The sequence below is a fragment of the Ralstonia sp. 25C genome, assembly GCF_051904805.1.
Lineage (GTDB): Bacteria > Pseudomonadota > Gammaproteobacteria > Burkholderiales > Burkholderiaceae > Ralstonia.
Genome location: NZ_CP196737.1, coordinates 791,815 through 903,587, shown reverse-complemented (window position 1 = coordinate 903,587; position 111,773 = coordinate 791,815). Strand labels below are relative to the sequence as shown.

Sequence of the window (111,773 nt, the reverse complement as noted above, 5' to 3'; positions counted from 1 at the left end):
ATTCGACATCTCAGGTCACCAGCGTACGTTCGTTGAATTGGGCCGATTGCCATGCGCCGGTTTCCAGCACGTCGCGCAGGATTTCCACGGCATCCCACACATCGGCAAAGCTTGTGTACAGCGGCGTGAAGCCGAAGCGCATGATCTTTGGCTCGCGGTAGTCGCCGATCACGCCGCGCGCGATCAGTGCCTGCACCACGGCGTAGCCGTTCGGGTGTTCATAGCTGACGTGGCTGCCGCGCACCGCGTGGTCACGTGGCGTGGCCAGCGTGAGCGGGAACCCCGCGCAGCGCGTTTCCACCAGCGTGATGAAGAGGTCGGTCAGCGCGAGGGATTTGGCGCGCAGTTCGGTCATCGACGTCTGCGCGAAGATGTCGAGCCCGCATTCCACCATCGCCATCGACGTGATCGGCTGCGTGCCACACAGGAAGCGGCCGATGCCGGCATCCGCGTCGTAGCGCGACTCCATCGCGAACGGACGCGCATGGCCCCACCAGCCCGACAGCGGTTGCCAGAAACGATCACGCAGAGCCGGTGCGACCCATACGAAGGCCGGCGAACCAGGGCCGCCGTTCAGATACTTGTAGGTGCAGCCGATGGCGTAATCGGCGCCGCCTGCGTGCAGGTCCACCGGCACCGCGCCGGCCGAGTGCGCGAGATCCCAAATAGCCAGCGCGCCATGCTTGTGCGCGAGTGCCGAGACTGCCGCCATGTCGTACATGTGCCCGCTCTTGTAGTTCACGTGCGTGAGCATGGTGATGGCTACGTCGTCGCCGAGCGCACCTTCCAGCTCGTCGGGCGAATCGATCAGGCGCAGCTTGTAGCCGTCGCGCAGCAAGTCGGCCAGGCCTTCTGCGATGTACAGGTCGGTCGGAAAGTTGTGCGTTTCCGAAACGATGATCTTGCGATTTGGCGCGTCTTCACGCTGCACGCGGATAGCGGCGGCCAGCACCTTGAACAGGTTGATCGACGTGGTGTCGGTGACGACCACTTCGTCTTCACGCGCACCGATCAGCGGGGCGAGCTTGTTGCCCAGGCGACGCGGCAGTTCAAACCAGCCGGCCTGGTTCCAGCTGCGGATCAAGCCGTCGCCCCATTCATTGGTGACGACTTCCTGCGCGCGGGCGAGCGCGGCTTTCGGGCGGGCGCCGAGCGAATTGCCGTCCAGGTAGATCACGCCGTCGGGCAGCGCAAAGGCGTCGCGCAGCGGGGCGATCGGGTCGGCTGCGTCACGTTCGACGCAGGCGTTTCGAGTGATGGTCATGGTGAATGTTGGGGCGATGAATGCGTTGGTGTTCTGAGAATCAGGGGAGGCTGCGCAGCACAGCGCGCACCGGGCTCGCATCGAGCGCGGCGAATTTGAGCGGCAGGGCGATCAGCTCGTAGTCACCGGCCGGCACGTCGTCGAGCACCAGCCCTTCGAGAATGGCCAGACCGTGTTTGCCGACGGCGTGGTGTGCGTCCATGGTCTTGGAGGTCTGCGGGTCGAGCGAGGCGGTGTCGACGCCGATGAGCTTCACGCCATGCGCAGCCAGCAATTCGATGGTTTCAGGTGCGACGGCGGCAAAGTGGTCGTCCCAGGTGGTCTGCGGCATCTGGGCGTACGTGCGCAGCAGCACGCGGGGCGGGGTGTCCGTCAGCGCATCACGCACGTGTTCCGGCTCAACGCGCGGGACGCCCACGCAGTGGATGACGCGGCAGGGACCAAGGTAGGCATCCAACGGCACTTGCCCGATGGCAGCGCCGTCCGCGTGATAGTGCAGCGGCGCATCGGCATGCGCGCCGGTGTGCGGCGACAGCGTGATGCGCCCGACGTTGACCGGGCAGTCACCTTCGAGCTTCCACGCAATTTCCTGCGAAAACGGCGTGTCGCCGGGCCAGATGGGCGTGGCGGTCGAGAGGGCGGGGCTGATGTCCCACAAAGTGCGTTCCAAGGCGGCTCCGAGGCAGAAAACGCGGGTGAAAAAGCGTGAATCCGTGCCGAAATGATAGGGAAATCCACGCGCAATGGGTTTGCATATTCGTGCGTGTGATTTCCTTGGATTTGCATAAAATTCAACATATCAACGAAATCACGCAAAGAACGACGACAGATGCAACTCGACACCACCGATCTGCGCATTCTCCAGGTGTTGCAGGAGGATGGCCGCATCAGCAACCAGGACTTGGCGGAGCGCGTGGCGCTGTCGCCGTCGGCGTGTTTGCGGCGCGTGCGGATGCTGGAGGAGGGTGGCGCCATCACCGGTTACCGGGCGCAACTCGGCCGGGCGGCGCTGGGGCTGGAGCTGGAGGCCATCGTGCAGGTGTCGATGCGGCAGGACGTGACGGGCTGGCACGAGACCTTCATGGCCGCCGTGCAGAGCTGGCCCGAGATCGTGGCCGCCTACATCATCACCGGGGATTGCAACTACATCCTGCGCGTGCAGGCGCCCACGCTGCAGCACTACTCGGAGTTCATCATCGAGCGGCTGTACAAGACGCCGGGCGTGATGGACATCCGCTCAAACATCGTCCTGCGTACGATCAAGGACCGAGAAGGCGGGCTGGCGCTGCTGATGGAATCGCGCGGTGTGAGACCGTTGGAGGCCGGGGGTGCGGCGGGCGCAGGCAAGCGCCCGAAAAGCATGAAGGGGTGTTAGAGGTCGATATCCGTGAGCGACGAGAAGGCGCCACGGTGGAATATCAGCGGTGCGCTGTTCGGGGCGAGTACGCCGCAGCGCTCGACCTCGCCAACGAAGATGACGTGGTCGCCTTCGTCGTAGCGGCTGCGGTTATGGCACTCGAACCACGCCAGGGATTGCGCGAGGATTGGCAGGCCGGTCGGGCTGAGGGTGTAGTCGACGTTGGCAAAGCGGTCGCCCTTGAGCGTGGCGAAGCGCTTGCACAAATCCAACTGATTGGCCGACAGGATGTTGATGACGTAGTGCGAGCCGCTGTGAAACAGCGGAAACGAATTCGCCTGCGTGCCGAGGCTCCAGAGCACCAGGGGCGGGTCCAACGACACCGAATTAAACGAGCTGGCCGTCACGCCGACAAACGCCGGCTTGCCATGACCCCCTTCCGCGCGCGTGGTGACCACGGTCACGCCGGTGGCAAACTGGGACAGCGCGTGCCGGAAATGCGCAGCGTCAAAATCAGGCGGGGCGGCGCTGCTCTGTTGACGTCGATGTGCCGACGGCTTGCGCGCAGAAGATTCGCTGTCGCGCGCATCCATGGGAATGGCTCCGTGTTGATCCATGCAAACGACCGAAAGTAATGCCCCAATTGTAACGGACGCCCGATAGCCGCGCGGAGGTAGGGCTTTGCGTGATGCCGTGCACACATGGCCGCGCGCGTGCCCACGCTTGTGTCGGCGCCGGTGTCAGCGCCTGTGTCAGGATATGCGCCCTTGGCCGACCAATGGCATCCCATCCAACCCCGCAGGAGAAACAGAATGACTGAACAACGTGCTCTCGAAACCGCCGTCTTGGGCGGAGGCTGTTTCTGGTGCCTGGAGGCCGTGTTCCAGCAGGTGCAAGGCGTGCGCAGCGTGGTGTCCGGCTATGCCGGCGGCCACGTCGATCACCCCAGCTACCGTGCCGTCTGCAACGGCGACACCGGCCACGCCGAAGTGGTGGCCGTGCAGTTTGACCCAGCGGTGATTCCGTATCGCGAGATTCTCGACATCTTCTTCGCCATTCACGACCCGACAACGCCAAACCGTCAGGGCAACGATGTCGGCCCGCAATACCGGTCCGCCATCTTTGCGCAAACGCCCGAGCAATTGGCGACGGCCCGCACGGCCATCGACGAACTCGGCGGCAGCGACGTCTTCGAAGCGCCCATCGTGACCGAGCTGGTGGACGCCGCAGACGGCAAGGTGACCTTCTGGCGCGCTGAGGATGAGCACCAGAACTACTTCCGCGATCACCCGGCGCAGGGCTATTGCGCGTTCGTCATCTCGCCCAAGGTGGCGAAGTTCCGCAAGCAGTTCGCGCACCGCCTGCAGGGCTGAGGGCGGAAACCGAGGCTACGCTGCGTCCGCCGGCAGGCGCGCGGCAATGGCCTCGGCCAGCTTGATGCACGACAGAGGCGACGATCCTTCGGCCTTGTTGCTGACCAGGATCGTTACCTTGCGCCCGGCAGCGAGCGCGGCCACGGCCATGTCGGCCAGCGTCTCGCGCGAGAACGGGTCTTCATCAACGAGCTTGTTGAACGGCTTGTACGCCGCTTCGGCCTGCGCGTAGCGATAGCGGCTGTTCAGGTTCCAGCGCACGACCAACGGGCCGCCCGCGCCCTCATCCAGCAGCGCAACGGCAGCGGCTTGCCGTTCCGCTGCGGGCATCCGCTCATGCAACCCCACGCAATACCGCACGCCGGCTGCGCGCAGCATCTTGATGAAGCGTGGTGTGAGCAGCGTCGCATCACGCAATTCCACTGCATACACGGCATCGGGATTCAGTTGCGGATCGAGCGGCGGCAACGCGGCCAGGAAGGCTTCCAGCCGCTCCACAAAGCCGGTGGCATCCTCGGCTAGCGCACCGAGCGGTGAGAGTTGAAACACCAGCGGCCCGCACCGTACGCCGAGTCCCCGCGTGGCTGGGTCAACAAAATCGCGGATGGCGAATTCGGCGTTCAAGAAGGCGGGATTGGCCATGCGGCCGCGGCCATCCGACTCACGGATCCACGCATCGCACACCGCGGACGTTGCCTTGACGGCAAAGCGGAAATCTTCGGGGACGCTCGCCGCATAGGCCACGTAATCGGCCAGTGGAATCGGCGAATAGAAGCCACGGTCGATGCTGACCGTGCGCAGCAGCGGATGCTGGGCATAGGCCGCCAAGCCTTTGCGCGCGAGCATCGAATCGGAGTACTCGCCGGCATACACCAGCCCATCCCAGCCGGGATACGACCACGACGACGTGCCGATGCGCAGTCCGGGCGCCCCGCGCAGCAGACGCTGCGCAAGCGCTGTCACCTCGGGCGCGACCGTGGCCGGCTGCACGCCTTGTCGTGCAGGTGAACGCTTAGGTTTGGTGGGTTCGGCGGCCGCGTTGTCGCTGGGGACGAGCGGCGTGCCGAACAGATCGTCGATGGGTGGTGTGGTGGTCAAGCAATCAATCGTAGATATAGCGGCGCGACCACGGAATCGATGTCGCCGACTTGCCGGCCTTCTGCAGCACGGTCTGGAAGATCGAGATCTCGTCGGCATCGAAGGCGTGTGCGCAACCGGCCAGGTAGACGCGCCAGATGCGGTATTTCTTCTCGCCGACCATGTTGCGGATGGTCTCGCCGTTGGCTTCGAACCGCTCGGCCCAGTGCTCGAGCGTGCGCGCATAGTGGCGGCGCAGGCTTTCAACGTCAAGCGTCTCCAGGCCACCCTGCTGCGCGGCGGAGAGCGCCAGCGAGATGTGGGGCAACTCGCCCTGCGGGAAGACGTAGCGATCAATGAAATCGCCGCCGCCCAAGGCCGTTTCGCCACCGGCAGGATCGGACGACGTGATGCCGTGGTTCATGGCGATACCGTCATCGGCGAGCAGATCATGCATGCGGCGGAAATAGCCCGGCAGGTTCTTGCGCCCGACGTGCTCGAACATGCCGACGCTGGTGATGCGGTCGAACTGGCCGGTGAGATCACGGTAATCCTGGATGCGGATTTCGATCTGGTCTCCCAGGCCGGCGGCCTTTACGCGTTCGCGTGCCAGGTCGTACTGGTTTTGCGACAGCGTCACGCCCAGGCAGCGCGCGCCGTACTTCTGCGCCGCGCGCAGCACCAGCGCGCCCCAGCCGCAGCCGATGTCGAGCAGCGTCTGTCCGGGCTGCAGGCGGATCTTGGTGAGGATGTGGTCGATCTTCTTGAGCTGCGCCTCGTCGAGCGTCTCGTTGCCGTTTTCAAAGTAGGCGCACGAGTAGACCATGTTCTGGTCCAGCCATAGCTTGTAGAAGTCGTTGGAGACGTCGTAGTGGTATTGGATCGACTCCTTGTCGCCTTCCTTGGTATGGGAGAAGTGGCGCACCACGCGGGCCAGCGCATTGCCGCTCCTGGCGGCCGCCGCGGAAGCCAGCCCGTAGCTCACGCTGATGATGTCGGCCAGTTTGCCTTCTAGGTCGATCTTTTCCTGGACGTACGCTTCGCCGAGGTTGTTGAGTGTGGGGGAGAGCAGGAGCGGCAGGGCGCTGGCTTCGCGCACCGTGAGGGTGACGCGCGGCTGGTCGAAACGGCCCAGCTCGTACTGGTCACCATTCCACAACCGCAGGCGTATCGGGAGGTTGGCGGACTCGCGGATGTCGTGAATCCACTGTTCGAGCTTGCGGTCAATCGCCTGTTGGAAAAACATGTCAACGCCTCCCGGATGTGCACGGTTTCGGGGCTGCCATCGGATTGCCGCCCGAACGGATCACATTAGCTTACGACAAACTTTCCCATTGTGCTGTGCGGGTCTTACAGGCGCTGGCTGCCTCAATCCGCTGGCAGCAAGCGCCATGCCGAGGATGCCGCAATGCGCAATAACGCGTTGCGCTCAGCCGTTCGGATGGGGGTCAGGGCGCGAGGCGGACGATCTGCCAGCTGCCGTCGGCCTGTTTGCGATATTCCAGCCGATCGTGCAGTCGCGACGGGCGGCCTTGCCAGAATTCCAGCCGCTCGGGCAGCAAACGGTAGCCGCCCCAGTGCGGCGGGCGGGGCGGGGTGTCGCCAAAGCGCTGGCTGTATTCGGCTTCGCGTGCCTCAAGCGTGGCACGGTCTGGGACTTCGCTGCTTTGTTCCGACGCCCACGCGCCCAGGCGCGAGCCGAGTGGGCGCGAGTGGTAGTAGGCATCGCTTTCCGCCTCGCTCACCTTTTCGACAATGCCCTGGATGCGCACTTGGCGCTCCAGCCCGATCCAGTGAAACAGCAGCGCCGCACGCGGGTTGGCGGCGAGTTCCTCGCCCTTGTGGCTGGCGTAGTTGGTGAAGAAGGTGAAGCCGCGCTCGTCCAGGTTCTTGAGCAGGACGATGCGGACGGATGGCTGGCCCTGCGCATCGACCGTGGCCAGCGACATAGCGTTGACTTCGGCCACCTCGGCCTTCAGGGCCTCGTCAAACCAGCGGCGGAACTGGCGCAGGGGATTGGCATCCACGTCAGCAATGTCGAGCGAGGCGCGGGCGTATTCGGTGCGGATATCGGCAATGGAAGTCATATGCGGCAAGGGAGCAACGTGCGAACGGGCCGAGTATAGACAAACACGGCCCGCCGCCCTTTGCGCGCACGCAAGGGGCTGGCACGTTTCGCGCTTCGGCTGCGGTTCTGGCGCTCCGTTGTGTGCCGCCTATATTGGCTAGTCAGGGCCGCCCGGCAGACGGCAGCCCAGACGGTAGCCCGATCCCCCCGCAGAAGTTTCAACAGGATGTCGAAATGGCCCCCGGTTCCCATTCTCCTGACACTCCCGACACCCCGGCCGGCCTGACGCGCCGTCAGTGGCTGCAGGGCACGCTGGCGTTGGCTGCGGCCGGGCTGGTGGGCTCGCAGGTGCTGCACGCGGTGGCCCAGGCGCCCGGTGAATCGCTGGATGCGTTCATGGCGTTGTCACAAGCGCTGACGGCGCGGCCGGCACTGGATCGCGCTGTCGGCACGCGGCTGTTGGCGGCGCTGGGCAAATCCAGTGCGGACTTTGCCGGGCAGTTGCGGCCGCTGGCGCAGGCATTGGCGGCGGGCTCGCTGTCGGATGCGCAGCAAAAGACGGCGCTGCAGATTCTGGAAGCGTGGTACGTGGGCGTGGTCGACGGCAATGTCATCACGTATGAGCAGGCGCTGATGTACGGCGTGGTGTCTGACACCTTGGTCATCCGCACGTATTGCCCCAACCAGCCGGGCTTCTGGGCTGAGCCACCTGTCGAGAGGCAAGCCTGATGCCTGATACCCAACAAGCCGCTCAACAGGCGGACATCGTGGTGGTGGGCTCCGGCGTGGCCGGGGCACTGGTGGCGTACGAACTGGCGCGCGCCGGCAAGTCGGTGCTGATGCTCGAAGCCGGGCCGCGCCTGCCGCGCTGGGAGATCGTCGAGCGCTTCCGCAACCAGGCCGACAAGATGGATTTCATGGCGCCGTATCCGTCCACCTCTTGGGCGCCGCATCCGGAGTACGGCCCGCCCAACGATTACCTGATCCTCAAGGGCGAGCACAAATTCAACTCGCAATACATCCGAGCGGTGGGTGGCACGACGTGGCACTGGGCGGCATCCACTTGGCGTTTTCTGCCGAACGATTTCAAGCTGCGCAGCGTGTACGGCATCGCGCGCGATTGGCCGATTCAGTATCAAGACCTAGAGCGTTACTACGGCCTGGCCGAAGAGGCACTCGGCGTATGGGGGCCGAACGACGAGGAGTTGGGGTCGCCACGCAGCCAGCCGTATCCGATGGCGCCGCTGCCGCTGTCCTTCAACGAACGCACGATCAAGGAAGCGCTCAACGCGCACGACGCGAGCTTCCACGTGGTGACCGAACCGGTGGCGCGCAACAGCCGCCCGTACGACGGCCGCCCAACCTGCTGCGGTAACAACAACTGCATGCCGATCTGCCCGATCGGGGCGATGTACAACGGCATCTTCCATGTCGAGAAAGCCGAGCAGGCCGGCGCGCGGTTGATCGAAAACGCCGTCGTCTTCAAGCTGGAAGTCGGTGCCAACAAGCGCATCGTGGCGGCACGCTACAAGGACGCGAAAGGCGCCGAGCACCGGGTGGAAGGCAAGTGGTTCGTGCTGGCCGCCAACGGCATCGAAACGCCCAAGCTGATGCTGATGTCGACCAGCCAGGATTTCCCCAAGGGCGTGGGCAACAGCTCCGATATGGTCGGCCGCAACCTGATGGACCACCCCGGCACTGGCGTGAGTTTCTATGCCGACCGGAAACTGTGGCCGGGGCGGGGGCCGCAGGAAATGACCTCGCTGATCGGCTTTCGCGACGGGCCGTTCCGCGCCACGCAGGCGGGCAAGAAGCTGCACCTGTCGAACATCTCGCGTATCGAGCAGGAGACCGCGCGCGTCTTCAAGGAAGGCAAGCTCATCAAGCCGGCGGAGCTGGATGCGCGCATCCGCGACCAGGCCGCGCGCTACGTGCAGTTCGACAGCTTTCACGAGATCCTGCCGCTGCCAGAAAACCGCATCGTGCCGAGCGCGACGGAGGTGGATGCCATCGGCATTCCGCGCCCCGAGATCACGTATCACATCGACGACTACGTCAAACGCAGCGCGGTCCATACGCGCGAGGTGTACGCGACGGCGGCCCAGGTGCTGGGCGGTACCAATGTCGAGTTTCACGATGATTTCTCGCCCAACAACCACATCACCGGCGCGACCATCATGGGTGCGGACCCGAAGGACTCCGTGGTCGACAAGGACTGCCGCACGTTCGACCATCCGAACCTGTTCATCAGCAGCAGCTCGACCATGCCGACGGTGGGCACCGTCAACGTAACGCTGACCATCGCGGCGCTCGCGCTGCGCATTGCCGATCAACTGAAGAAGGAGGCGTGAGATGAAAGCAGTCGCTTCCTTTTCGTTGCTGTTGCTCACGGGGCTGGTCGCCAACGCCTGGGCCAAGGACACACCGGCCGACGCCGCACAGATCAAGCGTGGCGAATACCTCGCCATTGCCGCGGATTGCGCTGCGTGCCACACCGCGCCGGGCGGCAAGCCATTCGCGGGCGGCTTGCCCATGCAGATCCCGATGCTGGGCACGATCTACAGCAGCAACATCACGCCTGATGAGAAGACCGGCATCGGCAAATGGACCTATGAAGAGTTCGAGCGTGCCGTTCGCAAGGGTGTGGACGATGACGGCGACAACCTGTATCCGGCCATGCCGTATCCGTCGTACGCGAAGATCAACGATGCGGACATGCGTGACCTGTATGCGTATTTCCGCAACGGCGTGACGGCGGTGGAACACCGTCGGCCGCAGAGCACGATCCGCTGGCCGCTGAACATGCGCTGGCCGCTCAAGCTGTGGAACCTGATCTTCCTCAAGAGCGAGCCGTATGTGCCCAAGGCCGACAAGTCACCGACGTGGAATCGCGGTGCCTACCTGACGCAGGGCCTGGCGCACTGCGGCACGTGCCACACGCCACGCGGTTTCGCCATGCAGGAGAAGGCGCTGGACGAGCGCGGCAAGGGCTATCTGGCGGGCTCCACGCTGGCGGGGTGGACGGCGTTCAACATCACGTCTGACCCGACCAGCGGCATCGGTGCCTGGAAGCCCGAACAGCTGGTGCAGTATCTGCGCACCGGCAGCGTGCCGGGCGTGGCGCAAGCTGCAGGGCCAATGGGCGAGGCGATCCAGCACAGCTTTTCGCGCATGACGATGCAGGATGTCGCCTCCATCGCGGAATATCTGCGTACCGTGCCTGCGGTGAGCAATAACCTTGAACGTGCGCGGCAGGATTGGGGTAAGCCCGCCACCGATGTTACCGCGCTGCGCGGCAAGCCCATCGAAACCACCATTGATGCCGCGCGCCTGTATCTCGGCAATTGCGCGACGTGCCACCAGGCGGATGGCCGCGGTACACCCGACGGCTATTACCCGCCGCTGTTGCACAACTCCGCGGTGGGCTCGCGGGATTCGACCAACCTCGTGCAGGTGATTCTGTTCGGCATCGAGCGCAAGGCAGGCGACAAGCACATCGGCATGCCGGCGTTTGGGCGACAGCTCTCCGATGCACAACTCGCCGCGCTCACCAACTACGTGACGCGGCAGTTTGGTGACCCCGCCACGCCGCAGATGACGGCGGAGGCAATTGCGAAGCGGCGGTCAGCGAAGTAAAGCGCGGGTCAACCGCCGGTAGTCAGGGGATCGCGCGTCGCGGGGGCAGCCTGGCGTTGAGGTGTTGCCGCTTGGCCAGCACTGGGCTGGGTTGATTTCAAATCGCCTTCCGGCGTACGTCCCGGTTTATTGCTGTGGTAGGTCTTGCCCGGGGGCGGCGCTGTCGGGCGTTGGCGCACGTCGGCCAGCAGCTTGCCGCACGGGCTATCCGGTGCGGGCTTTAACTCCAGCACCGGCAGCACGGCAGCGACCGGCGCCGCCAGGGCGAGCGCCACGGCACCGCCCGCCCGCAGTGCGATGACCGCCGGGTTGACCGACACGCTCGGATGCTTGTACGTGCCGATGAGGTACAGCGGCGTGCGCAGCGAGAACACGCGCAGCCCCTTCGAATCCGGGTGGATGGTGAAGTCCAGCGCCTCTTGCTTGAAGCTCGTCGCGCCCGTCACGTCGATGACGGCATCCTGCGTGTCCACCACAAAGGTACGCGCCTGCGCCAGCCCATTGCTCACGGCAAAGTCGCCCGCCGCGCAGTTGATGGTGACCTGCTTGTCGCCAAAGAGCTTGGTGAGGATCACGTTGCCGACGTTCAACCCCATGGCTTCGAGGATGAACTTGCTGATAGTGCCTTGCTCCACGAGGATCTTCACCTCGCCGTTGGAGGAGCCGAGCAGCGTGGCCACCGAGTTGCCGGTGGCCGAGAGTCGAGCATCGCCGTTGATCTCCCCCACGCTTGCACGCACAGACTCGATCTTCGGGAACAGCTGCTTGATCTTGAAGTGCCGTGCCGCCAAGGTTGCCCGCGCCTGCAGCGGCGTGGCGTGACCGTCCAGCTGGATGTTGGAGGTGAGTGTGCCGCCCGCAATGCCGAAGTTGAGCGGGTCGAGCGTGAGCACCGCGTCCTGCAGCTTGACGTGTGTGACGAGGTGGTTGATCGGCAGCTCTGCCGTCTGAACGATGCGCTCGCCGGTGAACTTCACGTCGGCGTCGATGGCGTTCCAGCGATTCGTGCGGAACGGCTCGACGGGCAGCACTTTGTCGGCGGGCTGGCGCACGGCCTTTTCGTTGGCTTCGGCGCCGGGGTCGGCACGTCTTGCTTTGCTGGCGTTGGAGTCGGCACCGATGATCGGCGCGAGGTCGGCAAACAGCAGTTGGTGAGAGACCAGCTCGCCGGTCAACAACGGGCGTGGCTCGCGCATCGCGAAGGTGAGTGAGCCGCTCAGGTCGGAGCTGCCCACGCGGCCAGTGAACTTCTCGTAGCGCCAGCTTGAGCCTTGTTTGCGCAGCTCGCCGATGAGGCGGCCGCGTGTGTCGAAGGGCGGCGTATCCGGCAACACCACGCCCGTCAGCGGATACAGGTGCGCCATGCTCGCGCCCGAGAGATGCAGGCGCAGGTCCAGTGCGGTCAGGCTAGCCGGGTTGGTGAGCGTGCCCGCCAGGTCAATGCGCGTTTTGCCGACGGTCACGTCAGCCTGCAGTGGGTAGGGGCGGCCGGCATCCTGCAAGCGCAGCACGCCGCCAGCCTTGCCACTGCCGGTGATAGCTGCGTTGTTGTATGTGCCCTTGACCGTCCAGGCGATGCCATAAGGTTGCTGCGGATCAGGCGCGACCGGGGCCTTGGCGGCCGCATTGGAGGCTGTGGGGCCGGAAGCGGTAGGCACCTGGGCAGGTTGCTCGTCGCTCTTGATGACGGTGCCGTTGGCGGCGGTGTACAGCGTCTGGTTATCCACCGTGTCTACGGTGGCGGCCAGGTGGATGCGCTTGATGTCGTCGTCCAGTGCCAGCGTGCCCCGGCTGAAGGCGATTTCCTGCAACTCCAGCTTCCAATCGGATGGCTTCTTGTCTGGCCCCTCGTTGCCGGTCAGGTCGAACGTCCAGTTGTTGCGATTCTGCTTGTCGCGTTCCAGTGCAATGGCCGGCGTGTCGAGCGTCACGCTGGGAATGACGATGCGATGTGCCAGCAGCGGCAGCGCCTCCAGCACGAACGTGAGCTGATGAATGGTCGCCACATGCGGCTGCTTGGTCCACTCCGGATTGCCGACCGTGATGTCGTTGGCAATCAGCCGCGGCCACGGCACAAACGCACGCCAGCCCGATTCGCCTTCCGGCTTCTTCCAGGTGAGCACGAGGTCGCCGTTGATAGCGAAGGGGCGGCCGATGGCTTGCGAGACGCGATCGTTCAAATAGGGCTTGGCGCGGTTCCAGTCGAACGTCAGCACAAAGATGACCGCCGCCGCCACGATGACGATGGGTGTGATGACCAGTCCGAGGGCGAGCTTGCCGGGTGTACGCATCGTGTTTTTGTTGGGATTGGCACAAAAATGCGACTGCGCACGTTGTTATATAGTTCGGCGCAACCACGATTTCATTGTGTCATGAGCCAAGTAGCAATCAGCGCGCCCGCGCATCCGCCCGTCCTCGATGATGAATACGCCCGCCGGTTTGGCGGTGTCGCGCGGCTCTATGGTCCGCAGGCGCTGGAGCGTTTTGCGGCAGCGCACGTTTGCGTGATCGGCATCGGTGGCGTGGGTTCGTGGGTCGCTGAGGCGCTGGCGCGCTGCGGTATCGGCAAGATGACGCTGATCGACCTCGATCACATTGCCGTCTCCAACACCAACCGCCAGATCCACGCGCTCGGAGACGCCTATGGCATGGCCAAGGTCGACGCCATGGCGGAGCGCATCCTGCAGATCAATCCGCGCGCGGAGATCAGCCGCATTGATGACTTCGTGACGGTGGAAAACGTCGAGGCACTGCTCGGCCACGCGTTCGACTACGTGGTCGACGCCATCGATGCGGTGAAGGTGAAGACGGCCATCCTCGCGTTCTGCAAGCGCACCGGCAAACGCGTGGTGACATGCGGCGCTGCCGGCGGGCAACTGGACCCGACGCGCATTCGCGTGACGGATCTCACGCGCACGATTCAAGACCCGCTGCTCGCCAAGGTGCGCGGCAACCTGCGCCGCCAGCACGGCTTTTCGAAAAACCCGAAAGCCAAGTTCGGTATCGATGCCGTGTTCTCGGATGAGCCGCTGCGTTACCCGGAGCCGGAGCAGCAAGCCTGCGCCGTTGCGCTGCCGGTCGAGTCGAGCCACGCCGGCATCGACGACCTGGCTGCGGCGGGGGAGATTGAAGTGGTCAACGCCCCGCCTGCGCCTCAGCCCACGCAGGGGCCGCAGGGCCTCGCCTGCGCGGGCTTCGGTTCATCCGTGTGCGTGACGGCGGTGTTCGGGATGGTGGCAGCGTCCACGGCGCTGCGCGCGATTGCCGCCGTGTAACGCAACACTCGCGGGCAACTCAGCTCAGTGCGTTAGCGCGGGATGAACTGGTCCAGCTTCTCGCGAATCTTGTCGGCGTAGACCCTTGACCATTCCTCGCGCGGCTGCTTGTGATCGAAGACCACAAACGCCGGCATGACGGACACGCCGTAACGGTCTGCAGTGCCCTGGTTCTCGTCAAAATCCATCGTGACGAAGGTGGCGCGCCCCGCGTAGCTCGATTCCATTTTTTCGAGACTGGCGACTGCGCACTGGCTCGGGTGGCTCCATTCTGCGGCGAAGCACACCACCACGGGCTGGCTTTGCGAGGCGTCGATCACGTCGGATTGAAACGAGGCATCGTTGACGATCTTCATGGGCACTCCTACTTGGGGCGCCCGCGCAACGAAGGCCTGCGGGCAGGGCCACTCTGACTCTAGGCAGGGCGGGCCCGATCGACAACCCGCGCTTACTCGACGTGCGCGATATTGCCCACGGGGTTGCCAGCCTGGGCCAGGTACGTCGTCATCATCCGGTCCATCACGTCCACATGCTGGGCGAACCACGCGGGCAGTTCTGCCACCAGGCGGCGGCCTAGTTCCATCTCGCCGGCAGCGGCGCGCTTGCGCACTTCGCGGCACAGCGCCAGCACGTTCTCGTGTTCGCCACGATGGCAATGGCGCGGTGGAAAGTCGACCGCGTCCATCCAGCCGTTCTCGTCGGCAAAGTGCACGTCGGTGTGCGCGATGAAGGCATCGAGCTCGGCGATGAAGTCGTCATCTGACGCGTCGGCCGCGGCGTTGAGCAGCGCGCAGAACTCAGCGTGGTTGGCGTCGGTGGCGGCGTCTCCGAGCTGGAGCGCCTCGGACCATTCGATCACGGGCATGGCGGGGCGGGAATGAGGTGGACGAGGCTGCCAGCTTAGCGACGGCTGCCTCGTCCCGGTTTGATGCGGGGCAAACAGATCAGCCGGCGTTTGGCGCGGGATGCTGCTGCAGCACTTCCACGGCGCGCGCATAGAGCGCGGCCGACGGCGCATAGCCGCGCCCGATCTGGTACAGCGTGCCGCCTTGTTCAGCCAGCAGGCTGGGAAAGCCGTTGATGCCCCAGCGACGCGACAGGCGGAAATCTTCGCGCGTCTCATCACGCAGCGCTTCCGTGTCGAACACCGCATCGAAGTGTGCTGCTTCTACACCGTGGGCGAGGGCAACTTCGCGCAGCACGTCGGCCTGCGTGGTGTCGCGGCCCTCTGCGTAGAAGGCGTGCTGGATGGCGTGGAAGAGGGTGAGCACGCGCTCGTCGTCCTCGCCCCAATGCTCGCGTGCAAGCACGGTGGCGCGGCACGCGGGCTCAGTGTCGTAGACAAAGCCCTCGCGTCGCATGGCCACGTCGGGCGATTGGTCGAACGGCATGCCGCTGCGTTCGGCGACGGCGTGCCAGTGGTGCAGGATTTCATCGCGCTTGTCGGCGGCAATCGGCTCACGCTGACCCGGGCGCAAGCCGCCCGTGATGAGCGTCACGGGCACCGGCGTGCCAAGCGTATCGCCCAAGCGCTGACGCAAATCTGCAAGCTGCGGGCCGAAGCCGTAGCACCAGGAGCACATCGGGTCGGCAACGTAGATCAAGCGCATCGTCATTCTCAGTTCAGTTTGGAGGCCAGTTGCCGACGCCAGTGCGACACCGCTTGCGGCGTGTCGCGCATCATGTCGAACACCGACACCATGGTCTTGCGTGCGATGTCATCGCGGAAGGTACGGTCACGCTCCACGATGGCGAGGAGCTGTTCGAGGGCGGCTTCGTATTGCTGGCTGGCGATGTATTGCTGGGCCAGGTCCAGGCGGGCCTGAAGGTTGTCCGGTTCGGCGGCCACGAGCGAGCGTAGGGCATCGGCGTCGGGTAGTGCGTCGGCGCGTTCGGAGGCGTTCAGGCGCGTTTGCAGTGGCGCATAGCGTTCGTCCTGCGGGGCCTTGGGCGACAACAGCGCGAACTCGCCTTGCGCGGCCTGCACATCGCCGCTGTCCAGCAGCAGGTTGGCCAACGCAAAGCGCGCAGCATCCAAGCCCGGATCCAGCGCCAGGGCATTCTGGAATGCCTCGCATGCGTCTTCGATTGCGCCCGCTTGCTGCGCCGCCAGCCCTTGGCGGTAGGCCACGTCCGCTGGCTGCGGAATCACGCGGTCCAAAAACGCGCGGAGTTGCCCCTCGGGCAGCACGCCCACGAACTGGTCGACCGGCTTGCCATCCACAAACGCCACCACGTACGGAATGCTGCGCACATGGAACTGCGCGGAAAGCTCAGGGTTGTCATCCGAGTTGACCTTGGCGAGCTTCCACTTGCCGGCATATTCGGCTTCGAGTTTTTCCAGCATCGGGCCCAGCGTGCGGCACGGGCCACACCAGGGCGCCCAAAAATCCACCAGCACGGGGAGTTGGCGAGAGGTTTCGATCACTTCTTGCGCGAAATCTTGCGAGGTGACGTCGCTCATCGTCGGGTTTCTCCTAGGAAAAAAGCCGCCGGCAGTGCATGCCGGCGCGGTCTTGTCCCATTCTACTTGGGGGCATCCGCGGCCGTTTTCATGTCCGTAGAAATGCCTGTCCTGACAACGGTTGAAAATAGAACGATCGTTCGGATACCATCCGGTAAAAACAACAGACAGATTCACGGAGACATGGCATGACACGACCGCACTTCCAGTTCTGGCCCCGGCGTTTGCCGCACAACATCCACTCGCCGCAAACGAGCCTTTGGTACAACCTGGAAGTGTCTGCCCGACGCTTTCCGGACAAGGACGCGATCATCTTCTACGGTCGGCACACCACCTTCCGCGAGCTACACGACGATGCACTGGCCGTGGCGGGCTGGCTGCAGCAGGTGGCCGGCGTGCAGAAGGGCGACCGCGTGTTGCTATACATGCAGAACTGCCCGCAGTTCATGGCCGCGTATTACGGCATCCTGCGTGCCGATGCGGTGGTCGTACCCGTCAACCCGATGAACCGGCCGGAAGAGTTCAAGCACTACATCACCGATGCGGGAGCGGCCACGGTCATTTGCAGCGCCGACCTGGCCGTCAACGTAACGACCGCCAACGCCGATCTGCCCGAGGCGCAGCGCACGAAGCATCTGTTGGTCACGTCTTACGCCGACGCATTGCCGGCCACCTATGAATACCCGGAGGACGCGCCGCCTGCGTGGATCACGGCAGAGCATCCGGCGCAGCCCGGTGCGGTGGCGTGGAAGGGCGTGCTTGCCCAACGCTTGCAGCCTGGCCCGCACACCGCCGGCCCTGATGATCTGGCCGTGATGCCCTACACCTCCGGCACCACCGGGTTCCCGAAGGGCTGCATGCATCCGCATCGCACCGTCATGCACAACATCGTTGGTGGGTCGCTATGGTCGGGCGGGACGATGGAGGGCGTGAGCCTGTCGATCATCCCGCTGTTTCATGTGACCGGCATGCAGTACGGCATGAACGCACCGATCTACATGGGCTCCACCGTGGTGATGCTGCCCCGCTGGGATCGCGAAGTCGCCGGGCGGCTGATCTCGCGCTACAAGATCACGCACTGGACGAACATCCCGACCATGGTGATCGACTTCCTGGCGAGCCCCCAGTTGGCGGAGTTCGACCTGTCGAGCCTGACCTACATCGGCGGCGGTGGCGCGGCGATGCCACAGGCCGTGGCGGAGCGTCTGCTGAAGGATTTCAACCTCGCCTATCAGGAAGGCTACGGCCTGTCGGAAACGATCGCACCCACGCACAGCAACCCGGCCGACCGGGCGAAGCAGCAGTGCCTGGGCATTCCCGTGTTCAACACCGATGCACGCATCGTCGATCCGCAGACGCTGCAAGAGCTGCCGCCCGGCGAGGTGGGCGAGATCATCGTCAGCGGCCCGCAGGTCTTCCTCGGCTACTGGGGCAAGCCGCAGGCGAGCGCCGAGGTCTTCATCGAGTTTGAGGGCAAGCCATTCTTCCGCACGGGCGACCTCGGCAAGATGGACGAGGAAGGCTACTTCTTCCTCACCGACCGCCTCAAACGCATGATCAACGCGTCGGGCTTCAAGGTCTGGCCGGCCGAGGTGGAGAGCCTGCTGTACAAGCACCCGGACGTGCAGGAGGCCTGCATCATCGGCACGCGCGATGCGTATCGCGGCGAGTCGGTCAAGGCAGTGGTGGTGCTCAAGGCGCATGCCAAGGGCAAGACCACGGAAGACGACATCATCCACTGGGCGCGCGACAACATGGCCGCGTACAAGTACCCGCGCGTGGTGGAGTTCGTGGATGCGCTGCCCAAGTCCGGTACGGGCAAGGTGATGTGGCGCACGCTGCAGGAGCAGGAGAACGCCAGGAACGAAGCCGCCGAGAAGCCGGCAACCGCATAAGAGAAAGGGGCCCGAGTGGCCCCTTTTTCAATGTCCGCGCGCCTTGAAGAGCAGGGCGCCGATGCCGTGGAACCCACGTTGGCGCGCGTGCCGCATCGGGGTCATGCCGCCCCGGTCGGGCAAGTTGGGGTCGGCGCCGCCATCGAGCAGCAGTTGCACGGTCTTCTCGTACTTCTCGCTGCCGTCACCGAGAGCCACGGCTTCGATCAGGGCGGTCAGGCCCAGGTTGTTGGTCGCATCGGGTGGCACGCCGGCTTTGACGAGTTCGTTCACGACTTCCACATAGCCGTGGTGTGCAGCGGGGATGAGCGCGGTGTCGCCATCAGCGTTAGTGGCGCGCACGTTGGCCCCATGCGACAGCGCCAGGCGCACGGTTTCTGCATCGCCTTGGGCGGCGGCGAGCAGGAAGGCGCTGTTCTGCGCGTTGTCCTGCAAGTTGACGTCGGCGCCGGCCTGGATCAGCAGGCGTGCCGCCGCGCCCATGTGTGCGGCCACGGCGGCGATCAGCGCGGTGCGGCCGTCGGCATCGCGTGCCTTGAGGTTGGCGCCATCGGCCAGCAGCGCCTGAATGGCCATGGTGTTGCCGGTCTGCGCGGCCACGATGAGGTCGCGGTCGCGCGTGGCGGGGTTGCTTCGGTGGCTTGGCTGCGTAACAGGCGCCGCGCCAGGGCTCGCCTTGGCACTGGAGCCCGCCGCCACACGCAGTATCGGCAGATGTTGTTCCTGCCATGCGTTGGCCATGTCGCCCACGGCCAGCGCCAACCCGAGCATGACGCCGATGAGCTGGTTGATCGCAGGATGCGGGGCGAGGAGCATGGTGGGCGCGCGCTCAGGCGCTCAGGTAGGGATCGGGCAGCGGCGCGTTGTCCGTTGCAGCGGAGGGCGCGTTGGCGGCGTCCATGGCTTGCAGCCGTGTCCACAGGCGGTCCAGATACGCATCGTGCAGCCCGTTGCTGGCCAGCCCGATCAGCGTGCGCTGCAGATATTCGCGTGCCGGGCCGTACAGCCCGACGGCCTCGCGCAGGCAGCCGACCACGCGCTCGTCAGGCAGGCGGCCGGCATAGGCCTCGTGTGCGCGGTTCATGACGAAGGCCAGCGCGTAGACGCGTTGCCCGTTGATCTCGGTCGGCAGCCAGCGCGGCAGGTAGGCGCCGGTCAGCATCTCGCGGCGCCACAGCACGCGGAATTCATGCTCGGCATGCGCGCGCGGCACGCGAAAGGCCACGCCCCGGCAGCTGCCGCCACGGTCCAGGCCGAGCACCAGCCCCGGGTTGTCCCAGGTGCCACGATTGATGCGGGAATAGAGATAGAAGCCGCGGTGATACCCATGCACCGTGGCGGGCGCCGCCTCGGTGTGGAAGATCATCGGGTTCCAGATGAGCGAGCCGTAGCCGAACACCCAGGCGTCCTGGCACTCGCAGGGCGCAGCCGACAACCGCGCGAGCGTCGATGCAAGCGACGCTTCCAGCGCAGCCTCGGTCAGCAGCGACGACGCGACGGGCGAATCACCCAGGGCGGCGCGCAACCGGTTCTGTTCGAGATCCTCTCGGGTGACGGCCATGTCGCAAGCATAGAGCAATCGTTACGAGTGGTCACGCGGGCAGGCGGCCGATGGCGCGGAAACAGCGCGTTGCGAGGCTTGGGGAAGGTCTGACTATGGCGCGGCCGCAACGGTGGAGTCTGCGCAGCCGGAAACTTGGAGGCGGGGGAACGGAATTGAACCGTCTTATACGGCTTTGCAAGCCGCAGCATTGACCACTCTGCCACCCCGCCGGGGGAGGGAGGCCTGCGATTGCACCGAGTGACGCATCACAGGCCGGGCGCGATTCTAGCGCAGGTTCGGAATTTCAGTTGACCTTGAGCAGTTCAACTTCGAACAGCAGCGTTGCGTTGGGGGGAATCACGCCGCCAGCGCCGCGTGCGCCGTAGCCCAGGGCAGCCGGAATGACCAGCTTGCGCGTGCCCCCAACCTTCATGCCCTGAACGCCTTCGTCCCAGCCCTTGATGACCATGCCGACGTTCAATTGGAAGGTGAACGGGTCATTGCGATCCTTGCTGGAGTCGAATTTCTTGCCGACTTCGCCCGAGTCTTTGTCATACAGCCAGCCGGTGTAATGCACGATGACCGCTGCGTTGGATACGGCTTCGTCGCCGTTGCCGACGACAACGTCTTCGTACTGCAGGCCGCTTGGTGTGGTTGTGAATGTCATAGAGAACCTCGTTGAGTTGGGAGGGGCGGACTCAGGCGGCTTGCGCTGCCTTGAGGGTTTCGAGCTGAACGTGGACGTTGTCCGCGTCGTTGGCGATCCAGATGTCGCCGTCCTGGATGGTGACTTGCAGACGCATGGTGCGTTCCACCATGGCGGCCAGCGCGGCGACGGTGTCCGCCGCCACTTCGTACACCGACACGTTGGTAAAACGCGTGACCTTGGTCTCGGTCTGTTGCCACCACACCCGGCTGGCGTTGCCGCTATACGTATACACGGCGACTTGCTCGGCGCGGTTGCTGGCCTTTCGGATGCGGGTTTCGTCCGGGTTGCCCAGGTCGATCCAGAGCTCGATGGCGTCGGTCAGGTCGCGCTGCCAGAGTTCAGGTTCGTCAGGCTCGGACAGGCCGCGCGTGAAGGCGAGCGATTCGCTGGCATGGCGGGCAAAGGCCAGCACACGCACCATCATGCGTTCGTCGTTCTCGCTCGGGTGGCGGGCGACGGTCAACGCGTGGTTGGCGTAGTAGTGGCGATCCATGTCGGCGATCTGTAGATCGACCTTGTAGATCGTGGATTTCAGGGCCATGCGGGTGGTCGGCAGGTTGGTCAGCAGAAGGGCCGTTTTCGGCAAAGCGCGCATTGTCGCACGGGCCGGTGACGCGATTGTCACGGCGTTCTACAGTTTGGTGCATTCCCATGGGCGCCCGTTTGGGGTATACGCAAGCGGTGCGTGCTTTCTGGGCAACATCGGGTCGCCAGAAACGTCGGGGTACGCACAACTCTTTCCAATCCCAACAGGACAATCAGAACGATGCGTTGGATATTCGGAATCGTGGGCCTCGTGATCGGGGCCCTGGGGGGCGGCGTCATCGGCGCGTTTTTTGGGGCGCTGATCGGTGTCGGACTGGCTTCGCTGATCTTGCATATGGACAAGCGGGCCAGTTCGCAATGGGCCAACCCGCCACAAGCTAGCGAGACCACTGCGCAAGCTCCGGCAACCGCGCCGGGGGCGACGACGCTGCAGGAGCGCGTGGCACGGCTGGAGCACGAGGTATCGCTGCTGCGCCGGCAGATCGCTGAAATCAAGGACGGAACGTTTGCTGCACCGGCCGTGTCAGCCGCGCCTGCCGCTGTGGAAGCGGCTGCCGAGCCCGCGCCGGCCGTGGCTGAAGCCTTGCCGCCGGTGGAAGCGCCAGCGGCGCCCGTGCCAAAGCCGCCCCTGGCAGTGCCACAGCCGGTTCCGCAGCCTGCTTCGACGCCGGTTCCGGCACCAGTGTTGGCGCCGTATGAGCCCGATTGGGTCGAGCGCGCCGTGGCGGCGGCCCGCGACTGGCTGCTGGGCGGCAACAGCGTGGTGCGGGTCGGCATCCTGATCCTGTTCTTCGGCGTGGCCTTCCTGCTGAAGTACGCGGCGGACAACAGCCTGCTGCCGGTGGAATTCCGCTTGGCGGGTGTGGCGGTGGGGGCCATCGCGCTGCTGGGTATCGGCTGGCGCCTGCGCGAGAAGCGCCCCGGCTATGCGCTCGTGCTGCAGGGCGGCGGGGTCGGTGTGCTGTATCTGACGGTCTTTGCGGCCACGCGCATGGTGCCGTTGCTCAGCCCGGGGATGGCGTTTCCGCTGCTGGTGCTGATCTGCGCGCTGGCCGCCGGGCTGGCCGTCAAGCAGAACGCGCCGGCGTTGGCGTTCACCGGCAGTGCGGGCGGTTTCCTGGCGCCGATCCTGATCTCCACGGGGCAGGGCAGCCATGTGGCGCTGTTCAGCTACTACGCGCTGCTGAATGCGGGCATCTTCGCCATTGCGTGGTTCCGCGCGTGGCGAGCACTGAATCTGCTCGGCTTCGTCTTCACGTTCGGTATTGCCACCGTGTGGGGTGTGTTGCGCTATCAGCCCTCGCTGCTGGCAAGCACCGAGCCGTTCCTCATCCTGTTCTTCCTCATGTACGTGGGCATTGCGCTGCTGTATGCGCTGCGCCGACACGTCAGCCTCAAGCACTACGTGGATGGCACGTTGGTGTTCGGCACACCGCTGGTGGCGATGGGGCTGCAGGCCGGACTGGTGCACCACATTCCCTTCGCCATGGCTTGGAGTGCCGCGGCGCTGGCGGCGTTCTATCTGGCGATTGCAGCGTGGCTGACGCCCAAGCGCGCAAGCCTTGGCTTGCTCTACGAATCGATGTTCGCGCTGGGCGTGATCTTCATCACGCTGGCGGTTCCGCTTGCCTTCGACGGGCGCACCACCAGTGCCGTGTGGGCGCTGGAAGGCGCCGCTGTGGTTTGGCTTGGCCTACGCCAGCAGCGTCGCTTGGCACTGGCGGCCGGTTTGCTGCTGCAGTTGGCGGCAGGCGTGGCCTTTGCGGTCGATACCGTGTTCGATTGGGCGCCGCAGAGCGGCTGGGTCGTGCTCAACAGCCGGACCATCGGCGGGTTGCTGATTGCACTGGCGGGCCTGTTCAGCGGCTGGCGGCTGCACGGCAAGGCCGAGGCCCGCACCTGGCTGAAAGCTGCGCCGGCACTGGGCATGGCGGCCTCGGTGTGGGGCTTGCTGTGGTGGCTCGGTAGCGGCAGCGCGGAGATCGACCGCTGGGCGTGGCGCGCCGCCACCAAGGCAGTTGACCGGCCCGAGATTCCGCTGTACGCCGCGTTTGCCGTGCTGACGGCGTGGGCGGCGCACGGCCTGCGTCGCAAGCTCGATTGGGCGCTGGCCGAGTGGCCCGCTTTGGCGCTGTCGCCAGTGCTCGCCTTGATCTCGCTGGCTGCGATCGAGCACTGGCAGCCGTCGCCGCTGGCAGGCTGGGCCGGGCTGGTGTGGATTGCGTCGATCGTGCTGGCCTTCGTGCTGCTGCGTCGCCAGGAGCACGATGTGAAAGACATCATCCTGGCGCCGCTGCATACGGTGCTGTTCTGGATGATCTGCGGCCTGCTGGCCACCGAGGGCTACTGGCGCCTGGATGCCTACGTGCCCGAAGGCACGTGGAGCTTCGCCGCGTGGGCCTACGCGTATGGCGCGCTGCTCGCCCTGCTGGCTGGGGTGGGCTGGCGCATCCGCTGGCCGATTGCTCGTTTTGAGCGCGCTTATCTATTGTGGGGTGCTGCACCGCTGGCCGCGCTGCTGTGGCTGTGGAGCCTGGCGAGTGCGGGCAGCGACGGCAATGCTGCACCGCTGTTCTATCTGCCGATCCTCAATCCGCTGGATGTGGCGCAGTTGCTGGTGTTTCTCTCCATCGCGCTGTGGATGCGTCGCGTGGCACTGCAGAAACTCGTGCCGGAGCCGATGGTGATCGGTTACGCCGTCGGCGCGACGCTGTTCATCTGGGCCAACGCGGTGCTGCTGCGCACGCTGCACCACTGGGCGCGCGTGCCGTACACGCTCGATGACCTGGGTGACTCGATGCTGGTGCAGGCGTCGCTGTCGATGTTCTGGACGGTGCTGGCGCTGGCGGTGATGGTGGTCGCCACGCGGCGTGCGAGCCGCGCGCTGTGGTTCACGGGCGGCGCGTTGCTGGGCGTGACCGTGGTCAAGTTGTTCCTGTTCGACCTGTCGCGCGTGACCGGCGTCGAGCGCATTGTCTCGTTCATCGCCATTGGCGTGCTGCTGCTGTTGATCGGCTACCTGTCGCCGCTGCCGCCCAAGCCGAAGGCCGAGGCCGAGACCGAGAGCGAATCCAAGGAGGTTGTGTGAAGAAGCTTGTGTTAGCGATGGCCGCTGCGTCGTTGCTTTGCGCGCCGGCCTGGGCCGAGCGCTTTGCGTTGACGGGCACGCCCGGTGCCGCGTACTACGCCGTTACGCTCAATGAAGAGGTCTATGCCCATGCGCACGAAGCCAGCCTGGCGGACTTGCGCATCCTGAACGGTGACGGCGAGCCTGTGCCGTTCACCATCGACATCCCGCGTGACCCGGCGCCGCAGGTCCGCACGCTGCAAGACGTGCACTGGTTCACCACGCCTATCGACGATGCACAGCAGCCGACAGCCGCCGGTGTGGTGCTCGGCGCCGACGGCGTGCTGCGCGCGACGGGCGCCGCGCCCGCACAGGCCTCGGCTCGCGCGTGGCTGGTGGATTTGAGCCAGCTCCGCGATACGGTGACCGCGCTGGTGGTCGGCCTGCCAACGACTGAGTACCAGAGTGGCGTGACCGTGCAGGCCAGCGATGACTTGCAACACTGGAGCCCCGTCGCCCAAGCGACGTTGTTTCGCCTGTCGAACCAGGGCAGCCTGCTCGTGCAGGACCGCATCGAGTTCACCGGCTTGCATGCGAAGTACCTGCGCCTGACGTGGCAAGGCAAGCCGCCCGTGCCCGATAGCGTGCGTGCCGAGCTGGCTGCGGGCGCGCCCGCACTGGCCGCCGATAGCGCAATCCAGTGGCGCACGGGTCTGGCACCGGTACAGACGCCGGCTGCAGGCGACTATCAATTCGACACCGGGGGCGTGTTCCCGGTTGAACGCTTGAAGATTCGCCTGCCGCAGCCCAATACGGTCGCACAGGCCACCGTGTATGCGCGTGCCGATGCGCAGGCGCCCTGGCGGCCGGTGACGTCTGCGCGCTTGTTCCGCTTGGCCGGTGCTGGGGGCCAAGGTGAGCAGGAAAACGCGGCCATCGTCGTGCCCGCCAGCGGGGAGCGCTACTGGCGCTTGCAGGTTGACACGCGTGCCGGTGGCCTCGGGGCCGGCGCGCCGCAACTGTCGATCGGCTGGCGCCCCGCCACCGTGACGTACGCGGCGCGCGGCAATGTGCCCTTCGTGCTGGCGGTGGGGGAGGTGGCGCGCAGCAGCCCCATCGCACGGGCGGACTTGCTTGCCGGAGCGTCCCCGGCGGTCGCACCAGCGCAGCTTGGCACGATGAGCGACTCTCCGGCGGAGGCGCTCACAGCAGAACCGCCAGGCGGCCGGACGCGCCAATGGGTGCTGTGGGGCGCGCTGCTGGCTGCAGTGGCCGTGCTGGGTGGCATGGCGTGGCGATTGTTCAGGGCATCAGCACCGCCGACAGACGCATCGCACTGAAGCAGGAAACCCCAAAAGAAACGGCGCCACCAGAGCGCCGTTTTTTATTGAGGGAGACGTCGTATCAATGCACGAACGTCGGCTGCACAAACAGTGCGATGGTGATGGCGAACCCGACCGTCCACACCGCCGAGCGCAGCGGCGGCCAGTCCGCCAGATAGCAGACCGTGTACACCACCCGCGCGGCCACGAAGCCGATGGCCAGCCAGTTGACGCGATCCACCGGGCTGCCGCCCAGAATGGCCACCAGCACCGCCACCGCAAAAAACGGGAACACCTCGAGGTGGTTGCTGTGGGCACCATTGGCGCGTCGGGCGAGGCCGGTCAGGTTGGCCGACCATTCGCGCGGGTTATGGTTGTCGCGCTTCGGCCCCGAAGCACGCGCGATACCCATGCAAACATAGGGCAGCACGGCGGCAGTCAGAACGCACCAGAGGGCGATCGGCATAGTCAGTTTCCTAGGCGAGAGTCAGGGTGCCGAACCGTAGCACAGGCTGCGCGTTCAAACACCCCCCCAAACGCTACTCGGCCCCGTGCACGGCGATGCGGATATCGCCCAGCATGACCACCTGGCCCGAGCGGATCTTGGCGGTCTTGCGCAGTTCCGGTTCGCCGTCGACGGTGACGGCGCCATCGGCAACGACCGCCTTGCCGGCGCCGCCGCTATCCACCACGCCGGTCAGCTTGAGCAGCTTGTGCAGCTCGATGTAGTCGGTGGTCAGGGCGAAATCGATATTGGGCATAAATGAACTACGTAGCTTATTGAGGCGTGGCTTCCACGCTGATGTCGAGGTCGACGCGGTCGCCCACATCGGGCAGGAAGCGCGTCATGCCAAAGGCGCTGCGGGCAATGGCGAGGTGGAAATCGCCGCCGCACACGTGGCGCGTGCTGCCGGGCATTTTCTCGTCGCCGCAGCTGAAACGGCGCACGTCCAGCCGCACGGGCTGCGTCACGCCATGCAACGTCAGCTTGGCCTCGATGGCGACGAGCTTGCCGCCTTCCACGACAAAGCGGTCGCTACGCAGGCGGATGATGGGAAACTGCGCCGCATCGAGAAATTGCTCGGATTTGAGCACGCCATCCAGCACCCGCAGGCGCGTGTTGATGGAAGCCGCATCGACGGTGAAATCGAGGCCGCCTTGGCTGCTGGCTTCATCGAAATCGATGGCGCCGTCGATCTTGTCGAAGCGGCCACGCATTGTGGTGCGATCGAAATGCGACGCGCCGAAGTAGACGGATGTGTGCGTCAAGTCCGGCGCAAATGGCGCAGCCACGGCGGGGAGGGCGGACGCGGTGAGCGCGCCCGCCAGCAACAGAATCCATGCACGCATGGTGCCTCCTTGATGAGGCCCACGCATGCATGGGCCCGTGCTCACTTGCCCCAGCTGTCCTTCAGGCCGACCACGCGGTTGAACACGGGCTTGCCCGGTTGCGAGTCGATACGATCGGCGACGAAATAGCCGTGGCGCTCGAACTGGAAGCGGTCTTCCGGCTTGGCCGTTGCCAGCGTGGGCTCCAGGTAGGCCGTGACGATCTTCTTGGAGTCCGGGTTGAGGGCATCCAGGAAGTTCTTGTCGCCCGAATCCGGCTGCGGATCGCTGAACAGGCGGTCGTACAGGCGCACTTCGGCTTCGAGTGCGTGCGCCGCGCTTACCCAATGGATGTTGCCCTTCACCTTCACGCTGTCAGCACCCGGCGTGCCACTCTTGGTGTCCGGGATGATGTTGGCGTGCACGGCGGTGATGTTGCCGTCGGCATCCTTGTCGCAGCCGGTGCATTCGATCACATAGCCGTAGCGCAGGCGGACCTTGTTGCCCGGGAAGAGGCGGAAGTAGCCCTTGGGCGGCGTCTCGGTGAAGTCTTCGCGCTCGATCCACAGCTCACGCGTGAGCGGGAACTCGCGGCGGCCGAGTTCAGGCTGCTTCGGGTGCACGGGTGCCGAGCACGGCTCGTTGAAATCGGCCGGCACGTTGTCGAGGACGAGCTTGACCGGGTCCAGCACGCCCACCGAACGCGGCGCGCGCGCATCGAGATCGTCGCGCACGGCGCCTTCCAGGATGCTCATGTCGATCCAGCTATCGGCCTTGGACACGCCCACCCGTTCGCAGAAGAGCTGGATGGATTCCGGCGTGTAGCCACGGCGGCGGATGCCCACGAGCGTCGGCATGCGCGGGTCGTCCCAGCCGTCGACGCGCTTTTCGGTCACCAGTTGCAGCAGCTTGCGTTTGCTGGTGATGGCGTAGGTCAGGTGCAGGCGCGCGAATTCGTACTGATGCGGCAACGGCGCGGGCAGAGCACCGGCGTCGCGCAGGTGGTCGAGCACCCAGTCGTACAGCGGGCGGTTGTTCTCGAATTCCAGCGTGCACAGCGAATGCGTGATGTTCTCCAGCGCATCGGAAATGCAATGCGTGAAGTCGTACATCGGGTAGATGCACCATGCGTCGCCGGTGCGATGGTGATGCGCATGGCGAATGCGGTACAGCACCGGATCGCGCATCACGATGTTGGGTGCGGCCATGTCGATCTTGGCGCGCAGCACCAGCTCGCCGTCCTTGTACTTGCCGGCGCGCATGTCGCGGAACAGCGCGAGGTTCTCGTCCACCGAGCGGTCGCGGTAAGGCGACGGCGTGCCCGGGCGGGTGAAGTCGCCCCGGTTGGCGGCGATCTGCTCCGCGCTCTGGCTGTCGACGTAGGCCACGCCGCGCTGGATCAGCACTTCGGCAAAGCCGTAGAGCTGCTCGAAGTAGTCGCTGGCGTAGTAGAGGTGCTCGCCGCCTTCGTCGCTCCACGAGTAGCCGAGCCAGTGCACGGCGTCGATGATGGAGTTGACGTATTCGGTGTCTTCCTTGACGGGGTTGGTGTCGTCAAAGCGCAGGTGGCAGCGGCCGTTGTAGTCCTTGGCCATGCCGAAGTTCACCCAGATGCTCTTGGCGTGGCCGATGTGCAGGTAGCCGTTGGGCTCCGGCGGGAAGCGCGTGACCACCGGCGGAATCGGCTGGCCGGTGGCGTCTTTGCGGCCGGCGTAGGTGCCCTGTGCGAGGTCGCCGTCGATGATTTGGCGCAGGAAGTTGGACGTGGGGGCGGCGGCAGTCGACCCGTTGGCGGTGGCGTTGTCTTGGCTCATGGGAGTGCGTGATTCGGCAATCCCGGGATTTTACCGTGCCCGGCGGTCGGCGCCTGTGGTGGCCTATCGACGCTGGGCCAGACCGTCCAGCGCTTGTGCGCGCAACAGCTCATTCGACGCGGTGAAGGTCTGCTGGCGCAACTGGGCGATTTGGGCGGCGCGGTCGGCGTCCGACAGGCCGGTAAAGGCGCTGATGCGGTCGCGTTCGCGGGCGTAGTCGTCGTAGCGGGCGCGCCAGTCGGCTTCTTCGCGGTTGCCCTGGATCAGGCGGTCGGCCACCACGGCGTCCACGCCCTGGGCGGATAGCCGCTGGCGGATCTGGGCATCGCTCAGGCCCTGCTTGAGCCAAGTGTCCATGTCGTTGGCGAGCTTGGCGGGGGCAGAGGCGTCGCGGCGGGCTTGCTGTACGGCGGGAGGCAGGGCGGCGTCGATGGCGGCGATGCGGGCTGCGCGTTGGTCGGGCGTGAGGGACGCATCGGTCATCACGGCCATACGTTCGAGTTCGGCGGCGTCCACCGCATCCGCATCGCCGTACCAGGCTTGCGCGACTTCCATGCCGAGGATTTGGCGGCGCAGGGCAGTGCGGGTGGCGAGCTGTTGACGCAGCGTGGCGATCATCTCGGGGCGTTGCTGGAGTTGCGTGAGGCTCGGCTTGCTGCGTTCCACATCGCCTTGTGCGGCCAGTGCTTTGCGATACGCGAGATAGCGTTGCAGCAGCGATTGCGCCTCGGCCAGCGCGGGCGATACCAGCTTGGCGCGCAAATGCGCTTCGGCCATCGCCACGCGCTGCGCTTCGGGCAACGAGGCCGGCACATCGAGGAAGTAATCGAACACCGCCCGGTTGGCTGCTTCCACGATGAGGTGGCCGCGTGCGTCGACGTGCAGGCCGTCGGGCGCCTGCGTGTCTGCCAGTTCTGGTGCTGCCGCCGTGGTGGCGGCCTGTGTGCTGCCAACACTGCCGATGAAGGCGCCGCGGGCGGAGGCGGGCGCCTCTGCCGTGGGCGCGGGGGCACTGCCTGACGCATGCCACCAGAAGACGCCGCCCGCCGCCGCCATGGCGACCAGCATTGCAGCAACGAATGTCATGGGTTGCATGGGCGATGCGCGGGTCTTCATGGCGGCGGGGCGCCTATAGGCCGGCTTGCTTCAATCGATTGGCCTGCGTGCGGATGACGGCCACCGGGTCCGCCGCACCCCAGCCGATCAGGCCGAGCAACTGGTTCACCTCGTCCAGATGGTTCCACGCATAGTCGGTCGACAGCACCTGCCCGAACTTGGCGCTGCATACCGAGACCAGCCCATCGTTGGTGCCCGAGCCGCGCGCCTGCATGACGCCGCCGCTGAATACCAGCACGGGGTCGAACACGTCGAGGAGGTTGGTGGCGGTGGAGCGGCCCGTCCACGAATACAGCTTCTGTACGTTGCCGTTACGCACGTCAGTGCCGCTGCCGGTGTTGCAGCCGCTGGCCAGGCCCGCACTCGGGAACGCCTTGTTGAAATCGGCCGCGCCCGCTGTCGACAAGATATGCAGCGCGGCAAAGCCATCCTGCGGGTTGCTCGCACCGTTGAACCAGCCGAGCACCGAGCCGAAGATGTCCGCGCCCAGGCTCACCAGCGCCTGGAACGGCTGCGGTGTGCTCTCCACAAAGTCGGCAAACTCCGAGCCCTTGTGCGGGGTGCCGATGGTGGTGACGGAAGCCACGAGGTTCGGCACCACGGCCGCTGCATAGCGCGAGGTCAGCCCGCCCTGGCTGTGTCCGATCAGGTTGACCTTGGCTGCACCGGTGGTCGCCAGCACGGTGCGGATCTGGCTGACGAGTTGCTCGCCGCGCACGGTTTCATCGTTGAAGGCAGACACATCGGCCACGTAGACGTTGGCGCCGTTGGCCCGCAGGTCTTCGGGGATCTGATACCAGTAGTCCACCACGCCGAGGAACTTACTGGTGCCCGACAGGCCATGTACCAGCACGATCGGATATTGCGTCGCGGCGTAGGTGCTGGCGGCCTGGGCCGGTGCAACCGCACCCAAGGTGAGGGCGGTTGCGGCCAAGATGGCGGCGGCCGCGTGCGTGCGCAAAAAGCCGCGCACGGCGCGGACCAAGGAAGGCTGTGACATTCGGTTGTCTCCTGGACATTGGATGGGTGGTCGACCTCTGCGGGTCGATCGCCCTCCGTTATCCGAAGCGACGCATCGGGCGTCAACCGAAGTGGAAGTTAGGCTCTAATGCTGCATTGCCGCGTGCGCAAAGCAAAACCGGAGGGCGAGCCTCCGGTTTTATAGGGTGCGATGCAGCAACGCGTTGCCTACTCCTCGTGAAACGCCTCCTCGCGCTTTTTGCGGATGGCGGGCAACACCACGAGCAGCATCAAGACAGCCGCCGCCATCAACAACCCCAGCGACAGCGGCCGCGTAACGAAGGTCGAGAAATCCCCGCGCGAGAACTGCAGCGCGCGGCGGAAGTTCTCTTCCATCATCGGGCCGAGCACAAAGCCGAGCAGCATCGGCGCGGGCTCGCAGCGCAGCTTCACGAACACGTAGCCGATCAGCCCGAAGAGCGCTGTTTGAAACACGTCGAACGTGGTATTCGAGACCGAATACACGCCAATGCAGCAGAACACCAAGATGGCCGGATACAGAAAGCGGTAGGGCACCTTCAGCAGCCGCACCCACATGCCGATCATCGGCAGGTTCAGCACGATCAGCATCAGGTTGCCGATCCACATGGAAGCAACGAGCCCCCAGAACAGCGCCGGGTTGCTGGTCATCACCTGCGGGCCGGGCTGGATGTTGTGGATGGTCATGGCGCTCACCATCAGCGCCATCACGGCGTTGGGCGGAATGCCCAGCGTAAGCAGTGGGATGAACGACGTCTGCGCCGCCGCGTTGTTGGCGGATTCCGGGCCGGCCACGCCTTCAATGGCGCCCTTGCCGAATTCGTGGGCGTATTTCGAGGCCTTCTTTTCCAGCGAATACGACGCGAACGACGCCAGCGTCGCGCCGCCCCCTGGCAGGATGCCGAGCGCCGAGCCCAGCGCCGTGCCGCGCAGCACGGCCGGGATCATGCGCCTGAAGTCTTCACGGCTGGGCCAGAGGTTGCGTACGTGGTTGACGAAGGTTTCGCGGTGCTCTTTCTGCTCCAGGTTGACGATGATCTCGGCAAAGCCGAACAGGCCCATCGCCACGGAGACAAAGCTCAACCCATCCGCCAGCTCCGGCACGTCAAACGAATAGCGCGCCACGCCGGAGTTGACGTCCCTGCCGACCAAGCCGAGCAGCACGCCCAGTACGATCATCGCCAGCGCCTTGGGCAGTGACCCCGAGGCCAGCACGACCGCGCCCACCAGGCCCAGCACCATGAGCGAGAAGTACTCCGCCGCGCCAAAGTGGAAGGCGAGTTCCGACAACGGCTTGGCGAACGCAGCCAGGATCACCGTGGCGACGCAGCCCGCGAAGAACGAGCCCAGGCCGGCAGTGGCCAGCGCCACGCCGGCCCGGCCCCGGCGCGCCATCTGGTAGCCATCGATGGTGGTGACCACGGACGACGATTCCCCCGGCAGGTTGACCAGGATGGCCGTGGTGGACCCGCCGTACTGAGCGCCGTAGTAAATGCCGGCCAGCATGATCAGCGCGGCCACGGGCGGCAGGGCGTAGGTGGTCGGCAGCAGCATCGCGATGGTCGCGATGGGGCCGATGCCCGGCAACACGCCGATCAACGTGCCGAAGATGCAGCCGATCAGCGCATAGATCAGGTTCTGGAGGGACAGCGCTGTTGAGAAGCCGAGCGCAAGATTGGCAAAGAGATCCATCGCGTGCGCCTCAGCCGATAAAGGCGGGCCAGAGCGGAATCTGCAGATTCAGCAGCCACACGAACGTGCCCCAGCCGATGAGCACCATGACGCCCGCGGTGGCGAGGGCCCCGCGCCAGCCGAACTCGTGACTCGCCAGACTGGACGCCACCACGAGCGCCACCACCGAGAGCACCAGCCCGAGCGGCTGCAACAGCAGACCGAATAGCACCACCGAGCCGAGAATCCACAGCAGCGTCTTCATATCCAGGCGCGGAATCCGGTCTGCTACGCCTTTGCGCGACAGCGATTGCGCCAGCACCACCACGCCCAGCAGCACCAGCACCACGCCCAGCCAGAATGGAAAATAGCCAGGGCCCATGCTGCTGGCCGTGCCCATGCGGTAGTTGCGCGCCAGGATGGCAAACGCCGCGCCCGCGACGATGAACATCAGGCCGGACGCAAAGTCCTGATGGCTGCGAATGAGGGGGCGGTTGTGTGGCGCGTTCTGCAAGTTGGTTCTCCTGGGGCGCGAGTTACATCCCGCGCATTACATCCCGCGCATTACATCCCGCGCATTACAGCCCGATCCCGCGCGCCATCAACGCCGCGGCCAACGGGATGAAGACGATCAGGTGCGATTCGATCATCACCCAGCGGCGCGTCTTGGCGATTTCCGAGGGCGGGGGCACGAAGTCGGGCAGCGTCTTGGCCTGCTTCTTCCAGCGCAGGATGCTCACCGTTGGCATGATCGACAGCAGCCCCACCAGGATGAACAAGCCGACTTTGACGTGGAATACCGGGTTGTGAAGATAGAACGCATAGCCCTTGGCGCCATAGAACAGGCGCAGCCCACCGGTGACGAGCACCGCCAGCGCAGCAAAGCCGTACACCGCGTCATAGCGCACCAAACGTTGGCGGATTTCTGGCGTCATGCCGGGGCGCAGCACCACGGCCTCGGCGGTGAGGAAGACGATCAGCGTGAAGATCGAGATGTAATGCAGGTAAGCCAGCAACGCATCAAGCCACATGGTGACCTCGTCAGGGTGGGGAAGGGTTGGCGTGGTTCAGATCACGCCGCGCGTGCGCAGCGTATCAATCTGTTCGGCGTTCAGGTCGAGCACGTCGCGCAGCACGGCTTCCGTATGTTCGCCAAGCAGCGGCGGGTGGCTGGCAGCCTTGGGCGGCGTGGCGCTCATCTTCACCGGGCTGCCGACCAGCTTGACGGTACCGGCGCTCGGGTGGGGCAAGTTGACGCGCAGCCCGCGCGCCTGCACCTGCTCGTTGTCGAACACCTCGTCGAGATTGTTGATCGGGCCGCAGGGCACGCCCGCGGCTTCGAGCTTGCTGATCCATTCCGTCTTGCCGAAGCGCTTGACCATCTCGGCCAGGATCGGCACCAGCACGTCGCGGTTGGCCACGCGCTGCGGGTTGGTGGCAAAGCGCGGATCGTCGGCGAGTTCCGGCATGCCGCCGGCTTCCACGAATCGGCGGAATTGCCCGTCGTTGCCCACCGCCACGATGATCCAGCCATCGGCGGTCTGGAAGGTCTGATACGGCACGATGTTCGGGTGCGCATTGCCCCAGCGCTTGGGCGCCTGACCGCTCGCCAGGTAATTCGTGTTCATGTTGGCCAGCATGGCGACCTGCACGTCGAGCAGGGCCATGTCGATGTACTGGCCTTCGCCCGTGCGGTCCCGGTGCGCGAGTGCGGCTAGCACGGCCACGGTGGCGTACATGCCGGTCATCAAATCCGAGATGGCCACACCGGCCTTCTGCGGGCCGCCGCCGGGCAGGTCGTCGCGCTCGCCGGTCAGGCTCATGAAGCCGCCCATGCCCTGCACGATGAAGTCGTAGCCGGCGCGCGCGGCGTAGGGGCCAGTCTGGCCAAAGCCGGTGATGGAGCAGTAGATCAGGTCCGGTTTGACGGCCTTGAGCGATTCGTAGTCGAGCCCGTACTTCTTCAACTGGCCGACCTTGTAGTTTTCGAGCACCACATCGGCATGCGCGGCCAGCTTGCGGACGATGTCCTGGCCCTCGGGCGTGCTGATGTCGACAGTGATCGAGCGCTTGTTGCGGTTGGCAGCCAGGTAGTAGGCGGCTTCGGCGGTGTCGTGGCCGGCTTCGTCCTTGAGCCAGGGCGGGCCCCAGGTGCGGGTGTCATCACCGGCGCCGGGGCGCTCCACCTTGATGACGTCAGCACCAAAATCGGCGAGGTTTTGCGCGCACCACGGGCCGGCAAGCACGCGGGTCAGGTCAAGAACACGGAGATGGCTCAGAGCGCCCATGGATTGACGAATCGACACGATTGGAACGGGTGCACTCTACACCACGCTCCGGCGTCCCCCCAGCCCCATGCGACCGACCAGGGAGAATGCGGCGCGGGATGGGCACCAATAGGGCACGAACCCCGTATAATCAACGGTTTGCACTAATCCAAGGCGCTCCGGAGCATCGCTCCAAGGCGCAATGCTGACTCCGGCACCCCGCGACATGAAAGCCTCCGATATCCGCCAAAAATTCCTGACCTTCTTTGAGGGCAAGGGCCACACCGTGGTGCGCTCCTCGCCGCTGGTGCCGGGCAACGACCCGACGCTGCTGTTCACCAACTCCGGCATGGTGCAGTTCAAGGACGTCTTTCTCGGTACCGACAAGCGCCCGTACGTGCGCGCGGCCTCCGTGCAGCGCTGCCTGCGCGCCGGCGGCAAGCACAACGACCTGGAAAACGTCGGCTACACCGCGCGTCACCACACGTTCTTCGAGATGCTCGGCAACTGGTCGTTCGGCGACTACTTCAAGCTCGACGCCATCACGTGGGCGTGGGAACTGCTGACCAAGGAATACAAGCTGCCGGCCGACAAGCTCTGGGCCACGGTCTACCAGACCGACGACGAGGCCTATGACATCTGGACCAAGGTGATCGGCCTGCCGCCCGAGCGCGTCGTGCGCATCGGCGACAACAAGGGCGCGCCGTACGCGTCGGACAATTTCTGGCAGATGGCCGAAACCGGCCCGTGCGGCCCGTGCTCGGAAATCTTCTACGACCACGGCCCGGAAATCTGGGGCGGCCCCCCGGGCAGCCCGGAAGCCGACGGCGACCGCTACATCGAGATCTGGAACAACGTGTTCATGCAGTTCGATCGCCAGCTCGACCCGGCCACCGGCGAATACACGCTGACCCCGCTGCCCGCACCGTGCGTGGACACCGGCATGGGCATGGAGCGCCTGGCTGCCATCCTGCAGCACGTGCACAGCAACTATGAGATCGACCTGTTCCAGGCGCTCATCGCGGCCGCTTCGCGTGAGACCAACACCAAGGATCTGGCCAACAACTCGCTGCGCGTGATTGCCGACCATATTCGCGCGTGCTCGTTCCTGATCGTCGACGGCGTGATCCCGGGCAATGAAGGCCGCGGCTACGTGCTGCGCCGGATCATCCGCCGCGCCATCCGCCACGGCTACAAGCTGGGCTGCCGCGCCGCGTTCTTCCACAAGCTGGTGGACGACCTCGTGGCGCAGATGGGCGAGGCCTATCCGGAACTGCGCGAAGCGCGCGACCGCGTGGTCGAAGTGCTGCGCACGGAAGAAGCCCGCTTCTTCGAAACCATCGAACACGGCATGTCGATCCTCGACGCCGCGCTGGGCGAGCTGAAGGCATCGGGCGCCAAGATGCTCGACGGCGAACTCGCCTTCAAGCTGCACGACACGTACGGCTTCCCGCTGGACCTGACGCAGGACGTCTGCCGCGAGAACGACGTGATCGTCGACGAAGCCGCCTTTGACGCCGCCATGAACCGCCAGCGCGAGCAGGCACGCGCCGCTGGCAAGTTCAAGATCACCGCCGGCACGCTCGACTACACCGGCGACAAGACTACCTTCCACGGCTACGACCAGCTCGTGCGCGAGACCGCGCGCGTGACGGCGCTGTTTGTCGACGGTGCGTCGGTGCAGGAAATGCACCCCGGCCAGACCGGCGTCGTGGTGCTGGACCACACCCCGTTCTATGCAGAATCCGGCGGTCAGGTTGGCGACCAGGGCACGCTCAAGGCCGCCACTGTCTGGTTTGACGTGGCCGATACGCTCAAGGTGCAGCCGGAAGTCTTCGGCCACCACGGCGAGCTGCGCACCGGCGTGCTGAAGGTCGGCGATGCCGTGGCTGCGGAAGTGGACGCCGTGCGCCGTGCGCGCACCATGCGCAACCACTCGGCCACCCACCTGATGCACAAGGCCCTGCGCGAAGTGCTGGGCGACCACGTGCAGCAGAAGGGCTCGCTGGTCGATGCCGACAAGACCCGCTTCGACTTCTCGCACAACGCACCGATGACGCCGCTGCAGATCCGCGAAGTGGAAGCGCGCGTCAACGCAGAAATTTTCGCCAATGCCGCCACCAGCGCCCAGATCATGGGCTTTGACGATGCGGTCAAGAACGGCGCCATGGCCCTCTTCGGCGAGAAGTACGGCGACGAAGTGCGCGTGCTGTCGATCGGCACGTCGAAGGAACTCTGCGGCGGCACCCACGTGGCGCGCACCGGTGACATCGGCCTGTTCAAGATCGTGGGCGAGTCGGGCGTAGCCGCCGGCATCCGCCGCGTGGAAGCCATCACCGGCGACAACGTGCTGCACTACCTGCAGACGCTCGATACGCGCATCAACGAAGCCGCTGCCGCACTGCGCGCACAGCCGTCGGAACTGACGCAGCGCATCGGCCAGGTGCAGGACCAGGTCAAGACGCTGGAGAAGGAACTGGAGCGCCTGAAGTCGAAGCTGGCCGCAAGCCAGGGCGACGAGCTGGTGAACCAGGCTGTGGACGTGGCCGGCATCAAGGTGCTGGCCGCCAAGCTGGACGGTGCTGACGCCAAGACGCTGCGCGAGACCATGGACAAGCTCAAGGACAAGCTGCAGACCGCCGCCATCGTGCTGGGTAGCGTGAGCGACGGCAAGGTCGCGCTGATCGCCGGCGTGACGGCGGACGCCACGGCTAAGGTCAAGGCGGGCGAGCTGGTCAACTTTGTCGCCCAGCAGGTCGGCGGCAAGGGCGGTGGCCGCCCGGACATGGCTCAAGCAGGTGGCACCGAGCCGGATAACCTGCCGCAGGCACTGGCCGGTGTGGCAGCATGGGTGCAGCAGAAGGTGTGATGTAGGTTTTTCAACCTGATGCGCTGAACGGCGCGCGTTCCCGGCAACGGGGCGCGCGCCGTTTTGTTTTGGGGCTCAACCGGAGGTGCAGCGCACGCGAAGGTGACTTGTATAGGGCGACAAAGCAAGTTGTGGTGCTGATGGAAGGGAGTGGAGGGCGGTTGCGCCATCGCCTATACCGGGGAAACGCAGCCGCTTCTGTCGAGATTGCGTGCCTTCGCGATAACTGGCAGGCAACTTGCATCGGTTGCGCGCGCTGTTCCCCGCAGCGCTGGTGTACCCCTATCCCTATCCCCAAATCCGAGGAGAACCATGAGCGTCCTATCCGAGAAGGTCGACGCTGTGCCGCCCGAGCCATCGGCCTCGCGGCGCAGCAAACGATTGCTACGGGCGATCGCTGCCGGTGTGTTGGTGGCGGCCGGCATTGGCGCGTTGACGCAGCCTGTGGCGCAACTCGCGCCCGAGTCGCACGCGCGCAAGGTGAAGGTGCTGATCATCAGCATGTTTGCGCCCGAGGCGCAGCCGTGGATCGACAAGCTGGGCCTCACGCAGGAGGTACCGGTGCCGGGCCTGTCGATCGACTACCCGAACGTGCATTGCAACGCCAACGACGTCTGCCAACTCACCACCGGCATGGGCAAGGCGAATGCCGCGTCGTCGGTGTCGGCGCTGATCTACAGCGGGCAGTTTGATTTGCAGCGCACGTACTTCCTGGTGGCGGGCATTGCCGGGATCGATCCGTCGCAAGGCACATTGGGCTCGGCCGCGTGGGCGCGCTATCTGGTCGACAGCGACCTCGCCTGGGAGATCGACGCGCGCGAGGTGCCCGCCAACTGGCCGAACGGCTTCATCGGCATCAACACGCAGGGGCCGGGGCAGAAACCGCCGCTGGACTACAAGACGGAAGTCTTCCGCGTGAACGAGGCGCTGTTGCAGAAGGCGCTGGCGCTCTCCAAGGGCGTGGCGCTGGATGACAACGCCACCGCGCGCGCCTATCGCGCCAACTACCCGAGCGCACCGGCCAACCAGCCGCCGTCTGTCGTGCAATGCGACACCGCTGCCGGCAATACGTACTGGCACGGTGCCAAGTTGGGCGAGCGCGAAGCCGCGTGGGTGAAGCTGCTGACCGACGGCCAGGGCACTTACTGCACCACGCAGCAGGAAGACAACGCGACGTTCGAAGCGCTCACACGTGGCGCGAGGACGGGGCTGCTCGACCTGCAACGCGTCGCCGTGCTGCGCACCGCGTCCAACTTCGATCGGCCGTATCCGGGGCAGACGCCGTATGACTCGCTGGTCAACAGCAACTCGGGCGGGTTCGTGCCGTCGCTCAACAACCTCTATCTGGCGGGCGGTCCGCTGGTCAATGAGATCGTCACGCGCTGGAGCGTGTGGAAACACGGAGTGCCTTCGCCATGATCGATTCCCGACTCAAGATGCCCATGCCTCGTTTGCGTATGATCGCCAAGCTATGCGCCGTGGGCGCGGCAGCACTTACCTTGAACAGTTGCGCGTATGACGGCGTGAAGGTCATCGTCATCAACATGTTCCAGGGCGAAGCCCAGCCCTTTATCGACCGTTATGACCTGAAGGAAAAGGTCGCCATCTCTGGTTTGTCGCCCGATGCGCCGAACATGCTGTGCAACTACGACGGCATCTGCCAGATCACCACGGGCATGGGTTACGCGAATGCCGCGTCTACGATTTCCGCGTTGCTCTATCGCAGCAAACTGGATCTGACGCACACCTACTTCGTCATCGCCGGCATTGCAGGCATCGACCCGGGGCAGGGGACGTTGGGGTCGGCGGCGTGGGCACGCTATGCAGTGGACTACGGCCTGTCGCACGAAATTGACGCGCGCGAAATGCCCGCCGGCTGGTCGTACGGCTACTTCGGCATCGGCACCAAGGGCCCGGGCGAGAAGCCGCCGATGGACTACCGCACCGAGGTGTTTCAGCTGAACGAGACGCTGTTGCAGCGCGCCTTTACGTTGTCGAAATCGGCCACGCTGGAAGACAGCCCCGAGGCCGTCGCCTTCCGCAAGAACTACGCATATGCGCCGGCCAACCAGCCGCCCGCCGTCATCCAGTGCGATGTGGCTTCCGCCGATACATGGTGGGCCGGCCGCAACCTTGGCCAGCGCGCGCGTGACTGGGTGAAGACGATGACCGACAACAAGGGCACCTACTGCACCACCGCCCAAGAGGACAACGCCACGCTGGAAGTGCTCACGCGCGGCGCCCGCGCAGGCAAGGTCGATTTCAGCCGCGTGGCGCTGCTGCGTTCGGGTTCCGATTTCGATCGCCCGTACGACGGCCAGACTGCCACCGATGGCTTGATCAACTACGCCCAGCAGGGCGGTTTCGTGCCGGCCACGCACAACCTCGTCAACGCGGCCAAGCCGTTGCTGGACGACATCGTGAACCGCTGGCCGCAATGGAAGCAGGGGGTGCCGGCCAGCTGAGGCCGTCTTCAGGGTTGCTTACATCACATCTTAAAGCCTATAATGCGAATCATTCTCATTTGATGGGCGGCAGCGGGCACTTCGCCTGATCGCTGGCCATCGCTTCTGCCGGGCGAGCCAGCGGGTTTTCACCTGCCAGCCAACGAATCGACGCGCCGCTTGATGTTTCTGCGGCGCGTTTTTCTTTTCTCAGCGCATTGCCGCGCGTCCGGTTTTGCCAATCCTGATCAACCTGTTGTCTGCGATGACTCATCGTCTCGCGGCCCGCGCATTGCCTTGCGCGCTTGCCGCCATTCCGCTTGCCGCTCTGCTCACCGTCCCGACATTGGCGCGCGCCGATGAAGCGCAACCTGCTGCCAACCCTGCCAAGGTCGACCTGGACGAAACCACCGTCACCGCACGCAGCCAGCGCGGCTTTGCGGCTGGCACGGCCGAGGTGGGCGCGTTTCGGGGGATGGCGCTGCGCGACATCCCGGCCACCGTGAACGTGGTCACGCGGGAGGCGCTCGACGCGCAGCAGGACACGTCGCTGTTCGACGCGCTGCGCAACACGGCCAGCGTGACGCGCCAGCAGCTCTCAGGCGAGACGTTCGACAACCTCGCCATTCGCGGCGTGACGATGGAGAACCGCACCAACTTCCGCTTCAACGGCTCGATGCCGATTGCCGCGCTCACGGCCATCCCGCTGGAAGACAAGGAGCGCGTGGAAGTGCTCAAGGGCGTATCGGCGCTGTACTACGGTTACACCACGCCCGGCGGCGTCGTGAACCTCGTCACCAAGCGCGCGGGCAATACGCCCGTCACCACGCTGGGCATGCAGTTCGACAACAACGGTACGGCCATCGCCACCGCCGACGTGGGCCGCCGCTTTGGTGAAGACAACCAGTACGGCATCCGCGTCAACGCAGCGGGCGGCTCGCTGCAATCGCCCACCAGCGGCATCGACGGCACGCGCCAACTGGCTGCTGTGGCACTCGACTGGAAGGTCAACAGCCGTCTGAACCTGAAGGCTGATGTGGAGTACTCACGCAAGGTCATCACCGAGCAATCCGTGGTGACGTTGCCGGCCGCCAGGAACGGGGTGATCACGCTGCCGGCTATGCCTGACCCGAGCAAGCGCATTGCACCCGGCTGGGCCGACTTTGACGGCAACAACACCAACGCTTTGCTGCGTGCCGATTACGCACTGACTGATGCGTGGCTGCTGACGGTGGAGGGCGGCATGTCGGAGACGGCGCGCACGCGGGCATTCTCGGAATTTCGCCTGACCAACCCGGTGACGGGCGCGGGCACGCTATCCGGCCAACGCCAGAGTGGCCGCTGGAATACCAGCCATGTGCGCGCCGACATCAACGGCACCGAGAAGACGGGCTGGATCACGCACGACCTGACCTTTGGCGTAGCGCGATCGGACATGCGGCAAGCGGCGGTGTATTCCGACCGCTTCTCGGGTTCGCAGAACTTGTACAACCCGGTCGACCTCGGCTGGCTGCCCACCACCGGCACCGGCTTTACCGCCGAGCAACGCGCCGTCGACACGGGCATCTACGCGATGGACCGCATGACCCTGTCGGAACACTGGCAAGTGATCGCCGGCCTGCGCTACACGCGCTACACCAGCGAGCAAGCGCCCAATCGCTACGAGGCCAGCAAGACCACGCCGCTGGGCGCGGTCATCTACAAGTTCACGCCCACGTTGTCGGCGTATGCGTCGTACGCACAAGGCCTGGAAGCCGGGGCGCGCGCGCCCAACACCGCTGCCAACGCCAACGTGGCCATGCCGCCCGCATTGAGCGAACAGAAGGAAGTGGGCGTGCGCTACGAAACCCCGGCCGGCACGCAGCTCGCCGCCGCCGTGTACGACATCGACCGCGCAGCAAGCTACACCAACGACGCCAACATCTTCGTGCAGGACGGCCGCGAGCGCATTCGCGGTGTCGAACTGACGGCGCAGGGCCGTGTCACCAAAGACCTGTCGCTGCTGGCCTCGGCCGGCTGGACCGACGCCAAGTTCCGCGGTGTCGGCAACGGCCTCGACGGCAAGACACCAGAGAACACGCCACGCAGCACCGCCAGCCTGTTCGCGGAATACACGCTGCCGATGTTGCGTTCAGTGTCGTTCAACGCTGGCGCCTACTACCTCGGCCCACGCCCGGTGAACGATGCCAACCAAGCCGAGCTCGGCGGCACCACGCTCTTCAGCGCCGGCGTGCGCTACGTCACCCGCATCTCAGGCAAGCGCACCACGCTGCAACTCAACGTCGACAACCTGACCGACAAACGCTACTGGGCCGGCGCGGGCAACAACCGCCTGTCGATGGGCGCCCCGCGCCTCTTCAAGCTCGGCATGAAGATCGACCTGTGATGAAATTCTTGGGAGTGCAACGCATGCAATCGCTGCTTCGTTTCTGTGCCATCGCCTTGCTGGCGCTGGTGTTCACGCAACCGGCAACCGCCGCCGGCAAATCCGTACTGATGGTCGTACGCATGGAAGGCAAGAGCCTGCCCATCGACAAACAGATCGCCACGCATCTCGAATCGCGCGGCTACACGGTCACGCTGTACGACCAATACCAGCCCGCCGAGCGCGCGAAAGACTTTGACCTCGTCGTACTGTCATCCACCGTCCGCTCGCGCGATCTGCTGGGCGCCTACCGCAACGTGCCCGTGCCGCTCATGACGTGGGAAAACGACCTGCTCGATGACCTGGCCATGACCGGCAAGCGCATCGGCACCAACTTCGGCATGGTCGAAAAAGAACACTACCTGTGGATGGTCAACGCACCGCATCCGCTCTCAGGCGGTGTGCCGGCCGGCGTGGCCGTGGGCTATGCGAAGGACGCCCCGATGGGCTGGGGCAAGCCCGGCCTTGGCGCAAACATCATCGCCAGCGTCGCAGGCGACCCGAACAAGGCAACCATCTTCGGCTACGAGAAAGGCGCCACGATGGACTACGAAACGCTAGCCCCCGCACGCCGCGTCTTCTTCTTCCTGGACAACGAAACCTTCCCGAACCTAACGCCGACAGGCCGAAAGTTGTTCGATGCGGCCATCGATTGGGCCGCAGCCGGAGCGAAGTAAACGGAGCAGGGCGCTCCCCCATGCGCCCCGATGGTTTGGCCGTTCCTGCCCTAGATGGCGCCTTGAATTTCTGTTGCAGAGAGGAAGAAGAGTGCAGGCCTGTTTGAGCGAAGCGAGTTGCCTGCACTCCCTCTCTGCGACATAAATTCAAGGGGAAGTCGCCATCTCGGGCGCGCCTTTCTTTGCTTACTTTCTTTGGCAAGACAAAGAAAGTGAGTCAGCCCCGGCAGGGGATGAAACAAGGGATGGACCACTCGCATCTCACCAAGGCAACTAAGTCTTCTTCAACGCCCCAATCACCTCCATCGGCAACGGAAACACAATCGTAGAACTCTTATCCCCCGCAATCTGCGTCAACGTCTGCAGATAGCGAAGCTGAATCGCCTCCGGCTGCTGCGCCAGCATCCGCGCCGCCTCCAGCAGCTTCTCAGAAGCCTGCAGTTCTCCCTCCGCATGAATCACCTTGGCACGCCGCTCACGCTCGGCTTCAGCTTGCCGCGCAATCGCCCGCACCATCGATTCATTCAGATCCACATGCTTGATCTCCACATTCGCAATCTTGATCCCCCAAGGATCCGTCTGAATGTCGAGCACCTTCTGGATATCGAGATTGAGCTTTTCGCGCTCGGCCAGCATTTCATCCAATTCGTGCTTACCGAGAATCGCCCGCAAGGTGGTTTGCGCGAGCTGGCTGGTGGCTTCCAGAAAGTTGGCCACCTGGATGATGGCGCGCTCCGGATCCACCACGCGGAAATACACCACCGCATTCACCTTGACCGACACGTTGTCGTGCGAAATCACATCCTGCGGCGGCACGTCCATCACCACGGTGCGCAGGTCCACGCGCACCATCTGCTGGATAGCCGGCACGATCAGCACCAGCCCCGGCCCCTTCACGCGCCAGAAGCGCCCAAGCAGAAACACCACCCCGCGCTCGTACTCACGCAGCACCCGAAACGACGAGATGACCAGCAGCACGGCCAGAAAGATCAGGCCGCCTGCGCTGAAAAATCCGTAGACCATGTTGTTTCTCCTTATACGGAAGCCGCCACGGGTTCGGCAGGTTCCACCAGCAGCGTCAAGCCATGGCGTGCGATGACGCGAACCTGATCGCCACGCGCCATGCCAGCGTCGCAGCGCACACGCCAGCGTTCACCGTGGATGCGCGCCCAGCCGTCGCTGTCGGCATCGGTGCCCGATGTATCGACGTCGACCACTTCACCCGTCATACCGATGAGCGTGTCGCCGCCCGTGACCATCGGCCGGCGTCGCGCGCGCACCGCCAGGCTGGAGACCGCCAGCACGACGGTCAGGCTCACAAACGCCAGCCCGATGATGAGCGGCAGCGGCACACCAAAGCCGGGCGTTTGCGTATCGATCAGCATCACCGCGCCCAGGATGAACGCGACGATGCCGCCCACACCCAGTGCACCGAACGTCGGCAGAAAGGCCTCGGCCACCATGCAGCCGAGGCCCAGCGCAATCAGCGCCAGCCCCGCGTAGTTGATCGGCAGCATCTGCAGCCCATACAGCGCCACCAGAATGCACATCGCGCCCAGCAGGCCCGGCACCACCATGCCCGGCGTCGAAAACTCGAAGATCAGCGCATACACGCCCACCGTCAGCAGCAACAGCGCGAGGCTCGGGTCCGTAATGACGCCGAGGAAGTGGTTGCGCCAGTCGGGCTCCAACACAAGGGTGGGTGCGCTAGCCGTGTGCAGCGTGACGAGACCGGCAGACGTCCGCAGCGCGCGCCCATCCACTTGCTTGAGCAGGTCGGGGATATCGCTGGCGATGAGGTCGATCACGTGCTGATTGGCGGCTTCCGGAGCGTCCAGGCTGACGGCCTCGCGCACAGCGCGCTCAGCCCAGTCGGCGTTGCGGCCGCGCAGTTGCGCCAAGCCACGGATGTACGCCGCCGCATCGTGCATCTGCTTGCGGGCGAGGGTGTCTTCGTTGCTGGACGATGCTGCCGGGGCACTGGCCGGCTTGGCTGCATCTCCCGGACTTGGCGGACTGGGCGCATGCCCACCGATGCCGATGGACACCGGCGACGCCGCGCCCAGGTTGGTGGCGGGCGCCATCGCGGCAATGTGGCAGGCGTAAAGGATGTACGTACCGGCGCTTGCCGCCCGTGCACCACCCGGCGCCACGTAGCCCGCCACCGGCACCGGTGAGGCAAGGATCGCCTGGATGATCTGCCGCATCGACGCATCCAACCCGCCGGGCGTATCCATCTGCAGCACGACAAGTTGTGCGCCTTGCTCGCGTGCCTGCTGCAACCCATGGACGACATAGGCCGCGCTGGCCGGCCCGATGGCACCGTTGAGCGGCAGCACGACGACCGGCGCGGCTGCCATGGCAAGGCTGCTCCACGCGGCAACGATGATTGCCGCCAGCCCGCCCACCCATTGCCGCATCCACTCTGACACCGTTGACGGTCGCATAGGCGCCTCCGTCGTGCTTGCCGCGCTCTATCAATTAGACCGGCGGCGCGGTCCAAGTGCTTCATTCAGTTTAGGCAGCAATGGCCTCGCCGGAGGGCGTCCTGGCTTCGGTATGCGGCTCGCGCAGCACCTGCAACAGCGCTTGCAGGGCGGGGCCGGCCATGTCGCGGTGCCAGGCCAGCACGGTGTCGACACGGCCCGGTTTGCCGAGCGCGTGCACGCTGATCTCCGGCGCATTGGTGTACAGCTCCAGCACCGAGCGCGGCACCAGCGCCACGCCAATGCCCGCCGCCGCACACGCGATGATCGCGTGGTACGAACCCAGCTCCAGCACGCGCGAGGGCACCACGCCATCGGCAGCGAACCAGTCTTCGATCAATTGCCGATACGCGCAGCCGGGTTCGAAACCGAGCAGGGCGGCGGTTTGCACGTCGGTGGCGCGGCGGATGGGCGGATGCGCACGGTGGGCGATCAGTACCAACTCTTCGGTAAAGGCCGGCAACGTGGTCATTGCTGCGCGCGTGTTGGCCAGGCAGGCGGTTTCGGCAACGAATGCGCAGTCCACCTCGAAATTCGACAGCGCTTGAAGCGACTGGCGCGTCGTCATCGTCACCAGTTCGAGCTGCACGCGCGGCCAGCGCTGGTGCAGCGTGGCCAGCAGGGTGGGCAGGCGACTGGCGGCGGTGCTTTCCATCGAGGCGATGCGCAGGCGCCCGTGCGGCTCGCTCGGCTGCACGGCCTGACGCGCTTCGGCCGCGAGGCGGAGGATGTCGTCGGCGTAGGTCAGCAGCGTCTGGCCGGCGGGTGTCAGCACCATGCGTTTGCTCTCGCGCACGAACAGCTGTACGCCGAGCGAGGCCTCCAGCTGGCGGATGCGCGTCGTCACATTGGACTGCACGCGGTTCAGCTGCTGCGCCGCACGTGTGACGCCGCCTTCGCGCACCACCGTCCGGAAAATCTCGAGCGAGGCCAGATCCATGATGTATCTCGAATGCTAATGGGTTCGTTCAATATAATTCATTTTTCAGGATGAAAGACGCTGCGTACGATGCAGTATCGATGCCGTCATCCCGAGCCCTTCCATGGAGCACACCCTGTCGTCGCCCTCGACCTTTTCCACTGCGCAGCACCAGCGCGTTGCCGCCTGGCGCGTGGCGATCGCGGGCATGGTGGCGCTGTCGGTGGCGATGGGCATCGGCCGTTTTGCCTTTACGCCGATCCTGCCGATGATGCTGCACGACGGCAGCCTGACGCTTGCGCAGGGCAGTTGGCTGGCAACGGGCAATTACCTTGGCTATTTCGTCGGCGCGCTGGCCTGCATGGCGTTGCGCGGCGACGCGGCGCGTTTCATTCGTATTGGTCTGGCAGCGACGGTCTTGCTTACGGCCGGGATGGGCGTGCTGCAAGGCCAGCCGGCGTGGCTGGTGCTGCGTTTTGCAGCCGGCATGATCAGCGCGCTGGTGTTCGTGTTCACCGCGGGCTGGTGTCTGCACAAGCTCACGGAACTCGGGCATGCGGCGCTGGGCGGCATCATCTTTTGCGGGCCGGGGCTGGGGATTGCCATTCCGGGCCTGATGGCCAGCGGCATGGTGGCGCTGGGCTGGCATGCCACGTCGGCGTGGATGGCGTTTGGCGTGCTGTCGGCGCTGCTCTCGGCGGCGGTGTGGCCGACCATCCGGCCAGAAGTGCGTGCGCATGCTGCGCCTGCGGCAGCTACCTCCGGTACGACGCCGGGCCTCGATGTGCCCACCACCACCATCACGCTCGCCTACGGCCTGGCCGGCTTCGGCTACATCATCACCGCGACGTTCCTGCCGGTGATTGCGCGTAAGGTGCTGCCGGCCGGTTCCATCTGGCCCGATCTGTTCTGGCCGATGTTTGGCGCCGGCGTGGCGTTGGGCGCGTTCCTTTCGACGCGGATCAGCCTGGCGCGCGACAACCGGGCACTGCTCGCCACTGCCTATGCCATGCAGGCTGTTGCCGTGACAGTGAGCATCGTCTGGCCGACGGTGGCGGGGCTGGCGCTTTCCAGTACGCTGCTCGGCCTGCCGTTCACGGCGATCACGCTGTTCGCCATGCGCGAGGCGCGTCGCCTGTGGCCGCACGCTGCACCGCGCCTGATGGGCTTGATGACCGCGGCGTACGGCATCGGCCAGATCGTCGGGCCGCCGCTCGCAAACCGGCTGTTTGCGGCCACGGGCGGCTTCAATGCCTCGCTGGCGGTGGCGGCGGTGTCGCTGGTGGTGGGCGTGGCGATCTTTGTCGCCGTCAAGCGCGCTTCCCCCATACGTGCGTGATGGACACCATGTAGCGCGGGTCGCTACACGATTCGGACGCGCGTTCTAGAATGCCTCCTCCATTGGAGGAGCCCCATGTCTTTTGCCCTGCGCCCTGGCGCTGTCATGCCCGGGGGCGAGATCAGCGAGGCCGAACGCGCCGTGCGTGTCGACCTGGCAGCCGCCTATCGACTGGCCGCGCTCAACGGCTGGGATGACCTGATCTACACCCACCTCTCGGCCACCGTTCCTGGTGAGCCCGATCACTTCCTCATCAACGCCTTCGGCTTGTCGTTCGACGAGATCACCGCATCCAACCTCGTGAAGATCAACGGCGCGGGCCAGCTCGTTGGCGATTGGCCCGATGCCGCCGCGCGTCCATCCGTGAACGTCACGGGCTTTGCGCTGCACGCCGCCGTGCACGCGGCGCGGCCGGATGCACATTGCGTGATCCACCTGCACAACACGGCGGGCATTGCTGTGTCGGCACAGAAGCACGGGCTGTTGCCGCTGTCGCAGCATGCGCTGCGCTTTCACAAGCGCATCGCTTATCACGACTACGAGGGCCTCGCCTTTACGCCGGAAGAGGGCACGCGCCTGACCGCATCGCTTGGGGCCCAGTTCGCCATGCTGCTGCGCAACCACGGCACGCTCACCATCGGCCGCACCGTGGCCGAAGCGCACGTGCTGATGGCCACGCTCATCAAGGCGTGCGAAATCCAGATCCAGGCGCTCACGGCCGGTGAGGCGGTTTCACCCGCACCGGATGTGGCCGACCGCGCTGCTGAACAACTCGAAGACGGCGGCGCCATCGAGGGCGTGATGGAGTGGCCAGCCCTGTTGCGCAAACTGGATAAAATCGACGCTTCTTACCGAGACTGACGACCGGAGACCCCATGCCGACTTTCCATATCGAGATGTTCGAAGGCCGTACTGTCGAGCAAAAGAAGAAGCTCGTTGAAGAAGTGACGCGCGTCACTTGCGAAACGCTCGGCTGTGCCCCGGGCGCGGTCGACATCATCATTGCCGAGGTCAAGCGCGAGAACTGGGCCACTGGCGGCGTGCTGTGGTCTGAACAAAAGTAACCTGCGCTCTCAGCCCTCCACTTCATTCCTTCATGCCTGCCGCCATGCAACACTTCGCTTCCGACAACTACGCGGGCTTCTGTCCCGAATCGCTGAAGTACTTCCTGGAAGCCAACGGCAGCGGCCACGAGCCCGCGTATGGCGATGATTCCTGGACGCAGCGCGTGTGCGATCGCATCCGCGACTTGTTCGAGACCGACTGCGAAGTCTTCTTCGTCTTCAACGGTACGGCGGCCAATTCGCTGGCGCTGTCATCGCTGTGCCAGTCGTATCACTCCGTCATCTGCCACGAACTGGCGCATATCGAGACGGACGAGTGCGGCGGCCCCGAATTCTTCTCCAATGGCTCCAAGCTGCTGACCGCCAAGGGCGAAAACGGCAAGCTCACGCCCGATGCGGTGGAAGCGCTGGTGACGCGCCGGTCCGATATCCACTACCCGAAACCGAAGGTCGTCTCGCTCACGCAATCGACGGAAGTGGGCACCGTCTACACGGTGGAAGAGGTGCGCGCGATTGCCGCCATCGCCAAGCGCCGCCAGTTGCGCGTGCATATGGATGGCGCGCGTTTTGCCAACGCGGTGGCATCGCTTGGCGTGCATCCGTCGGAGATCACGTGGCGCGCGGGCGTGGACGTGCTGTGCTTCGGCGGCACGAAGAATGGCTTGCCGGTCGGCGAGGCGGTCGTCTTCTTCGATCGTCGCTTGGCTGAAGACTTTGCCTATCGCGTGAAGCAGGCCGGGCAGTTGGCGTCGAAGATGCGCTTCATCTCCGCACCGTGGCTCGGTTTGCTGGAGGACGATGTGTGGCTGCGAAACGCGCGCCACGGCAACGCGATGGCGCAGTTGCTGCATTCGCGCATTGTCGATGTGCCCGGCGTGCGCATCATGTTCCCGACCGAATCGAATGCCGTGTTTGCGGAGCTGCCGCTGCCTGCCATCGAAGCGCTGCGTGCGCGTGGCTGGAAGTTCTACACGTTCATCGGCGCGGGCGGCTGCCGCCTGATGTGCTCGTGGGACGTGCAGCCCGAGACAGTGGAAGCCTTCGCGGCTGATATCCGCTTGGCTTGCGAACAGGCCGCCTGAATCGCCACCTCACTCAAACCACCACCATGAGCTTCGACTACCGCTTCTGCCCGCAATGCGCCACGCCGCTCGTCGAGCAGCACAACGCCGGCCGCCTGCGCATTGCATGCCCAGCGTCGGACTGCGGCTTCGTCCACTGGAACAACCCGCTGCCTGTGCTGGCGGCGGTGGTCGAATATCGCGGACAGATGTTCCTGGCGCGCAACGCACAGTGGCCCGAAGGCATGTTCGCGCTCGTCACCGGGTTCATGGAGCGCGATGAAACGCCCGAAGAGGGCATCGCACGCGAGCTGAAGGAAGAGACGAACCTCGACGCGCAATCGATCTCGCTGATCGGTGTGTACGAGTTCATCCGCAAGAACGAGCTGATCATCGCATACCACGTGGTGGCGGATGGCGAGATCGCGCTGTCGGAAGAGCTGGTCGAATACCGTCTGAAACCGTTCGACAAGGTGCGCCCGTGGCCTGCAGGCACCGGCTATGCCGTTGCCGATTTCCTGACGGCACGCGGCTTGCCAGTCAGCTACGTCGACATTCGCACCGGCGAACCCGCCGAGCCGCAGCCGCGCCAATGGCAGCCCACGCGGCTCGTTACAATAGCCGAATGATTCACGTGGGCGGCACGCTGCTGCTCACCCGCACCACAGAGGAAGACATGGAGTTCCAGAAGGAAGTTGACGCGCGCGGCCTGAACTGCCCGCTGCCCATCCTGCGCACGAAGAAGGCGCTTGCCGACATGCAGAGCGGCGATGTGTTGAAGATCCTCGCCACCGACCCGGGCGCTACGCGCGACTTCCAGGCGTTCGCCAAGCAGACTGGTAACGAGCTGCTGGAACACAGCGAGCACGACAAGGTTTTCACCTTCTACATGCGCCGCCGCTGAATCGGCAGCGCGCAAAACAAAACGGGGCGATCCGCTACGGCCGGATCGCCCCGTTTGTTTTGGTGAGCGGCCTCGTTTATTTACGTGCTTCCATCGCCATGCGCAGCGCCAGGCTCGTCAGCACTGTCCCCATCAGATAACGTTGGACCGACAGCCAGCTTGGCTTGCGCGACAGGAACGCGGCAATGCTGCCGGCCGTCGCGGCAATCATCGAGTTGACAGTCACGCTGACGCAGATCTGCGTGATGCCGAGGCATACCGATTGCACCAGAACGCTGCCATGCGAAGGCTCAATGAACTGCGGCAGCAGCGACAGATACAGCACCGCCACCTTCGGATTCAGCATGCTGGTCAGCAAGCCCATCGTATACAGCTTGCGCGGGCTATCCACCGGCAGCTCACGCACCTGGAACGGCGCGCGACCACCCGGGCGCACCGCCTGCCAAGCCAGATACAGCAGATAGATCGCGCCGCCGAAGCGCAGGGCGTCGTAGGCAAATGGCACCGCCATCAGCAGTGCCGTAATGCCGAATGCGGCGCACAGCATGTAGAAGACGAAGCCCGTCGCAATCCCCATCAGCGAGATCAACCCCGCATTGCGCCCCTGGCAGATTGAACGCGAGATCAGATAGATCATGTTCGGGCCGGGCGTAAGCACCATGCCGAGCGCGACCAAGGCAAAGGTGAGCAGGTTGGTGAGGGTAGGCATGGGCTTGGAGCCTGCAAGCGAGAGGAAGAGCTTGCAGGCTAGCACCTGAGATGAATTGGCCGACAGGTACAGAAACAGAAAAATCTAGGGGATTCTGTATTGGTCATCCGCGTGAACACGGTCGAGACCGGGCGGCATTGTGTTGCTCGCTCCAATGCTGAGGATGTTTTCGCGGTGGACGTCAAGTTTCAGTAGGGTTGACCTGGCGGAATACGCTAGCCGCGCGAGTGCGCTCCACGCGATTTTTTTGATGTGCGTTGAAACACTCGCGCTGGACCTACTACCGAGTGGCGCACGGAAATCTGTCGTTACATCCTTAACTGCATTGGTCACAGCCTTGGTGGGGCGTTCAGCCTAGACTGCAAGCGAGGTCCGGCATTGACCGGACGTTTCCTGGGAGCACATCCATGCAGAAAGCCAAGATCCTGACCTCCTTGCTTCTGGCGGCCTCGGCACTGGCGCCCCTGGCGAGCCACGCGCAAGACCGCGACCGTGACTATCGCGGAGACCGCGATCACCGTTATGAACAACGCGACCGAGGCGACCGCGATCGCCGCGACGAGCGCATTGACATCGACCGTCGCGCCGATCGTATGGCATATCACCGCTGGAACCGCGGCGAACGCATTCCGCCGGAATACCGCGATCGCCAATACGTGATTGACGATTGGCGCGAGCACCGTCTCGCACCGCCACCGCGCGGTTACCACTGGGTAGGCGTGGGTGGCGACTACTACCTCGTCCGTCCAGACGGCTTCGTTTTCAACGTGACGATCGGTGGATAGCACGCCCGCCGTTGCACCCGAACGACAACCCGCGATTGCGTAAGCGTCGCGGGTTTTTTCTATCGTCAGTTTCGCCGATGGCCTTTCCGGTGCGGCTTCCTAGTATGGCCAAGAGGGTTGTGCCGCTCGATCGTCCGGCTCGTGATGCCGCCAGGCGGGTGGAATTCCACGTCACGATAGGAGGCAATCATGCTCGGACGTTTGGCCATCGGCGCGCTTGTCTGCCTGGGCGCATTCATGCCAGTCTCGACCCACGCGCAGGACGCAAAGCGTGTGGCTGCCCCGATTGAATACATCCATGCGGAAGGCCAGTTCGCGATTCCCGTGCCGCTGTCCCCGGCAGTCAAGGTGGGCAATCTGATTTTCGTATCGGGAATCCCGGCTTACGACAAGAACGGCAAGCTGGCCGTCAATGATTTTCCTGCGCAGATGAAGCAGGTGATGGACAGCATCACCGGCATTCTGCAAGCGGCTGGCGTCGGCTGGAACCGTGTCGTCAAAGTGAACGTCTTCATCACCCGGCGTGAAGACTTCAAAGAGATGAACCGCATCTACGCAAGCTACTTCCCCGACGGCAAATTTCCTGCCCGGACCACGGCCGTGACCGCATTGCCGAATCCGGATTTCATGCTGGAGATTGAATGCATTGCCGTGCAGGAGTAGGGGTGCGCCGATGCAAGGTTCACCCCAGCACCCCCTAGCCCGACACCGCCTCCTCCAATGACGCCCACAAGTCCTGCATGGTCGGGTTCGTATTGGATACCGCGCGATACGAGCGAATCTCCAGCTGCGCGCTCCATTCGTCGCCACCCGCGCGCACGAGCCGACCGGCATCGATCTCGTCGCGAACCGCGCTGAAGGGCAGCCACGCCACGCCGTAGCCCTCCACGACCATCTTCATCAGTAGCATGGCCATGTCGGCTTCGTAGCAGCAGCGCAGGTGGTAGGGGCGATCCGCGCTGTTCAGGATCATGTCGACCACCCGGCCCATGAAGGTCGTGGCGGTGTAGGCGAGATACGGCAGCGGTGCGCTGGCCTTGCCAGGCAGGGCGAACAGCGGTGCGCCACGCGGGTCGGGCGCGGAGACGGGGATGAAGTCTTCCTGGCCCAGCGTCAGGCTCACAAACTTGTCGCGGTCCAGCAGGATCGGCACTAGCGGATGGTGGTAGCCGATCATCAGATCGCAACTGCCCTCGGCCAGTGCGATCACCGCGTCATGCACGTTGGCAGCCACCACGCGCGCGTTGAAGTCGCCAGTTCGCTGATGAAATTGCTGGAGCCACTTCGGCAGGAACGTGAGCGAGAGCGTGTGCCCGGCCGCAATCTGGATCGAGCGCCCCGGCATCTTGGCTTCGAGCCGCAAGTGCGAGCGCAGGTCCGTCAGCGCTTCAACCGATTCCTTGCTCTGCTCGCAGAACCGCTTGCCGGCTGGTGTGAGTTCGATCGGGTAGGTGCCGCGATCCACCAGCTCCACGCCCACCCATTCCTCCAGCGATTTCACCCGGCGGGACAACGCCGACTGCGTGACGAAGCGCAATTCCGACGCCCTGGAAAAGCTACGCGTCTGCTCGATGGCGAGGAGGTCTTCAATCCACTTGAGTTGCATAAAAATGCTCGAAAAGGCGAAGGAAGCCCCTAGCTTATCGTCGGATCGGGTGCGTTTCCATAACTATGCGAAAGTGGAATAAGTTGATCGCGCATCCTCATCAAGTTATTTGTTTTGCGCTCCTAGAATCCGAAGGCGCCAAGGAGGCGCATGGACGAGGAAGGCGATGGCTATTCAAGAAAAGGTAAAGGGGGCGCGGCGCGAGCACGACCTGTTGGGGTACCGCGAGGTCCCTGCCGAGGCGTACTACGGCATTCACACGCTCAGGGCGTTGGAGAATTTTCCGATTTCGGGAGACCCGATCTCGAAATATCCGGAGCTGATTGTCGCGTTGGCCGACATCAAGGAGGCCGCTGCGCTGGCCAACCACGAGCTTGGCATGTTGGACGATACGCGCTGCCGGGCGATTGTCGCTGCATGCAAGGCTATCCGCGCCGGCCAGCATGCCGACCAGTTTGCGGTCGACCTGATTCAAGGCGGCGCGGGCACATCGACCAACATGAATGCCAACGAGGTTGTGTGCAACAAGGCGTTGGAGCTGCTCGGCCAGGCGCGCGGCGAATACGACGTCTTGCATCCGAACGAACACGTCAACATGAGCCAGTCGACCAACGACGTGTATCCCACGGCGTTGAAGATGGCGACGTATCGCAGTGCCCAGCGCTTGCTTGACCAGATGGCGTTGCTCGAATCGTCATTCGAGCGCAAGTCGGCCGAGTTCCGAAGCTTCCTGAAGGTCGGCCGCACGCAGCTTCAGGACGCGGTGCCCATGACGCTTGGGCAGGAGTTCGGCACGTACGCGGTGATGTTGGGCGAAGACCGTCAACGGCTCGGTGAAGCGCTGCCGCTGATCTGCGAAATCAACCTTGGCGCCACCGCGATTGGCACTGGCATCAACGCGCATCCTGACTATGCGGTGCTGGTGCGCAAGCATCTGTGCGCCGTCAGCGGCTTGCCCTTGCACACCGCGCCCTACCTGATTGAAGCCACGCAAGACTGCGGCGCGTTCGTGCAGCTTTCCGGCGTGCTCAAGCGCATTGCGGTCAAGCTCTCCAAGGTGTGCAACGACCTGCGGCTGCTTTCCAGCGGGCCGCGCGCCGGCCTGGGCGAGATCAACCTGCCGCCCATGCAAGCCGGCTCCAGCATCATGCCCGGCAAGGTCAACCCGGTGATTCCGGAAGTCGTGAACCAGGTGGCGTTCGAGGTCATCGGCAACGACATGACCATCACCATGGCTGCTGAGGCGGGGCAACTGCAGCTCAACGCATTCGAACCGATCATCGCGTACTCGCTGTTCCGCAGCATCAGCCACCTGACGCAGGCCTGCGCCACGCTGGACGAAAAGTGTGTGCGCGGCATCACGGCCAATCAGGACCATATGCGCGACGTGCTGGACCGCTCGATCGTGCTGGTCACGGCGCTCAACCCGTACATCGGCTATGCCAACTCCACGGAAGTCGCGCGCGAGGCGCTGGAGACCGGTCGCAAGGTCGCAGACATCGTGCTCGAGCGCGGCTTGCTTTCCGCCGAAGCGCTGGCGGAAATCCTTCGCCCTGAAGTGCTGACTGCCCCGCGTGCACCCATCCGGTTCAACCAATAACGCTCAACCAATAACACCGGAACGCATCGACATTCCGGGACACATCATCCGTAGGTGGAGGACAACATGAACACAAAGAAACTGACCACGCAGATCGTGGTCGCCATGGTGGCCGGCGTTGCCGTCGGCTGGCTATGCCACACGTTCGCCAAGGACGCGCAGGCAGCGAAGGACATCGCGAGCTATTTCGGCATCGTGACCGACATCTTTCTGCGCATGATCAAGATGATCATTGCGCCGCTGGTCTTCGCCACGCTCGTGGGTGGGCTGGCGAGCATGTCGGACGGCAAGGCGGTGGGGCGCATCGGCCTGAAGGCCATGGTGTGGTTTGTTTCCGCCTCCGCGATTTCGTTGGCGCTGGGCATGCTGCTGGTCAACGTTTTTCAGCCGGGCGCGCATCTGAACCTGGCGCTGCCGGACGTGGCCGCCGCGACCAACCTGAAGACGGGTGATTTCAGCCTGAAGGGCTTCTTCACCCACGTGTTTCCGAAGAGCATCTTCGAGGCGATGGGCAACAACGAGATCCTGCAGATTCTCGTGTTCTCGCTGTTCTTCGGCGCGGCGCTGGCCTACGTCAAGGGCACCGGCAAATCCACCATCGTCAGCTGCATCGAAGAGCTGACCAAAGTGATGTTCCGCATGACCGACTACGTCATGCGCTTTGCCCCGGTGGGCGTGTTTGCCGCCATGGCAGCCTCCATTACCGTTGAAGGCATCGGCGTGCTGGTCAGCTATGGCAAGCTGGTCGGCGAGTTCTACCTGGGTTTGGCCATCCTGTGGGCCATCCTGTTTGGCGTAGGTTACTTGTTCCTCGGCCGGGGCACGGGCCGCTTGGCCAAGCTGATCCGCGAGCCGATCCTACTGGCGTTTTCCACCGCCAGCAGCGAATCCGCCTACCCCAAGACGATTACGGCGCTGGAGCGCTTTGGCGTGTCCAAGCGCGTGTCGAGCTTCGTGCTGCCGCTGGGCTACTCGTTCAACCTGGATGGCTCGATGATGTACCAGGCGTTTGCGGTGATGTTCATTGCGCAGGCCTACAACATCGAACTGAGCCTCACGCAGCAGTTGACCATCCTGCTGGTGCTGATGGTGACGAGCAAGGGCATGGCCGGTGTTGCACGTGCATCGCTGGTGGTCGTGGCGGCTACGCTGCCGATGTTCCATCTGCCGGAAGCGGGCCTGCTGCTCATCATCGGCATCGACCAGTTCTTCGACATGGGCCGCACGGCGACGAACGTGGTCGGCAACAGCATCGCCACTGCGGTGGTCGCCAAGCTGGAGAACGAAACATCGCCCGTGACCGACGTGGATGGAACGCAGGCTGAACCGGCCATCAACCCGGCCCCCATCGTGTAGGCTGAATGAGATCGCGCCAACATCGGCCCGGACAACGCTCCATCCCACAGCATGCAAGACCTCACTTTCGGAATCATCGGCGGCCTCGGCACGCTTGCCGGGGCAGACCTCTTCCTCAAGCTGGTGAAGAGCCGCGCTGTCATGGCGGACCAGGGCCGCTACCACTTTCTGTTCGAGCAGCACCCGTTTCGGGATGTGACGTTGCCGCTCACCCGCGACGCCAGCATGACCGGGCGCAAGCTGTATGTGTTCAAGACCTGCCAGTCCTTCGAGGCGAGGAAGGTCGATGCGGTGCTGATGCCATGCTTTGCCTCCCACACGTTTCGCGAAGAACTGCAGGCGGAACTGTCCGTGCGCATCGTCAACATGATGGATGCGCTGGCACGCACGCTGGACGATGCGCTTCCCCATGGTGACAAGATCGGCGTTCTGGCGTCGGACTATGTCCGCCACGCGCGCCTGTTCGAAAGCCGATGTGGCGAGCGTTTCGAGATCGTGTATCCCACCGAGGTGATGCAATCCAAGCTCATGGACGCCGTGTACGGGGCAGACGGCATTCGCGCGGGCAACACCGAGGGGCTCGGTCTGGAACACGTGCATCAGGCCTGCCAGGAGCTGGTGGAGGCGGGTGCCGCCATGATTGTTCCGGGCATGACCGAGTTGTCGCTGGTGGCCCCCGCGTTGCAACGGCGCGGCATTGCGATCATCGATGTCAACCAGGCCTACGCAGACTACGCAACATCGCTGGTGGATGGGCATGTGGATGTGGCGTTCAAGCTCGGCATCGTGGGGGGCGTGGGGCCGGCCGCCACCGTAGATTTCATGGGCAAGGTCGTCAAGAACACCAAGGCCGCCAAGGACCAGGACCACATCAAGATGGTCGTGGAGCAGAACCCACAGATTCCGGATCGAACCGCGAACCTGCTGCGCCAGGAGGCCGACCCGACTGTCGCGCTGTACGCAACCTGCAAGCGGCTCGAATCCGAGGGTGCCAACGCCATCGCCATCCCGTGCAATACGGCGCATGCGTATGTCGAGCGCATCCAGTCGCATCTCTCGGTACCCATCGTCAACATGCTGACCGAGACAGTGCGGCACATCGTTGGCAAGTACGGGCAGGGCACCAAGGTTGGCCTGCTGGCGACCTCTGGCACGGTGGAAAGCCGCGTGTATCACGATGTGGCTGACGGGCAACTTGAGCTGATTGCGCCTGAGCCGGCGTTCCAGGCGCAGGTGATGGAGGCCATCTACGGTGCGGAGGGTGTGAAGGCAGGTCACACGGAAGGGCGCTGCACCGACCAATTGCGTGCTGCTATCGCGCACTTGCAGCATCGCGGTGCCCAAGTGCAGATTCTCGGCTGCACGGAGCTGCCGCTGATCTTTGCGCAGACGGATGCGTTTCCGGTGGAGGGGGCCACCGTCGCGCTGGTCGATCCGACGGATGTTCTGGCCAAGCGGTGTGTGGCGCTGGCGCAGCCCTCCAGGGGATGACAAGAGGATGAGCAAGAAAAAACCCGCGACGCTTTCGCAGTCGCGGGTTTTTTTGCTTCGGAATGCTGGTGGAGCCGGCGGGAATCGAACCCGCGTCCGCAAGCCCTCCACAGAGAGTTCTACATACTTAGTTCTGTCATTTGATTTAACCGCCGCATCGCGGACGAACACGCTCTACGACGGCGATTCACTAGGTTTTCGTCTCTAGGCCCGTGACTCACCTAAAGCTTATCTGACGTAAATGACCTCGCTGGTCTTGCGACCCTAGCCCGTCAGCGAGCCAGTGCGAGGACGGCGGCCCTTAGGCTGCCAGTGCGTAACGTTCGTCGTTAGCAGTTATTGCATTCCCATTGATTAACGAGGTGACGGGTCCTCGGTATGCCCTCACTGCTTCGCAACCCACGTCGAAACCAGGTCGGCCCCAGTAAAGAAGAGAAGATTATCCCATAGATGGGCTACTTCAGCGAGAAATCAACCCGTGTCGTCTTGCCCTTGTCCTTGATGCCCTCGGCGTTGAGCTTTGGCGCCACCACAAACAGGCGTGCCGGGTCCACACGTTCACCCAGCGCCACATGCACAGCGTTGGCGCGGCGCTGGGCGAGTTCACGCAGGTCTGCATCCGTCACTTGCACGTTGGTCTCCATCAGCTTGCGCATCTCGTCGGGCGGCAGTGTTTTTGCCAGGCCGATCACGTTGCGCGGCTTGGGGAATTTGGCGGCCTTGTAGGCGCGTTCAAGGTACTTGTTCTCCTCTTCGGGCTTGACGGTGGTGTCGGCCTCGGCGGCGTCACCTGCGTCCTTGAGCTTCTGTTCGCGGATCTGGCGGTTTACGGCTTCGCGGCGCAGGCCGTCGCGGTCGAACTCCGGATCGACGCGGCCGACGATGTCGACTTTCAGCGACGGGCGATCCTTCAGCGCCGTGGCGAGCTTGTCGAGCTTGGCGACCGACGCCTGGCTGATGTTGGACGTGCCGGGGTCGAACTCGATGTAGCCGAGTTCTTCGCCGCCACCGCCGAAGGCGCTGGCCAGCAGCGAGAACGGCGCCGTCACCGCACGTGCGATCAGATTGACGAGGGCGCGCAGGATGATGCCGCCGACACTGAACTGCGGATCATCGAGTGAGCCCGACACCGGTACGCGCACGTCGATTTCGCCGCGCGAGTTTTTGAGTAGGGCCACCGCCAGCCGCACCGGCAAGTTGGTCGCGTCCTTGCTCTCCACACGATCGCCGAAGGTGAGCTGGTCGATGAAGATGTGGTTGTCGGCCGTCAGCTTGCCCTGATCGAGCAGGTAGTGCAGATCCATCGTCAGCTTGCCCTTGGTGATCGGGTAGCCGGCGTACTTGGCGGAGTAGGGCGTCAGGTTGGTCAGCTCCACGCCGTCAGCCTTAGCGGTCAGGTCCACAAAGGCCGTGGGCGCGAGCGGGTTGACCTTGCCGTGGATGTCGACCGGCGCCGTGCCGTCGACGCTGCCGCGTAGCGTGACGTCAGCGGGCGGCTGGTTGGCGGCGGTGCTGATCGTGCCGACGTTGCCCCCGATGGCCGTCAGGTTGGCGGTGTAGTTCGGTTTGACGAAGTTGTCGGTGAAGCGGATGTTGCCGTCCTGCAGGGTGATGGCGTCGATGCGCAGATCGGCGCCGCCGGCCTTGGGCACCGGTGGGTTGGAGACAACGGCCGAGGCCGGCGTGCCTGCCGGCGCGGAAGCGGCCACGGGCGCGGCGGCAGGTGTGGAAGCCGATGCCGGTTCAGCCTGCGTCAGCGAACGGCGCTCCTCTTCCGGTTTCACGCGGATGTCCTGCAGGTTCAGGCGACCGTTCGGGTTGATGATGACCCGTGCGTAGAACGTCGAGAGCGCCACTGCGCCCACGCGCACGTGCGGCGTGTTGCCGTCGTAGTTGGCTTGGATGCGGTTGAGCGCGAGCGAGCGCCAGCGCAGAAAGTCGTCTGAGCTCACGCGGTCCTGCAAGCGCACGTTCCCCAGCGTGGCGTTGCCCTGGTAGTTGACCGTCAGCGCCTTGCCCTGATTGAGCACGAGGCGTCCATCCATCGTCAGCAGCGCGCTCGTGATGGCAGCGTTCAACGATTTGTCGAGATACGGATCGAAGCCCGCCAGCGACAGGTTCTGCGAGTTCACCCGCAGGTCGGCCTTGAGCGGTTGCGGTACGACATCGCCACGCACGTCGAGCTTGCCCTTGCTGCCAAGCCCCGCGCTGATCTGCACGTTGACCGGCTTGCCAAGGTCGCTCGAGGCGTTCTGGACGACCACGTTCAACGGCTCGACGCGCACTTTCACCGGATGCGCGTTGGTCTGGTCTTCAAAGCCGACGGCGCTGTTGTCCAGTTTTAGCGTCTGCACGGTCACGGCCCAGGGCTTCTCTGCCGGCACGTTGGTTTTGGCCGGCGGTGCGACGGGTTTGGCCGCAGCCGGTTGAGGGCCGTCGAGCAACGTCAGCGTGGTGGTGCCGTCTTTCTTGCGCAGTGCGTCGAGCTGCAGCCCATCGGCGCGTACTTCATTCAGAGCGATGGTGCGGGTGGCCAAGTCGAAGCTCTTCACGTCAGCGCGCAGCAGTTTGGCGCGCAGCGCGGTGTCCTTGCCGGATGCCGGTGCCATCGATACGTCCGCGAGGGTTGCAGTCAGTGGCTCTGCGCGGACGTTGAACTTGTCCGGGCCGAAGTCGAGCGCGACCTTGCCGTCCGCCGACAGCGCACCGTTCTGCAACTGCGGCGCGCCCGCCTGTCGCAGATAGGGCCCGACGCCAGCCAGCTTCACGCCGTCGAGCTTCAACTCCAGTTCGCCGTTGCTCTTCTCCAGCGACGTGTTGCCTTTGACATTCAACGTGCCACCCTGGGCGAGCTTGGCGCCTACATCAAATGTGGTGGGCGCGCCAAGCGTGCGCACGGCCACGTCGCCGTGGAGGTCTTCCAGCGTCAGATCGGCGGCTGGTTGCGTGGTGGCATCCCGCCAATGGATGCTGCTGTTGGCGAGTTGGAGCTTGCTGACCGCTACGTCGAGCGGCTTCGGCTTTGCGGCGGGTGCCGGCTCGGGTTTGGCGGGTTTGGCTTCAGCCGGTGCGGGTTTGCCGCCCAACTGCGCGAAGTTGATCGCGCCATCGGCGCCACGCGCAGCATCGACGCGCACGCCGTCGAGGGTCAGCGCATCGAGGTGGAAGACGTTGTCGAGCGGGCGCACATCGGCGAGCGTCGCGCGCACTTGCTTGGCGGCGACCAGCGGTGCCTTCTTGGCGTCGGCCACTTCCAGGTTGTCTAGGCCGGCGGTGCCATGCACGCGCAGCACTGGGGCACCGGTCTTGGGTTTCTGGAAGTCGATCGTCAGGTCGGTTGTCAGCTTGCCTTGCGGCACGGTCACCGGCAGCGGGCCGGGCACGTAGCCGAGGTAACGGGGCAACTCCAGGCCGTCGATCTTGATGTTCAGGTTGGATTCCAGCGAATCGGCAAACGGCTTCGTCTTCCCGGCAAAGTGCAACGGTGCGCCGTCAATGCTTGCCGCCAGCAGCGGTTGCACGAAGATGTCCACATCCGCCGGCAGGCTCGCCAGGAAGGGCACGCCAATCTGCAGACCCTCCACCTTGTGCTGTGCGCCGAGCGGTTGGTCGACAAAGTCGATGGCACCGTTGGTGAGCTGCAGGTTGGCGAACACAAAGCGCGCCGGCTCGGTGGACTTCGGCTTGGGCGGGTTCTCCGGCTGGTTCAGCTTGTCGACGATGTCGGAGAAGTTGAAGCGCTGTTCGGCGGTGCGCACGACGTGCACGCGGGGCGCATCGATACGCAGCTCTTCAATGACGGGCGCACGGCGGAAGATCGAACTCCACGACGCATTGACGTGCAGGTGGCCGACATCGACAAACGGCGTTTTGCCGTCGCGCTCTGCAATGTGGAGCTGATCCGCATCCACCCGCAGCGTGTATGGGTTGATGCTGATCTTGCCGACCGACACGGGGCGATCCAGCAACTTGCTGAGTTGCGTTTCCGCCAGATGATGCAGCAACGGCGGCCCACCGAACGCGCCCAGCAGCCCAAACACCACTAGAAAGATCAGCACGCCCAGCCCGATGCGTTTGGTGCGCCGTGAGGTGCCGACCTGTGTTGCCGCTCCACGCACGCGTTCAAGTCGTGTACGCCAGCCGCTGGTGTTCGATGGCAGATCAGGACGCGAATCGGGGGAGGTGCTCATGCTGGTGTCAGTCCGGCCACAGCGTGGCGTGCTTCGTCAGTCGGTCGACCGCCGTGTCCTGGGGAGGAGGCGGCGATCATGAAAGGTGCCGGGCATCGGCCCGGGAGTCCCGCTTAGGTGCGCTGCGATTCGAGCAGCAGCGGAATCAGATCGGCGGCACTTGCGATCAGTGCATCGGCTTGCCACTCAAGGGGCGACAGTCCATTACCACAATAGCCGTAACTGGCCGCAATGGTAGGCATGCCAGCGGCGCGGCCGGCTTCGATGTCGCGCAGGTCGTCGCCCACGTAGACGATTTGCCGTGCATCGATCCCAATCGATTCGGCCGCATGCAACAGCGGGGCGGGGTGGGGTTTGGCGTGTGGCGTGGTGTCGCCCGCGACCACGCAGGACGGCGGCACCGGGAACGTCAGTTGCGCCACCAGCGGAACGGTCAGCCGCCCCGATTTATTGGTGACGATGCCCCACGGGATGCCGGCCCGGCCGAGTTCGGCCAGCACGTCATCCATGCCCGGAAACAGCCGCGTGTGCACGCAGATGTCGGCTTCATAGTTGGCCAGAAAGGCCAGCCGCAACGATTCGAATTCCGCATCCCCCGGCCCCACGCCGAAGGCAACGCCAATCAGCCCACGCGCACCGTGCGAGGCGACCGGGCGAAAGGCCTCGTAGGCCAGCGGTTCGAGGCCGCGGTCGGTACGGACCTTGTTGGCTGCCGCAGCCAGGTCCGGCGCGGTGTCGGCCAGCGTGCCATCCAGGTCGAACAGCACCGCGCCCAGAGGATTCGGAAATTTGCCGGCCGTCATGTGTTGTCGGGGCGGCGCGTGGCCATCAGGTAATTGACGCTGGTGTCGTTCGTGAGCGCATAGCGCCCGGTGATGGGGTTGTATTCGAGACCGCGCATCTGTTGCGGCTCTAACCCCGCCGTGCGGATAAAGCCGGCGAGCTCCGACGGGCGGATGAACTTGGCGTAGTCATGCGTACCGCGCGGCAACATGTTCAGCACGTATTCCGCACCGATCACCGCCAGTAGATACGCTTTCGCGTTGCGATGGATGGTCGAAAAGAATACATGGCCGCCTGGTCTCACCAACGTCGCGCAAGCGCGCACAACCGACGCCGGATCCGGCACATGTTCGAGCATCTCCATGCAAGTCACCACGTCAAAGCTGGCTGGCTCGCGCGCCGCCAGCGCTTCTGCGGCGATCTCTTCGTATTCGACCGCCACACCGGCTTCCAGGCTGTGGAGATCTGCCACCCGCAATGCTTTGCGTGACAGATCGATGCCTTTGACGCTCGCTCCGGCACGCGCCATGCTCTCCGAGAGGATGCCTCCGCCGCAGCCGATGTCGACGACGCGCTTGCCCGCCAACGGTGCGATCGACTGGATCCAGTCCAGCCGCAGCGGGTTGATTTCGTGGAGGGGTTTGAACTCGCTGTTCGGGTCCCACCAGCGGTGGGCGAGTTCACTGAATTTTTCGAGTTCGCCGGGATCGGCGTTCGCGTGAGTGGTGGTCATGTTGCGCTGCGCCTGGGCAGTTCGGCTAGGTGAGGAAATGTACCAAAAAGCACCGTCCCCACCAAATGACGCACACCAGGAAAAAGGTTTCACATTGAAACAGAGGTGAACAAACGCGCATGCGCTTTCTCCAACTGTCACCTTCCTTCAAGGAGAGATCATGAAATCCAAACAAATTCTGGCGGGACTCGGGATTGTGGGCCTGACGGTGTTGGCTGGCTGTGCCGCGCCGGGTTACGGCGGCGGATATGGCGGTGGCGGGTATGCTCCGCCGCCGGCCTACGGTGGGCAGCCACAGCAGCAGCCGGGCGCATTGTACGGTCGGGTGGAGTCCATCCAGCCGATGCAGGTGCCGGCCAATAGCCCGGGCATCCTGGGGACGATCATTGGTGGTGTGGCCGGCGGTATTCTGGGCCATCAAGTGGGGGGCGGTACGGGTAACACGGTCGCGACCATCGGCGGTGCGGCACTCGGTGCCTACGCGGGTAACCAAGTCGAGCAACGGGCGGGGGCCGGCGGGCAGACGGTGTATCGCATCAGCGTGCGTCTGGACGATGGCCGCGTCGCCACTGTCACGCAAAAGAACCCGAACAACCTCCGCGTTGGCGATCGCGCCATGGTCGCCAACGATCAGGCGGCGCCGTCCTACTAATAGAGGTAGAGCGGGCAGAAGTCCCAGCGGTGGCACATGCGTGTGTGTGTCACCGCTTTTTTTTTGCGGCCTCGCACGTCGGCGAGCTAAGCAACGCATCGGCACCCGACACGCGGGCAAAAAAAAGCCCAGCTTTCGCTGGGCTTCTTCTTTGGCTGGAACCGAATTACTTCTTGGTGCCGACCACTTCCACGTCCACGCGGCGGTTCGGTTGCTGGCAGGCGATTTGTGCCTTGCGAGCGCCCTTGCACGACTTCGGATCCACCTTCAGCTGGCGCTTGCCCTTGCCTTCCGTGTACACGCGGTTGGCTTCGATGCCCTTGCTGACCAGGTAGCCCTTGACGGCTTCAGCACGACGGACCGACAGGCGGTCGTTGTACTTGTCCGAACCGAACGAGTCGGTGTGGCCAACAGCGATCACGACTTCCAGGTTGATGCCTTGCAGCTTCGAGACCAGGTCGTCCAGCTTGGCCTTGCCTTCCGGCTTCAGCACAGCCTTGTCGAAGTCGAACAGCGTGTCAGCAGCGAACGTGACCTTCTCGGAGCCAACCACCGGAGCAGCCGGAGCGGCCGGGGTAGTAGCAACCGGAGCAGCTGCCGGAGCCAGAGCGCCGTCGCACTGAGCGTTGGCGGTTGCCGGCGTCCAGAAGCCATTGCGCCAGCACAGTTCGTTCGTGCCGTTCTTCCAGACCCACTCGCTCGTGCCGTTACCCCAGTTGTCGTTGACGGCCTTCTTTTCGTAGGGCACCGACTGAGCGTAAGCGGACGCAGCCATGGCTACCGCAGCTGCAGCGAACGCGAGCTTGGCAAATTTTTTCATATTTCTCCTCTCAGGATGAGATCACCGCAGAAGACTGCGAGCAGATGGGACGAAAACAAGTCATACATTCTTCGGAGTGTAGCATCCTCGATGTAGCGAATTCGCCACTTCGAACAATGTCTGCCTCTTCGCTGGGGGATTGTGCCACAAGCACGCACTCCTAAAAAGCAAATATAAGCGATTCGAACGGGGCGCCAGGGCCTTGTGGTGTGTACGCAACAAGGCAGGAAACGGCTCGCAAACCCTTATGGGGATTGGATTGGCGGTTTTGGTCTCGCTCGCAGGGAACGTGCCCGGGGTTGAGCATGCGCCGCACGTCTGTGCGAGGGGAGGGGGCTTGCGGCATGGTAAAATGTTCTGTTATTCGCGCAACCGCAGCGCCTTGTAGTGCTCACGATCGTGCTCACTGCCGGGCCTCCCACCGTTCGCCCAATGGATCAATTCGCCAAAGAGACACTCCCGGTATCGCTCGAAGAGGAAATGCGCAGTTCGTACCTCGCTTACGCCATGAGCGTGATCGTGGGCCGCGCCCTTCCAGATGTACGGGATGGTCTCAAGCCAGTGCATCGTCGTGCGCTCTACTCGATGCACGAGCTGAACAATGACTGGAACCGTCCCTATAAGAAGTCGGCACGTATCGTCGGGGATGTGATCGGTAAGTATCACCCCCACGGGGACACTGCTGTATACGACACCATCGTGCGGATGGCGCAGAACTTCTCGCTGCGCTACATGCTGGTCGACGGGCAGGGCAACTTCGGTTCGGTCGACGGCGACAACGCCGCGGCGATGCGTTACACCGAAATCCGCCTGTCAAAGATCGCCCACGAACTGCTGGCGGATCTCGACAAGGAAACCGTCAATTTCGAGCCGAACTACGATGGCAGCGAAAGCGAGCCTTCGGTTCTGCCGGCGCGGATTCCGAACCTGTTAGTTAACGGTTCGTCCGGGATTGCGGTCGGTATGGCGACCAACATTCCACCGCATAACCTGAATGAGATTGTCGACGGTTGCCTGCATCTGCTGAGCAATCCGGACGCAACGGTGGATGAACTGATCGAACTGATCCCGGCGCCGGACTTTCCGACCGCCGGCATCATCTACGGTATCTCGGGCGTCCGTGAGGGTTACCGCACCGGCCGCGGCCGTGTGGTGATGCGCGCCAAGACGCACTTCGAGGATATCGATCGCGGCCAGCGTCAGGCGATCATCGTCGACGAGCTGCCGTATCAGGTTAACAAGCGCACGCTGCTCGAACGCATCGCTGAGCTGGTGACGGAGAAGCGCATCGAGGGCATCTCGGACATTCGCGACGAGTCGGACAAGTCCGGCATGCGCGTGGTGATCGAACTCAAGCGCGGTGAAGTGCCGGAGGTTGTGCTCAACAACCTCTATAAGAATACGCAGCTGCAGGACACGTTCGGCATGAACATGGTGGCGCTGGTCGATGGTCAGCCGCGCCTGCTGAACCTGCGCCAGATGCTGGAGTGCTTCCTGCTGCACCGTCGTGAGGTGGTGACGCGTCGTACGGTGTTCGACCTGCGCAAGGCACGCGAGCGTGGTCACATCCTGGAAGGCTTGGCCGTGGCGCTGGCCAACATCGACGAGTTCATCGCCATCATCAAAGCGGCGCCGACCCCGCCGGTCGCGAAAGGTGAATTGATGAGCCGGAGCTGGGATTCCGGCCTGGTGCGCGAAATGTTGTCGCGTGCCGAAGGCGAAACCGCGGGCGGGCGTGACGCCTATCGTCCGGAAGGCTTGCTGCCCGCGTTTGGCATGCAAGGCGATGGCTTGTACAAGCTGTCGGACACGCAAGCGCAGGAAATTCTGCAGATGCGCCTGCAGCGCCTCACCGGTCTGGAGCAGGACAAGATCGTTCAGGAATACCGCGAAGTCATGGCGCAGATCGCCGATCTGCTGGATATCCTGGCGCGTCCCGAGCGCATTACTGCCATCATCGTCGAGGAACTCACCGCTATCCGCGCGGAATTCGGCGATGAGCGTCGCTCGCAGATCGAGCACAATGCCACCGAGTTGGACACCGAAGACCTCATTACGCCGCAAGATCTGGTGGTGACGTTGTCCCACAGCGGCTATATGAAGAGCCAGCCGATTTCCGAGTACCGTGCGCAGAAGCGCGGTGGCCGTGGCAAGCAAGCCGCCGCCACGAAGGAAGATGACTGGATCGATACGCTATTTGTCGCCAACACGCACGATTACATCCTCTGCTTCTCGAATCGCGGCCGTCTGTATTGGCTGAAGGTGTGGGAAGTGCCGGCTGGCAGCCGCAACTCGCGTGGCCGCCCGATCGTCAATATGTTCCCCCTGTCGCCGGGCGAGAAGATCAACGTGATCCTGCCGGTCAAGCAGTTCGACGAGCAGCATTTCGTATTCATGACCACCTCCAAGGGCACGGTCAAGAAGACGGCGCTGACCGATTTCTCGAACCCGCGTAAGGCCGGCATCATTGCCGTGGATCTGGACGAGGGCGACTTCCTGATTGGCGCCGCCATTACCGATGGCCAGCACGACGTGATGCTGTTCTCGGATGCAGGCAAGGCCGTGCGCTTTGATGAGAACGATGTGCGTCCGATGGGTCGCCAGGCGCGCGGCGTGCGCGGCATGAACCTGGAAGAGGGTCAGCAGGTGATCGCCATGCTGGTGGCGCCGGCTGAGACGGAAGCCGAAGGCGAGGGCGCGCAGGCAAGCATCGGCAGCGTGCTGACCGCCACCGAAAATGGCTATGGCAAGCGTACGCCGATCTCCGAATACACCCGTCATGGCCGCGGCACGAAGGGCATGATCGCCATTCAGACCTCCGAGCGTAATGGCAAGGTGGTTGCCGCCGCGCTGGTGGCGCCGGAAGACGAAATCATGCTGATTACGACGGGCGGCGTGCTGATCCGCACGCGTGTGGACGAGATCCGCGAAATGGGCCGCGCAACGCAGGGCGTGACGCTCATCTCGGTGGGCGAGGGCAACAAGCTGTCCGGGCTGCAACGCGTGGTGGAGTCCGATGCAGAGGGGGCTGAGAGTGTCGAGGACGTTGATTCGGCCGATGTTGCGCCGGACGCGGACGCACAGTCGGATGACAGCAGCGAGACATAATTAGAAACATCTTTTGCTTGCCGCAGAGCGCAGTTCTGTCATGATGCCGGACCTGTGCGCGGCAAGGGATTGGAACTTTTACATCACCTGCCCGGCCCAAAGGCAACGCTTATCTCAAGGGAGCAACAATGCACAAGAGTCTTAAACTGAAACATCTGATCGTGGTGGCCGGCTTCGCTCCGCTGTTCGCTTTCGCCCAAGCTGGCGATGCCGACAAGACGGCTGCCATCAAGGACCTGCTGACGACGATGAACGTCGATGCAGCGATCAAGGGTCAAGGTGAAGTGCTGCAAAGCGGCGCCAAGCAGGAAGCCCCGCTGGTGCTGGAACAAGCACTGGTCGAGAACAAGACCCTGAACGATAAGCAAAAGCAAGCTGCTGTCGAGAAGCTGAAGGCGAACGGCGCCGTGCAGCGCATGACGGACAGCGCAGGCAAGGCTTTCGAGACGGACGCCTTCCGCAAGGACGCCCTGCAAGCTCACTACGATTCGCTGGGCAAGTACTACTCGACCCAGGAAATCAAGGACCTGACCGCATTCCTGAAAACGCCGAGCGGCCAGAAGTTCATGGCCAACCAAGGCAAGGCCATGCAGGAAGTGTGGGGCAACGTGATGCAGAAGTACGGCCCGCAAGTCGGCAAGTCGATGCGTGACGCAGCCGACAAGGAAATCGCGGCTGCGACGAAGGGCAAGTAACCAAACTCAGGACCGGCGCGACCCCTCGTGCCGCCAGTTGGTGGATAATGGCTGTTTGGGTTTGCGCCCAGACAGCCATTTTTCTTTTGTCCTTCGCCCCATGAACCAAGCGGATCGAGCTCTTCAAGCCAGCCAGGCGCGCGTGTACAACTTTTCGGCAGGTCCGGCGGTGCTGCCGGCCGAAGTGCTGCAGCAGGCGAAAGAGGAGATGCTCTCCTGGCATGGCAGCGGCATGAGCGTGATGGAAATGAGCCATCGCGGTCGCGAGTTCGAAAGCATCCTGGCGGCAGCCTTCGGTGACTTGCGTGAGTTGCTGGCGGTGCCCGAGAACTACGAGATCCTGTTCCTGCAAGGCGGCGCCATCGCCGAGAACGCGATCGTGCCGCTGAACCTGATGCGCCGGCTGTCGGTGGATGCGCCGAAGGCCGACTACGTCGTCACCGGCACGTGGTCGGTCAAATCGCAGCAGGAGGCACGCAAGTACGGTGAAGTGAATATCGCCGCCACCAGCGAGGCCGAGCGTTTCCACAAGATTCCCGATGTGTTGACCTGGCAGTTGTCGAGCGATGCGGCCTACGTGCATTTGTGCACGAACGAGACGATCGTCGGGGTGGAATATCAAGAAACGCCGGACATTGGCCAATCGCACGGGCGCGTGGTGGTGGCGGATGTCTCCAGCCACATCCTCTCGCGACCGATCGACTGGAACGGTTACCAGGTCCTATATGGCGGCGCGCAAAAGAATATCGGCCCCGCTGGCCTGACCATTGCCATCGTGCGCAAGGACCTGCTCGGCCATGCACACCCGCTGTGCCCGTCGGCGTTCAACTGGCGCCTCGTGGCCGAGAACGGCTCGATGTACAACACGCCGCCCACCTACGCGATCTATATCGCCGGGCTCGTGTTCCAGTGGATCAAGCGCCAGGGCGGTGTTGAAGCGCTGGAGACGCGCAACATCGTCAAGTCGAAGATGCTGTACGACTTTATCGACGCGAGCAGCTTCTACCGCAATGAAATCGATCCGACGTGCCGTTCGCGCATGAACGTGCCGTTCTTCCTCAACGACGAATCCCGTAACGAGGCGTTCCTCACGCAGGCACGCGAACGCGGGTTGGTGCAGCTCAAGGGCCACAAGTCCGTGGGCGGCATGCGGGCGAGCATCTACAACGCGATGCCGCTGGAAGGTGTGGAAGCGCTGGTCGACTTCATGCGCGACTTTGAGCGGACCTCCGCTTAAGTTGCACGCCCAACCACGGCAGAACATTGCGCGAAGCGCCTGCTTCGCGCGGCAATTTGCAATCCGTTGCCGAACCCGATTCTTACAATGACCAGTCAGTCAGACGATACGAAACAAAACAAGGACGCCGCACTCGCGGTGGAGTTGGCACCGTTGCGCACGCAGATCGATGCCATCGATAGCCAGCTGCTGACCTTGCTCTCCGACCGCGCCAAGGTGGCGCAGGAAGTGGGCGAGGTGAAGAAACGCTATTCGTCGCCGGCGTTCCGGCCCGACCGAGAGCTGCAGGTCATCCGCAAGATGCAGTCGAGCAATGCGGGCCCGCTGCATGACGAGAGCATCGCCGCCATCTGGCGCGAGGTGATGTCCGCCTGCCGTGGCCTGGAGCAGGCGCTGCGCATCGGTTATCTCGGCCCGGCGGGCACGTTCTCGGAGCAGGCGGTGATCGCGCATTTCGGCCACGAAATCCAGCCGGTGCCGTGCCCGAGCATCGACGAGGTGTTTCGGGCGGCGGAGTCGGGCTCGGTCGATTGTGGTGTGGTGCCGGTCGAGAATTCAACGGAAGGCGTGGTGTCGCGCACGCTCGATCTGTTCTTGCAGACGTCGCTGAAGATCAGCGGCGAGATTGCGCTGCGGGTGCACCACAACCTGCTGCACAAGACGGGCGACATGTCGCAGGTGAAGGTGGTGCGTGCTCACGCGCAGGCCTTGGCGCAGTGCCAGCGCTGGCTGAACACGCACTACCCGCATCTGGCGCGCGAAGCGGTGTCGAGCAACGCCGAAGCCGCGCGCATGGCAGGTGAAGACGAGACGGTTGCCGCGCTGGCCAGCGTGCAGGCAGCCAACCGTTATGGGCTGCACGTGGTGCGCGCCAATGTGGAAGACGATCCGCACAATCGCACGCGTTTCGTCGTCATCGGCAACTACGAAACCGAGCCGAGCGGGCGCGATCACACGTCGCTGATCCTATCGGTGCCGAATGAGGCCGGTGCGGTCTACAAGCTGTTGGCGCCGCTGGCGGACAACGGCGTGTCGATGTGCCGCTTCGAGTCGCGCCCCGCACGCAGCGGCGCGTGGGAGTACTACTTCTACGTCGACGTGGAAGGTCATCAGCGTGACCCGCAGGTAGCGCGTGCGCTGGAAAAGCTGCGTCATGACGCAGCGTATTTCAAAGTGCTGGGGTCGTACCCCTCGGCACACTAGCGGGAACGGGGCAAACCGGCGCTGGTTTGCAGCGCTCCCGAGGGATTCAGAAGCGCGCCTCGCATGGGCGGGGCGCCGATACCAAAGGAGCACCCCATGTCTTTGCAGTTCGGCCCTGAGTACGTCCGCGCCATCGCCCCCTATGTGGCCGGCAAGCCGATTTCCGAAGTGGCACGCGAGTTCGGCCTGGATGCGGCGCGCATCGTCAAGCTCGCATCCAACGAGAACCCGCTGGGCATGCCGCAGTCGGCCAAGAACGCGATGGCCGCAGCGATTGACGAGCTGGCGCGCTACCCCGATGCCAACGGCTTCAGCCTCAAGGCCGCGCTGCATGCCAAGTTTGGCGTGCCCGAAACGTGGATCACGCTCGGCAACGGCAGCAACGACATTCTCGAACTCGCAGCACGCGCGCTTGTGGAGCCGGGGCGGGGCGTGATGTACGCGGAGCATTCGTTTGCCGTGTATGCGCTGGCGGCGCAGGAAGTTGGCGCGCGTGCCATTGAGGTGCCTGCCCGCGACTATGGCCACGACCTCGATGCGATGGCTGCGGCCATCACGCCGGACACACGCCTCATCTACATCGCCAATCCGAATAATCCCACTGGCACGTTCCTGTCGGCTGACGAGATTGCCGGGTTCCTGGCCAAGGTGCCACCGACTGTGGTCGTGGTCCTAGACGAGGCGTACAACGAATTCCTGAAACCCGAGCAGCAATACGACTCGACGGCGTGGGTGCGTCAGTATCCGAACCTGCTGGTGTCGCGCACGTTCTCCAAGGCGTACGGTTTGGCCGGTTTGCGCGTGGGCTACGGCATTGCGCAGCCGCAATTGACCGATCTGCTCAACCGTATTCGACAGCCGTTCAACGTCAACAGCTTGGCGCAGGCTGCAGCCGTTGCTGCGCTCAATGACGCGGAATTCCTACGTCAATCGGCGGAACTGAATGCCGCTGGCTATGCGCAATTGACCGAGGCGTTCGATCGTCTGGGCCTCGAGTACGTGCCGTCGTCGGGCAATTTCGTGCTGGTCCGCGTGGGTGACGACAATAGCGCCGGTGCGCGCGTGAATGTCGCGCTGCTTAAGCAGGGTGTGATCGTGCGTCCGGTGGGCAATTATGGTCTGCCGCAGTGGCTGCGCATCAGCATTGGATTGCGCGAAGAGAACGCCACGTTCATTGAGGCGCTGGAAGTGGCGCTGGCGCAGGAAAAAGCCGCCGCGTAACTTCTGTTGCGACCACCGCGCGGGCATCGGGCGCCGCGCACATCGGGCTACAATGCCGCTTTGCTTTTTTTCAGGCAGGGCGGTGTTGTGGCCTCTTCTTTTTCCAGTTCCCGGTTGGTGATTGTCGGCGTTGGCCTGATCGGCGGTTCGCTGGCGCTGGCGTTGCGCCGCGCGGGTGTGGTGGGGCATATCGTTGGCGTCGGGCGTTCGGCCGCGTCGCTGGAAGCAGCGATCCGCCTGGGCGTGATCGACGAGGCGCTGCCGATGGAAGAGGCCGTGCGCGGTGCCGACATGGTCGTGCTCTGCGCGCCGGTGGCCCAAACGCTGCCGCTGCTGCTCGCCATGCAGCCGCACCTGGGCCCGGACACTATCGTCACGGATGCCGGCAGCACCAAGTCCGACGTCATCATGGCCGCCAAGACCGCTCTGGGCGATCAGGTCAGCCAGTTCGTGCCCGCGCACCCGATTGCCGGCCGCGAATTGAACGGCGTGGACGCCGCGCTGGCTGATCTCTACGTCGGTAAGAAGACTGTGCTGTGCCCGCTGCAGGAAAACCGCCGCAGCGATGTCGCCCGTGTGCAGGCGATGTGGGAAGCCGCCGGTGCGTATTGCCACATCATGTCAGCCGTGCAGCATGACGCGGTGTTTGCTGCTGTCAGCCACTTGCCGCACGTGTTGTCGTATGCGCTGGTCGCGCAGATCATCAATGCCGAAGACGCTGACCTCAAGCTGGATTTCGCTGGCGGCGGCTTCCGCGATTTCACGCGCATCGCTGCGTCGTCGCCCGAGATGTGGCGCGATATCTGCCTGTCGAACCGCGAAGCGTTGCTGCGCGAATTGAACACCTACGAAGCCGTCATCGGTCGTCTTAAGACGATGATCGCCGAGCGCGATGGCACGGCGCTGGAACGCGTGTTCCGCCGTGCCAGCGACGCGCGTCTGGCCTGGCCACAGCGCGTGGCCCCAGGAAATGGCGCCGACACGCAACCCGAATAACGTTTGTTTTGAACTCACTGGATTCATGGAACATCTCGACGTCGGTCCGCTGAAGGCGGCGCGCGGCACCATCAAGCTGCCGGGCTCGAAGAGCATCTCCAATCGCGTGCTGTTGTTGGCTGCGCTCGCGCAGGGCGAAACCGTTGTGCGCGAACTGCTGGATTCTGACGACACGCGCGTCATGCTGGCTGCACTCGACAAGCTCGGCGTCTCGGTCGAGCGCCTGGGCGAGAATGACTACCGCGTCGTCGGCACGGGCGGCCGTTTCCTGAGCAAGTCCGCGGATTTGTTCATGGGCAACGCCGGTACCGCCATCCGCCCGTTGACTGCGGCGCTCGCCCTGCAAGGCGGTGAGTACACGCTGCACGGCGTGCCGCGCATGCACGAACGGCCGATTGGCGATCTGGTCGACGGCCTGCGCCAGGTCGGTGCCCGCATCGACTACACCGGCAACGAAGGCTACCCGCCGCTGGCGATCCACGCCGCCTCCGTCAAGATCGACGCGCCGATCCGCGTGCGCGGCGACGTGTCGAGCCAATTCCTGACCGCGCTGCTGATGGCGCTGCCGCTGGTGGAGTCCGCCGGCACTGTCACGATCGAAGTCGTTGGCGAGTTGATCTCCAAGCCCTACATCGAGATCACGCTGAATCTGATGGCGCGCTTTGGCGTGCAGGTCGAGCGTGACGGCTGGGCGTCGTTCACCGTGCCGACGGGCGTGGCGTACAAAGCGCCGGGCGAGATTTTCGTGGAAGGCGATGCGTCGTCCGCTTCGTACTTCCTGGCTGCGGGCGCGCTTGGCGGCGGGCCGGTCCGCGTGGAAGGCGTCGGTATGGCAAGCATCCAGGGCGATGTCCGTTTTGCCGATGCGCTCAACCGCATGGGCGCCAACGTCATGGCTGGCGACAACTGGATCGAAGTCCGTGGCGTCGAGCGCGACGACGGCAAGCTCCACGCAGTCGAGTTGGATTGCAACCACATCCCCGACGCAGCGATGACGCTGGCCGTGGCAGCCTTGTTTGCCGACGGCACCACCACGCTCACCAACATCGCCAGCTGGCGCGTCAAGGAGACCGACCGCCTGAGCGCGATGGCGACCGAACTGCGCAAGCTCGGTGCCGAGGTGGAAGAGGGCCCCGACTACATCCGCGTGACGCCCCCATCGCAATGGACACCGCCCGCCGGCGGTATCGATACCTACGACGATCACCGCATGGCGATGGCGTTTTCGCTCGCTGCGTTTGGCCCGGTGCCGGTGCGGATCAACGACCCGCGCTGCGTCGCCAAGACCTTCCCCGACTATTTCACGGCGTTCGGCAGTATCGCTGCTTGAAACGCAATTAACCGACAGCATTTCATCATGTCCGACACCGCTGCTTCCACGCCGTACCCGGTCATCACCATCGACGGCCCGACCGCATCCGGCAAGGGCACGGTCGCGCACCAAGTCGCCGATTTGCTCGGCTTCCACCTGTTGGATAGCGGATCGTTGTACCGCTTGGTGGCGCTCGTCAGCATGCGCGAGAACGTCGACGATCACGACGTCGCCAACCTCGTTCGCATTGCTAGCGAACTCGATGTGCGCTTCAAGGCTGATCACATCTGGCTCAAGGGTGAAGATGTGAGCTTGGCGTTACGTCATGAGTCGGTGGGTAACCAAGCCTCCGCGATTGCTGTGCACGCCGCGGTACGTGAGGCGCTGCACGCACGTCAGCGTGCGTTCCTGGAAGCACCTGGCCTTGTGGCCGATGGCCGCGACATGGGCACCGTGGTTTTCCCTGAGGCGGTGCTCAAGGTGTTCCTCACGGCGAGCGTGCAGGCACGCGCTGAGCGGCGCTATAAACAATTGATTGCAAAGGGTTTTTCTGCTACAGTGGAAAGTCTTTCGCAGGACTTGGAAGCGCGTGATTTGCGGGATCGCACCCGCAGTGTCGCGCCGCTGCGTCCGGCGCAAGATGCGCGGCAACTGGATTCGTCCGACATGTCGGTCGACGAAGTGGTTGCGCAGGTACTGGACTGGTACCGGCAGGTGCAGGGCGCCAACAAGGCAAACTGAACCGGCTGAGCTGGTCCGATCGGTGCCGGTAGCATGTTGCCGCCGGCGGTTGTTCAACTCGTAACCCCGCATGCGCGTGTCTTCGCCCATTCCTAACTGAGCGAACGCTCTGCGAGGCATGTTCTGCGGATGCCTATTTTTTATGTCCCAAACTAACGAATCTTTTGCCGCCCTGTTCGAAGAGTCGATCGCCAAGTCCAATATGAAGGCTGGCGAAGTGATCTCTGCGGAAGTTGTGCGTATCGACCACAACTTCGTCGTTGTGAACGCGGGCCTGAAGTCTGAAGCATTTGTTCCGGTCGAAGAATTCCTGAACGACCAGGGCGAGCTGGAAGTGCAAGTCGGCGACTACGTTTCGGTCGCAATCGACGCACTGGAAAACGGCTACGGCGACACCATCCTGTCGCGCGACAAGGCTAAGCGCCTGGCTTCGTGGCTGAACCTTGAGAAGGCACTGGAATCCGGCGAGATCATCTCCGGTACCGTGACCGGCAAGGTGAAGGGCGGCCTGACCGTCATGGTCAACGGTATTCGTGCATTCCTCCCGGGTTCGCTCGTCGACGTGCGTCCGATCAAGGACACCACGCCGTACGAAGGCAAGACCCTCGAATTCAAGGTCATCAAGCTGGATCGCAAGCGCAACAACGTTGTGCTGTCGCGCCGTGCCGTGGTTGAAGCCACGCTGGGCGAAGAGCGTCAGAAGCTGATGGAAACGCTCAAGGAAGGCGCGATCGTCAACGGTATCGTCAAGAACATCACCGACTACGGCGCGTTCGTGGATCTGGGTGGCATCGACGGTCTGCTGCACATCACCGACCTGGCATGGCGTCGTGTGCGTCATCCGAGCGAAGTGCTGTCGGTTGGCCAAGAAATCACCGCCAAGATCCTCAAATTCGACCAAGAGAAGAACCGCGTCTCGCTGGGCGTGAAGCAGCTGGGCGAAGATCCGTGGGTCGGCATCTCGCGTCGCTACCCGCAAGGCACCCGCCTGTTCGGCAAGGTGACCAACCTGACCGACTACGGCGCGTTCGTCGAGATCGAAGCCGGTATCGAAGGCCTGGTCCACGTGTCGGAAATGGACTGGACCAACAAGAACGTGGCTCCGTCCAAGGTTGTCCAGCTGGGCGACGAAGTGGAAGTCATGGTTCTGGATATCGACGAAGACAAGCGTCGTATCAGCCTGGGCATGAAGCAGTGCAAGGCCAACCCGTGGGACGATTTCGGCCGTAACCACAAGAAGGGCGACAAGCTGTCGGGTCAGATCAAGTCGATCACCGACTTCGGCGTGTTCATCGGTCTGCCGGGCGGCATCGACGGCCTGGTGCACCTGTCGGACCTGTCGTGGCAAGAGACTGGCGAAGAAGCCGTTCGCAAGTACAAGAAGGGCGACGAGGTGGAAGCCGTTGTGCTGGCCATCGACATCGACAAGGAACGCATCTCGCTGGGTATCAAGCAGCTGTCGGGCGATCCGTTCAACAACTTCGTGTCGACCAACGACAAGGGTTCGATCGTGAATGTCACGATCAAGACCGTTGATCCGAAGGGCGCCGTGGTGCAACTGGCTGACGACGTGGAAGGCTACCTGCGTGCCTCGGAAATCTCGAGCGACCGCGTTGAAGATGCCCGCAACGTGCTGAAGGAAGGCGAACAGATGACCGCGATGATCGTCAACATCGATCGCAAGTCGCGCAACATCAACGTCTCCATCAAGGCGAAGGACAGCGCTGACCAACAAGAAGCGATGCAGAAGTTCTCGGCGGATACTGGCACGGCTGGTACCACGAACCTCGGCGCGCTGCTGAAGGCCAAGCTGAACGAAACCAACCAGTAAGCATCTACCGGGTCGACCCTACAGAACGACGAGGACGCGCGCACGATGCCCATGACCAAGTCCGAACTCGTGGAAAAGCTGGCCGCCCGCTTTCCGCAGCTGTTGCTGCGGGACGCGGACATCGCGGTCAAGACGATCCTGGATGCGATGTCCGACGCCTTGGCGGACGGCCACCGCATCGAGATCCGCGGGTTTGGCAGTTTTGGGTTGAATCGTCGTCCGCCGCGTGTTGGGCGCAACCCCAAGTCTGGCGAGAAGGTGCTGGTTCCCGAAAAGCGGGTACCGCACTTCAAGGCAGGCAAGGAATTGCGCGAACGGGTTGACCGCAGCCTGGAGCGACAAGGTGAACTCTCTTCGGAGGGCGAGCCAGCGGTGTCGCTGACGGCTGTGAAGGCTGCTCGACAGGCTGATGGCAATCGCCAAGCCGCTGCATTTTCGGCGGACACGGCAGTGCCGCTGGTCATGTCGCGGTGAGCCTTGGTTGCAAAGAGGTTTCAGAAACGCCCCGGTTTGCCGGGGCGTTTTTTATTGGCGCAGCCCGCGTGCGTACGCGCTCGTGCGTGGCTGGCTGACAGATGAATCCGCTACAATGCGGCACAACCCGGCATTCGCACGCTCAGTCGCTGCACCGCCGTCCGCTTCCGAATCCGCATGAAATTTCTCGTCTGGGTCATCCGCATCCTGTTGTTTGTGCTGCTCTTTGTGCTGGCACTGCATAACACGGCGGAAGTCTCGCTGGTGCTGCCGTTTGGCGTGACTTGGCGCGCGCCGCTGATCTTGATTGCGCTGGTCTTTTTCGCGGCTGGCATCTTGCTGGCCATGTTGGCGATGGCGCCCCGTGTGATGCGGCATCGCTTTACCGCAAGCCGCCTGCGTCGTCAGATCGGCCGTATGAAAAAGGCTGAAGAGGCGGTGACACCGGCTGAAGTGTCTGGCCCCGTCATTGCCGATTCCCCGTATCACGTTCCCGGCCCCAAGGTCTGACGCATGGATTTTGATCTCTGGTGGCTGTTGGCCATCCCCCTGGTGTTTGGCTTGGGCTGGGTGGCTGCCCGCCTTGATGCCCGCCAGTTGCGGACCGAGCAGTCCTCGCTGCCGCGCTCGTATTTCAAGGGGCTGAACTTCCTGCTCAACGAGCAGCCCGATAAGGCGATCGACGCCTTCATCGAAGTCGCCCGCCTGGATCCGGAAACCACCGAACTGCACTTTGCACTGGGCAGCTTGTTTCGCCGCCGTGGCGAGACCGAGCGAGCGATCCGTGTGCACCAGAACCTCGTCAATCGTCCCGATCTGCCGGCCAACGAGCGCGATCACGCGCTGTACGAGTTGGGGCAAGACTTTCTGCGTGCTGGCCTGCTGGACCGAGCGGAAGAATCCTTGCGCATGCTGATGGAGGGCGCCTTTGCGGAGCCGGCCAAGCGCGTGCTGCTGGAGCTGTACGAAATCGAGAAGGAGTGGAGCAAGGCCATCGACGCGGCCCGCGAGCTGCAGACGCTGCAAGGCAAGGATTATTCCGTGCAGGTCGCGCAGTTCTGCTGTGAGTTGGCCCAGGAAAAGCTGCAACGCAAGGATGTGGCGACGGCGGTGGAATGGCTCGAGCGCGCGCTGCAAGAGAACCCCAAGAACGTGCGCGCCACCATCCAACTCGGCGATGTGGCGCAGGGCCAGGGCGATGTTGAAGGCGCCATCAAACGCTGGCGCAGCATCGAGCAGCAGAATCCGTCATTCCTGCCGCTGGTGGCGGAGCGACTGATGAAGGCATATGCGCAACTTGGCCGTGCGGCTGAGGGTCTCGCGTGGCTGCGCTCCAAGATGGACGCGCGCCTGGGCCCTGAATTGCTCGATACGGTCTACCAATACGAATTGGATGTGCACGGCATTGATGATGCCGTGGCATTGATGCGTGAGCAGATTCGCCGCCAGCCCTCGTTGATGGCGTTGACGCGGTTGGTGGAGGCCGAGGCATCGCGCGCATCCGAGGCGGTGAGTCATGAAGCACCGGCGACCGCAGATGTGGCCGAGAGCGCGCTGGCCGATCCGGTGGAAGCGGGCAGCAATGCCGATATCCAGCGCGCGCAGGATCTCGGTGCCATTCGCGATCTGCTGCAAAGCCGCACCCGCAATCTGGCGCGCTATACGTGCCAGGAGTGCGGCTTCCGCGCGCGCCTGTTCTATTGGCAGTGCCCTGGCTGCAACCGCTGGGAAACCTACGCACCGCGCCGTACCGAGACACTCGGCGGCAGCGGTGGGGCCAGCATGTAATTCAGTCCGGTGCGGCTTGCTTTCGTGCTCCGCGCCGGCGCTTTTTCAATCATTGAAGTGTTCGTATGAAAATCACCATCATCGGTAGTGGCTATGTCGGTCTGGTTACCGGCGCCTGTCTGGCGGAACTGGGCAACGACGTGTTCTGCCTCGACGTCGACCAGAAGAAGATCGACCTGCTCAACGCCGGCGGCGTGCCCATCTACGAACCGGGCCTGAAGGAACTGATCGAGCGCAACCGCACGGCGGGGCGCATCCAGTTCTCGACCGACGTGGCCGCCAGCGTGGCGCACGGCGACGTGCAATTCATCGCCGTCGGCACGCCGCCCGATGAGGACGGCTCCGCTGACCTGAAGTACGTGCTGGCCGCCGCACGCAACATCGCCCAACACATGACGAGCTTCAAGGTGATCGTCAACAAGTCGACCGTGCCGGTTGGGACGGGTGACAAGGTGCGCGATGCCGTGAGTGAAATGCTGGCAACGCGTGGCAAGTCCGACGTCGGGTTCTCGGTGGTGTCGAACCCCGAGTTCCTGAAGGAAGGCGCCGCGGTGGACGATTTCATGCGCCCGGACCGCATCGTACTCGGCACGTATGGTGACGCCGACGGCCTGAAGGCCAAGGCGATGATGCGCACGCTCTATGCACCGTTCAACCGCAACCACGAACGCACCTTCTACATGGACGTGCGCTCGGCCGAGTTCACCAAGTACGCCGCCAACTCGATGCTTGCCACGCGTATCTCGTTCATGAACGAGATGGCCAACCTCGCCGACAAGGTGGGCGCCGACATCGAACTCGTGCGCCTGGGTATCGGCTCCGACCCGCGCATCGGTTACAGCTTCCTTTACGCCGGCACGGGTTACGGTGGCTCGTGTTTCCCGAAGGACGTGCAGGCGCTGGTGCGCACCGCGCAGGAATACGGCCAGACGCTGCATGTGCTGGAGGCTGTCGAGGCCGTCAACGACAAGCAGAAGGAAGTGCTGGTGGCCAAGATCGAAGACCGCATGGGCGCCGATCTGACGGGCCGCACCTTCGCCATCTGGGGCCTCGCCTTCAAGCCCAATACCGACGACATGCGCGAAGCGCCGAGCCGCATCCTGATTGCGGCGCTGCTCGCACGCGGTGCGCGCGTGCAGGTGTACGACCCGGTTGCGATGGAAGAGGCGCGTCACGCATTGGCGCTCGATCTTTCTGCCGAACAGTTGGAACGTGTGACGTTCTGCGCGGGTCAGATGGACGCGCTCAAGAACGCCGACGCGCTGGTCATCGTGACCGAGTGGAAGGCGTTCCGTAGCCCGGACTTCAATGCCGTGAAGGCTCTGTTGAAGACGCCGATGGTGTTCGACGGCCGCAACCTCTTCGAGCCGCAAGCCATGCGCGATGCGGGCTTTGAATACCAGGCCATCGGGCGCTCCACTCAATCGTAATCGCTGTGACCTCGGCTGCTGCCGACACCCTAGACTCATGACTACGTCCGCTTCCGAACAGATCCACGCCGCCCGCATTCTCGTGGTCGGCGACATGATGCTCGACCGCTATTGGTTTGGCGACGTCGATCGGATTTCGCCGGAAGCGCCGGTGCCTGTCGTGCAGATCAAGCGCCAGGATGAGCGCCTGGGGGGCGCCGCCAACGTGGCACGCAACGTCGCGGCGCTCGGTGCGCAGGCCGGCATGCTCGGCGTGATCGGTGATGACGAGCCCGGCCGCAGCATCGAAGCGCTGCTCGGCGAGAGCCATGTCACCGGCCATTTGCATCGCGACCCGGCCGTCAACACGACGATCAAGCTGCGCGTGCTGGCACGCCAGCAGCAATTGATCCGCGTCGATTTCGAAAATGCGCCCACGCATGAAGTGCTGATGTCGGTGCTCGATCGTTTCGGCGCGCTGGTGCCGCAGCATGACGTGGTGGTGCTGTCGGACTACGGCAAGGGTGGTTTAACGCACGTCGGCAAGATGATCGAGGCGTCGCGCCAGGCTGGCCGCCGCGTGCTGGTTGACCCGAAGGGTGACGACTACTCGCGCTACAAAGGCGCGACCATGATCACGCCCAACCGTGCGGAAATGCGCCAGGTGGTCGGCACGTGGAAATCGGAGCAGGACCTCACCATCCGCGCACAGAATCTGCGCCGCGAACTGCAGCTCGAAGCGCTGCTGCTCACGCGTTCGGAAGAGGGCATGACGCTCTACACCGAGCACGAAGTCCTGCATGTATCGGCACAGGCGCGCGAGGTGTTCGACGTCTCGGGCGCGGGCGATACCGTCATCGCGACGCTGGCCACAATGCTGGGCGCCGGCGCCAACATCAAGGAAGCCGTGCAGTACGCCAATCGCGCGGGCGGCATCGTGGTCGGCAAGCTGGGCACGGCCGTCGTTACTCACGCAGAACTTTTCTCCCAAGCATCATGACCATCATCGTCACCGGCGCGGCTGGCTTTATCGGCGCCAACATCGTCAAGGGCCTGAACGCGCGCGGCGAGACCGACATCATTGCTGTCGACAACCTCACGCGCGCCGACAAGTTCAAGAACATCGTCGACTGCCAGATCAGCGACTACCTGGATAAGACCGAATTCGTAGAGCGCTTTGCGCGCGGCGAGTTCGGCAAGGTCCGCGCGATCTTCCATGAGGGCGCCTGCTCCGACACGATGGAGACCGACGGCCGCTACATGATGGAGAACAACTACCGCTACACGTTGGCGGTGATGCGCGCGTGCCTGGACCAGGGCGTGCAGTTCCTCTATGCCTCGTCGGCGGCCACGTACGGCGCGTCGGAAACCTTCCGCGAGGAGCCCGAGTTCGAGCGTCCGCTCAACGTGTACGGCTACTCGAAGCTGCTGTTCGATCAGGTCGTGCGCCGTGTCATGCCGACGGCGCTGTCGCAGATCGTCGGCTTCCGCTACTTCAACGTGTACGGCCCGCGCGAGCAGCACAAGGGACGCATGGCGTCGGTGGCGTTCCACAACTTCAACCAGTTCCGCAGCGAAGGCACCGTCAAGCTCTTCGGCGAATACAACGGCTATCCGCAAGGCGGCCAAATGCGCGACTTCGTGTCGGTAGAAGACGTGGTGAAGGTCAACTTGTTCTTCTTCGACAACCCAGACAAGTCAGGCATCTTCAACCTCGGCACCGGCCGTGCGCAACCGTTCAACGACATTGCGACCACGGTGGTGAATACGCTGCGTGGGGCCGAAGGCAAGCCGGTGCTCTCCACCGAAGAGCTGACACAGGAAGGCCTGATCGAATACGTGAAGTTTCCGGATGCGCTGCGCGGCAAGTACCAGTGCTTTACGCAGGCCGATCAATCGCGCCTGCGCGAGGCGGGTTATACGGCGCCGTTTCTGACGGTGCAGGAAGGCGTCGAGCGCTACTGCCAGTGGTTGCTGAAACAACCGGCTTGATCTGCTGCTCGATCAGACAACGCGTCACTTTTTGTGCGCACGCAGCAGCATCTTTGCGATGCTCTTTAAGATGAGCTGAAACCGCCACCTTGATGTGGCGGTTTTCTTTTCTCTTACCCCAAAATATCTGGAGGAGCCTATGTTGAAGAAGCTGTTGGCCGCTGCGTTGATGTCGTTGTCCATGCTGTCGGTTTCATGGGCAGCGGTGGATGCAAATACGGCAGACCAAGCTGCATTGGAAACCTTGTCGGGCGTTGGCCCCAAGCGTTCCAAGACCATCATCGAAGAGCGCACCAAGAACGGCCCCTATAAGGATGCCGCCGACTTCAAGGCACGCGTGCCAGGCATCGGTGACAAGACGCTCGCCAAGCTGGAAAACGCTGGGCTGACGTTCGGTGCGGCGGCACCCGCACCTGCACCGGCAGCCGCCAAGAAGGACAGCAAAGACGCGAAGAAGAAATAAGCGCCGCATTTTCTGACCGCCGCAACGCCCCGCCCATGCGGGGCGTTTTGCCATGCGCGGGGCAGGGTTGTCCTGCTGCATTACAATGGTTTGATTCCATTCCCTACGCACCATGGCTTATCCCACCATTGAAGACACCATCGGCAATACGCCGCTGGTGCAGCTCCAGCGCATTCCTGGCGAAGCCAATGCGCGACGCGGCAACGTCATCCTCGGCAAGCTGGAAGGCAACAACCCGGCCGGCTCGGTCAAGGATCGCCCCGCGCTGTCCATGATCAAGCACGCGGAAGCACGCGGCCGCATCAAGCCGGGCGATACGCTCATCGAGGCAACGTCGGGAAACACCGGCATTGCGCTGGCCATGACGGCTGCCATCCGCGGTTACAAGATGGTGTTGATCATGCCGGAAGACCTGTCGGTGGAGCGCCGTCAGAGCATGGCAGCCTATGGCGCGGAGATCATCCTGACCCCCGTCAAGGGCGGCATGGAATACGCGCGTGACCTGGCCGATGCGATGGAGAAGGAAGGCAAGGGCGTCATCCTCGATCAGTTCGCCAATCCGGACAATCCGCTCGCGCACTACGAGACCACCGGCCCCGAGCTGTGGCAGCAGACCGAGGGGCGCATTACGCATTTCGTTTCGGCGATGGGCACGACGGGCACGATCACGGGTGTCTCGCGCTTTCTGAAAGAGAAGAACGCCGACATCCAGATCGTCGGCGCGCAGCCGGAGGAGGGCTCGCGTATTCCGGGCATTCGCAAGTGGCCCGAGGCGTATATGCCGAAGATCTACGATCCGAAGTTCATTGACCGCACCGAACCCGTGAGCCAGTCCGACGCCGAACACATGGCGCGTCGCATGGCGCGCGAAGAGGGCATCTTCTGCGGGATTTCGGCGGCGGGCGCACTGTGCGTGGCGCTGCGGATTGCTGAAGAAGTCGAGAACGCGACGATCGTGTTCGTGGTGTGCGATCGTGGCGATCGCTACCTGTTGACGGGTGTGTTCCCCGCCTGACGATTCGCCACGTCGCATAAAAAAGCGCAGCCGAAGCTGCGCTTTTTTTTTATGCTCGGATGCCTGCGATCAGCCGCGCATTGCTTGGCGCACTGCCTGGCCGAGTTCGTACACCGCCGCTGCATAGAAGAAGCTGCGGTTATAGCGCGTGAGCACGTAGAAGTTGCGCAGGCCGACGCGGTATTCGGTCGGCTGGCCGGGCGTGGGCAGGTCGATCATCAGCACCTCGGTTTCCTGCTCGCGAGCGGCATCCACGCCGGGTGCCAACGCCAGCCCGGCACGCGTGAGCTTGGACAGCGTCATGCGCGGATACGGCTGACCATCGGCCGCTGCAGCGGCAATGCCCTGGCTGTCCGCATCGCCAGCGATGTTCCACATCACCGGGCGGTTCGGCTCCCAGCCGTGCATCTGCAGGAAGTGCGCGACGCTGCCGATGGCATCCACCGCGCTGTTGCGCAGGTCGATGTGGCCGTCCTTGTCATAGTCCACCGCGTATTCGCGAATGCTGGTGGGCATGAACTGCGGAATGCCGACCGCGCCCGCGTATGAGCCCAGCACCGAGAACGCATCCGTGCCGGTGTCGCGGCACCAGAGCAGGAAGTCCTTGAGCTGGTTGCGGAACATCGTGCTGCGGTCTTCGCGGTTGGGCGTGTCGGGGTAGTCGAAGGCGAGCGTGGACAGCGCGTCCATCACGCGGAAGTTGCCCATGTCGCGGCCGTAGATGGTCTCGACGCCCAGGATGCCGACGATCACGTCAGCCGGCACGCCAAATTCGGCCTCGGCACGGCGCAGCGTGTCGCCATATTGCTGCCAGAACTGCACGCCCGCGTTGATGCGGATGGGCTCGATGAAGCGGCCACGATAGGCGGTCCAGCTCCGGCGTGCGGGTGTGGCCGGCGGCAGGATCAGCCGGGCAACGGTGGCGGAGTAGGCCGTACCCGCAAACAGCGCATCGAGCGATGCGCGATCGAAGTTGTACTTGCCGACCAACTCGTTGACGAAAGCCTGCGTTTGCGGATTGTTGCGGTAGCGATCCGGATCGATCTCTTCTTCATGCACGGCAATGCGGCGCTTGGGCGACTTGCTCGCTTTCTTGGCCGCCAGCGATAGCGCCGGGAAAGACAGTGCGGAAAGCGCGGCGCCCGCCATCAGGGCGCGCAGTATGGGACGACGGGAAGAGGGCGATTGGCTCATGGGCAGGCTTCAAACAGGATCGGGGCATTGTAGCGGATGGCTCTGGCGGATCACCCTGCCGTGCGGCCTTGTTGCGCACCCGTGCTAACGTAGCGGCTGGAGACACCGAAGCACCCGGATCACAACACCAACATGGCGACCGGCCTCTACACGCATCCCGAATTCCTCCGGCACGAGATGGGCCCGCACCATCCCGAATGTCCGGACCGCCTGCGCGCGATCGAAGATCAGCTCATCGCCAGCCGCATCGAAGACCTGCTCGTCCCGTGCGAGGCGCCGCCTGCCACCGAGGCGCAATTGTGCCGCGTGCACCGCCCCGAGTACCTGCGCGAGTTGGTCTCCAGCGTGCCGATTGCCGGCTACGTGCCGATCGACCCCGACACCTCGATGAACCCGCACACCTACATGGCGGCCGTGCTGGCGGCGGGTGCGGCGGTAGATGCGACCGACAAGGTCATCGCCGGCGAACTGGAAAACGCCTTCTGCAGCGTGCGCCCGCCTGGCCATCATGCGGAGCCTGGCCGCGCGATGGGCTTCTGCTTCTTCAACAACGTGGCTGTGGCGGCGCGTCATGCGTTGGAACACCACGGCTTGCAGCGCGTGGCGATCATCGACTTTGACGTGCACCACGGCAATGGCACCGAAGCGGCCTTCCGCGACGAGCCCCGCGTGATGATGTGTAGCATCTTCCAGCACCCGTTCTATCCGTATTCCGGCACGGAAGCGGTGGCGGCCAACATGGTCAACATTCCGCTGCCCGCCTATACGAATGGCCTGACGGTGCGTGAGGTGGTGGAGACGATCTGGCTGCCGCGCCTGGAAGCGTTCAAGCCGGAGATGTTGTTCATCTCCGCCGGCTTTGACGCGCATCGCGAGGACGACCTCGGCCAGATGGGCCTGGTCGAAGCCGATTACGCCTGGATCACGCAGCAACTCATGCAACTGGCGCGGGTGCACGCCAAAGGCCGCATCGTCAGCTGCCTGGAGGGTGGCTACAACCTCAGCGCCCTCGGCCGCAGCGTGGTTGCGCACGTGAAGGCGCTGGCCGAGCTTTAGGCGATGGACGCTGACGATTCATCAATGACATTCGTAAAAGTAATAAAGACATCGTTAAAGAATCGTTCCTCGCATGTAGTGGCTGCCTTACACTAGCGCCTCATTCAAATAAGAAAGAGACGGCAACGGCCTGGTTTCGCGGCGGTTGCCGTTTTTGTATGGACTCATGATCGAACTCAAGGGGATCTCGCAGCACTTCCGGGGGGCGGGCGGTACCGACGTCCACGCGCTGCGCGACGTTGACCTCACCATCGAGCGCGGTGAAGTCTTCGGCATCATCGGGCGCAGCGGCGCCGGCAAGAGCACGCTGGTGCGCGTCATCAATCTGCTGAACAAGCCGACCGCGGGCACCGTCACGGTGGCGGGGCAAGAACTCACCGCACTCAACGCCGACGGGCTGCGCCAGGCGCGCCGCAAGATCGGCATGATCTTCCAGCACTTCAACCTGCTAACGTCGCGCACGGTGTACGACAACGTGGCGCTGCCGTTGGAGCTGGCTGGCACGTCGCGCGAGCGCATCCGCGAGATCGTGCTGCCGCTGCTGGACCTGGTTGGCCTGTCCGCGTTCAAGGACCGCTATCCGGCGCAGCTCTCCGGCGGCCAGAAGCAGCGCGTTGGCATTGCGCGCGCGCTCGCCAGCCAGCCGGAAGTGTTGCTCTGCGATGAAGCAACCTCCGCACTGGACCCGGAGACGACGCGCTCCATCCTCGACCTCCTGCGCAAGATCAACCGCGAGCTTGGCCTGACCATCGTGCTGATCACGCACCAGATGGAAGTCATCAAGCAGGTGTGCGACCGCGTGGCGGTGCTCGACGCCGGCCGCGTGGTGGAGCTCGGCCGCGTGATTGACGTGTTCCTGCAGCCGCATCACGACGTAACGCGCGCGCTGATCGGCGAAGTCATCTCGCAAGAGTTGCCGCCCTCGGTGCTGGCGCGTGTGGAAAGCCGCCTGGTTGCCCGCGAGCATGGCGGACGCGACCACCTGTTCCGACTCGCCTTTACCGGCGAGGGCGTGGACCAACCCGTGCTGGCGCAAGCCGTTCGCACTTACGGGTTCGACTTCAACATCCTGCACGGCCACATCGACGAGATTCAGGGCCAGGCCTTCGGCTCGCTGGCGATTTTGGCCACGGGCGACACGGCCGACATCAACAACGCAATGCACTTCCTGCGCGAACAAGGCGTGGTGGTCGAGGAGATCAATCATGTGGTCTGACCTGACCGATCTGTTTCTGCCGGCCTTCTGGGAGACGCTTGCCATGGTGGGCGTGTCTGGCGGCATTGGTGCGCTGTTTGGCGTGCCGCTGGGCGTGCTGCTGTATCTGACGACAACGGGCGGTGTGCTGTCGGCGCCGGTGTTCAACCGCGTGGCTGGTCTGATCGTCAACGCTGTGCGCTCGGTGCCGTTCATCATCCTGCTGGTCGCGGTGATTCCGTTCACGCGCCTGCTGGCGGGCTCGTCCATCGGCACGGCTGCGGCCATCGTTCCGTTGACGATTGCGGCGATTCCGTTCATCGCGCGCCTCGTAGAAACCGCATTGCGTGAAGTAGATCGCGGCCTGATCGAAGCCGCGCAATCGATGGGCGCGACCACCGGCCAACTCGTCTACAAGGTGCTGCTGCCCGAGGCGATGCCCGGCATCCTCGCTGGCCTGACGATCACCTTCGTCAGCCTGGTCGGTTACTCAGCCATGGCCGGCACCATCGGCGGCGGTGGCCTGGGCGACCTGGGCATCCGCTACGGTTATCAGCGCTATGAATCGGACATCATGCTGGCGGTGGTCGTCATCCTGATCGTCTTCGTGCAGGCGGTGCAATCGACGGGCGACTGGCTCGTGCGCCGCCTCAGCCATCGTTAAACCATCACAGACTCATCTACGAGGAAACACAATGAATCGTCGTCAACTGCTGCAATGGTCCGCGAGCCTGGGTGCTGCGCTGGCACTGGCAACCGGCGCCGCCATGGCGCAGAGCAAGCCGATCAAGATCGGCGTGACCGCCGGCCCGCACGCCGAGATCATGGAAGAGGTGAAGAAGGTTGCCGAGAAGGACGGCCTGAAGCTCCAGATCGTCGAGTTCAACGACTACATCCAGCCGAACGCCGCCCTGGCCTCCGGTGACCTGGATGCCAACAGCTACCAGCACCAGCCGTATCTGGACGACCAAGTCGCCACGCGCGGCTACAAGTTCGTGAGCGTCGGCCAGACCATCACGTTCCCGATGGGCATCTACTCGAAGAAGATCAAGTCGCTGAAGGACCTGAAGGAAGGCGCACGCTTCGGCCTGCCGAACGATCCGACCAACGGCGGCCGTGCGCTCTTGCTGCTGCAGGCACAGGGCGTGATCAAGCTCAAGCCGAACGCCGGCTTCAAGGCCTCGCCGCGCGATGTGGCCGAGAACCCGAAGAAGCTGAAGTTCGTCGAGCTGGATGCCGCCCAACTGCCGCGTTCGCTGGATGACCTGGATGCCGCCGCCGTCAACGGCAACTACGCCGAGAAGGCGGGCCTGGACCCGACCAAGGACGGCATCGCGATTGAAAGCCCGAAGGGCCCGTATGCCAACGTGCTGGCCGTGCGAGCAGCGGACAAGGATCAACCGTGGGTCGCCAAGCTGGTGAAGGCCTATCACTCCGACGCTGTGAAGGCCTTCGTGAAGGCGAAGTACAAGGACGCGGTGATTGTGGCTTGGTAACCACTTTGTGATCGCTGAGGCGATCCGATAGAGGGCTCTACCAAACAGATTGCCGGACGTTTCACTGGCGTCCGGCAATTTTTCAGGGTTAAAATAGCACGACCGTTCGGAAATTTAACGCGTTCGACCGGCCCCCCTTATAATGGCCGGCGTTTTGCAAAATCGTCTTATCAAATAGTGGAGTGAGCGCATGAAAGTCCTGGTCGCAGTCAAGCGCGTGATCGATTACAACGTGAAGGCTCGCGTGAAGGCGGACGGCAGCGGTGTCGATCTGGCCAACGTCAAGATGAGCATGAACCCGTTCGACGAGATCGCCGTGGAAGAGGCTGTTCGTTTGAAGGAAGCGGGCGTCGCTACCGAAGTGGTCGCCGTCTCGTGCGGCGTGACGCAGTGCCAGGAAACCCTGCGCACCGCCATGGCCATTGGTGCCGACCGCGGCATCCTGGTCCAAACCGACGAAGAACTGCAGCCGCTGGCTGTCGCCAAGCTGCTCAAGGCGCTGGTCGACAAGGAACAGCCGCAACTGATCATCCTGGGCAAGCAGGCGATCGACGACGACGCCAACCAGACCGGCCAGATGCTGGCTGCGCTGGCCGGCCTGCCGCAAGCCACGTTTGCCTCGAAGGTGCAGGTTGCCGACGGCAAGGCTTCGGTCACGCGTGAAGTGGACGGTGGTCTGGAAACCCTGTCGGTCAAGCTGCCGGCCGTGGTCACCACCGACCTGCGCCTGAACGAGCCGCGCTACGTGACGCTGCCGAACATCATGAAGGCCAAGAAGAAGCAACTCGACACGGTCAAGCCGGAAGACCTGGGCGTGGACGTTGCACCGCGCCTGAAGACCCTGAAGGTGGTTGAGCCCGCCAAGCGCAGCGCCGGCGTGATGGTGCCCGATGTGGCCACGCTGGTCGCCAAGCTCAAGACCGAAGCGAAGGTGCTGTAAGCGGCGGGTTTGTAACCTGCGTGACTGCACACACTTCAAGCACACCGAACAGGCAGATCAAGATGACCGCACTCGTTATTGCTGAACACGACAATCAATCCATCAAGGCCGCAACGCTGAACACCGTGACGGCTGCCGCTCAATGCGGCGGCGATGTCCACGTGCTGGTGGCCGGTGCTGGCTGCGGCGCCGCTGCACAAGCCGCTGCGCAGATCGCAGGCGTGACCAAGGTGCTGGTGGCCGATGCGCCCCAGTTTGCCGATGGCTTGGCCGAAAACGTCGCCGAGCAAGCCCTGGCTATCGCCGGCAACTACAGCCACATCCTGGCGCCAGCCACCGCTTACGGCAAGAACATCCTGCCGCGCGTGGCCGCCAAGCTGGACGTGGCCCAACTGTCCGACATCACCAAGGTCGACAGCCCCGACACCTTCGAGCGCCCGATCTACGCCGGCAACGCGATTGCCACCGTGCAATCGGCCGACAAGGTGAAAGTGATCACCGTGCGTGGCACGGCGTTTGATCCGGCTGCTGCCACCGGTGGCTCCGCTGCTACCGAAAACCTGACCGCCGTGGCGGACGCCGGCATCTCGCAATTCGTCTCGCGCGAAGTGACGAAGAGCGATCGCCCGGAACTGACCGCCGCGAAGATCATCGTGTCGGGTGGCCGTGGCGTGGGCTCGGGCGAGAACTACACCAAGGTGCTGACGCCGCTGGCCGACAAGCTGGGTGCCGCACTGGGTGCCTCGCGCGCAGCGGTGGACGCTGGCTTCGTGCCGAACGACTACCAGGTCGGCCAGACCGGCAAGATCGTCGCGCCGCAGCTGTACATCGCCGTCGGTATCTCGGGCGCGATCCAGCACTTGGCCGGCATGAAGGATTCCAAGGTGATCGTCGCGATCAACAAGGATCCGGAAGCGCCGATCTTCCAGGTGGCTGACTACGGCCTCGTGGGCGATCTGAACACCGTCGTGCCGGAGCTGGTGACCGCACTGGGCTGAGTGCACCGCGCAGCGCGCATCATCTGACGCGCGCTCGAATGGACAATGTGGCCCGACGCAAAGCCGTTTCCGACCCGTTTGGAAACGGCTTTTTTATACCCGAGCGCCATCAGGAGAGCGCATCACGCCCCCGCTGATGCACTGTCCTGATCGCGCTTAACGAAGGATTGGAGAGAGACATGACCTATCAAGCCCCCGTCAAGGACATGCTGTTCGTGATGAACGAACTGGCCGGCCTGGACAACGTCGCCAAGCTGCCCGGCTTTGAAGACGCGACCGCTGACACCGCACAAGCCGTGCTGGAGGAGAGCGCGCGCTTCACGGGTGAAGTCGTCGCGCCGCTCAATGTGGAAGGTGACCGCAACCCGAGCAGTTGGAAGGACGGTGTCGTGACGGCTACGCCTGGTTTCAAGGAAGCCTTCGCGCAGTTTGGCCAAGGCGGCTGGCAGGGCGTGCAGCACCCGCTGGAATACGGCGGCCAGGGCCTGCCCAAGCTGATCGCCACGGCGTGCATCGAAATGCTGAACGCGGCCAACCTGTCGTTCGCGCTGTGCCCGCTGCTGACCGACGGCGCCATCGAGGCATTGCTGACGGCAGGCACTGAAGAGCAGAAGCAATTGTTCGTGCCCAAGCTCATCTCCGGCGAATGGACCGGCACGATGAACCTGACCGAGCCGCAGGCCGGCTCCGACTTGGCACTCGTGCGCACGCGCGCCGAGCCGGTGGGCGACGGCACGTTCAAAATCTTCGGCACGAAGATCTTCATCACCTGGGGCGAGCACGACATGGCCGAAAACATCGTCCACCTTGTGCTGGCGCGTACGCCGGGCGCGCCGGAGGGCGTGAAGGGCATCTCGCTGTTCGTGGTGCCGAAGTTCATGGTCAATGCCGACGGTTCGCTGGGTGCGCGCAACGATGCGCATTGCGTGTCGATCGAACACAAGCTCGGCATCAAGGCGAGCCCGACGGCCGTGCTGCAGTTCGGCGACAACGGCGGTGCCATCGGCACGCTGGTCGGCGAAGAGAACCGCGGCCTGGAGTACATGTTCATCATGATGAACGCCGCGCGTTATGCGGTCGGCATGCAGGGCATCGGTGTGTCGGAGCGCGCGTATCAGAAGGCCGTCGCCTATGCGCGCGAGCGCGTGCAGAGCCGCCCCGTGGATGGTTCGGCCGGCAAGGCTGTCGCGATCATTCATCACCCGGACGTGAAGCGCATGCTGCTGACGATGCGCGCCATGACCGAAGGCGCCCGCGCGCTGGCCTACGTGGCCGCCGCTGCGTGCGATGCCGGCCATCACGCTGCCGATGATGCTGCGCGCAAGCAGAGCGAAGCGCTGTACGAATTCCTCGTGCCGATCGTGAAGGGCTGGAGCACGGAGATGTCGATCGACGTGACGAGCCTGGGCGTGCAGGTGCACGGCGGCATGGGCTTCATCGAAGAGACGGGCGCCGCGCAGTACTACCGCGACGCGCGCATTTTGCCGATCTACGAAGGCACGACAGCCATCCAGGCGAATGACCTGATCGGCCGCAAGACGGTGCGGGATGGCGGTGCGGTGGCACTGGGCATCTGCGCGGAAATTGCCAAGGTGGAAGCGGCGCTGGCCGCGAAGGGTGGCGCGCATTGCGAGGCGATGCGCGTGCGCTTGGCAGCGGGCCGCGAGGCGATGGAATCGGTGGTGCGCTTCGTGGTCGCGCAAACCAAGGCGCAGCCGAATGTCGTGTTCGCGGGCAGCGTGCCATATTTGCGCCTGTGCGGGATTGTGCTGTCGGGCTGGCAGATGGCGCGCGCGTTGCTGGTGGCCATTGATCGCGAGAGCGAAGATCCGAACTTCTACGGCGCGAAGATCGCCACGGCGCGCGTGTTTGCCGACGTGCTGCTTACGCAGGCGCCTGGCATTGCACAGAGCGTGCTGACCGGCGGCGAGACCATCGGCGCGGTGCCGGAAGTGCAGTTCTAAGCCGCATCGGCGAGCATGAAAAAAGGGAGGCTTCGGCCTCCCTTTTTGCTGCTGCGTTACTAACGTCAAGCCGGCGCAATTGCCAGATGCAACGGTTGATCTGGCCGCAACGTGACGTTCATCACGGGGCGCGGCGCGTGCATGTTGTCCGGCACCGACAACGTGAAACGCTGCAGCAGCATCGCGGCAATCACCGTCATCTCAGACATGGCCAGATGCTGCCCGAGGCAGACACGGGGGCCGGTGCCGAAGGGTAGGTAGGCACCGCGTGCGCGTGGCAGCTCTAGGGCATCGAGCGCAAAGCGTTCCGGGCGGAACGCCAGCGGCTCGGGGAACCAGCGCGGGTCGTGGTGCATCACTTGCACCGGAATCAGGAACATGGTTCGCGCGGGCAATTGCCATGCGCCCAAGGTGATGGGCTTGCTGCTGCGCCGGCTGAAGAGCACCGGGGCAGCGGGGTAGAGGCGCATCGTTTCCTTGATCGTCTGCGTGAGGTAGGGCAGGGAGGCCAGCGTGTCAGGGCTCGGCGCGCGGCCCTGCAGCGCTTGCTGGACTTCCTCGCGTGCAAGGGTCTGCGCAGCCGGGTTCGATGCCATGCACCAGGCCCACCAGATCAGCGTGGCTGCTGTGGTTTCGTGCCCTGCCAGGAAAGCGGTCATGCATTCGTCGCGCACGGCGTGCAGGGGCCACGTGGTGGGGTCATCGCGGTGCAGCTGTAGCAAGCGGGTCAGCAGATCGTCGGGCCAGGCGTCTTGTGGCTGAGCCAATCGTGCTTGCAGGTGGTGGTTGATCAGGCCATGCAGTGCCGCCAGGGCACGCCGTTTCTTGCCCTTCCAGGGCGCCCAGTCCGGCCAGCTTGCGGGCCAGTAGAACTCCGCGTTGGCAGCGGCACCGACGACGCGGATGGCCTGCTCCGCGGTGCGCGCCTCTTCGCCGATTTCGCTCGAGAACATCATCCGCGTGATGACGTCCATGGCAAGCGACGTAATCGCGCTTTCCATCGGCCAGCGCGCATCGTGCTGCGGCCATTGCGCGAGCGCTTTCTCTGTGGCAGCGCTTATGGTGGGCACGAAGGCCTGGACAGCCTTGGGGGAGAAGTTCGGCTGCATGGCGTGTCGCTTGCCCCGCCATGCCTCGCCTTCGGCAATCAGTACGCTGTGCCCGTGCAGCTGTGCAAACACGTGCGTTCCGCGCTCCCAGCGGACCAGCGCGTCGTGATGCGTCACCAGCAGTTCGCGCGCGAGTGACGGGTCTGAGACGACGATTTCGTGTTCGGGCCAGAAGCGCAGATGCACCACGTCGCCGAAGTCGCGCTGCCACGTCGCCAGCGTCCCGAGTAAGTCACGCGACATGCGGGCGAGCAGGCTCCAACCAGTCAGTGCGGTGGACGGGCCCGGCGGCCATACACCGGGCGGATGGGCTGCTGGTGCGGGCGATGCGTCCTTCGCATGGAAAGGGCATTGGCCGGAAGTGGTCGGATTCATCTGGATCTCCTGGCGCGTCTCGGTATGTCTGGCATTGTTCGCTTGTTGCCATGCCCTGTCTTGAACGCAAACGACATCGACACCTGCAGGACGCCTGCCTATACTGCGCCGCCATGTCCTCCGAATTCGAGTGTCCCGATCCCCTCGCGCGAGCGCCACGTGCTACGCACGATGGCCGCGTACCGGGTACACGGCTGCATCTTGCGCCGCCTGCTTTGCAGGGTGCCATCGTGGCCGTTCTTTGCCGCGACACGCGGGGCTTTGCGTTGACCGATGCACAGCGCCTGTCCCATTTCCCTGCGTCGCCCATGGTGTCGCTGTCGTGGTTTCAGGGCACCGATGCGGGGCTTGTCGAGCGTACGGATGGCGGACCGCAATGGCGGCCATTCGGTGCGTCGGTTGTGCTGTCGGGCAGCCAATCTCAGCCCACGGTGAGTTGGGCGCCGACCACTGGGCGTGGCGGCATGGTCTGCTTGACGGCGGATGTCGCGCAGACCTTGTTTGGTATCGACATGGCTGTGGTCGCGGACCGCGTTGTCGATGCCTATACCGTACTAGGCACCGGCTGGCAGCCGTTGTTGGATGCGTTGCTCGGCACCTATGACGATGCGGCTGTGCTGGTTGTACTGGAACAGCACCTTGCCGCGCGCTGGCGCGCGCTTCAGGGGCCGGGTACGGTTGTGTCGTCAATGCGTCGGGCCGGCCGTCATTGGGTAGAGCGTCTGGCGTGGCAGGCGCATGAGTGGCGGCGCACCCATAGTCCGCGCCAGGTGGAGCGGCGCATCAAGACGTTCAGCGGGCGGTCTTTGCGTGAATGGCAGACGTTGGTGAAAACCGAGGGCGCCTACTTTGCCGCGATGGATCGGTACCAGGCAGGCCAGCCGTTCGATTGGGCGGCGCTGGCCCAGGAGGAGGGGTTTGCCGATCAAGCGCATTTGAGCCGCACCGTCAAACGCATTACGGGCTTCTCGCCCAGCGAGTTTGCCGAGCGCTTTGTCGAAGATGAAGCGTTCTGGGCGTACCGGTTGTGGGTTTGAGCACGGGAAAAAGAAAGGGAGGCTAAGCCTCCCTTCTTTGTTGATGCAGCGCTGTTGGCGATCAGGCCAGCGCAGGCTTGGCCGCCGGTGCCGGGGCACCGCCCATATAGCGATAGACCGACAGATCATCCGCGCGGATGGCAGGCGAGCGGCCCGACACCAAGTCGGACAGCAACTTGCCTGAGCCGCACGCCATGGTCCAACCCAGCGTGCCGTGGCCCGTGTTGAGCCACAAGCCGCGCACTGGGGTCTGACCGACGATCGGCGTGCCGTCCGGCGTCATCGGACGCAGGCCCGTCCAGAACGAGGCACGCGACACATCGCCAGCGCCCGGGAACAGATCGTTGACGACGAACTCCAGCGTGTTGCGCTTGCCCGGATCCAGGCGCTTGTCGTAGCCGACGATCTGCGCCATGCCGCCCACGCGGATGCGGTCGTCGAAGCGCGTGACGGCCACCTTGTAGGTCTCGTCCAGGATGGTGGAGACGGGGCTCTTGGCCGCGTCCGTCATCGGCACGGTGATCGAGAAACCCTTGAGCGGATACACCGGCACGTTCACCAGGTTTTTCAGGAACGGCGTGCTGTAGCTGCCCAGCGCCACGACCACGAGGTCGGCTTCCATCGGCTGCCCGTCGACCAGCGCGCCGCGCACGGCGTCGTTCTTGAAGATCAGGCTATTGATCGTGCTGTTGAAACGGAAGCGCACGCCCAGCTGTTCGGCCATCGCGGCGAGGCGCGTGGTGAAGAGCTGGCAATCGCCCGTTTCGTCATTGGGTAGGCGCAGGCCGCCAGCCAGCTTATGGCGGGTGGAGGCCAGGCCTGGTTCACTGCGCACGAGGTCTTCGCGCGAAAGCAGTTCGTAGGGCACGCCGGCACGCTCGAGCACAGCGATGTCATTCGCGGCGCCGTCGAGCTGTTGCTGGGTGCGGAAGATTTGCAGCGTGCCTTGCTGGCGGCCTTCATAGGCGATGCCAGTGTCGGCGCGCAGGTCGCGGATGCAGTCGCGGCTGTATTCAGCCAGGCGGACCATGCGTTCTTTGTTTTGCGCATAGCTGGCGGCGTCGCAGTTGCGCAGCATCTGCCACATCCACTTGATCTGGAAGAGCGTGCCGTCCGGGCGGATGGTGAGCGGCGCGTGCTCCTGGAACATCCACTTGATGGCCTTGAGCGGCACGCCCGGCGCGGCCCACGGCGATGCATAACCGGGCGAGATCTGGCCTGCGTTGGCAAAGCTGGTCTCCAGCGCCGGGCCCGCTTCGCGGTCGACGACGGTGACTTCATGGCCGGCGCGGGCGAGGTAATAGGCGCTGGTCACGCCGATCACGCCACTGCCAAGAACGAGCACGCGCATGGTGATACTCCCCGGAGATGCATTTGCGATAGATGTCGCTATCGTATTCGTACATAACCAGTCATTGTTTCTGTATATTTTATGGAAACAGGAATAACTGTGGTTTTGGAGCGTTTTGCCTCATGCGAACCCAACGCAAGCCCGTCCGGGCCCTCGATAAGCTCGACCGCCGCATCCTCGACCTGCTGCAAAAGGATGGTCGGCTCTCCATGAAAGACCTGTCGGATGCGGTCGGTTTGACCATCACGCCGTGCATCGAGCGCGTCAAACGCCTGGAGCGCGAGGGCTTCATCCTCGGCTACTACGCACGGTTGAACCCCACCATGCTCGGTGCCTCGCTGCTGGTGTTCGTGGAAATCAGCCTGGGCAGCAAGGCCGGCAACATGTTCGAGCAGTTCCGGCGCGAGGTGCTGCGCATTCCCGAGGTGCTGGAATGCCACCTCGTCTCGGGCGATTTCGATTACCTCATCAAGGCGCGCATCCGCGAGATGAGCGAATACCGGCGCCTGCTGGGCGACATCCTGCTGCAGTTGCCGGGCGCGGTGCAGTCCAAGAGCTACATCGTGATGGAAGAGATCAAGGAGACGCTCGCCATCGACGTGACGGAAGAGGGCGGGTGACGTAGCGTTGTCACGGAAGCGCCTTACGCTGGCGGGCACTCTCATCATCGATAGACGGAGCCCCCATGTCCGACCAGCCGATCTTCAAGCCGAACCGCCGCACGCTGATCAAGGGTCTTGTTTCTGTTAGCGGCACTGTGCTGCTCGGCTCGCGCATCGGTGATGTGCTGGCCCAGGGCGTCGCACCGGCTGCGGTAACGTCCGATCGCCTGCGCCCGCAACTGCCCGGCGGTGTGATGAGCGGCGATATCACCGCCGACAGCGCCATCGTCTGGAGCCGCACTGACCGCCCGGCGCGCATGATCGTCGAATATTCGACGGATGCCGCCTTCAAGAAAGTCGTGCGCCGTGTCGGCCCGGCGGCCACTGAAGCTAGTGGTTTTACCGCGCGTGTCGATCTCACCGGTTTGCCTGCCGGTGCCGACCTGTTCTATCGGGTGCGCTTCCAGGATTCGGTGCACGACAAGGCGTTCAGCCAGCCCGTCACCGGCCGCTTCCGCACGGCACCGGTGCAGGCCAATCGCCCGATCTGCTTCGTCTTCTCCGGCGACGAAGCGGGCCAAGGCTGGGGCATCAACGAGCGCTTCGGCGGCTATCGCTTGTATGAGGCGATGCGGCGCGAATCGCCCGACTTCTTCATCCACTCAGGCGACCAGATCTACGCCGATGGTCCGATCCAGGCCGAAGTGAAGCTGCCCGACGGCTCGCTGTGGACCAACCTCGTGACCGAGGCCAAGTCGCACGTCGCGCAGACACTGGACGACTACCGCGGCGCCTTCGCCTACAACCAGCTCGACAAGAACAAGCGCGCGTTCTCTGCCGAAGTGCCGTTCCTCGTGCAGTGGGATGACCACGAGGTGCGCAACAACTGGTACCCAGGCCAGCAGATCGGCCCCGAGGAAAAGCGCTACCAGGAGCGCAGTGCATCGGTGCTGGCCGCCCGCGCCAAGCAGGCGATGTTCGAATACAACCCGTTCCGCTTCAACCCGCTCGACCCGGAGCAGATCTACCGCGCATTCCAGTACGGCCCGCTGCTCGACGTGTTCATGCTCGATGAGCGCAGCTATCGCGGCCGCAATTCTCCCAACCGCCAAACCACGCTGGATGCCGATGCCGCCTTCCTCGGCCCGAAGCAGACGGCGTGGCTCAAGCAATCGCTCAAGCAATCGAAGGCGACGTGGAAGGTGATTGCCAGCGACATGCCGATCTCGCTGGTGGTGCCCGACCTGAACCCCGACGTGCCCAAGGGCACCTACGAAGCCTGGGCGAATGCGGATGACGGCGCGCCCTCCGGTCGCGAGCTGGAGCTGGCCGAAATCCTGCGCTTCATCAAGCAGGAGAACATCCAGAACGTCGTGTGGGTGACGGCCGATGTGCACTACGCGCAGGCCACGTACTACCACCCGTCGCGCGCCAGGTTCACGGAGTTCAAGCCGTTCTGGGAATTCGTCGGCGGCCCGATCAACGCGGGCACGTTCGGGCCGAACGAGGTCGACCAGACCTTCGGGCCGGACCTGCGCTACATCAGCATCCCGAAGGACAATCCGCAGAACCAGTCGCCGGCTGCGCTGCAGCAGTATTACGGCCGCGCCAAGATCGATCCGGCCACGCGCACCATGCATGTGTCGCTGCATGATCTCGATGGCAAATCGCTCTGGGAAGTGAAGCTCGACCCCGAAGCGTAGTCGGCGCCACGCCAGCGGAACGGAGGCGGATGCGATAGGATCGACGGGCCCCCGCATCCACTCTGTTCCGCTGTGTCTGATATGTCCGACCGCCACGTCCCACGCAGGGGGCGCGGCGCTACTTCCAATTTGCAAGGCCGTTATGAACGCGATGAACGCTCACGCGTCGATGACGGCTGGCAACCGCTTGTCCGGCAGCTTGATCCCGACGATGCACCGCCGCGCATTGAGACCACCGTCTCCATCGAACGCGCGCGCTCCATCCTGAGCCACAACCAATCGCCGGACATTCCGTTTGGGGTGTCGCTCAACCCGTATCGCGGTTGCGAGCACGGGTGCGTGTATTGTTTTGCGCGGCCCACCCATGCGTATCTGGAGCTATCGCCGGGCTTGGATTTCGAGACCAAGCTGTTCGCCAAAACAAACGCAGCTGAAGTCCTGCGCGAAACGCTCGCCAAGCCCGGCTACCGCTGCGAGGCGATCGCACTGGGCGTGAACACCGATGCGTATCAGCCCATCGAGCGCGAGCTCCGCATCACGCGCGATGTGCTGCAGGTGCTGCACGATTGCGATCACCCGGTTGGGCTCATCACCAAGTCGTCATTGATTGAACGCGACATCGATCTGCTCGCACCGATGGCCGCCAAGAACCTCGTCGTCGCCGCAGTGACGATCACCACGCTGGACTCGGAACTTGCACGCAAGCTTGAGCCGCGCGCAGCCACGCCATCGCGCCGCCTGCGCACGATTCGCACATTGGCCGAGGCGGGTATTCCGGTGGGCGTAAGCGTCGCGCCGATGATCCCCTTCATCACCGACGACCACATGGAGCAGATTCTGGAGGCCTCACGCGAGGCCGGTGCCACGTACGCGAGCTACATCGTGCTGCGTTTGCCGAACGAGCTGAACGCCGTGTTCCAGGATTGGCTGGTGGCGCATTTTCCCGACCGCGCGCAACGCGTCATGAACCGCATCCGCGATCTGCATGGCGGGCAAGACTACAAGGCGGATTTCGCCACGCGCATGCGCGGCACCGGCATCTGGGCGGATTTACTGCGGCAGCGCTTCTATAAAGCCGCCGACAAACTCGGCTTCAGCTACCACCGCTACAACGAACTGGTGCTCGACACGTCGCAGTTCAAACCGCCTGCGCGTGCGGTCAAACCAAGAAAGCCGGTCGACGAGCGCCAGGGCAGTTTGTTTTGACGGCGGATTACTGCGACAGCTCTTTCGCTGCCTGCACCTGCGTTTCGAAGTAGGTCTGGAACGTGATGGCGAGGCCGGCCATCAGCAGGCCGGTACCAATCATCAGCGTGAGGATGGTCAGCAGCACGACCGGCCACCCCGAGCGCGTGGGCGTGCCGTCTGCATTGAATTGCGCATCCCATTTATCGTCAGGGCGCAGGCCATACACCAGCGCCGACAGAAATCCCGCCAGCACCGACGCTCCGCCGATGATCGCGCAGGCCCAGCCCGGCACACTCGCCCGTTGGGTAGACCACAGTAGCGCCACCCCAATCGCCCCGAGCACCATCGCAAACACCTGCGACCACGCCCAGAAGTCGCGTCCGCCTTTGAGATAGAAACGATGCGCGCCCACGCTTCCGAACAGGAAGGCGAGCAGCACGGTCAGCAGCTTGGATTTCTTTTGGAGAGCGGTCGTAGACATGGCAGGCGGAGAACACACGGCAACACAACACAGCGCCGCGCATTCTACGCCCAACATCATCTGCGACGCGGCCAGAGGGCGGCGTCGGGAGCGCGTCCTAAAGACGCATCAGCAGCTCGGGGAATTGGCCGTCAGTTCGGCCGGACGCGCGCAGCGTGCGGAATCGCCTGCGGCGGGTGGGGCAGGGTCACTAAATCGGCACCAGGCGTGGGGCGGACACGCTCGTCGACGCCATCAGATCTTGCAGCAGTTGGGGCGCGCGTTGGCGCAGACTGACCTCACCATAGAGCAGGTGAGCAAGCATCAGCATGAAGGCAGAGGTCCATATCAGACCGAGGATCAACCGCACATGGCGGTGGAGTAAGGACAGCATGAAAGCACCTGTTGTCGTTGTGATGGGTGTGATGAAAGGCGCACCACAAACGTGTGCCCTTCATCGTCCAATACGACAAAGGCGCCCGCAGGCAAGTTCCGGGATGTGAAATGTGGGCAGCGGAGAGTCAGCCCCGGCGTGAGCCGCGCCAGTTGCCGCCTTGATCGCCGTTACCGCGTTCCTGGCGGAAGCGTTCCTGCTGTTGCCAGTCTCCGCGGCCACCGCTCTCGTGCGGTTGCACGCGGCCATTCAGGCGGTCATCGGCACGGGCACGCGCTTCCATGCGCTCCATTTGCTCGCGGATGCGCGCAGCCTGCTCGCCACGGGAATCCACGAAGAAGATTTGCGCTACCGCTCGGGGTGCGCGCGGTGCGGCCTCGGTGGCTTGCGACCACGCGGGCATGACGGATTCTGCAAAAGCAGCGGCGGCCTGACGCGCCGATGCGTTGGCAGCCACAGCGCCCGCAGAGGCGACGATCAGAACACCCGCTGCCAAGGGGCGAAGCAATGCGCGGATCGGCATGGCTATCTCCTAGTGGGCGAGGGTTCGAAAGCGCCACGCGCTGCTGGCTGATGTGCGAGAAAGAGGTCGGCAGCGCGTGTTCATGCCTGTCAATGTAAGGCTTCACTCAGCACGCATCCACTGTCCGAACGTTACCCATGTAACGAGATGTTTCCCGCACGCCTTGCCCAGGCGGCAGGCGTCGTGCGCGTCATTTTCCGGTGTAGCGGATGCGATACACGGCCCCCGCTTCGTCGTCGGAAACAAGCAGGCTGCCATCGGGTGCTACAAGCACATCGGCGGGGCGGCCCCATGCGCGTTCTCCTTGTAGCCAGCCCTGCACGAAGGGCTCCTGCCTTGTGACGTTGCCGGTCGAATCCAGCACGACACGCATGATGCGGTAGCCGACCTTGGATGATCGGTTCCAAGAGCCATGCTCGGCGATGAAGATGTTGTTGCGATACGCCGCCGGAAAGCTGCTGCCCGTGTAGAAACGCATGCCCAGCGCCGCCACATGCGCCCCCAGCTTGGCAACGGGCGGTACGTATTGGCTGCACGGGTGTCCCGCGCCGAATTCCGGGTCCGGGATGTCGCCCGCATGGCAGAACGGGTAGCCGAAATGCGGGTTGGGTTTGCTGATGCGATTGAGCTCGTCGTCGGGCACGTCGTCGCCCATCAGGTCACGCCCGTTGTCGGTGAACCACAGCTCGTGCGTGATGGGGTGCCAGTCAAAGCCCACGGTATTGCGAATGCCGCGCGCAACGAGCTCCAGGCCGCTGCCGTCCGCGTTCATGCGCATGAGATTGGCGTAGCGATTTTCATCACGGTGGCAGATATTGCATGGCGCACCCACTGGCATATACAGCTTGCCATCCGGCCCGAAGGCGATGAATTTCCAGCCGTGATGCGTTTCGGGCGGTAGTTTGTCGTTGACGACAATCGGCTCAGGCGAATCGTCGAGCCGCTTGTCGATCCCCTCGAGCCGCACCACGCGCGACACGGCCGACACATAGAGATTGCCGTCGCGCCACGCTACGCCCACCGGCAGCAGCAACCCTGAAGCCACTACGTGCACGCGTGCGCCTGGTGCTTGCAATGACAACGCGTACACCTTGCCCGCCCGGCTGCCAACATACAGGATGCCGGTCGGGGAGAGCGTCATTTCACGTGCTGCCGGCATCGCATCCGTCAACACCTCGATCTGAAAGCCCGGCGGCACGCGTAATGTGTCGATGGGTAGCTTGGCCTGTGCAGGCAGCGCCACTGCAAGCCAAGCCGCCAGCACAAACGCCTCGCCAATATGCCGCGCAAACCATGTGTGCCAAGCGCTGTGCCGCCAGGTTGTAGCTAAGTGTTTGTTTGGTCTGGAAAATTGGGCTATACTTGCGTGTTTCTCTGTACGCATACCCAGTTTTTCAAGGAAAAGATCCATGGTCGTGATCCGTCTGGCCCGCGGTGGCTCCAAGAAGCGCCCGTTCTTCAACATCGTTGCGACTGACTCGCGTAACCGCCGTGATGGCCGTTTCATCGAGCGCGTCGGTTTCTACAACCCGCTCGCCGGTGAAGGCGAAGAAGGTCTGCGCATCGTGCAAGACCGCCTGACCTACTGGGAAGGCGTGGGCGCGCAGCTGTCGCCGACGGTTGCCCGTCTGGTGAAGCAAGGCGCCAAGAAGGCAGCCGCCTAAGTTTTAGCATGCGTCGATCGTCGGTGCCGTCCGAGCACATTCTGCTGTGACGCGCGCTGCATCGACACGACCTGGTCCCGTGGCAGTAGCAACGCAAGCGACCTCGCAAAAGGTCGCCGAACGCTTGCAGGCCATGCGTCCAGGCACGGGTGCCAACCCCGTGCTCCCCGATGACCTCATCGAGGTGGGTTACGTGGGTGGCGCCTATGGTATTCGCGGTTGGATCAAGGTCCAGCCACACGGCGACGCAGACGCGCTGCTGAATGCCAAGGTTTGGTGGCTCAAGCCAGCAACTGGTGCACTGGCAACGGCAACGGACTGGCGGGTGTTTCCCGTCGATACGTCCCGTGAGCATAGCGGCACGGTGGTGGCAGGTTCTCCTGCCGCGCCCGACCGCAATGTTGCCGAGGCGCTGCGCGGATGTGTCGTGTGGGTCAGCCGAGCCGACTTTCCCGAGCCGGATGATGACGAGTTCTACTGGGTCGATCTGATCGGCGCCACGGTCGTCAACGAGCAACAGGAAACGCTGGGCACGGTGGCCGGCTTGATCGACAACGGCGCGCATCAGATTCTGCGCATCGTTGATGAGGGCGGGGTCGAGCGGCTCGTGCCGTTTGTCGAGGTTTACGTGAAGTCGGTGGATGTGGCTGGCAAGCGCATCGTCGTCGACTGGGGTCTGGATTACTGAACATGCGGCCGGAGAATTCGGCGATGCAGTTCGATGTCATCTCGCTGTTTCCGGACATGTTCCGGGCGCTGACGGACTGGGGCATCACCAGCCGCGCAGCCAAACAGCAGGTGTACACGTTGCGCACCTGGAACCCACGCGACTTCACGACGGACAATTACCGTACCGTGGACGACCGGCCTTACGGCGGCGGCCCCGGCATGGTGATGCTGGCCAAGCCGCTGGACGCTGCGCTAGATGCCATTGCCGAGGCGCAAGCACCGGCAGCGTCGCATGTGGTGCTGTTGTCGCCGCAAGGCAAGCCGCTCACGCACAAGCGGGTGATGGAGTTGGCTCAGCTGCCGGCGCTCACACTGCTGTGTGGACGCTACGAAGCGATTGATCAGCGCTTGGTCGATCGCCGGGTGGATGAGGAAATCAGCCTTGGCGATTTCGTCCTCTCCGGTGGCGAGATCGCGGCGATGGCGATCATCGATGCGGTAGTGCGGCAGTTGCCCGGCGTGCTGGGCGACGCGCAGTCCGCCGTGCAGGACAGTTTCGTCAACGGTCTGCTCGACTGCCCGCACTACACGCGGCCAGAAGAGTACGAAGGTGTGCGTGTGCCCGATGTGCTGCTGGGCGGCCACCACGCCGAAATCGAGAAGTGGCGCCGCCAGCAGGCGCTGTTGAATACCATGCGCAAGCGTCCCGATCTGATCGAGGCTGCGCGCGAGCAAGGTTTGTTGTCCCGCAGCGATGAGGTCTTCCTCGCTGCCGCGGCGATAACGGCAAAGGGGTCGGATGCTTCCATACCGGGAGCCTCGGCCAAGTGAAGTTCCCATCCTCTACCGGGGCCACGGTCAATCGACCGGGCAAAACGCCGGCATGATGGTCAAGGAGAAAAAGATGAATCTCATCGAGCAAATCGAGCAGGAAGAAATCAAGCGCCTGACGGCCAACAAGACGATCCCCCCGTTCGCCCCTGGCGACACCGTGATCGTCAACGTGAACGTCGTTGAAGGCAACCGCAAGCGTGTGCAGGCGTATGAAGGCGTCGTGATTGCCAAGCGCAGTCGTGGCCTGAACTCGTCGTTCATCGTTCGCAAGATCTCTTCGGGTGAAGGCGTGGAGCGTACGTTCCAGCTGTACTCGCCGCTGCTGGCCAGCATCGAAGTGAAGCGTCGCGGTGATGTGCGCCGTGCGAAGCTGTACTACCTGCGCGAGCGCTCGGGCAAGTCGGCTCGCATCAAGGAGAAGCTGACCTTCAAGCGCAAGGAAGCCGCTGCGGAGTAATCTGCGCGCGTTGCGAAAAGGCACCTTCGGGTGCCTTTTTTCTCTTTTGCGGTGGAAGATTGCCCTCACGTGTCGTTAGTAACGCTATGCATCTGCCACTGACGATCATTCCATTCTTGCCCCATGCGCCGTCCCGTGTTCGACCCTGAGCAGTTGCCGGTGTTGCCGTCGTCAACGCCGCTGCCGGCGCTCGGGGTTTCGCGGTTGACGGCCGATTTCGTGCGCGAGCGCTTGCGCACCCAACCCACGTGGGAGCCGGAACACACTGACGAATCCCGCCTGATCGATGCCTCGCTCAAGCTGCGCGAAGCGGCCGTGCTGGTGCCGTTGGTGCAGCGCGAAGCGGGTCTGGCGGTGCTCCTGACGCAACGCAATGCGTCGCTCAGCCAGCATGCCGGTCAGGTCAGCTTCCCTGGCGGCGGGCGTGAGGCGGTCGATTCCGATGTGGTTGCCACCGCGCTGCGCGAGACGGTGGAGGAGGTCGGCATTGGCCCGGAATTCATCGAGGTCGTCGGTCAACTGCCTGACTACATCACCGGAACAGGCTTTCACGTGAGCCCGGTCGTCGGGCTCCTGTTGCCCGATTTCACGCTCAAGCCGGACCCGAGCGAAGTGGCCGAGGTGTTCGAGGTGCCGCTCGCCTTCCTGATGGATCCGGCCAACCACGAAGTGCGCGAGCTGCGCTGGGAAGACCGCGTACGGCGTTTTTATGCGATGCCGTATCGCAAGGCGGATGGTGGCTACCACTTTATCTGGGGCGCGACGGCGGGCATGCTGCGCAACCTCTATCACTTGCTGGCAGCGTAGCGCGCAAGGTACGGTGCGCTGTGACGCGCACGCCGTGTGCTATCGTCATGCACATCGCATTCACGGCGTGAAACGCGCCTCGCAACACCCTTCCCATGACCTTTTTCTCCGTACTCTGCGCGCTGATCCTCGAGCAATTCCGTGCGCTCAGCCGGGATAACCCGATCTACGATGTTGTGCGCGTGCTGGCCGCACGGGCTGAAGAATGGTTCGACACCGGCCATCGCCGCGATGCTGTGCTCGCGTGGTGCGTGGTCACGCTGCCGGCTGTGTTGGTTGTGGCGCTGGTGCACTACCTGCTGTCGTCGATCAGCCTGGGGCTGGCGTTCTTGTGGAACGTGCTGATGGTGTATCTGACGCTCGGTTTCCGGCAGTTCAGTCACTACTTCACCGACATCCATGAGGCGCTGCGCAGCGACGACATTGTCACCGCGCGGCTGCTGCTCAATGAGTGGTCGGGGCGAGACACCACTGACATGCCGGTCAACGAGGTCGTTCGCCACACGCTCGAATGCGCGATCGTGGCGGCGCATCGTCACGTGTTTGGCGTGTTCTTCTGGTTCTTGGTGCCGATTGGTCCGGCGGGCGTCGTGCTCTACCGCGGTGCCGAATATCTGGCGCGCCACTGGAGCGATACATCGACAGAGCGCAGTCCCGCGCTGGGCCTGTTTGCGCGTCAGGCGTTCTTCGTCATCGACTACGTTCCTGCGCGATTGACTGCGATCGGCTTCGCCATCGTCGGCAACTTCGAGGACGCCGTCTACGCGTGGCGCAATCGCGCGGCCAAGTGGAGCGATGAAGTGAACGGCATCCTGCTGGCCGCTGGTGGCGGTGCGCTGGGCGTACGTCTGGGCACGCCGATCGCGCAGCGTGATTCCGCAGAGAGCATTGCCGATGAGGACGGCGCCTACCCGATGGAAGTCGGGCAGGAGCCCAATGTGCGCACGTTGCAGTCGGCGGTGGGCTTGGTGTGGCGCGCCGTGGTGCTATGGATGCTGCTGCTGGCGATGCTGTCGATCGCCGTGTGGCTGGGTTGAGGCGGCACCGCGTCTTGTTCTAGCGGCTCAGGCCGCATCCTCGCGGTCTTTGCCGCAGCGCCAACATTGGGCGAACTGCGGCTCATGCAACTCTTCACAATGCACGCAGCGCCAAGCGGGGCCGGTGGGTGGGTGCCGCGCCTGGTCGAGCAGCGCTTGCGCCTGCGCTTCCTGTGACGCATTCACCAGCCAGACCTGCGCCGCGCAATCTTGTGGCGGAACATCCCCCGCGACACTGCTCAGATAGATGTTGCGCAGCTCGGTACGAATGCCAGCGGCGGACAGCACGTTCTGCCAGTGTGCTGCCATGCCAAGCGATGGACTGCTGATCAACAGTTTCATCCCAGCCTCCCCGAACTTCGTTTCCCCGTTACCAGGGCTTCTGCTGCTCCGATTCGTGCAACAACTGCGCGTAGAGCTGGTGCCGGCGCGGATCGATTTTGCCGTCGGCCATGGCCCCCAGGATGCCACAGCCGGGCTCCTTGAGATGGCGGCAGTTATAAAAGCGGCATTCGGTCAGGCGCGAGCGGAATTCGGGGAAAGCGCGTTCCAGCATGCCTTCGCTCAGGTGGTGCAGGCCGAATTCCTGGAAGCCCGGCGAGTCGATCAGCACACCCCCTTGGCCCCAGTCGGCGGGCAGGTGATAGAGGCGCGTGAACGTGGTCGTGTGCTTGCCAGAGTCGAGTTTTTCAGAGATCTCGCGTGTTTGCGCGTCCACGCCCGGGATCAGCAGATTCAGCAGCGACGATTTGCCCATCCCCGACTGTCCGATCAGGATCGACGCGCGCCCGGCCACGTGCGGTTCTAGCGCGGCGTGCGCGGCCTCGGGCGCGCCGTGTACGGTCAACTCGACGATCGTGTAGCCAAGCTCCCGATACAGCGCCAGTCGCGAGCGGGCCGTCTCCAGGCGTGCGGTCAGGTCGATCTTGTTGAGCAGGATCAGCGGTGTGATGCCGAGCGATTCTGCGGCAACGAGCGCGCGGCCCAGCAGGTCTTCCGAAAAGCTTGGCTCGGTGCCGAGCATGATGACGACCTGGTCGAGGTTGGCCGCCAGCATCTTCGACTTGAACTGATCGGAGCGGTAGAGCAGGTTGCGGCGCTCATCCACCCGCACGACCACACCTTGGTCCACTGCGGTGGCTTCAAAAACGACTCTGTCGCCGACGGCGCATTCACTGCGCTTGCCGCGCGGAAAGCACTGCAGATAGCCACCGCCTTCGCGTTCAACCAAATAGTGACGACCGTGCGCGGCGATGACGAGACCGTGTTCGCCGGCGGCGGTCTGCTTCTGGGCGCGGCCCGGTTTGCCCCGGGTCATGCGCCAGCCTGCACAAGGCGTGCGACACGCTGCGACGCTGTCGGGTGCGAGTAGTAGAACGTCGAGTAGACCGGGTCCGGCGTGAGCGTCGAGGCGTTGTCCTGGAACAGCTTGACCAGCGCCGAGACGAGTTGCTTGGCGTCCGCATGCTCGGCGGCAAAGGCATCGGCTTCGTACTCATCCTTGCGCGAGGACAGGCTCGCCAGCGGCGAGATGAAGAACGTGAACACGGGCAGCACCAGGAAGAACAGCATCAGCGCGAGCGCGTGATTGTCGGAGAGCAGGTTGGGTGCCACGCCCAGGCCCAGGTAGAACCACGTGCGCGTCATCAGCCAGCCGAGCAGCGCCAGCGCGCCGAGGCTCAGCACGAAGGTCACGGCGATGCGCTTGGTGATGTGATGGCGCTTGAAGTGCCCCAGCTCATGCGCGAGCACCGCTTCCATCTCCGACGGGTTCAGCCGTTCGAGCAACGTGTCGAAGAAGACGATGCGCTTGGTGGCGCCAAAGCCGCTGAAATAGGCATTGCCGTGCGCGCTGCGACGGCTGCCGTCCATGACGAACAGGCCCTTGCTGGCAAAGCCGCAGCGCTTGAGCAGGCTTTCGATGCGCGTGCGCATTTCCTCGTCCTGCAGCGGGGTGAACTTGTTGAAGAGCGGCGCAATGACGTTCGGGTAGATCGCCTGCACAAACAGCATGAACGCCATCCAGACGATCCAGGTATAGAGCCACCAGTACGTGCCCATCTTGTTCATCAGCCAGAGCACAGCCAGCAACAGCGGCAAACCGAGCACGGTGCCGATGGCCATCCCCTTGAGGTTGTCGGCCAGCCAAAGCTTCCACGTCATGCGGTTGAAGCCGAAGCGCTCTTCCACCACGAACTGCGCATACAGCGAGAACGGCAGTTCGATGAAGCTGCTGATGACGATGACCGACACGATGAGCGCTACGCCGTAGGCATAGCCCGGTCCGAACACGCCCAGCCAAGCCTGGTTGATCCAGTTCAAGCCACCGAACAGTGTCAGCGCGATCAGCAAGGCAGCCTGAACCGGCACTTCCAGCATCGCCAGGCGGGTGCGCGCGATGGTGTAGTCGGCAGCCTTCCGGTGCATGTCCAGCGTGATGGATTCGGCAAATTGCGCGGGGACGGCATCACGGTGGCGCGCCACGTGACGGATCTGCCGCGCGGCCAGCCACAACCGTGTGGCGGACATCAATACAAGGGCAAGCAGGAAGACGACAGTAAAGGCGGGCATGTGGGGAAACACCTATCAGATATGCGAAAATTATAGCCTTCAGTCATTTTCTCAAGGCATTCCGTGAGTACTTCTGCACCCCAGCCAGCCGCATCGTCCGCGACCCCCAGCCGTGTTGCCGCCAAGAGCGATAACAACCTGGTCTGGCTCGACATGGAGATGACCGGCCTGAGCCCCGAGAACGACCGCATCATCGAAGTGGCCGTGGTGGTGACGGATTCGGAGCTGAACATCGTGGCGGAAGGGCCGGTGCTGGTGATCCATCAGTCCGACGAGCTGCTCGATGGCATGGACGCTTGGAACAAGGGCACGCATGGCCGTTCGGGCCTGATCGACAAGGTCAAGGCCTCGACCACGACGGAAGCGGAGGCGGAAGCCGAGCTGCTGGCCTTCCTCAAGAAGTGGGTGCCGAAGAGCAAGTCGCCGATGTGCGGCAACTCGATCTGCCAGGACCGCCGCTTCATGGCGCGCTACATGCCCAAGCTGGAGGAGTACTTCCACTACCGCAACCTGGATGTCTCCACGCTCAAGGAGCTGTGCAAGCGCTGGCAGCCGGCCATTGCCAAGGGCTTTACCAAGCACCAGCGGCACACCGCCCATGCGGACATCATCGAGTCGATCGAAGAGTTGCGTTATTACCGCGAGCACTTCATCCGTGATGAGCGGCAGGCACCGGAAGCCGAAGCGCTGGCCTCCTCGGTGGCGCCGTAAGCTTCAGCCTTAAACCTGCAACGGTTTCGCGCGGACAGCGTGCTTGGGGCGCCAAGCCTTGACCACGCTGTCGTGTGTTTCAACATAGGGCCCGCCGATCAGGTCGATGCAGTACGGCACGGCAGCAAAGATGCCGGGCACCGTGGCACGGCCTTCCACATCCCTCAAGCCTTCCAGCGTTTCCTTGATGGCACGCGGCTGACCCGGCAGGTTGATGATCAACGCCGCGCGGGACGGCGTTTCGCGGA

107 protein-coding genes, 1 tRNA gene and 1 other RNA gene (1 of these 109 running past the window's edge) are annotated in these 111,773 nt (G+C 63.9%); 61 read left to right on the top strand and 48 right to left on the bottom strand.

Translation table 11 applies throughout. The annotated features are described in order from the left end of the window. Nucleotides 1-10 precede the first annotated feature (10 nt). Together kynU and kynB are read right to left on the bottom strand one after the other, a co-directional pair. Complete coding sequence (gene kynU / locus ACS7SF_RS04200) at nt 11-1,264, bottom strand: kynureninase (protein ID WP_439891819.1); 1,254 nt, start codon at nt 1,262-1,264, stop codon at nt 11-13. Nucleotides 1,265-1,304: 40 nt separating this feature from the next. After that, the gene (gene kynB, locus ACS7SF_RS04195) at nt 1,305-1,934 is read right to left on the bottom strand and encodes an arylformamidase (RefSeq protein WP_439891818.1); all 630 of its coding nucleotides are present in this window, start codon (nt 1,932-1,934) and stop codon (nt 1,305-1,307) included. 159 nt (nt 1,935-2,093) lie between these two features. Here kynB and ACS7SF_RS04190 point away from each other — a divergent pair, with 159 nt between their 5' ends. Then, nucleotides 2,094-2,639, top strand: a complete 546-nt coding sequence (locus ACS7SF_RS04190) for an Lrp/AsnC family transcriptional regulator (RefSeq protein WP_439891817.1) — start codon at nt 2,094-2,096, stop codon at nt 2,637-2,639. On the opposite strand, the gene ACS7SF_RS04185 is transcribed toward ACS7SF_RS04190, so the two are convergent. Further along, nucleotides 2,636-3,214: a flavin reductase family protein gene (locus ACS7SF_RS04185; RefSeq protein ID WP_439892690.1), complete on the bottom strand. Its 579-nt coding sequence runs from the start codon at nt 3,212-3,214 to the stop codon at nt 2,636-2,638. The two genes, ACS7SF_RS04190 and ACS7SF_RS04185, sit on opposite strands and share 4 nt — an antisense overlap. Nucleotides 3,215-3,433: 219 nt before the next feature. On the opposite strand from ACS7SF_RS04185, the gene msrA reads away from it, so the two are divergent. Continuing rightward, nucleotides 3,434-3,994, top strand: a complete 561-nt coding sequence (msrA, locus tag ACS7SF_RS04180) for a peptide-methionine (S)-S-oxide reductase MsrA (protein ID WP_439891816.1) — start codon at nt 3,434-3,436, stop codon at nt 3,992-3,994. Between the two features lie 15 nt (nt 3,995-4,009). On the opposite strand, the gene ACS7SF_RS04175 is transcribed toward msrA, so the two are convergent. The 3 genes from ACS7SF_RS04175 to pdxH form a co-directional block, all read right to left on the bottom strand. Beyond that, nucleotides 4,010-5,092 (bottom strand): DUF72 domain-containing protein, encoded by a 1,083-nt coding sequence (locus ACS7SF_RS04175; protein ID WP_439891815.1) that lies wholly within the window; start codon nt 5,090-5,092, stop codon nt 4,010-4,012. Nucleotides 5,093-5,096: 4 nt separating this feature from the next. Beyond that, nucleotides 5,097-6,317 (bottom strand): class I SAM-dependent methyltransferase, encoded by a 1,221-nt coding sequence (locus tag ACS7SF_RS04170; RefSeq protein WP_439891814.1) that lies wholly within the window; start codon nt 6,315-6,317, stop codon nt 5,097-5,099. A 202-nt stretch (nt 6,318-6,519) separates the two neighbouring features. Further along, the gene (gene pdxH, locus ACS7SF_RS04165) at nt 6,520-7,158 is read right to left on the bottom strand and encodes a pyridoxamine 5'-phosphate oxidase (protein ID WP_439891813.1); all 639 of its coding nucleotides are present in this window, start codon (nt 7,156-7,158) and stop codon (nt 6,520-6,522) included. Nucleotides 7,159-7,373: 215 nt separating this feature from the next. Here pdxH and ACS7SF_RS04160 point away from each other — a divergent pair, with 215 nt between their 5' ends. The 3 genes from ACS7SF_RS04160 to ACS7SF_RS04150 are packed head-to-tail and all read left to right on the top strand — an operon-like array spanning nt 7,374 to nt 10,775. Continuing rightward, nucleotides 7,374-7,868, top strand: coding sequence for a sugar dehydrogenase complex small subunit (locus tag ACS7SF_RS04160; protein WP_439891812.1), 495 nt, complete (start codon nt 7,374-7,376; stop codon nt 7,866-7,868). Then, the gene (locus ACS7SF_RS04155; protein WP_439891811.1) at nt 7,868-9,490 is read left to right on the top strand and encodes a GMC family oxidoreductase; all 1,623 of its coding nucleotides are present in this window, start codon (nt 7,868-7,870) and stop codon (nt 9,488-9,490) included. The genes ACS7SF_RS04160 and ACS7SF_RS04155 overlap by 1 nt, the downstream gene beginning before the upstream one ends. A gap of 1 nt (nt 9,491) precedes the next feature. Next, nucleotides 9,492-10,775, top strand: coding sequence for a c-type cytochrome (locus ACS7SF_RS04150; RefSeq protein ID WP_439891810.1), 1,284 nt, complete (start codon nt 9,492-9,494; stop codon nt 10,773-10,775). A gap of 8 nt (nt 10,776-10,783) precedes the next feature. On the opposite strand, the gene ACS7SF_RS04145 is transcribed toward ACS7SF_RS04150, so the two are convergent. After that, entirely contained in the window at nt 10,784-13,066 is a 2,283-nt protein-coding gene (locus tag ACS7SF_RS04145) for an AsmA family protein (protein ID WP_439891809.1), read from the bottom strand. A gap of 81 nt (nt 13,067-13,147) precedes the next feature. Here ACS7SF_RS04145 and tcdA point away from each other — a divergent pair, with 81 nt between their 5' ends. Beyond that, nucleotides 13,148-14,050 carry a tRNA cyclic N6-threonylcarbamoyladenosine(37) synthase TcdA gene (tcdA, locus tag ACS7SF_RS04140; protein ID WP_439891808.1) on the top strand — a complete coding sequence of 301 codons (903 nt, stop codon included), beginning with the start codon at nt 13,148-13,150 and terminating at the stop codon, nt 14,048-14,050. A gap of 32 nt (nt 14,051-14,082) precedes the next feature. Here tcdA and ACS7SF_RS04135 read toward each other — a convergent pair whose 3' ends face one another. The 4 genes from ACS7SF_RS04135 to trxA all read right to left on the bottom strand — a co-directional run bounded on the left by ACS7SF_RS04135 (nt 14,083) and on the right by trxA (nt 16,514). Next, entirely contained in the window at nt 14,083-14,406 is a 324-nt protein-coding gene (locus ACS7SF_RS04135; RefSeq protein WP_439891807.1) for a thioredoxin family protein, read from the bottom strand. A gap of 92 nt (nt 14,407-14,498) precedes the next feature. Continuing rightward, nucleotides 14,499-14,915, bottom strand: a complete 417-nt coding sequence (locus tag ACS7SF_RS04130) for a bacteriohemerythrin (protein ID WP_439891806.1) — start codon at nt 14,913-14,915, stop codon at nt 14,499-14,501. A gap of 79 nt (nt 14,916-14,994) precedes the next feature. Beyond that, nucleotides 14,995-15,660 carry a DsbA family protein gene (locus ACS7SF_RS04125; protein ID WP_439892689.1) on the bottom strand — a complete coding sequence of 222 codons (666 nt, stop codon included), beginning with the start codon at nt 15,658-15,660 and terminating at the stop codon, nt 14,995-14,997. 8 nt (nt 15,661-15,668) lie between these two features. Beyond that, nucleotides 15,669-16,514 (bottom strand): thioredoxin, encoded by an 846-nt coding sequence (gene trxA, locus ACS7SF_RS04120; RefSeq protein WP_439891805.1) that lies wholly within the window; start codon nt 16,512-16,514, stop codon nt 15,669-15,671. Nucleotides 16,515-16,702: 188 nt separating this feature from the next. Here trxA and ACS7SF_RS04115 point away from each other — a divergent pair, with 188 nt between their 5' ends. Then, nucleotides 16,703-18,409 carry a long-chain fatty acid--CoA ligase gene (locus ACS7SF_RS04115; RefSeq protein WP_439891804.1) on the top strand — a complete coding sequence of 569 codons (1,707 nt, stop codon included), beginning with the start codon at nt 16,703-16,705 and terminating at the stop codon, nt 18,407-18,409. A 27-nt stretch (nt 18,410-18,436) separates the two neighbouring features. Here the strand turns inward: ACS7SF_RS04115 and ACS7SF_RS04110 are convergent, their stop codons facing one another. The 5 genes from ACS7SF_RS04110 to ACS7SF_RS04090 form a co-directional block, all read right to left on the bottom strand. Further along, complete coding sequence (locus tag ACS7SF_RS04110) at nt 18,437-19,225, bottom strand: ankyrin repeat domain-containing protein (protein ID WP_439891803.1); 789 nt, start codon at nt 19,223-19,225, stop codon at nt 18,437-18,439. Between the two features lie 13 nt (nt 19,226-19,238). Further along, complete coding sequence (locus ACS7SF_RS04105) at nt 19,239-19,970, bottom strand: gamma-glutamylcyclotransferase (RefSeq protein ID WP_439891802.1); 732 nt, start codon at nt 19,968-19,970, stop codon at nt 19,239-19,241. A 136-nt stretch (nt 19,971-20,106) separates the two neighbouring features. Further along, nucleotides 20,107-20,182: transfer RNA gene (locus tag ACS7SF_RS04100), tRNA-Cys, on the bottom strand. A 74-nt stretch (nt 20,183-20,256) separates the two neighbouring features. Next, complete coding sequence (locus ACS7SF_RS04095) at nt 20,257-20,619, bottom strand: FKBP-type peptidyl-prolyl cis-trans isomerase (RefSeq protein WP_439891801.1); 363 nt, start codon at nt 20,617-20,619, stop codon at nt 20,257-20,259. A gap of 31 nt (nt 20,620-20,650) precedes the next feature. Further along, nucleotides 20,651-21,202, bottom strand: a complete 552-nt coding sequence (locus tag ACS7SF_RS04090) for a YaeQ family protein (protein WP_439891800.1) — start codon at nt 21,200-21,202, stop codon at nt 20,651-20,653. 225 nt (nt 21,203-21,427) lie between these two features. Between ACS7SF_RS04090 and ACS7SF_RS04085 the strand changes: the two genes are divergently transcribed. Together ACS7SF_RS04085 and ACS7SF_RS04080 are read left to right on the top strand one after the other, a co-directional pair. After that, a complete protein-coding gene (locus ACS7SF_RS04085; protein ID WP_439891799.1) occupies nt 21,428-24,295 on the top strand; it encodes a DUF2339 domain-containing protein in 2,868 nt (955 codons plus the stop codon). Then, nucleotides 24,292-25,614: a DUF3999 domain-containing protein gene (locus ACS7SF_RS04080; protein WP_439891798.1), complete on the top strand. Its 1,323-nt coding sequence runs from the start codon at nt 24,292-24,294 to the stop codon at nt 25,612-25,614. Before ACS7SF_RS04085 ends, ACS7SF_RS04080 begins: the two co-directional genes overlap by 4 nt. A 64-nt stretch (nt 25,615-25,678) precedes the next feature. Here ACS7SF_RS04080 and ACS7SF_RS04075 read toward each other — a convergent pair whose 3' ends face one another. The 10 genes from ACS7SF_RS04075 to ACS7SF_RS04030 form a co-directional block, all read right to left on the bottom strand. After that, complete coding sequence (locus ACS7SF_RS04075) at nt 25,679-26,062, bottom strand: MAPEG family protein (protein ID WP_439891797.1); 384 nt, start codon at nt 26,060-26,062, stop codon at nt 25,679-25,681. 73 nt (nt 26,063-26,135) lie between these two features. Beyond that, nucleotides 26,136-26,357: an RNA-binding S4 domain-containing protein gene (locus tag ACS7SF_RS04070; protein WP_426394374.1), complete on the bottom strand. Its 222-nt coding sequence runs from the start codon at nt 26,355-26,357 to the stop codon at nt 26,136-26,138. A 16-nt stretch (nt 26,358-26,373) separates the two neighbouring features. Beyond that, nucleotides 26,374-26,946 carry a YceI family protein gene (locus ACS7SF_RS04065; RefSeq protein ID WP_439891796.1) on the bottom strand — a complete coding sequence of 191 codons (573 nt, stop codon included), beginning with the start codon at nt 26,944-26,946 and terminating at the stop codon, nt 26,374-26,376. Nucleotides 26,947-26,987: 41 nt separating this feature from the next. Continuing rightward, nucleotides 26,988-28,739 carry a glutamine--tRNA ligase/YqeY domain fusion protein gene (locus ACS7SF_RS04060; protein ID WP_439891795.1) on the bottom strand — a complete coding sequence of 584 codons (1,752 nt, stop codon included), beginning with the start codon at nt 28,737-28,739 and terminating at the stop codon, nt 26,988-26,990. A gap of 63 nt (nt 28,740-28,802) precedes the next feature. Beyond that, nucleotides 28,803-29,834, bottom strand: coding sequence for a lipase secretion chaperone (locus ACS7SF_RS04055; protein ID WP_439891794.1), 1,032 nt, complete (start codon nt 29,832-29,834; stop codon nt 28,803-28,805). Between the two features lie 34 nt (nt 29,835-29,868). Then, a complete protein-coding gene (locus ACS7SF_RS04050) occupies nt 29,869-30,855 on the bottom strand; it encodes a lipase family alpha/beta hydrolase (protein ID WP_439891793.1) in 987 nt (328 codons plus the stop codon). Nucleotides 30,856-31,043: 188 nt separating this feature from the next. Next, complete coding sequence (locus ACS7SF_RS04045) at nt 31,044-32,546, bottom strand: tripartite tricarboxylate transporter permease (RefSeq protein WP_439891792.1); 1,503 nt, start codon at nt 32,544-32,546, stop codon at nt 31,044-31,046. 10 nt (nt 32,547-32,556) lie between these two features. Continuing rightward, nucleotides 32,557-32,976 (bottom strand): tripartite tricarboxylate transporter TctB family protein, encoded by a 420-nt coding sequence (locus ACS7SF_RS04040; protein WP_439892688.1) that lies wholly within the window; start codon nt 32,974-32,976, stop codon nt 32,557-32,559. A gap of 127 nt (nt 32,977-33,103) precedes the next feature. Further along, entirely contained in the window at nt 33,104-33,556 is a 453-nt protein-coding gene (locus ACS7SF_RS04035) for a DUF2214 family protein (protein ID WP_439891791.1), read from the bottom strand. Between the two features lie 36 nt (nt 33,557-33,592). Further along, nucleotides 33,593-34,813, bottom strand: a complete 1,221-nt coding sequence (locus ACS7SF_RS04030; RefSeq protein WP_439891790.1) for a CaiB/BaiF CoA transferase family protein — start codon at nt 34,811-34,813, stop codon at nt 33,593-33,595. Between the two features lie 205 nt (nt 34,814-35,018). On the opposite strand from ACS7SF_RS04030, the gene alaS reads away from it, so the two are divergent. The 3 genes from alaS to ACS7SF_RS04015 all read left to right on the top strand — a co-directional run bounded on the left by alaS (nt 35,019) and on the right by ACS7SF_RS04015 (nt 40,126). Continuing rightward, nucleotides 35,019-37,661 carry an alanine--tRNA ligase gene (alaS, locus tag ACS7SF_RS04025; protein ID WP_439891789.1) on the top strand — a complete coding sequence of 881 codons (2,643 nt, stop codon included), beginning with the start codon at nt 35,019-35,021 and terminating at the stop codon, nt 37,659-37,661. A 312-nt stretch (nt 37,662-37,973) separates the two neighbouring features. Then, nucleotides 37,974-39,080 carry a purine-nucleoside phosphorylase gene (locus tag ACS7SF_RS04020; RefSeq protein WP_439891788.1) on the top strand — a complete coding sequence of 369 codons (1,107 nt, stop codon included), beginning with the start codon at nt 37,974-37,976 and terminating at the stop codon, nt 39,078-39,080. After that, a complete protein-coding gene (locus ACS7SF_RS04015; RefSeq protein WP_439891787.1) occupies nt 39,077-40,126 on the top strand; it encodes a purine-nucleoside phosphorylase in 1,050 nt (349 codons plus the stop codon). Before ACS7SF_RS04020 ends, ACS7SF_RS04015 begins: the two co-directional genes overlap by 4 nt. A gap of 55 nt (nt 40,127-40,181) precedes the next feature. Here the strand turns inward: ACS7SF_RS04015 and ACS7SF_RS04010 are convergent, their stop codons facing one another. After that, entirely contained in the window at nt 40,182-40,379 is a 198-nt protein-coding gene (locus ACS7SF_RS04010) for a hypothetical protein (RefSeq protein ID WP_439891786.1), read from the bottom strand. Between ACS7SF_RS04010 and ACS7SF_RS04005 the strand changes: the two genes are divergently transcribed. Continuing rightward, nucleotides 40,371-42,491, top strand: a complete 2,121-nt coding sequence (locus ACS7SF_RS04005; protein WP_439891785.1) for a TonB-dependent siderophore receptor — start codon at nt 40,371-40,373, stop codon at nt 42,489-42,491. The two genes, ACS7SF_RS04010 and ACS7SF_RS04005, sit on opposite strands and share 9 nt — an antisense overlap. 23 nt (nt 42,492-42,514) lie before the next feature. After that, entirely contained in the window at nt 42,515-43,207 is a 693-nt protein-coding gene (locus tag ACS7SF_RS04000) for a hypothetical protein (protein ID WP_439891784.1), read from the top strand. Between the two features lie 273 nt (nt 43,208-43,480). Here ACS7SF_RS04000 and ACS7SF_RS03995 read toward each other — a convergent pair whose 3' ends face one another. The 3 genes from ACS7SF_RS03995 to ACS7SF_RS03985 all read right to left on the bottom strand — a co-directional run bounded on the left by ACS7SF_RS03995 (nt 43,481) and on the right by ACS7SF_RS03985 (nt 46,633). Next, complete coding sequence (locus tag ACS7SF_RS03995) at nt 43,481-44,230, bottom strand: slipin family protein (protein WP_439891783.1); 750 nt, start codon at nt 44,228-44,230, stop codon at nt 43,481-43,483. An 11-nt stretch (nt 44,231-44,241) separates the two neighbouring features. Further along, a complete protein-coding gene (locus ACS7SF_RS03990; RefSeq protein WP_439891782.1) occupies nt 44,242-45,654 on the bottom strand; it encodes an NfeD family protein in 1,413 nt (470 codons plus the stop codon). 70 nt (nt 45,655-45,724) lie between these two features. After that, the gene (locus ACS7SF_RS03985; protein ID WP_439891781.1) at nt 45,725-46,633 is read right to left on the bottom strand and encodes a LysR family transcriptional regulator; all 909 of its coding nucleotides are present in this window, start codon (nt 46,631-46,633) and stop codon (nt 45,725-45,727) included. Between the two features lie 103 nt (nt 46,634-46,736). Between ACS7SF_RS03985 and ACS7SF_RS03980 the strand changes: the two genes are divergently transcribed. The 6 genes from ACS7SF_RS03980 to ACS7SF_RS03955 all read left to right on the top strand — a co-directional run bounded on the left by ACS7SF_RS03980 (nt 46,737) and on the right by ACS7SF_RS03955 (nt 50,980). Then, nucleotides 46,737-47,951: a YbfB/YjiJ family MFS transporter gene (locus ACS7SF_RS03980; protein WP_439891780.1), complete on the top strand. Its 1,215-nt coding sequence runs from the start codon at nt 46,737-46,739 to the stop codon at nt 47,949-47,951. 75 nt (nt 47,952-48,026) lie between these two features. Further along, nucleotides 48,027-48,812, top strand: a complete 786-nt coding sequence (locus ACS7SF_RS03975; protein WP_439891779.1) for a class II aldolase/adducin family protein — start codon at nt 48,027-48,029, stop codon at nt 48,810-48,812. A gap of 14 nt (nt 48,813-48,826) precedes the next feature. Beyond that, entirely contained in the window at nt 48,827-49,015 is a 189-nt protein-coding gene (locus ACS7SF_RS03970) for a 4-oxalocrotonate tautomerase (RefSeq protein ID WP_426394343.1), read from the top strand. Between the two features lie 44 nt (nt 49,016-49,059). After that, nucleotides 49,060-50,097, top strand: coding sequence for a threonine aldolase family protein (locus ACS7SF_RS03965; protein ID WP_439891778.1), 1,038 nt, complete (start codon nt 49,060-49,062; stop codon nt 50,095-50,097). A gap of 26 nt (nt 50,098-50,123) precedes the next feature. Beyond that, the gene (locus ACS7SF_RS03960) at nt 50,124-50,705 is read left to right on the top strand and encodes an NUDIX domain-containing protein (protein ID WP_439891777.1); all 582 of its coding nucleotides are present in this window, start codon (nt 50,124-50,126) and stop codon (nt 50,703-50,705) included. 47 nt (nt 50,706-50,752) lie between these two features. Then, a complete protein-coding gene (locus ACS7SF_RS03955; RefSeq protein WP_021195565.1) occupies nt 50,753-50,980 on the top strand; it encodes a sulfurtransferase TusA family protein in 228 nt (75 codons plus the stop codon). 76 nt (nt 50,981-51,056) lie between these two features. On the opposite strand, the gene ACS7SF_RS03950 is transcribed toward ACS7SF_RS03955, so the two are convergent. Beyond that, entirely contained in the window at nt 51,057-51,689 is a 633-nt protein-coding gene (locus ACS7SF_RS03950; RefSeq protein ID WP_439891776.1) for a LysE family translocator, read from the bottom strand. Between the two features lie 407 nt (nt 51,690-52,096). On the opposite strand from ACS7SF_RS03950, the gene ACS7SF_RS03945 reads away from it, so the two are divergent. Both ACS7SF_RS03945 and ACS7SF_RS03940 read left to right on the top strand, forming a co-directional pair. Beyond that, the gene (locus ACS7SF_RS03945) at nt 52,097-52,474 is read left to right on the top strand and encodes an RcnB family protein (RefSeq protein ID WP_439891775.1); all 378 of its coding nucleotides are present in this window, start codon (nt 52,097-52,099) and stop codon (nt 52,472-52,474) included. A gap of 189 nt (nt 52,475-52,663) precedes the next feature. Next, complete coding sequence (locus ACS7SF_RS03940) at nt 52,664-53,137, top strand: RidA family protein (RefSeq protein ID WP_439891774.1); 474 nt, start codon at nt 52,664-52,666, stop codon at nt 53,135-53,137. Nucleotides 53,138-53,171: 34 nt separating this feature from the next. Here ACS7SF_RS03940 and ACS7SF_RS03935 read toward each other — a convergent pair whose 3' ends face one another. Then, nucleotides 53,172-54,080, bottom strand: a complete 909-nt coding sequence (locus tag ACS7SF_RS03935) for a LysR substrate-binding domain-containing protein (RefSeq protein ID WP_439891773.1) — start codon at nt 54,078-54,080, stop codon at nt 53,172-53,174. 166 nt (nt 54,081-54,246) lie between these two features. Here ACS7SF_RS03935 and aspA point away from each other — a divergent pair, with 166 nt between their 5' ends. The 3 genes from aspA to ACS7SF_RS03920 all read left to right on the top strand — a co-directional run bounded on the left by aspA (nt 54,247) and on the right by ACS7SF_RS03920 (nt 58,527). Beyond that, nucleotides 54,247-55,680 (top strand): aspartate ammonia-lyase, encoded by a 1,434-nt coding sequence (gene aspA, locus ACS7SF_RS03930; RefSeq protein WP_439891772.1) that lies wholly within the window; start codon nt 54,247-54,249, stop codon nt 55,678-55,680. 66 nt (nt 55,681-55,746) lie between these two features. Continuing rightward, the gene (locus ACS7SF_RS03925) at nt 55,747-57,036 is read left to right on the top strand and encodes a dicarboxylate/amino acid:cation symporter (protein ID WP_439891771.1); all 1,290 of its coding nucleotides are present in this window, start codon (nt 55,747-55,749) and stop codon (nt 57,034-57,036) included. 51 nt (nt 57,037-57,087) lie between these two features. After that, nucleotides 57,088-58,527, top strand: coding sequence for an amino acid racemase (locus ACS7SF_RS03920; protein ID WP_439891770.1), 1,440 nt, complete (start codon nt 57,088-57,090; stop codon nt 58,525-58,527). 66 nt (nt 58,528-58,593) lie between these two features. Here ACS7SF_RS03920 and ssrA read toward each other — a convergent pair. The 4 genes from ssrA to ubiG form a co-directional block, all read right to left on the bottom strand. Continuing rightward, nucleotides 58,594-58,950: a transfer-messenger RNA gene (gene ssrA / locus ACS7SF_RS03915) on the bottom strand. Between the two features lie 32 nt (nt 58,951-58,982). Then, nucleotides 58,983-62,717, bottom strand: a complete 3,735-nt coding sequence (locus ACS7SF_RS03910; RefSeq protein ID WP_439891769.1) for a DUF748 domain-containing protein — start codon at nt 62,715-62,717, stop codon at nt 58,983-58,985. 113 nt (nt 62,718-62,830) lie between these two features. Further along, nucleotides 62,831-63,520, bottom strand: coding sequence for an HAD-IA family hydrolase (locus tag ACS7SF_RS03905; protein WP_439891768.1), 690 nt, complete (start codon nt 63,518-63,520; stop codon nt 62,831-62,833). After that, nucleotides 63,517-64,233 (bottom strand): bifunctional 2-polyprenyl-6-hydroxyphenol methylase/3-demethylubiquinol 3-O-methyltransferase UbiG, encoded by a 717-nt coding sequence (ubiG, locus tag ACS7SF_RS03900; protein WP_439891767.1) that lies wholly within the window; start codon nt 64,231-64,233, stop codon nt 63,517-63,519. The genes ACS7SF_RS03905 and ubiG overlap by 4 nt, the downstream gene beginning before the upstream one ends. 160 nt (nt 64,234-64,393) lie before the next feature. Between ubiG and ACS7SF_RS03895 the strand changes: the two genes are divergently transcribed. Beyond that, nucleotides 64,394-64,885 carry a glycine zipper 2TM domain-containing protein gene (locus ACS7SF_RS03895; protein WP_439891766.1) on the top strand — a complete coding sequence of 164 codons (492 nt, stop codon included), beginning with the start codon at nt 64,394-64,396 and terminating at the stop codon, nt 64,883-64,885. A gap of 166 nt (nt 64,886-65,051) precedes the next feature. On the opposite strand, the gene ompA is transcribed toward ACS7SF_RS03895, so the two are convergent. Next, the gene (ompA, locus tag ACS7SF_RS03890) at nt 65,052-65,705 is read right to left on the bottom strand and encodes an outer membrane protein OmpA (RefSeq protein WP_439891765.1); all 654 of its coding nucleotides are present in this window, start codon (nt 65,703-65,705) and stop codon (nt 65,052-65,054) included. Nucleotides 65,706-66,137: 432 nt separating this feature from the next. On the opposite strand from ompA, the gene gyrA reads away from it, so the two are divergent. The 17 genes from gyrA (at nt 66,138) to cysM (ending at nt 85,190) form a co-directional block, all read left to right on the top strand. Beyond that, complete coding sequence (gene gyrA / locus ACS7SF_RS03885; protein WP_439891764.1) at nt 66,138-68,813, top strand: DNA gyrase subunit A; 2,676 nt, start codon at nt 66,138-66,140, stop codon at nt 68,811-68,813. Nucleotides 68,814-68,941: 128 nt separating this feature from the next. Beyond that, a complete protein-coding gene (locus ACS7SF_RS03880; RefSeq protein ID WP_439891763.1) occupies nt 68,942-69,508 on the top strand; it encodes a DUF2059 domain-containing protein in 567 nt (188 codons plus the stop codon). 100 nt (nt 69,509-69,608) lie between these two features. Further along, nucleotides 69,609-70,745: a 3-phosphoserine/phosphohydroxythreonine transaminase gene (gene serC / locus ACS7SF_RS03875; protein ID WP_439891762.1), complete on the top strand. Its 1,137-nt coding sequence runs from the start codon at nt 69,609-69,611 to the stop codon at nt 70,743-70,745. A gap of 87 nt (nt 70,746-70,832) precedes the next feature. Further along, a complete protein-coding gene (gene pheA / locus ACS7SF_RS03870; protein ID WP_439891761.1) occupies nt 70,833-71,948 on the top strand; it encodes a prephenate dehydratase in 1,116 nt (371 codons plus the stop codon). 96 nt (nt 71,949-72,044) lie between these two features. Then, complete coding sequence (hisC, locus tag ACS7SF_RS03865) at nt 72,045-73,169, top strand: histidinol-phosphate transaminase (RefSeq protein ID WP_439891760.1); 1,125 nt, start codon at nt 72,045-72,047, stop codon at nt 73,167-73,169. A gap of 87 nt (nt 73,170-73,256) precedes the next feature. Next, nucleotides 73,257-74,165: a prephenate dehydrogenase gene (locus tag ACS7SF_RS03860; protein ID WP_439891759.1), complete on the top strand. Its 909-nt coding sequence runs from the start codon at nt 73,257-73,259 to the stop codon at nt 74,163-74,165. Nucleotides 74,166-74,190: 25 nt separating this feature from the next. Then, nucleotides 74,191-75,495: a 3-phosphoshikimate 1-carboxyvinyltransferase gene (aroA, locus tag ACS7SF_RS03855; RefSeq protein WP_439891758.1), complete on the top strand. Its 1,305-nt coding sequence runs from the start codon at nt 74,191-74,193 to the stop codon at nt 75,493-75,495. A gap of 27 nt (nt 75,496-75,522) precedes the next feature. Then, the gene (gene cmk / locus ACS7SF_RS03850) at nt 75,523-76,218 is read left to right on the top strand and encodes a (d)CMP kinase (RefSeq protein ID WP_439891757.1); all 696 of its coding nucleotides are present in this window, start codon (nt 75,523-75,525) and stop codon (nt 76,216-76,218) included. 142 nt (nt 76,219-76,360) lie between these two features. After that, complete coding sequence (gene rpsA / locus ACS7SF_RS03845) at nt 76,361-78,049, top strand: 30S ribosomal protein S1 (protein ID WP_439891756.1); 1,689 nt, start codon at nt 76,361-76,363, stop codon at nt 78,047-78,049. A gap of 45 nt (nt 78,050-78,094) precedes the next feature. Beyond that, entirely contained in the window at nt 78,095-78,523 is a 429-nt protein-coding gene (locus ACS7SF_RS03840) for an integration host factor subunit beta (RefSeq protein WP_439891755.1), read from the top strand. Nucleotides 78,524-78,700: 177 nt separating this feature from the next. Then, nucleotides 78,701-79,033 (top strand): LapA family protein, encoded by a 333-nt coding sequence (locus tag ACS7SF_RS03835; protein WP_439891754.1) that lies wholly within the window; start codon nt 78,701-78,703, stop codon nt 79,031-79,033. Between the two features lie 3 nt (nt 79,034-79,036). After that, complete coding sequence (gene lapB / locus ACS7SF_RS03830) at nt 79,037-80,311, top strand: lipopolysaccharide assembly protein LapB (protein ID WP_439891753.1); 1,275 nt, start codon at nt 79,037-79,039, stop codon at nt 80,309-80,311. A gap of 65 nt (nt 80,312-80,376) precedes the next feature. Beyond that, complete coding sequence (locus ACS7SF_RS03825; RefSeq protein WP_439891752.1) at nt 80,377-81,741, top strand: UDP-glucose dehydrogenase family protein; 1,365 nt, start codon at nt 80,377-80,379, stop codon at nt 81,739-81,741. 37 nt (nt 81,742-81,778) lie between these two features. After that, complete coding sequence (gene rfaE1 / locus ACS7SF_RS03820; protein WP_439891751.1) at nt 81,779-82,720, top strand: D-glycero-beta-D-manno-heptose-7-phosphate kinase; 942 nt, start codon at nt 81,779-81,781, stop codon at nt 82,718-82,720. After that, nucleotides 82,717-83,712, top strand: coding sequence for an ADP-glyceromanno-heptose 6-epimerase (gene rfaD, locus ACS7SF_RS03815; RefSeq protein ID WP_439891750.1), 996 nt, complete (start codon nt 82,717-82,719; stop codon nt 83,710-83,712). Before rfaE1 ends, rfaD begins: the two co-directional genes overlap by 4 nt. 139 nt (nt 83,713-83,851) lie before the next feature. Beyond that, complete coding sequence (locus ACS7SF_RS03810) at nt 83,852-84,175, top strand: ComEA family DNA-binding protein (RefSeq protein ID WP_439891749.1); 324 nt, start codon at nt 83,852-83,854, stop codon at nt 84,173-84,175. Nucleotides 84,176-84,287: 112 nt separating this feature from the next. Then, a complete protein-coding gene (gene cysM / locus ACS7SF_RS03805; protein WP_439891748.1) occupies nt 84,288-85,190 on the top strand; it encodes a cysteine synthase CysM in 903 nt (300 codons plus the stop codon). 69 nt (nt 85,191-85,259) lie between these two features. Here cysM and mltB read toward each other — a convergent pair whose 3' ends face one another. Next, nucleotides 85,260-86,384 (bottom strand): lytic murein transglycosylase B, encoded by a 1,125-nt coding sequence (gene mltB, locus ACS7SF_RS03800; protein ID WP_439891747.1) that lies wholly within the window; start codon nt 86,382-86,384, stop codon nt 85,260-85,262. 132 nt (nt 86,385-86,516) lie between these two features. Here mltB and ACS7SF_RS03795 point away from each other — a divergent pair, with 132 nt between their 5' ends. From ACS7SF_RS03795 to ACS7SF_RS03765, 7 genes are all read left to right on the top strand, one after another. Beyond that, nucleotides 86,517-87,440: a histone deacetylase family protein gene (locus ACS7SF_RS03795; RefSeq protein ID WP_439891746.1), complete on the top strand. Its 924-nt coding sequence runs from the start codon at nt 86,517-86,519 to the stop codon at nt 87,438-87,440. Between the two features lie 166 nt (nt 87,441-87,606). Then, nucleotides 87,607-88,656, top strand: coding sequence for a methionine ABC transporter ATP-binding protein (locus ACS7SF_RS03790; RefSeq protein WP_439891745.1), 1,050 nt, complete (start codon nt 87,607-87,609; stop codon nt 88,654-88,656). Further along, complete coding sequence (locus tag ACS7SF_RS03785; protein ID WP_439891744.1) at nt 88,646-89,299, top strand: methionine ABC transporter permease; 654 nt, start codon at nt 88,646-88,648, stop codon at nt 89,297-89,299. The genes ACS7SF_RS03790 and ACS7SF_RS03785 overlap by 11 nt, the downstream gene beginning before the upstream one ends. A gap of 31 nt (nt 89,300-89,330) precedes the next feature. Further along, nucleotides 89,331-90,131, top strand: a complete 801-nt coding sequence (locus ACS7SF_RS03780; protein ID WP_439891743.1) for a MetQ/NlpA family ABC transporter substrate-binding protein — start codon at nt 89,331-89,333, stop codon at nt 90,129-90,131. A 190-nt stretch (nt 90,132-90,321) separates the two neighbouring features. Next, nucleotides 90,322-91,071 (top strand): electron transfer flavoprotein subunit beta/FixA family protein, encoded by a 750-nt coding sequence (locus ACS7SF_RS03775; RefSeq protein ID WP_439891742.1) that lies wholly within the window; start codon nt 90,322-90,324, stop codon nt 91,069-91,071. Between the two features lie 62 nt (nt 91,072-91,133). Then, nucleotides 91,134-92,069, top strand: coding sequence for an electron transfer flavoprotein subunit alpha/FixB family protein (locus ACS7SF_RS03770; RefSeq protein ID WP_439891741.1), 936 nt, complete (start codon nt 91,134-91,136; stop codon nt 92,067-92,069). 179 nt (nt 92,070-92,248) lie between these two features. Further along, entirely contained in the window at nt 92,249-94,033 is a 1,785-nt protein-coding gene (locus ACS7SF_RS03765) for an acyl-CoA dehydrogenase (protein WP_439891740.1), read from the top strand. Between the two features lie 65 nt (nt 94,034-94,098). Here the strand turns inward: ACS7SF_RS03765 and ACS7SF_RS03760 are convergent, their stop codons facing one another. Next, entirely contained in the window at nt 94,099-95,385 is a 1,287-nt protein-coding gene (locus tag ACS7SF_RS03760; protein ID WP_439892687.1) for a cytochrome P450, read from the bottom strand. A gap of 245 nt (nt 95,386-95,630) precedes the next feature. Here ACS7SF_RS03760 and ACS7SF_RS03755 point away from each other — a divergent pair, with 245 nt between their 5' ends. Then, nucleotides 95,631-96,554, top strand: a complete 924-nt coding sequence (locus ACS7SF_RS03755) for an AraC family transcriptional regulator (RefSeq protein ID WP_439891739.1) — start codon at nt 95,631-95,633, stop codon at nt 96,552-96,554. 61 nt (nt 96,555-96,615) lie between these two features. On the opposite strand, the gene ACS7SF_RS03750 is transcribed toward ACS7SF_RS03755, so the two are convergent. Further along, nucleotides 96,616-97,905 carry a D-amino acid dehydrogenase gene (locus ACS7SF_RS03750; protein ID WP_439891738.1) on the bottom strand — a complete coding sequence of 430 codons (1,290 nt, stop codon included), beginning with the start codon at nt 97,903-97,905 and terminating at the stop codon, nt 96,616-96,618. 122 nt (nt 97,906-98,027) lie between these two features. Between ACS7SF_RS03750 and ACS7SF_RS03745 the strand changes: the two genes are divergently transcribed. The 3 genes from ACS7SF_RS03745 (at nt 98,028) to ACS7SF_RS03735 (ending at nt 101,416) form a co-directional block, all read left to right on the top strand. Next, a complete protein-coding gene (locus tag ACS7SF_RS03745) occupies nt 98,028-98,525 on the top strand; it encodes an Lrp/AsnC ligand binding domain-containing protein (protein WP_439891737.1) in 498 nt (165 codons plus the stop codon). Nucleotides 98,526-98,590: 65 nt separating this feature from the next. Beyond that, nucleotides 98,591-100,210 (top strand): alkaline phosphatase D family protein, encoded by a 1,620-nt coding sequence (locus ACS7SF_RS03740; protein ID WP_439891736.1) that lies wholly within the window; start codon nt 98,591-98,593, stop codon nt 100,208-100,210. A gap of 81 nt (nt 100,211-100,291) precedes the next feature. Beyond that, nucleotides 100,292-101,416, top strand: a complete 1,125-nt coding sequence (locus tag ACS7SF_RS03735) for a PA0069 family radical SAM protein (RefSeq protein ID WP_439891735.1) — start codon at nt 100,292-100,294, stop codon at nt 101,414-101,416. A 7-nt stretch (nt 101,417-101,423) separates the two neighbouring features. Here ACS7SF_RS03735 and ACS7SF_RS03730 read toward each other — a convergent pair whose 3' ends face one another. From ACS7SF_RS03730 to ACS7SF_RS03715, 4 genes are all read right to left on the bottom strand, one after another. Further along, nucleotides 101,424-101,879 (bottom strand): NINE protein, encoded by a 456-nt coding sequence (locus ACS7SF_RS03730; protein WP_426394179.1) that lies wholly within the window; start codon nt 101,877-101,879, stop codon nt 101,424-101,426. 190 nt (nt 101,880-102,069) lie between these two features. Then, nucleotides 102,070-102,252, bottom strand: coding sequence for a hypothetical protein (locus tag ACS7SF_RS03725; RefSeq protein ID WP_426394177.1), 183 nt, complete (start codon nt 102,250-102,252; stop codon nt 102,070-102,072). Nucleotides 102,253-102,379: 127 nt separating this feature from the next. After that, nucleotides 102,380-102,775: a hypothetical protein gene (locus tag ACS7SF_RS03720; protein ID WP_439891734.1), complete on the bottom strand. Its 396-nt coding sequence runs from the start codon at nt 102,773-102,775 to the stop codon at nt 102,380-102,382. A gap of 190 nt (nt 102,776-102,965) precedes the next feature. Then, a complete protein-coding gene (locus ACS7SF_RS03715) occupies nt 102,966-104,039 on the bottom strand; it encodes a PQQ-dependent sugar dehydrogenase (protein WP_439892686.1) in 1,074 nt (357 codons plus the stop codon). A 145-nt stretch (nt 104,040-104,184) separates the two neighbouring features. Between ACS7SF_RS03715 and rpsP the strand changes: the two genes are divergently transcribed. The 6 genes from rpsP to ACS7SF_RS03685 all read left to right on the top strand — a co-directional run bounded on the left by rpsP (nt 104,185) and on the right by ACS7SF_RS03685 (nt 108,243). Further along, nucleotides 104,185-104,439, top strand: a complete 255-nt coding sequence (gene rpsP, locus ACS7SF_RS03710; protein ID WP_004629147.1) for a 30S ribosomal protein S16 — start codon at nt 104,185-104,187, stop codon at nt 104,437-104,439. 46 nt (nt 104,440-104,485) lie between these two features. After that, the gene (gene rimM / locus ACS7SF_RS03705; RefSeq protein WP_439891733.1) at nt 104,486-105,127 is read left to right on the top strand and encodes a ribosome maturation factor RimM; all 642 of its coding nucleotides are present in this window, start codon (nt 104,486-104,488) and stop codon (nt 105,125-105,127) included. Nucleotides 105,128-105,150: 23 nt separating this feature from the next. Continuing rightward, nucleotides 105,151-105,939, top strand: a complete 789-nt coding sequence (gene trmD, locus ACS7SF_RS03700) for a tRNA (guanosine(37)-N1)-methyltransferase TrmD (RefSeq protein ID WP_439891732.1) — start codon at nt 105,151-105,153, stop codon at nt 105,937-105,939. 73 nt (nt 105,940-106,012) lie between these two features. Further along, on the top strand, nt 106,013-106,399 hold the full coding sequence (gene rplS, locus ACS7SF_RS03695) for a 50S ribosomal protein L19 (RefSeq protein ID WP_439891731.1): 387 nt from the start codon (nt 106,013-106,015) through the stop codon (nt 106,397-106,399). 123 nt (nt 106,400-106,522) lie between these two features. Then, on the top strand, nt 106,523-107,206 hold the full coding sequence (locus ACS7SF_RS03690) for a CoA pyrophosphatase (protein WP_439891730.1): 684 nt from the start codon (nt 106,523-106,525) through the stop codon (nt 107,204-107,206). A 95-nt stretch (nt 107,207-107,301) separates the two neighbouring features. Beyond that, nucleotides 107,302-108,243 carry a CobD/CbiB family protein gene (locus tag ACS7SF_RS03685; protein ID WP_439891729.1) on the top strand — a complete coding sequence of 314 codons (942 nt, stop codon included), beginning with the start codon at nt 107,302-107,304 and terminating at the stop codon, nt 108,241-108,243. Nucleotides 108,244-108,270: 27 nt separating this feature from the next. Here the strand turns inward: ACS7SF_RS03685 and ACS7SF_RS03680 are convergent, their stop codons facing one another. Genes ACS7SF_RS03680 through ACS7SF_RS03670 form a run of 3 tightly spaced genes read right to left on the bottom strand, consistent with a single transcriptional unit; the run spans nt 108,271 to nt 110,814 of the window. Continuing rightward, the gene (locus ACS7SF_RS03680; protein ID WP_439891728.1) at nt 108,271-108,585 is read right to left on the bottom strand and encodes a hypothetical protein; all 315 of its coding nucleotides are present in this window, start codon (nt 108,583-108,585) and stop codon (nt 108,271-108,273) included. 28 nt (nt 108,586-108,613) lie between these two features. Then, nucleotides 108,614-109,561, bottom strand: coding sequence for a ribosome small subunit-dependent GTPase A (rsgA, locus tag ACS7SF_RS03675; protein ID WP_439891727.1), 948 nt, complete (start codon nt 109,559-109,561; stop codon nt 108,614-108,616). After that, complete coding sequence (locus tag ACS7SF_RS03670) at nt 109,558-110,814, bottom strand: M48 family metallopeptidase (RefSeq protein WP_439891726.1); 1,257 nt, start codon at nt 110,812-110,814, stop codon at nt 109,558-109,560. Before ACS7SF_RS03670 ends, rsgA begins: the two co-directional genes overlap by 4 nt. 63 nt (nt 110,815-110,877) lie before the next feature. On the opposite strand from ACS7SF_RS03670, the gene orn reads away from it, so the two are divergent. Continuing rightward, nucleotides 110,878-111,525 (top strand): oligoribonuclease, encoded by a 648-nt coding sequence (gene orn / locus ACS7SF_RS03665; RefSeq protein ID WP_426394159.1) that lies wholly within the window; start codon nt 110,878-110,880, stop codon nt 111,523-111,525. A gap of 9 nt (nt 111,526-111,534) precedes the next feature. Here the strand turns inward: orn and mog are convergent, their stop codons facing one another. After that, a protein-coding gene (gene mog / locus ACS7SF_RS03660) for a molybdopterin adenylyltransferase (protein ID WP_439891725.1) crosses the window boundary here: on the bottom strand, nt 111,535-111,773 show its 3' end. It continues 409 nt past the right edge of the window; the window shows 239 of its 648 coding nt (coding positions 410-648); the start codon falls outside the window, past its right edge; the stop codon is at nt 111,535-111,537.

Coding starts and splice junctions, on each gene's coding strand:
- gyrA (WP_439891764.1), top strand. CDS start 66,138: ATGGATCAATTCGCCAAAGAGACACTCCCGGTATCGCTCGAAGAGGAA.
- ACS7SF_RS03745 (WP_439891737.1), top strand. CDS start 98,028: ATGCGAACCCAACGCAAGCCCGTCCGGGCCCTCGATAAGCTCGACCGC.
- ACS7SF_RS03740 (WP_439891736.1), top strand. CDS start 98,591: ATGTCCGACCAGCCGATCTTCAAGCCGAACCGCCGCACGCTGATCAAG.
- ACS7SF_RS04110 (WP_439891803.1), bottom strand. CDS start 19,225: ATGCTCCTCGCCCCGCATCCTGCGATCAACCAGCTCATCGGCGTCATG.
- ACS7SF_RS04035 (WP_439891791.1), bottom strand. CDS start 33,556: ATGTGGCTTGATGCGTTGCTGGCTTACCTGCATTACATCTCGATCTTC.
- cmk (WP_439891757.1), top strand. CDS start 75,523: ATGTCCGACACCGCTGCTTCCACGCCGTACCCGGTCATCACCATCGAC.
- ACS7SF_RS03935 (WP_439891773.1), bottom strand. CDS start 54,080: ATGCAACTCAAGTGGATTGAAGACCTCCTCGCCATCGAGCAGACGCGT.
- rfaD (WP_439891750.1), top strand. CDS start 82,717: ATGACCATCATCGTCACCGGCGCGGCTGGCTTTATCGGCGCCAACATC.
- rsgA (WP_439891727.1), bottom strand. CDS start 109,561: ATGACCCGGGGCAAACCGGGCCGCGCCCAGAAGCAGACCGCCGCCGGC.
- ACS7SF_RS04040 (WP_439892688.1), bottom strand. CDS start 32,976: ATGTTCATCGTCGCGGGCGCGGCGTTTGCCATCCTGGCGCGCAACTAC.
- ACS7SF_RS03895 (WP_439891766.1), top strand. CDS start 64,394: ATGAAATCCAAACAAATTCTGGCGGGACTCGGGATTGTGGGCCTGACG.
- ubiG (WP_439891767.1), bottom strand. CDS start 64,233: ATGACCACCACTCACGCGAACGCCGATCCCGGCGAACTCGAAAAATTC.
- ACS7SF_RS03985 (WP_439891781.1), bottom strand. CDS start 46,633: ATGGATCTGGCCTCGCTCGAGATTTTCCGGACGGTGGTGCGCGAAGGC.
- ACS7SF_RS04125 (WP_439892689.1), bottom strand. CDS start 15,660: ATGCGCTTGATCTACGTTGCCGACCCGATGTGCTCCTGGTGCTACGGC.
- ACS7SF_RS03810 (WP_439891749.1), top strand. CDS start 83,852: ATGTTGAAGAAGCTGTTGGCCGCTGCGTTGATGTCGTTGTCCATGCTG.
- ACS7SF_RS03975 (WP_439891779.1), top strand. CDS start 48,027: ATGTCTTTTGCCCTGCGCCCTGGCGCTGTCATGCCCGGGGGCGAGATC.
- rpsP (WP_004629147.1), top strand. CDS start 104,185: ATGGTCGTGATCCGTCTGGCCCGCGGTGGCTCCAAGAAGCGCCCGTTC.
- ACS7SF_RS03990 (WP_439891782.1), bottom strand. CDS start 45,654: ATGCGACCGTCAACGGTGTCAGAGTGGATGCGGCAATGGGTGGGCGGG.
- ACS7SF_RS03685 (WP_439891729.1), top strand. CDS start 107,302: ATGACCTTTTTCTCCGTACTCTGCGCGCTGATCCTCGAGCAATTCCGT.
- mltB (WP_439891747.1), bottom strand. CDS start 86,384: ATGAGCCAATCGCCCTCTTCCCGTCGTCCCATACTGCGCGCCCTGATG.
- ACS7SF_RS04000 (WP_439891784.1), top strand. CDS start 42,515: ATGCAATCGCTGCTTCGTTTCTGTGCCATCGCCTTGCTGGCGCTGGTG.
- ACS7SF_RS03755 (WP_439891739.1), top strand. CDS start 95,631: ATGTCCTCCGAATTCGAGTGTCCCGATCCCCTCGCGCGAGCGCCACGT.
- ACS7SF_RS03965 (WP_439891778.1), top strand. CDS start 49,060: ATGCAACACTTCGCTTCCGACAACTACGCGGGCTTCTGTCCCGAATCG.
- trmD (WP_439891732.1), top strand. CDS start 105,151: ATGCAGTTCGATGTCATCTCGCTGTTTCCGGACATGTTCCGGGCGCTG.
- ACS7SF_RS03780 (WP_439891743.1), top strand. CDS start 89,331: ATGAATCGTCGTCAACTGCTGCAATGGTCCGCGAGCCTGGGTGCTGCG.
- hisC (WP_439891760.1), top strand. CDS start 72,045: ATGTCTTTGCAGTTCGGCCCTGAGTACGTCCGCGCCATCGCCCCCTAT.
- ACS7SF_RS03680 (WP_439891728.1), bottom strand. CDS start 108,585: ATGAAACTGTTGATCAGCAGTCCATCGCTTGGCATGGCAGCACACTGG.
- ompA (WP_439891765.1), bottom strand. CDS start 65,705: ATGAAAAAATTTGCCAAGCTCGCGTTCGCTGCAGCTGCGGTAGCCATG.
- ACS7SF_RS03790 (WP_439891745.1), top strand. CDS start 87,607: ATGATCGAACTCAAGGGGATCTCGCAGCACTTCCGGGGGGCGGGCGGT.
- kynU (WP_439891819.1), bottom strand. CDS start 1,264: ATGACCATCACTCGAAACGCCTGCGTCGAACGTGACGCAGCCGACCCG.
- ACS7SF_RS03955 (WP_021195565.1), top strand. CDS start 50,753: ATGGAGTTCCAGAAGGAAGTTGACGCGCGCGGCCTGAACTGCCCGCTG.
- ACS7SF_RS04145 (WP_439891809.1), bottom strand. CDS start 13,066: ATGCGTACACCCGGCAAGCTCGCCCTCGGACTGGTCATCACACCCATC.
- alaS (WP_439891789.1), top strand. CDS start 35,019: ATGAAAGCCTCCGATATCCGCCAAAAATTCCTGACCTTCTTTGAGGGC.
- ACS7SF_RS04160 (WP_439891812.1), top strand. CDS start 7,374: ATGGCCCCCGGTTCCCATTCTCCTGACACTCCCGACACCCCGGCCGGC.
- ACS7SF_RS03730 (WP_426394179.1), bottom strand. CDS start 101,879: ATGTCTACGACCGCTCTCCAAAAGAAATCCAAGCTGCTGACCGTGCTG.
- ACS7SF_RS03775 (WP_439891742.1), top strand. CDS start 90,322: ATGAAAGTCCTGGTCGCAGTCAAGCGCGTGATCGATTACAACGTGAAG.
- ACS7SF_RS03760 (WP_439892687.1), bottom strand. CDS start 95,385: ATGTCGCGTGACTTACTCGGGACGCTGGCGACGTGGCAGCGCGACTTC.
- ACS7SF_RS04045 (WP_439891792.1), bottom strand. CDS start 32,546: ATGGATCTCTTTGCCAATCTTGCGCTCGGCTTCTCAACAGCGCTGTCC.
- ACS7SF_RS04030 (WP_439891790.1), bottom strand. CDS start 34,813: ATGGGCGCTCTGAGCCATCTCCGTGTTCTTGACCTGACCCGCGTGCTT.
- ACS7SF_RS03910 (WP_439891769.1), bottom strand. CDS start 62,717: ATGAGCACCTCCCCCGATTCGCGTCCTGATCTGCCATCGAACACCAGC.
- ACS7SF_RS03725 (WP_426394177.1), bottom strand. CDS start 102,252: ATGCTGTCCTTACTCCACCGCCATGTGCGGTTGATCCTCGGTCTGATA.
- pdxH (WP_439891813.1), bottom strand. CDS start 7,158: ATGACTTCCATTGCCGATATCCGCACCGAATACGCCCGCGCCTCGCTC.
- cysM (WP_439891748.1), top strand. CDS start 84,288: ATGGCTTATCCCACCATTGAAGACACCATCGGCAATACGCCGCTGGTG.
- ACS7SF_RS04190 (WP_439891817.1), top strand. CDS start 2,094: ATGCAACTCGACACCACCGATCTGCGCATTCTCCAGGTGTTGCAGGAG.
- ACS7SF_RS03970 (WP_426394343.1), top strand. CDS start 48,827: ATGCCGACTTTCCATATCGAGATGTTCGAAGGCCGTACTGTCGAGCAA.
- ACS7SF_RS03770 (WP_439891741.1), top strand. CDS start 91,134: ATGACCGCACTCGTTATTGCTGAACACGACAATCAATCCATCAAGGCC.
- ACS7SF_RS04155 (WP_439891811.1), top strand. CDS start 7,868: ATGCCTGATACCCAACAAGCCGCTCAACAGGCGGACATCGTGGTGGTG.
- ACS7SF_RS04170 (WP_439891814.1), bottom strand. CDS start 6,317: ATGTTTTTCCAACAGGCGATTGACCGCAAGCTCGAACAGTGGATTCAC.
- rpsA (WP_439891756.1), top strand. CDS start 76,361: ATGTCCCAAACTAACGAATCTTTTGCCGCCCTGTTCGAAGAGTCGATC.
- ACS7SF_RS03795 (WP_439891746.1), top strand. CDS start 86,517: ATGGCGACCGGCCTCTACACGCATCCCGAATTCCTCCGGCACGAGATG.
- ACS7SF_RS03785 (WP_439891744.1), top strand. CDS start 88,646: ATGTGGTCTGACCTGACCGATCTGTTTCTGCCGGCCTTCTGGGAGACG.
- rplS (WP_439891731.1), top strand. CDS start 106,013: ATGAATCTCATCGAGCAAATCGAGCAGGAAGAAATCAAGCGCCTGACG.
- ACS7SF_RS04135 (WP_439891807.1), bottom strand. CDS start 14,406: ATGAAGATCGTCAACGATGCCTCGTTTCAATCCGACGTGATCGACGCC.
- ACS7SF_RS04115 (WP_439891804.1), top strand. CDS start 16,703: ATGACACGACCGCACTTCCAGTTCTGGCCCCGGCGTTTGCCGCACAAC.
- aroA (WP_439891758.1), top strand. CDS start 74,191: ATGGAACATCTCGACGTCGGTCCGCTGAAGGCGGCGCGCGGCACCATC.
- ACS7SF_RS04150 (WP_439891810.1), top strand. CDS start 9,492: ATGAAAGCAGTCGCTTCCTTTTCGTTGCTGTTGCTCACGGGGCTGGTC.
- msrA (WP_439891816.1), top strand. CDS start 3,434: ATGACTGAACAACGTGCTCTCGAAACCGCCGTCTTGGGCGGAGGCTGT.
- ACS7SF_RS03825 (WP_439891752.1), top strand. CDS start 80,377: ATGAAAATCACCATCATCGGTAGTGGCTATGTCGGTCTGGTTACCGGC.
- lapB (WP_439891753.1), top strand. CDS start 79,037: ATGGATTTTGATCTCTGGTGGCTGTTGGCCATCCCCCTGGTGTTTGGC.
- ACS7SF_RS04020 (WP_439891788.1), top strand. CDS start 37,974: ATGAGCGTCCTATCCGAGAAGGTCGACGCTGTGCCGCCCGAGCCATCG.
- ACS7SF_RS04055 (WP_439891794.1), bottom strand. CDS start 29,834: ATGCAACCCATGACATTCGTTGCTGCAATGCTGGTCGCCATGGCGGCG.
- ACS7SF_RS04060 (WP_439891795.1), bottom strand. CDS start 28,739: ATGAGCCAAGACAACGCCACCGCCAACGGGTCGACTGCCGCCGCCCCC.
- tcdA (WP_439891808.1), top strand. CDS start 13,148: ATGAGCCAAGTAGCAATCAGCGCGCCCGCGCATCCGCCCGTCCTCGAT.
- ACS7SF_RS04050 (WP_439891793.1), bottom strand. CDS start 30,855: ATGTCACAGCCTTCCTTGGTCCGCGCCGTGCGCGGCTTTTTGCGCACG.
- ACS7SF_RS03950 (WP_439891776.1), bottom strand. CDS start 51,689: ATGCCTACCCTCACCAACCTGCTCACCTTTGCCTTGGTCGCGCTCGGC.
- ACS7SF_RS04095 (WP_439891801.1), bottom strand. CDS start 20,619: ATGACATTCACAACCACACCAAGCGGCCTGCAGTACGAAGACGTTGTC.
- ACS7SF_RS04070 (WP_426394374.1), bottom strand. CDS start 26,357: ATGCCCAATATCGATTTCGCCCTGACCACCGACTACATCGAGCTGCAC.
- ACS7SF_RS04075 (WP_439891797.1), bottom strand. CDS start 26,062: ATGCCGATCGCCCTCTGGTGCGTTCTGACTGCCGCCGTGCTGCCCTAT.
- ACS7SF_RS04010 (WP_439891786.1), bottom strand. CDS start 40,379: ATGAGTCATCGCAGACAACAGGTTGATCAGGATTGGCAAAACCGGACG.
- trxA (WP_439891805.1), bottom strand. CDS start 16,514: ATGAGCGACGTCACCTCGCAAGATTTCGCGCAAGAAGTGATCGAAACC.
- ACS7SF_RS03840 (WP_439891755.1), top strand. CDS start 78,095: ATGCCCATGACCAAGTCCGAACTCGTGGAAAAGCTGGCCGCCCGCTTT.
- pheA (WP_439891761.1), top strand. CDS start 70,833: ATGACCAGTCAGTCAGACGATACGAAACAAAACAAGGACGCCGCACTC.
- ACS7SF_RS03905 (WP_439891768.1), bottom strand. CDS start 63,520: ATGACGGCCGGCAAATTTCCGAATCCTCTGGGCGCGGTGCTGTTCGAC.
- ACS7SF_RS04185 (WP_439892690.1), bottom strand. CDS start 3,214: ATGGATGCGCGCGACAGCGAATCTTCTGCGCGCAAGCCGTCGGCACAT.
- ACS7SF_RS04085 (WP_439891799.1), top strand. CDS start 21,428: ATGCGTTGGATATTCGGAATCGTGGGCCTCGTGATCGGGGCCCTGGGG.
- ACS7SF_RS04015 (WP_439891787.1), top strand. CDS start 39,077: ATGATCGATTCCCGACTCAAGATGCCCATGCCTCGTTTGCGTATGATC.
- ACS7SF_RS03945 (WP_439891775.1), top strand. CDS start 52,097: ATGCAGAAAGCCAAGATCCTGACCTCCTTGCTTCTGGCGGCCTCGGCA.
- ACS7SF_RS04130 (WP_439891806.1), bottom strand. CDS start 14,915: ATGCCCGTGATCGAATGGTCCGAGGCGCTCCAGCTCGGAGACGCCGCC.
- ACS7SF_RS04065 (WP_439891796.1), bottom strand. CDS start 26,946: ATGCGTGCATGGATTCTGTTGCTGGCGGGCGCGCTCACCGCGTCCGCC.
- ACS7SF_RS03980 (WP_439891780.1), top strand. CDS start 46,737: ATGGAGCACACCCTGTCGTCGCCCTCGACCTTTTCCACTGCGCAGCAC.
- ACS7SF_RS03960 (WP_439891777.1), top strand. CDS start 50,124: ATGAGCTTCGACTACCGCTTCTGCCCGCAATGCGCCACGCCGCTCGTC.
- ACS7SF_RS03690 (WP_439891730.1), top strand. CDS start 106,523: ATGCGCCGTCCCGTGTTCGACCCTGAGCAGTTGCCGGTGTTGCCGTCG.
- ACS7SF_RS04090 (WP_439891800.1), bottom strand. CDS start 21,202: ATGGCCCTGAAATCCACGATCTACAAGGTCGATCTACAGATCGCCGAC.
- ACS7SF_RS04105 (WP_439891802.1), bottom strand. CDS start 19,970: ATGGCCGTCACCCGAGAGGATCTCGAACAGAACCGGTTGCGCGCCGCC.
- ACS7SF_RS04005 (WP_439891785.1), top strand. CDS start 40,371: ATGACTCATCGTCTCGCGGCCCGCGCATTGCCTTGCGCGCTTGCCGCC.
- aspA (WP_439891772.1), top strand. CDS start 54,247: ATGGCTATTCAAGAAAAGGTAAAGGGGGCGCGGCGCGAGCACGACCTG.
- ACS7SF_RS03750 (WP_439891738.1), bottom strand. CDS start 97,905: ATGCGCGTGCTCGTTCTTGGCAGTGGCGTGATCGGCGTGACCAGCGCC.
- ACS7SF_RS03670 (WP_439891726.1), bottom strand. CDS start 110,814: ATGCCCGCCTTTACTGTCGTCTTCCTGCTTGCCCTTGTATTGATGTCC.
- ACS7SF_RS03920 (WP_439891770.1), top strand. CDS start 57,088: ATGCAAGACCTCACTTTCGGAATCATCGGCGGCCTCGGCACGCTTGCC.
- ACS7SF_RS03765 (WP_439891740.1), top strand. CDS start 92,249: ATGACCTATCAAGCCCCCGTCAAGGACATGCTGTTCGTGATGAACGAA.
- ACS7SF_RS03735 (WP_439891735.1), top strand. CDS start 100,292: ATGTCCGACCGCCACGTCCCACGCAGGGGGCGCGGCGCTACTTCCAAT.
- ACS7SF_RS03880 (WP_439891763.1), top strand. CDS start 68,942: ATGCACAAGAGTCTTAAACTGAAACATCTGATCGTGGTGGCCGGCTTC.
- rfaE1 (WP_439891751.1), top strand. CDS start 81,779: ATGACTACGTCCGCTTCCGAACAGATCCACGCCGCCCGCATTCTCGTG.
- ACS7SF_RS03835 (WP_439891754.1), top strand. CDS start 78,701: ATGAAATTTCTCGTCTGGGTCATCCGCATCCTGTTGTTTGTGCTGCTC.
- ACS7SF_RS03925 (WP_439891771.1), top strand. CDS start 55,747: ATGAACACAAAGAAACTGACCACGCAGATCGTGGTCGCCATGGTGGCC.
- serC (WP_439891762.1), top strand. CDS start 69,609: ATGAACCAAGCGGATCGAGCTCTTCAAGCCAGCCAGGCGCGCGTGTAC.
- ACS7SF_RS03940 (WP_439891774.1), top strand. CDS start 52,664: ATGCTCGGACGTTTGGCCATCGGCGCGCTTGTCTGCCTGGGCGCATTC.
- ACS7SF_RS03720 (WP_439891734.1), bottom strand. CDS start 102,775: ATGCCGATCCGCGCATTGCTTCGCCCCTTGGCAGCGGGTGTTCTGATC.
- ACS7SF_RS03995 (WP_439891783.1), bottom strand. CDS start 44,230: ATGGTCTACGGATTTTTCAGCGCAGGCGGCCTGATCTTTCTGGCCGTG.